Origin of the sequence: Gordonia sp. CPCC 205515 (genome assembly GCF_048537925.1) — a bacterium.
GTDB lineage: Bacteria > Actinomycetota > Actinomycetes > Mycobacteriales > Mycobacteriaceae > Gordonia.
Window position 1 is genome coordinate 115,344 of record NZ_JBCLVJ010000016.1, and the last position, 115,343, is coordinate 230,686.

Consider the following 115,343-nt stretch of genomic DNA (forward strand, 5'->3'; position numbering starts at 1 on the left):
GGAGAAGGTAAGTAATCATGTGTGGTGCCCCCAAGCAGGGTCAGAAGTTGCCCGCGGGCGTCGACGTCGAGAAGGAGACGGTGCTGACCGGCACCGTCAACGACGAGTCGGGCACCCCGGTGGCCGGCGCCTTCGTGCGGCTGCTCGACTCGACCGGTGAGTTCACCGCCGAGGTCGTGGCCAGCCCCACCGGCGATTTCCGTTTCTTCGCCGCCCCCGGCACGTGGACGCTGCGCGCGCTCTCGTCGGTCGGCAACGGCGAGGTGACCATCGCACCGGAGGGTCCCGGCGTGCACGACCACGACGTCGTCGTCAAGAAGTAAACCGAGCAAATTGTGCAGGCCCCCAGGGAGTTTCCCTGGGGGCCTTCGCTATTGGGTCGAAATCAACGTCAGATCAGATGCTTTGGGTGCACCGACGACGGCATCAGTTGCAGCGCAGCCAATTTACCCGCCATCTGCAGCCGGTTCTCCACGGTCTCCGAGTAGAGGTCATCGAGTGCGGCACGACCGAGATTATGCGGCCCGACAATCCGGTAGCACGACTGGTTGAAGCTGCCGAACCACATCTGGATGAAGAGCTTCGGGTTGAGCACCATCTTGCGCATCGGCACGAGACAGCCGATCTCCTTGGCCAATGCGTCGAGATAGACGACCTGCGACGGAATCGCCTCGGTGTGCCGTGGACTCAGCGCCGTCCAGTACTCCTCCCATTCTTTGTCGCGGCCGATCTTCTCGTCGATGGCCGCCGGGACCGACATCTTGCCGCTGCACAGTCGGGCGAAGTACCGGGCCTGCATCTCCGCACAGATCGGGATGCCGCCGGAGAACGGACGGACGAAGCCGATGAAGGCGGCGGTGCCGTCGTGCTCGGGATGCAAGAAGTGCTTGTAGAGGTTGCGGACGTTGCCGTCCTTGATCTGTAGGTCCCCGATCGAGATCGTGTCATTGGAGAACCCCGTGCAGAGCACGATGGTGTCGTACTCCCCCAGCACCGAATCACGGAACCACACGTGGTTGCCCTCGGACCGCTCAATTCCCGCATCGTTCAGACCGACCCGCCCGGAGACGATGTGCGGGATGAAGCTGACGTTCTTGCAGAAGATGCCCCGCTGTGCCCAGCTACCCTCCGGATGCGATCGACGATTCCACGTCCGGATCATGTCCCAGTTCGCCTCGTTGTCGAGGGTGCCGGCGACATCGAGTTTCGGCGGATCCATCGGCTCACCGAAGGGGTTCAGGTCGGACTCGACGCGGTTGCGGCCGCCGGGATCCTTGCCCTGCAGCACCCGGACAACGCCCAGACCCGTGGTGATGAATCCGTAGATCACCGACATGGTGAGGAACAGCGCCTTGGCCACCGGGTTGCGACCCCAGAACGTGTCCAGCACGAACGGCTGATCGGTTGCGCGACGCAGCATCTCGTGGGCGTGGGCACGAACGGTGCCGTTGTCGGTGGTGCGGTTGCGGCTGAAGACGCGGGCCAATAGGAAGGTGTAGGAACGGATCGACAACGTCGCCTCGGCGGCGACGTCACCGATCTCGCGCACGATGTCGGCGCCGGATTCGGCCATGCCGACGATCAGCACCCGCTTGCCGCGGAAGCGTTCGTTGTTGCGGTACTCGGAGGAGTGGACGATCTCACCGGCGAAGCCCTCGAGTCCGGGGATCTCCGTGTTCGGGGTCTTGAAGGGCCCGGAACAGATCGCGACCGCACCGAACTCCTCGGTGGTCTCCACTCCGTCGCGGCGCATCGACACCCGCCACGACGACCCGCGACGTTCGACGTTGGTCACCTCGCTGCCGAATCGGATGTGCCCGACCAGACCGAAGCGCTCGGCGTACTCCTTGAGGTAGCCGAAGTACTGTGCACGCGTGTAGAACTGGCGGCCACCGGCGAACGGGAAGTCGGAGTACGCCATCAGCTTCATGGAGATGGTCAGGTAGAGGTTGTCGTACGCCTTCATCTGGTCGCCGTCGCCATCCTCGCGCAGCCAGATGCCACCGAGATCGTCGTTCTTGTCGAAGCAGACGACCTCATGCCCCTCGTCGCGCAGCTGCTTGATGGTCGTCAGACCACAAGGGCCGGCGCCGACGACACAGACCTTCATGAGTACCTCCGGGAGTCGATGTGCGGCATCGCCAGCCGCCCAAACATTAGGGAAGGCTAACATCACTTAATCGACTCCGCGGAACCGCTTCACCCCTTGTGAGCTGCGACTTTCAGCAAACTCACAGAAAGCGCCCGGTATGTCCGAATCGCTTACGCGCTCTCCGCAATCGCCGCCAACCGATCCACCGATGCCCGCAGTTTGTCCTCGGTGGTGTCCCGCGCCCGTGGCAGTCGATTCGGGTCGTGCAGGTTCGTCCAGTCGTAGGTGTGCGTGACGACGGTCGCGTCGCCATCGGGTTCGAGTTCCCACCGCCACAGGTGCCCGACGGGCTCTCTGCCCGCTTCGGCGGGGCACCACGCGATACGACGCGCCTCGTCGAACTCGACCACATGGTTCTCCCGCAGCGCCCCGGTGGTCAGCGTCATCCCGAACACGTCGCCCACCGCACGGATGCGCCGCGCGTCGGGTGCGACGTCGAGGTTGGCGTTCCCGTCCCACTCCGGTTGTCGCGCCGGATCCGCGATCAACTCGAAGATCACTGTCGCCGGCGCCTCGATCCGCCGGGACGCCGACACCACCCGCTGTTCGTCCGTCATGTGACCTATCCAACCATCGTCGGACCACCCCGCAGATCGTCGCACGCAGGCGGTAAACTGCCCGCGTGGTCCTTTTCTTCGAGATCCTGCTGGTCCTGGCGTCGCTACTGATCGTCTGGTTCGCCGTCTACGTGCTCTACCGTCTGATCAACGACGAGTCGTGAGCCCTTCGGACGCCGGCGACGGCGTACCCGAGGACACACCGGCCCACCGGCCCGGTGACGAGGCGATCAACCAGGCGGCCGAGCGCGCCAAGGTGACTGCCGATCGAAACCTGCCCGAGTGGGGCGAGCTGCCGCTCCCGCACGACACCGCCAACCTGCGCCACGGCGCCGACCTGCACTCCGGCCTGCTCGCACTGCTCCCCATGGTGGGTGTCTGGCAGGGCGAGGGCGAGGCCAACGATCCCGAGACCGGCGAGGACTACCACTTCGCCCAGCAGATCATCGTCAGCCACGACGGCCAGAACTTCCTCAACTGGCAGGCCCGCTCATGGGTCATCGACGAGGACGCGAACTTCGTGCGCCCCGACCTCCGCGAGTCCGGCTACTGGCGGATCGGCGACGACGACACCATCGAGTTGCTTCTCGCCCACGCCGAGGGCTCCATCGAACTCTTCTACGGCCGCCCGCTGACCCAGACGTCGTGGGAATTGGCCACCGATGTGGTGATCAAGGCCGACTCCGGCAAACGCACCGGCGGCGCCAAGCGTCTCTACGGTCTCGTCGAGGACGGTGACCTCGCCTACGTCGAAGAGCGCGTCGACGCCGACGGGGACCTCATCCCGCGACTGTCCGCGAAGCTGCGCCGTTACGCGGGCTGAACCGACTGCGGAGCATCATCGGTTGCGGCGCAACCACTTTCGACGATCAGACCATGCCAGGTACAGATTCTTGCGGGGAATCGCGCTGTAGACGACCGTACCCAGCATCACCACCACCGACCCGTAGTTGGTGGCTGTGCCCGCCCGTGCCGGAGTTCCCGGGAGCAGCATCCCCGACGACGTGATCCCCGCACCCCGACCCGGTTGTCCGTCGACCCGTCGTCCCACCAGTGAGTACACCTGGCCGGTGTCGGCGGAGGCGCACACCGGCAGGGTGACCCGACTGTAGGGGGCGATCTCCTCCACCTGATGCTCGGCGCCGCGCTGATAGACCACCGCGATCGGTTCGTAACCGCTGTTGCGGATCGTCATCGTGTCCGCACCCGTGCGGTACTGGTAGGTGACACCGGCCAGTTCTGGATCCAGGTGGACCTGCTGGGCGTATCCGCAATCCCAGTCGACGCTCCACGGGGTCAGGTAGCGATTGTCCAGATAGTCGCGCCGACTCGGGACCGGTAGCGCACTCGGCATCACCTCGCCGCCCGCGCACCACAGCACACCGAGCAGGGTCGGGTCGCCGTCGGTCCGCGGCAGCTGCAGGTAGTGCACGGCGTCGCCGGCGGGCACCGGGATCGATTCGCCGGGTTCGGCGATCAGGAAGTCGGCCGGACCGGCCGCGGTCACCGTGGCCATCGCGATCGGCGAGTCCCCATGGTTGTGGATCACCGTCTCCCCCGCGACGTGCGAATAGTGCACTCCGTGGGTCAGCGGGTCAACAAACCGGAACTCCGGCGCGATACGCGAACCGAAGTCGTGATCACCGGGCGTCCAGTACACCCCGTCGGAGTCGATGTCGTCCCAGTCGAGGTCCCCGACGTCGGGGCCGTCGAGCAGGAACTGCGGCAGGTCGCCGTCGAGGATCTGTCCCACCAGCACCGGGCGGCCGTCGCGGCGCTCGGATTGCAGGATGTGCGACTGCGCGGTCGGCAGCATGACCGAGGTCGCGGTCGGGAGGTAGGTGAACACCGAGCCGTCGGTGCCGGTCATCCGCGGTGTCGACAACACGGCGAGGTCGGCGGCACCGCGATTGTGCAGGACCAGGCGTTTTGTCGGCCCGTCGATCGAGTAGGTCAGTCCGGACACGTGCCCGGCAATCCAGGTGGCGGCGCCGTCGTTGGTCCAGTCGTGGTCGTCCGGACTGAGGAAGCGGGCCAGGATCTGCGCGTCGAGGGGTTCGGCGGCGCTGTCGATCGTCGGTCCGGTCCAGCGCGGGACGACGGGGGTCAGCATCGAGTCGTGCGCGGTGGCGGCGTGTGCGTGTGTCATGTCGGTCTCCCTGGCGAGTCGATCGGACATCTGGGGTTCGCGCGGGGAACCATCGCGGATGGGTCCCGATCGTGTGTCTCCCCTACAACGAGTTCACGTCATGCGTCTCACGCGAACACGAGTAGTCGACTACTTGACCTACGGATCGCGGTTGCGGTGACGGGTGTTACAGCGCCGCCGACCGACCCCGGGGTGTCCCGGACATGGGACGGCCCCCGCACCACCCGTTGAACGGGCCTGTGCCGATCGGACAGGATCGGGGTGCGGGGGCCTGGTGACCATCTGGTATTCGCCGGCACGGACGGGTGCGATCGCTTCGCGATGCACTCCCGCGGCAGTGAATGCCACACGGTCCGCGCTTAGCGGATGGTCACCTCACGTGTCCAATAGTCATACAACTTCGAACCACCTCCTTCCTCGTGTACAGCCGAAGATACGCCTGCGCCACGGAGGCGGCAACGGGTTTTTCATCCAACTCCGACGGGCTCGAACTCGATCCGCAGCACGTCTGCGGAGAGCATCGAATCCTCTTGTGCGACTGGGTGATGCGTGACCACGACGACGGTCCTGGCCGGCCCGAACAGTCCACCGCCGGGATCGAGGAGCCGCCGCAGCAGACCCTGCGCGTCGGCGTCGTCGAGGTGCTCGGTCGGTTCGTCGAGCAGCACCACCGGGGCCGGATGCAGCAGCGCCCTGGCCAGCAGCAGCCGACGACGCTGGCCGCCGCTCATCGACTCGGCCCCGCCGTCGAGTTCGGTGTCGAGCCCGTCGGGCAGCCCGGCAACCCACTCGCCGAGCCCCACCGCGTCGAGTGCGGCCGATAGTTGCGCGCGGGTCGCATCGCCGCGCGCCACGAGGAGATTCTCGGCCAGCGACGTAGCGAAGACGTGGCCCTCCTCCGCGAAGTAGCAGACCGCGGCCCGCGCGTCGACGACGGCACCGTCATCGGTGCTCCGGCAGGTAGTGGAACCCGAGTGCGGTGTGAGTAGTCCGGCGAGCGTCAAGAGCAGCGTCGACTTGCCGGCCCCGCTCGGGCCCGCGACCACCATCCGCGAGCCGGGCCGCAGGGTCGCGGTGACTCCCTCGACGGGACCGAGGTCGGGGCCGGTCGGCCATCCGCAGCGCAGCGCGTCGATCTCGATGGCGACCGGGTCGGTACGGATCGCACGGTCCAGCGGCCCGTCGGTGAGCTCGGGGACCGCGGGTCCGGCGCCGTCGATGAGCGCCATCAGTCGGGCCGCGGCCTGCCGGCTCTGTTCGAGCTGGATCCCCGCCTCGGTGAGCGGGCCGGTGGATTCGAACGACGAGAGGGGCAGCAGGATCAGCACGCCGAACAGCATCGGGGTGACGCCGTGACCGGACGCCACGTCGGCGAGTGAACCGGGCAGCCCGGACGCGAGGTGGATGCCGATGAGGCAGGCGGCGAGCAGCGAGACGCCCATCGACAGTGGCGTGGCCGCGGCGGCTGCCGCCTGCCACCGCATTCCGCGGTCGGCGGCGGCCCGGGATTCCTCGTCCGCGGCAATCTGCGCCGCGAGTACCCGGTCGCGGCGCCGCGCGACGGTCAGTTCGGGGGCGTGCCACAGCGCGGTGAGGGTGGCATCGGCGGCGCGGTGGGCCGCGGCCGAACCGTCGGCGATCGATCGTGCCGAGCCTCTCGCCGCCAGCCACGGTGCGATCGCACCGCTGACGATGAGCGCGATCGCCAATACGACTGCCGCCCAGACCGACACGAAGGCCATGATCACGACGGCCGCCACGCTGGTGACCGCACCGACCGCGATCGGGATCACGCCCCGGATCAGCGCGTTGCCGATCTCGTCGATGTCGTCGCCGGTGCGGGCCAGGATGTCGCCCCGGCGCAGCATCACCGAGTAGGCGGGGGCGCCGTCGGCCAGCGCGCGGTAGACGCGTTCGCGGGCGGTGGCCATCGCGCCGAGGGCGAGGTCGTGGGTGGCGAGCCGTTCGAGGTAGCGGAACACCCCGCGGGAGATGCCGAGCGCTCGGACCGCGGTGATCGCCACTGACAGGAACAGCACCGGCGGCATCTGCCAGGCGCGGGTGATCAGCCACGCCGAGAGTGCGGCCAAGCCGAGCGCCGACAGTGCTCCCCCGACGCCGAGCAGTATCGAGCGGAGCACCGGCCGCCCACGCAACCCGAGGAAGGCAAAGGCCCGGCGCAATGGATTGGGTGAGGCTGCGGGCGTGGTCATCGTCGGTCTCCCGCCATGTCGATGACCCGGTCGGCGAACGACCGCACCAGCGGCTGATGGGCGACCACGACGACAGTGTCACCGCCGGCGGCACGAGCGGTCAGTGCCCGCAGCACCGCGGTGGCCGACGCGACATCGAGGTGGGCGGTGGGCTCATCAAGAAGCAGCAGCGGGGCCGGCCCGGCCAGCACCCGGGTCAGCGCCAGTCGTTGTCGCTGTCCTGCGGACAGGCCCATCCCGCCCGCGCCCAGCACCGTCTCCCCGCCGTCCGGCAGTGTGGCGAGTACGGCATCGAATCCCGTTGCCGCAGCGGCATCATCCCGCGCTTGCGGGTCCAGAGGTCCGAACAAGGCGAGGTTCTCGTCGACGGTGCCGGGCACCACGACGGGCTGCTGCGGTAGCCAGCAGATCTGCTCGTGGAAGGCGTCGCGGTCGAGTTCGGCAACCGGGATGGCTCCGATGAGCACCGACCCTTCGTCGGGGTGGATGAGGCCCATGATCGTCATCAGGGTCGTCGATTTACCCGCCCCGTTGGGACCGGTGAGCACGGTCAACGACGACGGTTCGATGACCGCGTCGAGGCCATGCGGCGCCCAGCCGTCGCGGCCGTGGACGCCCACGTCCAGCAGCCGGATCGGTGCTCCGGCAACTGCACACGTCCGCGTGCCCGCGCCACCCCGATCCCTGAGGCGCGAGGCGCTAGCCGAGCCACGAAGGGCCGCCTCCTCCCCCTCGATCAGATCGATCACCTCATCGGCAGCCGCCACCCCGTCGGCGGAGTTGTGGAACTGCGCGCCGACCTGCCGCAGCGGCAGATACGCCTCGGGCGCCAGGATCAGCGCGAGTACACCGGCGTACAAGCTCATCTCGCCGTAGACCAGGCGCAGGCCGATCCCGACCGCGACCACCGCAACACACAGAGTGGCCAGCAGTTCGAGGACCGCGCCGGACAGGAACGCGACCCGCAGCGCGCTCATCGTGCTGCGTCGATGGGCCTTGCCGAGTTCGGCCACGCGCGCGGCGGGACCGCGAGATCTGTTGAGCGCCCGCAGGGTCGGCAGGCCGGCGATCAGGTCGAGCAGTTGTGCGTTGAGCCGGGCGGTCGTCGCCAGTTTGCGTTCGGTGCGGTCGCGGGTCATCAGCCCGATGAGCACCATGAACAACGGGATCAGCGGCAGCGTGATCAGGATGACCAGCGCCGACGGCCAGTCGGTGAGCCCGATGACCAGGATGACGATGGGCGTGACGGTCATCGAGACGATCAGCGTCGGCAGGTATCCCGACAGATACGGGGCGAGGTCGTCGAGGCCGCGCAGCAACACGGTGATGGCACGATCGCGGCGCGCCAACAACTCTCGCGGGGAGGTCCGCTCCGGATCGGTGAGCACGTCGACCGCCTGCGCACGCAATTCGATGATCACCCGCGCGCTCGCCCGGTGCGCGGACCGATCGCGCAGGTAACTCGCGACGACCCGCACCGCGAGCGCCGCGGCGAGCACCCACACATGGGTCTGCTGGGTTCCGAGGGTCCGCCGGGACGGATCGACGATCAGCTCGGACAGGATCGACGCGGCCATCGCCGCGGTCACGATGATGGCCGCCGCGGTGACGACAGCGAACATGGCCGAGACGACGACGTGCCGTCGTGCGGCGCTCGAATACCGCAGCAACCGCGGATCGACCGGCCCCCGTCGTCGCGGCGACGTTTCGACCGCCGCGTCGCCGCGCTGCGCGGTCGAGGCGGACGCGGCGGGTGCTCGACTCATTCAGGCACGCGCAGCGACGGCAGTCCGGTCGGTGCCGGGATCTGCTCCAGCGAGATCCGCTTGCTGAACACCCAGTAGCTCCACGCCTGATACGCGATGACCAGCGGCGCCACGATCAACGCGACCCACGTCATGACGGTCAGCGTGTAGTGGCTCGACGACGTGTTCGCGATGGTGAGGTTGTAGGCCTCGTTCGTGGTGGACGGCAACACATTCGGATAGAGCACCCCGAACAGGGTGATCACCGTGCCGGCGATGGCGATCGAGGTGGCGAAGAACGCGATGAACTCTCGCTGCGCCTGGGTGGCCACCACCATCACGACCGCGGCCACCGCGGCGATCAGCACCGGAATCCACGTCCAGCCCTTACCGTAGGCGAACTGGGTCCACAGCAGGAACACCGCGGCCACCACCGCTGTCGGAATCGCCAGGCGCGACGCGTATTTGATCGCGTCTTCGCGCATCACGCCACTGGTCTTGAGCGCCAGGAAGACCGCACCGTGGGTCAGGAACACCAGGAGCGTTGTCAAGCCGCCAAGCAGCCCGTACGGGTTGAGCAGATTGAAGAAACCGCCGGTGTACTGCGCATCGGCGTCGATCGGCAGCCCCCGGATCACGTTGGCGAACGCGACTCCCCACAGCAGCGCGGGAATCCAGGAGCCGAGCCCGATGCCGACGTCGCACCACATGCGCCACTTGGGGTCGTTGATCTTGCCGCGCCACTCGATGGCGACGACGCGGGTGATCAGCCCGACCAGGATGAGGAACAGCGGGAGGTAGAAGGCGGTGAACATCGTTGCGTACCAGCCGCCGAAGGCCGCGAACATCGATCCGCCTGCGGTGAGCACCCAGACCTCGTTGCCGTCCCACACCGGGCCGATGGTGTTGAGCACCACGCGGCGTCGGGCGTCCCCGGAGCCGGCGTCGGCCGGTGTCTGCTTGCCCTCGACGGCGACGTCGGAGTGGCTCGCGCCGAGGAACGGCATCAGCATGCCGACACCGAAGTCGAAGCCCTCCAGCACGAAGTAGCAGACGAAAAGCACCGCGATCAGAATGAACCAGAATTCAGGGAGTCCCATGTGTCTGCCTCTCAGTACGCGAACGACAGTCGTTGCGGCTCATCGGAATCGGTGTCCGATGGCTCGTCCGGCGGGATGGCGTCGTAGGTGGCCGGACCTTCGATGATGTATCGACGCTGCAGCATGAACCAGACGACACCCAACGCGCCGTAGAGCAGCGTGAAGCCGATCAGTGTCACCCACACCGTCGGGGCGGTGTGATTGGAGACGCCGTCCTGCACCAGCATGTGGATGCGCAGCGGATCGAGGTTGTTCTCCCAGTTGGGCGCCACCACCCACGGCTGTCGGCCCATCTCGGTGAAGATCCAGCCGGATGCGTTGGCCAGGAACGGGGTCGCCAGCATCCACAGACACACTGTGGCGAACCGTCTGGATTCGACCACCCGCTTTCGCCGGGTCAGCCACAGCCCGCCCAGCGCGACGACCACCGACCCGAGTGCCCAGGTGATCATGGCGCGGAATCCCCAGTAGGTGACGAACAGGTTCGGGGCGAAGTTCTGCCCCGGCATGTTCAGCGCTTCTTCATATTGCGCCTGAAGCTGATTGACGCCCTGCACCGTCGAATCGAAGTTGCGGGTGGCCAGGAATGACAACATGCCCGGGATCTCGATGACGTCGTGGACGGCGTCGCAGTTGTTCTGCCGACCGATGCTCAGCACCGAGAACGGCGCACTTTCGGTGGTGTTGCACAACGATTCCGCCGACGCCATCTTCATCGGCTGCTGTTTGAACATGATTTCGGCCTGGATGTCGCCGGTGATGAACAACGCCAACCCGGACACGATGGTGACCCACAACGCGAATCGCGTCACCGGACGCCACAGTGTCCGCGCATCGTGCTCGAGATCCTCGGGTGTCGCGTCGATATGGCTCGGCGCGGTCGCCTTCGGCATCTCGGAGTTGTCACCGGTGTCGATGGCCACCGCAAGTTTCTTGGCGCGCCACATGTTCCGCGCCATCCACCAGATACCGATCACTGCGACAAAGGTTCCGGCCGTGAGGAACGCACCGGCGATCACGTGCGGGAACGCCGCGAGAGTGGTGCTGTTGGTGAGCACCGCACCGAAGTCGGTCATCCGCGGTCGATCTCGTGCCTCATCCCAGGTCACGCCGACCGGATGCTGCATCCACGAGTTCGCCGCGATGATGAAATAGGCCGACGCGTTCACGCCGATCGCCACCAACCAGATACAGAGCAAATGGATCTTTCGCGGCAGCCGGCCCCACCCGAAGATCCACAGTCCGATGAACGTCGACTCCATGAAGAAGGCGACGAGGGCCTCGAACGCCAGTGGCGCGCCGAAGACGTCGGCGACGAATCGGCTGTACTCACTCCAGTTCATGCCGAACTGGAATTCTTGGACGATGCCGGTCGCCACCCCCAACGCGAAGTTGATGAGGAACAACTTGCCGAAGAACTTGGTGGCCCGCAGCCACTGCTCGTTCCCGGTCACGTGCCACACGGTCTGCATCACCGCGATCATCGGCGCCAGACCGATGGTCAGCGGAACCAGGATGAAGTGATAGACGGTGGTGATCCCGAATTGCCATCGGGAGACATCAAGAGCGTCCATGTCGCCTCTATCAGAGTCGGTGTATCGGGCTGGGATACACGGCCGTGCCGGTCGGTGAAGACCTGCTCAGGTGTCGAACCAACTACTACTGACGGTAGTAGCAATGCCCGGCCCACGCTACGCCGCGCAGGTCGGGCGGTCCAGCGGACTTAGGTCCTGCTCGCCGAGATGGAGTTGTGGGCTTGATCTCGTCCACCACCGTCCATGCGCGACATCACGACTCGCGGCCGCGCCGGACGGGTGCGAACGCCCTCATTCTCAATCAATCGAAATCGCGCGGTCCACCAAATCCCGAAATTCGTCGCCATTCGGTGATGTCGGAATCACATAATCGTTGAGCGCGGTGACCCGCGCAGCCAGGGTGACGCTGCTGACCAGCCAGACCGAATCGGCCGCGATCAGATCAGCGCGACGCAGCACCTCGGTGCGCGTGGTCCAGCCCTCGTCCTCGGCCAGCGCGAAGATCGCTCGTTGAGTGGTCCCGGGCAGGATGCCGACCTCGGTCGGCGGCGTCACCAGGGTCTTACCCCGCACCGCGATCACCGTCGACCGCGGCCCTTCGAGGACCGCGCCCTCGCTGCTGACGTAGATGACGTCGTCGTGGCCCTGGTCGGCGGCGTACCGCATCGCGGCCATATTGGTGGCGTAGCTCAGCGTCTTCGCCCCGATGAGCTGCCACGGCGCACGCCCCGCGAGGTCCATCGAATAGCCGCGGTCCAGGGTGATCACCGAGACGCCGTGCTCGCGCGCGTGCCGGACACGCTCGCCGACCGGGCCGACCATCACATACGACGTCGGACCGGCGTCGGGCGCGCTTTCGCGTCCTCGCGAGCACACCAGGCGCAACCATCCCTCGGCGTTGCCCGCCGTCGCCGACCATTCCTTCTCGGCCACGACGATCGCCTGCTGCCAGGCGTCGCGGTCCATGCCGGGCAACGCCATCATCTCCAGGCTGCGGGTCATCCGGTCGAGATGGGCCGCGACCCGACGGGTCCGTCCGTCCCGTACCAGCAGCGTCTCGAATACTCCGTCGCCACGGATGGCGGCCAGATCGTCGGCATACAGAAAGGGTGCGTTCGCGTCGTGCACCGTGCCGTCGAGAGTCACCAGGATCTGCTGCGTCACCATGGCGACGACCCTAGGGCATACCCCTCCGCCCGACGTGCCGATGCCCCCGCTCCCTGAGGCGCGAGGCGCTAGCCGAGCCTCGAAGGGCCTACCCGCCCCGTAGAATCGTCGTGTGACCGCGTCACCCATCCTGACCAGGTATTCCGCCCAGGGAGCTGTCCCCGGACCGTCGTCGGCCGACGATTCGCAGACCTCCGTTGCATGGCATTACGGCGATCCGCTCGGCGAACAGCGCACCGCCTCGCGCGGCGCGATCATCGTCGATCGCTCCGATCGGGCGGTGATCGAGCTGCCCGGCGACGAACGGCTGAGCTGGCTGCACACCATCTCCAGCCAGCACGTCGCCGACCTCGCCGACCGGTCCAGCGCGGAGAATCTCTCCCTCGACTCCAACGGCCGCGTCGAAGAACACTTCATCCTCACCGACGTCGACGGCGTGACCTGGGTCGACACCGAGGCCGATCGCGGCGCACCGCTGCTGAACTTCCTCACCAAGATGGTGTTCTGGGCCAAGGTGTCCCCCGGCGCACGCCCGGACATGAAGGTGCTGACCCTCGTCGGCCCCGACGTGCTGCACGGCCCCATCGCCGAGCTGCTCGAACTGCCGGAGCACCCCGCCATCTACGCCGCCGGCGACCTGCCCGAGCGCCACCACGAAGAGGAGCCTCTCGGCTTCTGGCGGATGATGCCGCCGATCGGTGAAGGCGCCGCGCTACCCGTGGTGGACTTGGTGATCCCCGAGGAATCCGTTGCGGCGTGGTGGACCCAGCTCACCGACGCCGGCGCCCGCATGGCCGGCACCTGGGCCTACGACGCCCAGCGCGTCGCCGCGCTACGGCCCCGACTGGGTGTCGACACCGACGACCGCACCATCCCGCACGAGGTGAACTGGATCGGCACACCCGCCGAGCTGGGCGCGGTCCACCTGGAGAAGGGCTGTTATCGCGGCCAGGAGACGGTCGCCCGCGTCCACAATCTGGGTAAGGCGCCGCGCCGCCTCGTGCTCTTGCATCTCGACGGCAGCACCGACGAGCGACCCGCGCCCGGCGACCCGGTCACCGCTGGTGGCCGCACGGTCGGACGGGTCGGCACGGTCGTCGACCACTTCGAACTCGGCCCCATCGCGCTGGCCCTGGTCAAGCGGTCCGTCGGCGCCGACGTCGCACTCGTCGTCGACGGCGAACATCCGGTGTCCGCGCAGATCGACCCCGACTCCATCCCCACCGACGACCGCGTGCAGGCCGGGCGGGCGGCCGTCGAGCGACTGCGGCAGGGACCGGGAGCCGGGGCGTGAGCGACTCCACCGGCCTCCCGACCGGCACCGTATTGGCGGTCTGCGTCGCCACCGACGACGTCGTCCTCGACCGGGTCGGCGCCAGCGCCATCGATAAACGCCCGCAGACCGACCGGGTCCGAGTCGGCGAACTCGGCCCGACCAACGACCACGTCTGCGACACCAAACACCACGGCGGTGCCGATCAGGCCGTCTACGCCTACAGCGAACCCGAAGCACAGCGGTGGGCGCGCGATCTCGAACGTGATCTTCCCTACGGCTGGTTCGGCGAGAATCTGCGCATCGACGGCATGCCGATCACCGACGCGATCGTCGGTGAACAGTGGGCGATCGGCGACGACGGCCTCGTCGTCGAAACGACGATCCCCCGCGTGCCGTGCCGGACGTTCGCGGCGTGGGCCGACGAGCCGCAGTGGGTCAAACGCTTCATGGATCGCGCTGATACCGGCTCCTACCTGCGGGTAGTCCATGTCGGTACGGTCGGGATCGGTGATGTGGTCCGGGTCGTGCACCGTCCCACGCATGGCGTCCGGGTGCGTGATCTCCTGGCCGGGACGGCCGCCGACGCCGACGCGTTGACCGCGCTGCTGGCCGCTGACGAGCTCGCGCCGAAGGTGCGACGAGAGGCCGAACGCAAACTCGCCCGCGTCTGAATCGTCCGATCTCCGCCCGGCGCGCCGTACGACAACGGCAGGGCAATCCGCATTATCTGCGCGGGCGCGCTAGACTGGTGCCACGATTATTGACTAACCAGAAACGGGGCCGCCAAGCGTTTGGCCGCCCCGTCATTGTGCGAGGGGGTCCCCCATGGGCCGCGGCCGGGCAAAAGCAAAGCAGACGAAAGTTGCTCGTCAGCTGAAGTACTCCACACCCAACACCGATTTCGACAGCCTGCAGCGTGAGCTGTCCGGTGGGTCGGACGACTCGGCGGACCGCCGGGATCCGGTGGATGAGTGGGTCGAAGAGGACGAGTGGCGTCGCGCTTGACGCTGCTTCGTCAGTAACAACACTTCACACCCTCGCGGCCTGACTGCCGGTCCCCGACCGGCGGTACCAGGCTGATCGATTCGTGAAACCAGGTTGAGCCGAAACCGCCCGACGGGTGGTCACGTGCGGACTCAGTCCGCCCCAGACCGCCCCGTCGCGCGGTTCTTGGTGTCTGTCGATCGATGGATTCGAACGGGTCCCGCGTCAGAAACGCGGGTGATCGCCGGTCAGCGCAACGCGCGGAAGGTCGGCGTTCTTGGGTTCTGCGGACCGCTTGATCGCACCGAGCACCCAGTTGTCGACGTGGCGTGCGGTGAGCACGGCCTGGGCGCGTTCGGTGTCCTCCGGCGCCACGACGGCCACCATGCCGACACCCATGTTGAAGGTGCGTTCCATCTCCTCGCGGGCCACCCGGCCACGCTGTGCGATCATCGCGAATACCGGTGCGGGCGTCCAGGTCTCGCGTTCGAGTTCGGCGACGAGACCAGCCGGGATGACGCGGGCCAGGTTCTCCGCGAGTCCGCCACCAGTGATGTGGGCGAAGGTCCGTACGTCGGTCTCGGCAGCGAGCGCCAGGCAGTCCCGCGCGTAGATCCGGGTCGGTTCGAGCAGCTCTTCGCCGAGCGTGCGGCCGAACTCCTCCACATGGCCGGTGAGGTCCATGTGACCCCATTCCAGCAGCACCTTGCGCGCCAGCGAGTACCCGTTGGAGTGCAGGCCCGAGGAGCCCATGGCGATCACCACGTCGCCGGGGCGGACACGTTCGGGCGAGAGCAGCTGATCGGACTCCACCACGCCCACCGCGGTTGCGGACAGGTCGTAGTGGTTGTCGCCCATCAGGCCGGGGTGCTCGGCGGTCTCGCCGCCGAGCAGCGCGCATCCGGCGTCGACGCAGCCGTCGGCGATCCCTGCGACGATCTGCGCGATGGTCTCCGGCACGACCTTGCCGACGGCGATGTAGTCCTGCAGAAAGAGTGGTTCGGCGCCGCAGACGACGAGGTCGTCGACGCACATGGCGACCAGGTCGCGCCCGACGGTGTCGTGCTTGTCGAGTTCCTGCGCGATGGCGAGCTTGGTGCCCACACCGTCGCTGGCGGCCGCGAGGACCGGTTCCTTGTAATTGCCCTTGAGCGCGAACAGTCCGGAGAATCCGCCGATGCCGCCGAGGACCTCAGGGCGAGACGCACGTTTGGCATGGGGCGCAAGCAGTTCCACCGCGCGTTCACCTGCGTCGATGTCGACGCCCGCCGCGGCATAGGACGCACCCGCGGCGAGTTCGTCGGTTCTGTTGTCGGCAGCCGGATCCCGATCGGTCATCTAGCTGAGCACCCCTTGTCGAAGTCAATTCCCAATCGCCGCATCGGCGACGATCTCACGCTACCCGACGACACTTCGACCGTACCCACAGGTGTGTGGCGGTCAGGACCCACTCAGGGGCGCATGACGGCGCTGACGTTGTCATTCGCCACGCTCAGCGGATCGACGTGCCCGTCGCCGGCCGCATTGGCCAGCATCTTCTCCAGGACCGCCTTGCCCATCGAGGTCTCCTCGGGCAGCGCGATCGGATAGTCACCGTCGAAGCACGCCGCACACAGGTTGTCCGCCGACTGATCGGTGGCCGCGATCATCTCCTCGATGCTGATGTAGCCGAGCGAGTCGGCGCCGATGGCCTGCCGCACGCCCTCCACCATGTGCTCCTCGGAGTCCATGCCGTTGGCGATCAGTTCGGCGGGCGAGGCGAAGTCGATGCCGTAGAAGCATGGCCAGCGCACCGGGCTCGATGCGATCCGCACGTGGATCTCGGCGGCCCCGGCCTCGCGTAGCATCCGGATCAGCGCGCGTTGCGTGTTGCCGCGGACGATCGAATCATCCACGACGACAAGCCGTTTGCCGCGAATGACCTCTTTGAGCGGATTCAGCTTGAGGCGGATGCCGAGCTGCCGGATGGTCTGCGACGGTTGGATGAAGGTGCGCCCGACGTAGGCGTTCTTCATCAGGCCCTGGCCGTACGGGATGCCCGATTCCTGGGCGAAGCCGACCGCCGCCGGGGTGCCCGACTCCGGCACCGGGATGACGAGATCACCGATCGCCGGGTGCTCGCGGGCGAGGCGGCGACCGATCTCGACGCGGGTGGAATGCACCGACCGGCCGTGGATGACACTGTCCGGGCGGGCGAGATAGACGTACTCGAAGACGCAGCCGCGCGGGGTGGGCTCGGCGAAGCGGGTGCTGCGCACGCCGTCGGCGTCGATGGCCAGCAGTTCACCGGGCTCGATGTCGCGGACGAAGGAGGCGCCGACGATGTCGAGGGCGGCGGTCTCCGACGCGACGACCCAACCCCGGTCGAGACGACCCAGCGACAGCGGCCGCACCCCGTGCGGATCACGCGCGGCATAGAGCGTGTGCTCGTCCATGAAGGTCAGGCAGAAAGCGCCCTGCAGGGTGGGCAGCAGGTCCATCGCGGCCTGCTCGATGGTGCTGTCGGCTGCCCCGTGGGCCAGGAGCGCGCCGACGATGTCGGAGTCGGAGGTCGCCGCGGTGCTCAGCACCCCGACCTCGCGGGCCCGGCTCGCCAGGTCGGCGGTGTTGACGAGGTTGCCGTTGTGGCCGAGCGCGACGCCCGTGCCGGCGTCGGTGGTGCGGAAGATCGGCTGGGAGTTCTCCCACGTCGTCGACCCGGTGGTGGAGTAACGGCAGTGGCCGATGGCGACGTGCCCGGACATCGCGCCCAGGGTCTGCTCGTCGAACACCTGGCTGACCAGTCCGAGATCTTTGAACACCAGTACCTGCGAGCCGTCACCGACGGCGATGCCTGCGGCTTCCTGCCCACGGTGTTGCAGTGCATAGAGGCCGTAATAGGAGAGCTTGGCGACATCTTCGCCGGGTGCCCACACACCGAAAACGCCACACTCCTCGCGGGGTTCGTTCTCCGGTTCGTCGATGGGTTGCGCGTTACCGCAACCGGGCGACGGGCTGAGTAGGTTCCGGCTGGTGATCGACAGGTCGGTCATGCGAGCACTCCCTGGGGCTGGGGTCAAAACACGTCAACTCGACGATGGGCTGGGGAGGCCTTCAGCTTACCGGCCGGTACGGGTTGATCGCGAATCACTGCAGCGGCGCGGCGGCGGCGAATATTCCCGATCACCCCCGCCACTGCAACGGTCGAGACGCAGGTCACACCACCAATCGGGCGCACCGAACTCAGATCCGGATCAGCGGCAAAACGGGCACGATTTCCGACGCCCGATGCCCCGACGCACTCACGCGGCCGTCGGCCACCGCATCGTCGAAGTCGTCGAGGCCGGTCGCGAGCCGCAACCACGACCGCGCATCGGTCTCCACCACGTTGGGTGGGGTGCCGCGGGTGTGTCGCGGTCCCGGCACGCACTGCACCGCCACGAATGGCGGCACCCGGACCTCCACCGAGTTACCCGGCGCGATGTCTTCGAGGGTGCGGGCGGTCAGTCGGACGGCGGCAGCGACTGCGGGCCGCTGCGGCCGGGGTGACGCGTCGTCGCGTATCCAGTCGGCCACCGCGAGCACCGCGGCACGAGCTTGCGCCGGATCGATCGGTTTGCGGGCTGGCACGCCGACCATCATGCACCATTGACCCATGGGAACCGACGTCTCCAAACGCGAGTTCACCGGCGACGACCGGGTGCGGTTCCGTAGACAGGTCAGCCGCGGCACCGAGGCGATCGCCCGCATGCTGGCCGACGGCCTGTTCACCGACCACGGCGTCCCGCCGGAGCCGCTGCTCGGCATGGAGGTCGAGCTCAATCTCGTCGACGAGGACATGAACCCGGCGATGGCCAACGCCGCGGTCCTCGACGCCATCGCCGACCCCGACTATCAGACCGAACTCGGGCAGTTCAACATCGAGATCAACGTCTCCCCGCGCCCCTTCGTCAGCGACGACACCATCTCTCTCGAACAGCGCCTGCGCACGTCGCTCAACCGCGCCGAGCAACGCGCGGCGCAGGTCTCGAGTCACCTCGTCATGGTCGGCATGCTCCCCACGCTGCGTTCGGAACACTTTGCCCACCAATGGATTTCCGCGAACCCGCGCTACGACCTGTTGAACGAACAGATCTTCGCCGCGCGTGGCGAGGATATCGAGATCGACATCAGCGGCATCCCCCTCGGCGACGGATACCACACCGAACGGCTGCACACCTCGATCGACTCGATCCTGCCCGAGGCTGCGTGCACCTCACTCCAACTCCACCTGCGGGTGGCGCCGGAAGACTTTGCCGCACACTGGAATGCGGCGCAGTCGATCGCCGGGATCCAGGTGGCGCTGGCCGGCAACTCACCGTTCCTCGCCGGTACCGCGCTGTGGCACGAGAGCCGCATCCCGGTGTTCGAGCAGGCCACCGACACCCGGCCGCTGGAGCTCAAGAACCAGGGTGTTCGGCCGCGAGTGTGGTTCGGGGAGCGCTGGATCAACACCATCTTCGACCTCTTCGAGGAGAACACGCGCTATTTCCCGGCGCTGCTGCCGGTCTCTACCGACGTCGACCCCCTCGACGAACTCGACGCCGGACGCATCCCCACCCTCGACGAACTACGCCTGCACAACGGCACCGTCTACCGCTGGAATCGCCCGGTCTACGACATCCTCGACGGCCACGCCCACCTCCGCGTGGAAAACCGGGTGCTGCCAGCCGGCCCGACCGTCGTCGACACCATGGCGAACGCCGCCTTCTACTACGGCGTGGTGCGCGGCCTCGTCGAAGCCGACCGTCCGCTGTGGTCGCAGATGTCGTTCAACGCGGCCGCGGAGAACCTGCAGTCCGGTGCCCGCGCGGGCCTCGAGGCGCAGTTGTACTGGCCCAACGTCGGCTGGGTCCGCCCCGACGAACTCACCCTCCGCCGACTCCTCCCCCTGGCCGACGACGGCCTGCGCTCCTTCGGGCTGTCCGACAAGGCGCGCGCACGCTACCTGTCGGTCATCGAGGGCCGCTGCATCAACCACCAGACCGGCTCCGCCTGGCAACGCAAGGCGGTGCTCGAGCGTGAGCAGGCCGGCGAGAACCGCGAGGACGCCCTACGCGGCATGCTCCGCGACTACGTCACCCTCATGCACGAAGGCGAACCCGTCCACGTCTGGGGCACCTGACCCGTCCCCGATCCCTGAGGAGCCCGCGAGGAACGAGCGAGCGTCACGAAGGGCCCACTACGAACCCGCCACCAACCCCCGCCCACTCACCGACGGAAGATCCAGCGCGGTCACCAACCCCGGCTTCGCATCCACCACGGCCGCAACCGAATTCACCAGTCGCATGGCGGTGACGATCATGCCGGAGACATTGTGGTCACCGTGCTCGCCGTGGTGTCCGAACTCGACGGTCATCGCCGGTTCACCGGTGACGAGAATGCGATAGCACCCGTCCCCTTCGGCGGGTTTCGGCCAGTCCGGGCACTGGTCGGGATGGGTGCGCGTGTAGTGCTCGAGCACCACCCGGTCGACGCCGTCGACCTGCCCGACCACCTCGAAATGCAGTGCGGCCATGGTGCCTTCGGGGATCTCGACGGAGACCGTGGAGTAGTCGCGGTCGGCGGCGACCCGGTCGAAGCGTTCCACCAGCGGTTCGTCGAGGGTGATATCGAGACCGGCGGCGATCTGTCGCACCACACTGCCCCAGCCCATTGCGAGGACACCCGGATAGAGCAGGATCGGGGTCTGATCCATCGATTGACCGAAGCCGAAGATGCTTGTCATCACGACGGGCTGGTAGTAGGTCGAGTAGTCGGCGATCTCCAGGCACCGCACCTCGTCGATCCGCTGCGAAAGGCTCGTCATCGCCAGCGGCAGAACATCATTGGCAAATCCCGGGTCGATACCGTTGACGTGCAGGCTGGCGTTGCCGGTACGTCCGGCGGCCGCGATCCGGTCGAGTAACGGTTGGTCGAGAATACCGAGCGGGTACTGCAGCACCACCGGCCCACTGGAGACGACATTGATCCCCGCCTCGACGAAGCCGATGAGATCGTCGATCGCCTCGAAGATCCGGTCGTCGGTCATGGCGGTGTGCACGATGCAGTCCGGCCGCAGCGCGAGCAGCGCATCACGGTCATTGGTGGCGACGACGCCCAGTTCCCGCCCGAGACCGGCCAGCTCCCCGGCATCCTTGCCCACCTTGGCCGGGTCGGACACCCACACCCCGACGAGTTCCAGATCGGGCCGGGCATCGATCCCGGCGATGGCGTGCCTACCTACGGTTCCGGTCGACCACTCGACCACACGAAGAGTCATACCCCCAAACTAGAACATGTTTCAGTTTGGGGTCCAGTGTTTGTTTCGTTCATTCTCCCGAGTCGTCATGCGCGGCGGCGTAACGTCGGAGGCACCCTCAACCGGGCCGTACCTGATTCCCACGGACGGAGGCGTGTGCCATGAGTGACGAGCAGGCAGCGGGTGGTGATCCCCTGTTGGACTTCGTAAACGAGGTCCTACAAGGACATTTCGGTCCCGACTACTCCTCCGCCACGGGCATCGACCGCGCGGACGTCGACATGTTGCTCACCGACGACACCCGACGCCGGGTCGAGGAAGCCCGCGACGCCGCCGTCGAGTGGGGCCGCACCGAGATCGACGGCGAGGTCATGATCGCCGCGGACCGGCTGGTGATCACGTCCCACGGACTCGTGTACGCCGCCGGCATGACCTCACCCGGAGCGGACCGCTCGCTCTACTACCTCGCCACTCCGGTCGAGTTGTTCGAACCGCTCGTCGGTCACGTCGACACCCTCTCCCTCCGGCTGTCGTCGGTGGCAGCCGTCGACGATCGATTCGGGCATGAACTCGATTACCCGTGGCCGCTCGACACAAATCTGCGCCACCTCCTCGACGAGCACGAGGCATTGCATCTCGATCTCTCCGACCACGTCACCGCACCTCATCTGGGTGATCGCTGACGACCGTCGGGCCAAGAGAGTCGGCGACGTTTCCCGACGACCCCACCCGAACCCGGTGATGGTCACCATGGCGATCCATCGCCCCACCGAGAAACGTCTGTTGTTCACCGAATCCACGTAACGTCACCTCCGATGCCGCACGAATCCGAACTCAGCCTCACCTCTCCCACGCTGCCGCCCGTGGCGATCGAGCACGAGGGCCACAGGACCCTGATCAAGTGGCATCGGGCGCGGCGGCGAGCCGACGATCCAGCGTTCACCGCGACCCGCATCACCGAGGGCATGCGTGTCGGCGCCAGCGTGGAGATCGACCTCGTCATCCACGCCGACCGTGGTTTCGCCGTGCTGCACGACCGCGAGGTCGAGCACGCCACCACCGGCTCCGGCAACATCGCCACACTCGGCGCCGATCAGGTGCGCTCACTGTTCCTCAGGACCAACGACGGGTCGGTCCTCCCCGAGCGAGTGCTCCTCCTCGAAGACCTCGCCGACATCCTCGACGACGTGCAGATCGACCCGAATGCCCTGCTGCAGTTGGATTTCAAGGAGACCAGCCAAGATCTCGACGACGCCGCGATCGACACCTTCCGCCGCGCGGTCACCCCGTTCGCGCGCAACGCGATCCTGTCCTGCGGCGACGCCGAGGCTGTGCGACTCCTGACCGAACCGGTCCCCGGCATCCGCGTCGGCTACGACCCCTGCCACCGCGGGGCCGTCGATCGGGTGCTGCGCTCACACCGTTTCGACGACTTCATCGAGACCGCGGTTGAGGCGTCACCGCACGCCGAGATGGTCTACCTCGAACGTCGCCTCATCCTCGCCGCCGACGACCGCGGCGTCGACCTCATCGACGCCTTCCACGAGCGCGGCCGCACCGTCGACGCCTACACGATCTACGCCGTCGACGACTCGTCGATACCCGACGTGCGACGACTCCTCGACTTGCGCGTTGATCAGATCACCACCGACGATCCGGAAGGGATTATCAGCGCGGTCTGACATCAGCCACAAGTCTGGGCACTGCATACGTGCACAGTGCACACGAGCAGTGCGGAGACTTGTGGCTCATGCAGGGAGTCTCAGCCGAACAACCCCGGCAACGTCCCTTCGTGCGCCGTCCGCAGCTCGGAGAGGCTGACCTCGAACTGATCCTGCACGCTGACCGAATCGCTGCCCTGATCGACGACGCCGATCCGCGTCCACGGCATGCCGCGCGCATCGAGCATCGAAGAGAACCGCGACTCCTCGGTCCGCGGCACCGCCACCAGCGCGCGTCCCGACGACTCGGAGAACAGCCACACGAACGGATCGGCATCCTCGGGAAGCAGGATGCGACAACCGGTTTCGCCGGCCAATGCGGATTCGACGACCGCCTGCCACAGCCCGCCCTCGGACAGGTCGTGAGCAGCCGAGGCCAACCCGTCGCGTGATGCGGCGACCATGATCTCGCCGAGCAGCCGCTCGCGTTCGAGGTCGACGGCCGGCGGGACACCACCGAGGTGGTCGTGGGCGACCTGCGACCAGATCGATCCGTCGAACTCGTCCAGGGTCGCGCCGACCAAGATCAGCGTCTCACCGGGCTCGGTGCCGAAGCCCGTGGGGATGCGACGATGCACGTCGTCGATCACGCCGAGCACACCGACGACCGGCGTCGGCAGGATGGCCGTCGAGCCGGTCTGGTTGTAGAAGCTGACGTTGCCGCCGGTGACCGGGATGCCAAGCTGCGCGCAGCCGTCGGCGAGTCCGCGGACGGCCTGCTGGAACTGCCACATCACCGCGGGGTCCTCGGGCGACCCGAAGTTCAGGCAGTTCGTGACGGCCTTTGGCGCGGCACCGGAGACGACGACGTTGCGGTAGGCCTCGGCGAGCGCCAGCTGCGCTCCACGGTACGGATCCAGGTACGTATATCGACCGGAGGCGTCGGTGGCCAGTGCGATACCGCGACCGGAGCTTTCGTCGATGCGGACCATGCCGGAATCGGCATGCTCGGCGAGCACCGTATTGCCGCGCACATAGCGGTCGTACTGCTCGGTGATGAACTTGCGGCTGCACAGCGCGGGCGACGCGATCATCGTCAGCGCGGTCTCGCGCAGTTCGGCCGAGGTGGTCGGACGTTTCAGCGTCTCCGTGGTCGACTCGGTGACGCGGTCCTGCCACTCCGGGCGCGCGACCGGACGCTCGTAGACGGGCCCGTCGTGTGCGACAGTGCGCGGCGGCACGTCGACGACGATCTCCCCGTCCCAGGTGATGACGAGATGATCACCGTCGGTGACCTCACCGATGACGGTCGCGAGCACATCCCACTTCTTGCAGACCTCGAGAAAGGCATCGACGTTCTCCGGTGTGACGACCGCGCACATGCGTTCCTGCGACTCGCTGGAGAGCACCTCGGCCGGGGTCATGCCCTCCGCGCGCATCGGCACCTTCTCCAGGTCGATGTGCATGCCGCCGTCGCCCGCGGCCGCGAGCTCGGAGGTGGCACACGAGAGCCCGGCGCCGCCGAGATCCTGGATGCCGACGACCAGTCCGGCGTGGTAGAGCTCGAGGCAGCACTCGATGAGCACCTTCTCGGTGAACGGGTCACCGACCTGCACACTCGGCAGCTTCTTCCGGTTCGGACCAGAATTTTCGCCGTCGTCGTCGAAGGTCTCGGACGCGAGCACCGACACGCCGCCGATGCCGTCGAGTCCGGTGCGCGCTCCGAACAGGATGATCTTGTTGCCTGCACCCGACGCGAACGCGAGGTGCAGATCCTCGGTGCGCAGCACGCCTGCGCACAGTGCGTTGACCAGCGGATTTCCCGCGTAGCTGGCGTCGAAGACGGTTTCCCCGCCGACGTTGGGCAGACCGAGCGAGTTGCCGTAGCCGCCCACACCGCGGACCACGCCGTCGACGACGCGTCGGGTGTCGGGGGCGTCGGCCTGCCCGAAGCGCAGCTGATCCATCACCGCGATCGGGCGTGCACCCATGGCCATGATGTCGCGGACGATGCCGCCGACGCCGGTGGCCGCACCCTGATAGGGCTCGACGTAGCTCGGGTGGTTGTGCGATTCGACCTTGAAGGTGACCGCCCAGCCGTCGCCGATGTCGACGACGCCGGCGTTCTCGCCGATGCCGGCCAGCATGCTGGCCCGCATCTCCTCGGTGGTCGTCTCCCCGAAGTAGCGCAGATGCACCTTCGACGACTTGTAACTGCAGTGCTCGGACCACATGACCGAGTACATGGCGAGTTCCGCATCGGTCGGTCGACGACCCAGGATCTCGCGGATCCGGGCGTACTCGTCGTCCTTGAGACCGAGCTCGCGGAACGGTTGGGGTTGATCGGGGCTGCCGGCTGCTGCTGAAACGGTATCCACCTGCGCACTCACTCTCGACAGTGTACGGTGACCCGCCGGGACGCGCGGACTCGCCGTGAGCGCAAGGCGTGCCCCGACCGATGCGCGACTCTATCCTCGGGCGATGAGCTTCGAGATACCTGCACTCACCGGACCTGTCCCGGAACAGCATGCCGCGTTGCTCGAATCCGCCCGCGCCCTCGCCGGCGACGAAACCAGCTACATCGCCACTGCGGCAAACCTGTCGGCCCTGGTGTATCACGCACTTCCGCAGCTGAATTGGGTCGGATTCTATTTCGCTCACGGTGACGAGCTGGTGGTCGGGCCATTCCAGGGAAAACCGGCGTGCATCCGCATCCCGTTCGGACGAGGGGTTTGCGGGACTGCCGCGGCCACACGGACCATCCAGCGCGTTGCCGACGTTCACGCCGTACCCGATCACATCGCCTGTGATCCCGACAGCCGCTCTGAGCTGGTCATCCCGATGTCGGTGGGCAAACAGACAGTGGGGGTCTTCGATCTCGACAGCCCGGTGCCCGACCGGTTCACCGAAGCCGACGAGGAACTGATGAGTGAGATCGGTCTCCTGGTCCTCGAGCGCATGCCGGGCAGATACCTGACCCCGGAAATCAGGCGTAGGCGGCGGTGACCCCGATCACGGCATCGCGGATTTCGGGTCGGCAGATGACCAGATCCGGCATGTAGGTGTTGTCGCGGTTGTACACCAGTTCCGACCCGTCGATCCGACCACACCACAGCCCCTTGGCCTGCGTCACCGCCACGGGCGCCGCGGAATCCCACTCGTATTGTCCGCCGGCGTGGACATACGCGTCGGCTTCGCCGCGGACGACGGCCATGGCTTTGGCGCCGGCCGAGCCCATCTGCAGCACCTCGCCGCCGATGGCGTCGGCGACAGCTTGCGAAAACTCCGGTGGCCGTGAGGCACTCACCACGACGCGCGGGCGATCCCCCTTTGGACCGGCGGCGAGTCCGTCGACCGGGGTGACCGGCTCGGGACTGTCGACGTAGGTCACCCCGAGTGCGGGCAGCGCGACTGCTCCGACGATCAGCCCGTCGGCCGCCGACCACAGCGCGACGTGAACCGCCCAGTCGGCGTGACCGTCGGTGCCGTATTCCCGTGTGCCGTCGACGGGGTCGATGATCCACACCCGCTCGGCGGTGAGCCGGGATTTGTCGTCGGTCGATTCCTCGGACAGGACTGCGTCGTCGGGTCGTTCCTCTGCGAGGCGGGCGAGGATGAAGTCGTTGGACCGCTGATCGCCGGCGTTACCGAGCTCCTTGCCCGCCAGTCCGCTGGTGGCGCGCACGTCGAGGAGCAGTTCTCCTGCGGCCGTGGCCAGTTCACCGGCCAGGATTCGATCGGCGGCACTATCGTGGGTCGACACTGGTTGATGTCTCCTCTAGAGTCCCAGGTTGCGAATGATCGATTCGGCCACCTCGATCGGCGAGCCGTCGGTGGGCGATACGACGATGTCGGGGTGCTGCGGCCGCTCGTATGGTGAGTCTATGCCGGTGAACTGGCTGATCTCACCGCGACGCGCCTTGGCGTAGAGGCCCTTCGGGTCACGTTCCTCACACATCTCCAAGGGTGTGTCGATGAAGATCTCGTAGAACGGAAGTCCTTGCTGGGCATGGATTTCCCGGGCACGTTGCCGTTCATCGGCGAACGGGCTGATCAACGAGATGATCGCGACCGCGCCGGCATCGGCGAACAACGCCGCGACCTCGCTGGTGCGGCGGATGTTTTCGCGGCGGTCGTCGTCGCTGAATCCGAGGTCGGAGTTCAGCCCGTGGCGCAGGTTGTCGCCGTCCATCAGATACGCCGGGCGCCCCTCGGCGACCAGTCGACGTTCGAGTTCGGTTGCCAACGAGGACTTTCCGGAGCCCGACAGCCCGGTCAGCCAGATCGTCGCCCCTCGATGTGTGCGGTGTTCGCGCGAGACCTTGGTGGTCTGCCACACGACGTGACTGTCGTTGCTGACCGGCGCGGTGATCATGCCCGCCCCGACGGTCTTGTTGGTGGCCTCGTCGATCAGGATGAAGCTGCCGGTCTCCCGGTTCTTCCGATACGAGTCGAACATCAGCGGCGTCTGCGTATGCAACGCCACCCGCGCGATCTCGTTGAGCGACAACGCGGTTGCCGACTCATCCCGATGCAGCGTGTTGACATCCAGACGGTAGTTGAGGCCACTGATCTGCACCCGAGTTGCCCTGGTCCCGCACATCATCTGATAGCGGTTCCCCGGGCTGAGTTCGGTGTCGTCGGAGAACCAGCACACCATCGCGTCGATGTCGCGCGCGACGTAGGGCCGATTGTTGGGCCGGGCAAGCATGTCGCCGCGGACGATGTCGATCTCGTCCGCGAGTTCCATCGACACAGCCATCGACGCGAACGCCTCGTCGACCTTGGCGCCACCCGGACCCCAGATCTCGGTGATGGTAGTGCTGAAACCACCTGGCAGCACCACGATTTCGTCACCACGCGCGAATACTCCACCGGCGACGGTACCGGCATAGGCGCGGTGATCGTTGCCGTCGCTGCGCTGCGGTCTGATCACGTACTGCACCGGCATCCGGGCGTCGATGAGGTTGCGGTCCGACGCGATGTAGACATTCTCGAGATGACTGAGCAGCGGACGCCCCTCGTACCACGGCATTTTCGCCGACTGGTCGACGACGTTGTCGCCGGTCAGCGCCGACAGCGGGATGAAGGTCAGGTCGGTGACATTGAGTTTCGCGGCGAACGCCACGAACTCCTCGCAGATATCGTCGAACCGCTCCTGCGACCAGTCGACGAGATCCATCTTGTTGACACAGATCGTCAAGTGCGGGATACCCAGCAGCGACGACAGAAAGGCATGTCGCCGAGTCTGTTCCAGCACACCCTTGCGGGCATCGATGAGGATGATGGCCAGATCCGCCGTCGACGCCCCGGTCACCATGTTGCGCGTGTACTGCACATGGCCCGGCGTGTCGGCGATGATGAACTTGCGTTTGGGCGTCGAAAAGTACCGGTAGGCAACATCAATCGTGATGCCCTGTTCCCGCTCGGCACGCAGGCCGTCGGTCAACAACGCCAGATTGGCGTAGTCGTCACCACGTTCGGCGCTGGTGCGTTCGATCGACTCGAGCTGGTCGGTGAAGATCGACTTCGAGTCGAACAGCAATCGTCCGATGAGCGTGGACTTTCCGTCGTCGACCGATCCCGCGGTGGCCAGCCGTAACAGTTCGGTCTGCATCAGAAATAGCCCTCTTTCTTCCGATCTTCCATACCCGCCTCCGAGATCCGGTCATCGGCACGTGTCGCACCCCGCTCGGTCACCCGCGTGACCTCGATCTCCTCGATCACCTTCTCGATGGTGTCGGCGTCGCTGCGCACACACCCGGTGCAGGTCGCATCACCGACGGTGCGGAACCGCACCCGCTCGGTCACCGACTCTTCTCCCGGAAAGGTCTCCAGGAACCGTGTTGTCGCCAACAGCATGCCGTCGCGCGGAATCACCTCACGGTCGTGGGCGTAGTAGATCGGTGGCAGGTCGATACCTTCGGCGCCGATGTACTGCCAGATGTCGAGCTCGGTCCAGTTGCTCAGCGGGAACACCCGGATGTGCTCCCCCTTGTGGTGCCGGCCGTTGTAGAGGTGCCACAACTCCGGGCGCTGCGCCCGCGGGTCCCAGGCACCGAACTCGTCCCGAAAGCTGAACACCCGTTCCTTGGCGCGGGCCTTCTCCTCGTCACGACGCGCGCCGCCGAACACCGCGTCGAAGCGGTTCTCGGTGATCCCCCGCAGCAACGCGGTGGTCTGTAACCGGTTGCGGCTCGCCCCCGGCCCGGTGTCCTCGACGACCCGGCCGGCGTCGATGTCGTCCTGCACCGAACTCACCACCAACCGCACCCCGATCTGCTCGACCACCCGGTCGCGATAGTCGATCACCTCGTCGAAGTTGTGGCCGGTATCGACATGCATCAGCGGGAACGGCACCGGCGCCGGCCAGAACGCCTTGCGCGCCAGGTGGAACATGACCACCGAATCCTTGCCGCCGGAGAACAACAGCACCGGGCGTTCGAAGGTGGCCGCGACCTCCCGGATGATGTGTACCGACTCGGCCTCCAGCGCGGCGAGATGAGTCAGCTCGTAGCGATGATGCGCCCGCTCGTGGGTCGTCGTGCTGGCCACAGTGGCAATCTCCTTGACATGTCGACTATTCGACACTCAGTATCGATTATGTGACACAAACCGTAGGTGACTCCGCGGACGGCCGTCAACCGGCAGCACGTCCGGCATCGCCGCCGACGGCGCGTGTGATCAGCATTATCGAACTTCTCGGCCGATCGAGCACGACCAATCGCCCCGACGCGCCGAACCTCGCCGAGATCGTGCGGTCGACGGGCCTGTCGCGGGCGACCGCGCACGCCATCATGGGCGAACTCGTCGACCACGGCTGGGCGATCCGCGACCCCGCCGACGGCACCTTCTCGATCGGGCCTGCATTCGTGACGCTCGCCCGCACCACCGTCGACGCCGATCACCTCACCCGATGGGCGCGACCGGCCATCCACGACCTCGCCGCCCGCATCGGCGCACCGGTCTTCGTCGCGCGGCGCACCACCCCTGACACCGTCACCATCACCGACCGCACCGGCCCCGACGACGACACCGCCTGGTTCACCATCGGGCAGACACTGCGCCTGCGGCCGCCGATCTGCCGCGAGTTCATCACCGGCGCATCAGCCGCCGACCGCGCCGCGTGGATCGCGTCCGCACCGGCGTCCGTGCGGACCCGACTGGACCTCGTGCTCACTGCGGTCGCCAACCGCGGCTACTCCGTCGAACGGATGACCGACGAGCACCTCACGATGCTCGACGCCCTACCGGCCCTGTCCTCGGCATCCGACCAACTCCGGTCCCGGGTCGGCGACCTGCTCGCCGAGCTCACCCGCATCGACTATCTGCCCGACGAACTCACCGGCGACGTCGCGGCTGTGACCGTCGGTGCGCCGGTGGTCAATCCCGGAGGCCAGGTCGTCGCATCAATCGTGGCCTGCCCCAACGCAACAATGCCCGCCGACGACCTCCGCGCCCTGGGCACCGCGACACGGATGGCCGCCGACGCCGTCTCGAGAGCACTCACGCCCGCCCGTCAGTCGAACTGACGACACCCTGATAACGGCGCCGTCACAATTACTTTCGCTTAGCGAAAGAGTGTTAACGACCGCCGGAGAAAGTACGAAATGCCGGATACGGTCCGACTCGTACGTCGATCCGAGAAACACCGCGCACCACGAGGAGATCAGCATGGCCCGAACGACTCGTCCCCGCCGACTCACCGCCGCTCTTGTGGCCATCGGCGGAGCCGCCGGCCTCGCCCTGTCCGCCGGTACCGGCGTGGTCAGCGGACAAGAGCTATCCGCTGTCCGGCTGCTTCGGCCTGAGTCCGAACATCGTCGACCTGCCGTACAACCCTCCCGGCGTGACGGTCGGCCGCTACGGCGGATTCACCACCGTCTACACCGGGTACAACAGCCTGTGGCTCGGTATCGGCTACGACTCGGCCGCCCGCTTCGACTGGCACAACCTGAACACCGGCAAACGCGGCGTCCAGTTCTCCAACACCGCCACCCGGCCGCCGAACGCCGGCACGCACGGCTTCTCGATCCCGGATCGGACGATCGGCAACGGCCGCGTCCAGATCACGTTGAGCACCTTCAACCGTAACGCGCTCTGGGCGATCCCGGCCCAGACCTGCAGCACGACCATCACCCTGCCCTGAACTATCCCGCCAGTTGAGTCAACAAGGAGACCGCATGCACAGCAAGACAGTTCGAGCGGCTACGGCCTGTGTGACGGCCGCCGCCGGCACCCTCGCCCTCATCACCATGGGCACCGGAACCGCATCAGCCGAGACGGCGGTCCCGCTCGAAAGATGTTGGGGTATCAGCCCGAACATCATCGATCAGCCGTACAGCACAGCCCGATTGTTCGTGAGTCCGACCGGCCGCGGCCAGGTGACCGCAGCCGTCCGCGACATCTCCAGCTTCTGGATCCCCACCGGCGGCTACCAGTCCACCGGACGACTCGACTGGCACAACCTGTCCAACGGACGCAAGGGAACCGCAATCAACACCGCACCCATCGGCCTCTACGTCGGAGGCCCCACCTTCCGACTCAACACCGGACCGGGCACGGTGCGGGTCACCCTGAGCGCGGTCAACCGCAATGCGCTGTGGTCGATCCCGACGACCTCGTGCAGCGGAACGATGCGCGTCGGCTGACACCGACTCACCGGCATTCCATCTCGACGATCACCCACCACCCATGAACAGGAGATCAACATGTCCGGCCACCGCTCGATTCGACGACACCTCATCGGCCTGACCGCCGCCACCGCGATCGCCGCCGGCACCCTCGCCGCCGCGACCGCGGGGACGGCCGGAGCCGCACCGACCGGCGATCGCGTCTACCCGCTCAGCAGTTGCTTCGGACTGAGCCCGAACATCGTCGACACCCCATACAACCCGACCCGCGCGATGGTGTCGCAGTACGACGGCACCACCTACATCGCCACCGAATACAGCAGCCTGTGGCTAGGCGTCGGGTACAGCTCGTCGGCCCGACTGAACTGGCACAACCTCCGCACCAACAAGCGCGGCACCATCGTGTCCAACACCTCCGTGAAGCCGCCGTACAGCGGCATCCACTACTTCACCGCGCCGACGCGGACGATCGGACCCGGCCCGGTGCGGGTCACGCTGAGTTCGGTCAACCGCAACGCCTTGTGGGCCATTCCGGCGCAGACCTGCAGCGCGACGATCTCCGTTCCCTGACTTCGAGCCGGCACCGTCCGGCCACCGGGACGCCCCCACTACCAACCAAGCACTTGCTAGGTTAGGCTCGTGGCATGAGTGACGCCGTCATCCCGCCCCCGCTCGGTCTCGACGACCTCGGACCCGACTCGACGCCGGTCGCCTACGAGACCGGTGGCCCCGACGGTGCCGTCGCGTACGTGACGCTGAACCGTCCCGAGTACCGCAACGCGCAGAACTCGGTGATGACCTATTCTCTCGACGCCGCATTCCGCAAGGCCGTCGACGACGCCTCGGTGAAGGTGATCGTGCTGCGCGCCAACGGCAAGCATTTCTCCGCAGGCCACGACATCGGCACGCCCGAGCGCGACTTCGACACCTACTACGAGAACACCGCCACCCTGCACTGGGATCACACCGACAAGTCGGGCGGAGATCAGCGTCTGGCGCGCGAGATCGAGGTGTATCTGGGCATGTGCCGGCGGTGGCGCGACATGCCCAAACCGGTGATCGCGCAGGTCCACGGCGCTTGCATCGCGGGCGGGCTGATGCTCGCGTGGATCTGCGATTTCATCGTCGCCTCTGACGACGCCTTCTTCTCCGATCCGGTGGCGCGCATGGGTATTCCGGGTGTCGAGTACTTCGCGCACGCCTTCGTGCTGGGTCCGCGGCGGGCCAAGGAGATCCTGTTCACCGGGGAGCGGTTCACCGCGACGCAGGCCGCGGACTGGGGCATGGTCAATCACGTGGTGCCGCGGGATGAGTTGGCCGGCAAGGTCGATGAGATCGCCGCCAAGATGGTCGAGATGCCGATGCAGGGACTGTTCCTCTCCAAGAAGGCGGTCAACATCTGCGAGGAACAGATGGGTCTGCACAACTCGATGGATTCGGTGTTCGGCTGGCACCACTACGCCCATTCGGCCAATGCCGAAGCGTCCGGCGGGGATTCGCTGGGCGGGATGAATGCGAAGTCCATGAAAGCCAGCTCGAGCAACGGTTCGGGGAGCTGACGTGGACTTGTTTTTCGACGACGCCGCCGAGTCGTTCCGGACGGAGGTGCGCTCCTGGTTGGCCGATCATGTTCCGGCCGAGCCCCTTCCGTCGATGGACACCGCCGAGGGCTTCGAGGCGCACCGCGAGTGGGAACGCACGATGGCCGCCGATCGCATGTCGGTGGTCAGCTGGCCCGAGGAATTCGGCGGGCGCGACGTGCCGCTGCTGCACTGGGTGATCTTCGAGGAGGAGTACTACCGCTCCGGCGCGCCCGGCCGCGTCAGCCAGAACGGCATCTTCCTGCTCGCACCAACACTTTTCGAGCATGCGAATCCGGAGCAGTTGGCCCGGATCATGCCGCGGATGGCCCACGCCGACGACATCTGGGGACAGGCCTGGAGCGAGCCGGAGGCCGGCAGCGACCTCGCATCGTTGCGGTCCACCGCAACCCGCACCGACGGCGGATGGGTGCTCAACGGACAGAAGACCTGGAGTTCCCGATCGAGCTTCGCGGACTGGGGATTCGGCCTGTTCCGCTCCGACAAGGACGCCCAGCGTCACAAGGGCATCACCTATTTCATGTTCGACCTGCGCAGCCCCGGGGTCACGGTGCGTCCCATCGCCCAGCTCGACGGCGAGGCCGGCTTCGCCGAACTTTTCTTGGAGAACGTGTTCGTTCCCGACGATCCCGCCAACCCGGGCGAGTCCGGGGTCATCGGCGAGGTCAACAACGGCTGGAAGGTCGCGATGAGCACCGCGGCAAACGAACGCGGACTCTCGCTGCGCTCCCCCGGCCGCTTCCTCGCGACCACCGACCGCCTCGTCGACCTGTGGCAGCGCACCCGCGACGCGGTGCCGTCGACCGCGAACACCGATGCGCGCGTGGCGGATGCGTGGATCGGCGCCCGCGCCTACGAATTGTCGACGTATCAGACGGTGAGCCGGCTCGCCGCCGGCGGCCAGCTCGGCATGGAGTCGTCGATCAACAAGGTGTTCTGGTCGCAGTGGGACATCGCCGCCCATGAAACCGCCCTCGACCTTCAAGGTGTCGACGCCGAGCTTGACGACGCTTGGATGGACGGCTATCTCTTCTCCCTGTCCGGCCCGATCTATGCCGGCACCAACGAGATTCAGCGCAACGTGATCGCGGAACGCCTCCTCGGCCTGCCGCGTGGGGACCGGTGACACAATGGACTTCCTTCTCTCCGACATCCACGACGACCTCGCGTCGACGGTGGACGCCCAACTGACCAAGGCCGACATCCCCGCCCGGGCCCGCGCCTGGGCGACAGGTGACCGTACTGCGGTCACCGAAGTCTTTGCCGCTCTGGCCGAGACGGGCGTGAACGGCCTCCTCATCGACGAGTCGGCGGGCGGAAGTTCGGCCGGCGCGACCGAGTTGGTGGTCGCGATGGAGCAGATCGGCCGCCACGCGCTGCCCGGACCGGTGGTCGAGAGTATCGCTGTGCTGCCGGTGCTGTTCCGTACCGCGAACATCACCGGCGAACGGGTCAGCGCACTGGCCGAAGGTACGTTCGCGACCTGCGCGGTCCCGCCACTTGCACCGCTCGCCCCGCTTGCGGACACCGCCTACCTGGTGCACGACGGCGTATTGTCGGTGGCCACCGCCGGTAGCCCGGTCGCGACGGTCGACCCGACCCGCACTGTCTGTGAGCTCTCCGCGGAGTCCACCCTCGCCGAGAATGTCGACACCGCTGACGCCGCCGACATCGGAACCCTTGCCACCGCAGCCCAATTGCTGGGACTGGCCGGCGCCATGCTGACCATGGCCGCCGAGTACGCACAGGCACGCAAGCAGTTCGGGCGCGCCATCGGCTCGTTCCAGGCGGTCAAGCATCATCTCGCTGACGTCGCGATCGCGGTGGAGATGGCCCGGCCACTCGTCCTCGGCGCCGCACTGGGCATCGACGGCCTGGTCCCCGAGGACACTGATGTGCGGCGCGACGTCGCCGCAGCCAAAGTGGCTGCCGGCGACGCCGCGTATCTGGCATCGCGTCGCGCGCTGCAGGTGCTCGGCGCGATCGGTTATACGTCGGAGCACGATCTGTCCTTGTACCTCACCAAGACTCGCGCCCTGCGGTCGACGTGGGGCACCCCGGCCGTGCTGCGGCAACGAGTTCTGGAGTCCCTGTGACCAGCGATGTGGTGGCCGCACCGGCGGTGATCTCCGCAGAGGAACGTGACGCCCTCGCCGAAGCGATTCGGGATCTGGTGCGCCGCAAGGGCGATTCGGCGGCGGCCCGCACGGCTATGGGCCAGACTCCGCGCATCGATCGCAGCCTGTGGACCACGTTGTGCACCGAGATCGGCGTGGCGGCACTACCGATTCCCGAGGATCTCGGCGGCGCGGGCGCCACTTTCGCCGAAACCGCCGCGGTCCTCGAGGAACTCGGCACCGCGGTGACCCCGGTCCCGGTCTTTGCCACCGCACTCGCCACCGCCGCACTGCTTCTCGCCGACGACCCCGACACCGCCGGGTATCTGTCGGACATCGCCGCAGGCGAACGCATCGCGACCGTCTGTTGGGCGGGCACCAGCGGATGGGATCGACCCGGCGTCCACGCCGACGCCGGACTCCTCAGCGGGACTGCCGAATACGTCGTCGACGGCGAGTCGGCCGACCTGCTCGTGGTGCTGGCCGCCAGTGGCGACACCATCACCCTGCACGTCACCGAGGTGACCGCCGACGGCATCACCGTCACCCCGCTCCCCGTCATGGACCCGAGCCGACCGTTGGCCCGCATCGAATTCGACGACACCCCCGCGCTCAGCATCGCCTCGGGCGCCGATCTACCGCGTCGACTGCGGTCCTACGCCTGGGCGCTACTGGCCGCCGAACAGGTCGGCGGCGCGGCCGCGGCCCTCGAGTTGACGGTCGAGTACACCAAGTCCCGCAAGCAGTTCGGCCGCATCATCGGGTCATTTCAGGCGCTCAAGCACCGCATGGCCGACATGTACATGCTGGTGGAGACATCCCGGTCGATCGCACGCGCCGCAATCACCGCCTTGGTCACCGACGCAGCAAACGCCGACGACCTCGCCGCCGCCGCCCACGTCTACTGCTCGGAGTCCTTCGCCTCCGTCGCTGGCGAGGCGATCCAGTTGCACGGCGGTATCGGAATCACCGCCGAACACGACATCGGACTCTATTTCAAACGCGCCCATGGAAGTTCGCAGTTGTTCGGCCAACCCCACGACGTTGTCGCTGAGCTCAGCGCCAAGCGCTGAGCAGGCGCACCTTCCGCCGGTCTTTCCGCTGGTCGAGTAAGGGAGGAGCTTGCGACGACCGCCCCTTTTCGCTGGTCGAGTAAGGGAGGAGCTTGCGACGACCGCATCGAGACCGACGCGCACATGATCTCGATGCACTCGGAAAATGTTCCCGACCGTCCCAAAATACCTACGGATAGTTCTGCCCATTGCCTCCTACCACCACGTTCGAAAAACTCCTTCACGTGCGGCGCCGAACCTGACGCCGATCACGCCACACACGAAGGAGTACATCAATGACCACGACGCTCACACGTGTCGCCCTGGGCGCGAGCAGTGTCGCGATCGGCCTGGGTTTGTTCACCGCAGGTGCCGGTCCGGCAAGCGCCCAGACCCCTGCCTGTGCACCGGGTTGGCAGCGCATGGCCGGCGCCGATACCGTCCACAAGTCGGCGACGATTTGCCGTCAATGGCACACCGGCACACTGACCTATGTCGGCTACGACAAGTTCAACCATTCGACGACCCGAGTGCCCGTCACCAAGGTTGTGCGCACCGCGGGACATCCGCGCCACTTCTCCTACAGCGGCACCGACCGGTCGGGCACCACCTTCCGTGTGGACGACCGCATCGCGATCGCCATCGTGGGCCGCGACGGCACACTGAAGTTCTACGAACGTCAACGCTGATCTCGACTCGAGCCAGCCTCGCTGCGCCACCCGAATCGCGTCAGCATCCCCTCAATTGGCCCGGATAGTAAGAGCAGGAAGAGGGGCCAAACCCCCGAGTCCGGCACCACGATCGCCACGATCAGTGCAATCACCAGGGCCACCGCGGTCCCGACGCCGTGTCTGCGCTGCAGCCATGCCTCCACGTCGGGGGCGTCCTCCAGCAGTTCGCGATGTCGCGATCCCCACCAGGTCATGGCGATCTCCGTCAGGATCGACACCGCGAGGACCCCGATGTACAGGACGTTCGCGCGCTCTACGCGGTCGCCGGCGATCAATGCGGTTGCGAACGGCAACAGCACGATCGTCAGCAACCACACGAAGTTGAGGTTGACGAACACGGGGTCGTAGGAATTGAAGTACTCGCCGATCCGATGATGATTGCGCCACAGCACCCAGATCACGACGAAGCTGATGAGGAAGCTGATTATCGCCGATTGGTGATCGGCGAGCACCTGCCACACCGTGGTGGGCTCGTCGAGGTCACCGGCAATCTCGGCCAGCGGCAACACCAAGAGCGTCAACGCGATCGCCACCACCGCGTCGGAGAACGCCATCAGCCGACGAAAACCCTCTTCCGACCGCCGCTCCGGATCTGTGCTCATGCTCCGAACAGTAGCGCCTCCCCGCGTCCGAAACCGGCTCACGAGCGCCTGCGGTGCTGCACAATCACACACATGACGAACGATCCACGGATGGGCTCGTTCGATGCGGTCATGTTCGGCATCGAGGGCGACCCGCTGCTGCGCTCGGTCATCACGTTCATGGTGCTCCTCGACCGGGAACCCGACCCGGATGTCGTTCGCGATCGTGCCGAACGCATGTCACGCATGTACCCCAAGCTCCGGCAACGCGCCGTCGGCAATCCATTCTCCATCGCGCCGCCACGCTGGGAAACCGATCCGAACTTCGACTTCGACTACCACATCCGGTGGCGGCGACTTCCCCAGCAGCGGTGCGCGCTCGACGGCGTCCTCGACTACGCCGAACGCATGAGTGAGCAGGACTTCGATCGGTCACGACCGTTGTGGGAGGTCGCTGTGCTCACCGACCTCGACGCCGGCGTCGGCGACGAATCCGTCCGAGCGGCCATGCTGATGAAGATCCATCACGCCATCACCGACGGCATGGGCGGCATGGAGATGGGCGCGGTGATGTTCGATCTCACCCGCGAGCCCGCAGATCTGGGGCCGATGCCGAAGGCGCCCACACCGCACCCGGCGAACCTGCTCAGCCGGCTCCGCCAAGCCACCCGATTCGAGGCCGGTCAGGTCGCCGGTGAAGTCGCCACCGCCGGCGGTTATGCCCTCACCGCGGTCAAGGACCTCGCGACCAACCCGATCGGATCGGTCACCGCGGCAGGCACCTTCACCGTGTCGGCGGCACGGATGCTCGCGCCGCAGGGCGAGCCACTGTCCCCGGTGATGACCGGTCGGTCCCTGTCGGTGGAGTTCACCATTGCCACAGCACCACTCGCCGACCTGAAGGCGGCCGCCCAGGCCACCGGGACGTCGATCAACGACGTGTTCGTCGGCGCGGTGGTCGGCGGACTGCGCGACTACCATCGCCTGCGCGGTGCTGACGTGACTGCGTTGCGCGTCAACATGCCTATCAGCGTCCGCACCGAAACCGACGAGCCTGGCGGAAATCGGTGGGTGCCTGCCCGATTCGTGATCCCCACCGGCACCGACGACCCTCGCGATCGCGTTCGCGAACTGCATCCCGTACTGCAACGCGCACAACAGGATCCGGCGCTACGGATGTCGAGCATCGTGTATCGGCTACTGACCGTACTGCCGGGGCCGGTCACTACCATGACAGCGGGTGCGCTGATGAAGGGCGTCGACGTGGCGGCCACCAACGTGCCCGGCCCGCCCATCGAGGTCTATCTGGCCGGCGCGAGGGTGATCATGATGGTGCCGTTCGCCCCGAAGTCGGGTGCAGCGGTGAATATTGCGCTGATGTCGTATGCCGGGCACGTATTCCTCGGCATCAACAGCGATCCCGCGGCGATCACGTCGGCACCAGAACTCACCGCGTGCATCGACGAGGCATTGCGTGAGGTGGCAGCGCTCGGCGGCGACGCCACCCCAATGATCACCGTCTGAACGCCTCGGTCACCATCGTCTCGGTGAGCCCGTAGTCCTCGAGCCGGTACTGGTGTTGCGGTTTCCGTGCACCGGAGCGACTTTCGGCGTCAAGCGCCTCCATCGCCACCCGGCCCGGTTGCGACAGTTCGACGTCCAGCGCCGCATACACCCGTTCGACGGTGCCGAACGGATCGGAGCGCAGATCGTCGAAGTCGATGTCGAGGAACTGTGCGGAATTGTATTTCCTTCGCGCGGACTCGAACTCGCGCAGTCCTCGCGACCACAGTTCGAGTTGGGTCTCGCCGATCTTGTCTCCCACGAAGGTGTTCGACCAGCCCGGTGTCGCGTGTTCGGCGAGACTGCACATCGAGGCGATGATCGTCTCCGGCGGGCGGTGCGTCTGGATGACCAGCGCGTCCGGGTAGGCGGCCATCAGCGCATCGAGGGCGAACATGTGGCTGGGATTCTTCAGCACCCACCGCTTCTCGGGATCGTGGAGACCGATCAGCTGGAGGTTGCGTCGATGCCGGACGTAGGCCGGCGTCCAATCCTGTTGCGCGAGCCACCGCGAGTACGTCGGTAGATAGGCCAGCGACTCGTACGAAATCGACATCACGTTCTGCCGCAACAGTTGCCAGCACTCCTCCACCTCCCCCGCCTCGAGGTAGTGCAGCCCCATGAACTCGGGATTGTCGACGTGATGTTTCTCGAGCCCGGCGTTGATCTGCTGGTATACCGGGTTCGACTCCCACGTCTGCCGCCCCGGTCGGGGCTGCGGGAACTCCGCCAGCCACATCTCCAGACCCTGATGCCCCGGGTCTGCCGACAGAAGTCGGTGCAGCGCTGTCGTTCCGGTGCGGGGCAACCCGGTGACGAAGACCGGCCGGCTGATCGGCACCTCGGCGTACGACGGATTCGCCGCCCACGACGCCTCCGACAGCAGCCGCGCGATCAGCGCACCCTTGAGGAAGAAGCGGAACATCTTGCTGCCGAGTTCGGTCAAGTCCGCGTCCTGGCGGTAGGACTCGAGGAGCACCTCGAGCGCCTCCCGATACTCGGTGACGTCACCGAAGTCGTCGAGTCCGGTTGCCCGAGTAGCCGACTCGTGCAGATCGTCGAACGTACCAACGTTGATTCTGGGCCCGCTCGCTGCGCTCCCGGCGCCCGGTATACGTGCCGCACTAGTCATGGTATTCACCGCAGTTCACGTCCAACGTGTGCCCGGTGATGGCGCTGGCCATCGGCGAGGCCAGGAATACGACGGCTTCGGCAATCTCGTCGGGTTCGGGTAGGCGCTTGAGGTCCGAGCGGCTCGCGGTTTGTTCATACACCTGCTCGGGGGTGATGCCGTACTTCTTGGCGACCTCACCGAAGTACCACTTCAGCTGGTCATCCCAGATGTAGCCCGGCGCCACCGTATTGACGCGGATTCCCTTGTCGCCCAGCTCGGTCGCCAATGTCTGCGACATCGCCAGCATCGCCGACTTGGCCAACTTATAGCTGCCGTAACGTGGTTCGGAGTGCCGGATGACCATCGAGTTGATGTTCACGATCGCCCCATCGGATTTGGCGAGCGGGTCGGTGAATGCCTTGATGACACGCAAGGTGCCGAGCACGGTGAGATCCAGGCTGGCGGTGATCTGGTCGAAGTCGGTGCGCGCCAACGGCTTCATCGACGGGAGCGCGAACGCATTGTTCACCAGCACATCGGCGCGCCCGAACTCGTCCATCGTCGCGGCCACCAGGGCGTCGACGGCCCGCGGGTCGGTGATGTCGGTCGGCACCACCACCGACGTCCCACCCGATGCGTCGATCTCGGCGGCAACCTCTTTCAAGCGTGATTCGGTGCGGGCGGCGAGCACCACCCGCGCACCGGCCGCGGCCGCCCGCAGGCAGATCGATCGGCCGAGTCCTGGCCCCACCCCTGACACCACGACGACCTTGTCGCGCAGCAGACCAGTATCGGTCATCCCAACATCCTCTCTGCGAAGCCGCGCTGCCGCGTCGCGATGCGCTCCGCCCAGCCGACTTCGTCGATCCGATTGTGTTCCAGATACGGCAGATGCGCAGGCACATCGTCGATGTCGATCACCGCAGCGCTCGGCCCGGCGCTCGGCAGGATCGGCTCGTCTACCCGCTGCCACCGGAACTGCAGAATCCCGCGGGTGCGGCCGGTGGTCTCGATCCAGTTGGCGATCCCGGGATTGCGTCGCGACACCACCATCCGGATCATGCCGTCCGGATCAGCCTGCGCCTGAGACGAGTTCAGACTCGTCTGATGATTCACGTAGTCCAGCGAGATGTACCACATGCTGCCGAGCTGGAATCCCTGATACGGCACGTCCGACTTCGGCACCGTGATCACCATCGCCTCGGTGTCGGCGAGGCGGAAATGCCCCACCGACGAGTACTGCGTGGCGAGTCCGCCGGGCGTCAATCGCGGTGCGGTGAACGTGTTCACCGGTTCGTCGAGGTAAAACCATTTGGGAAAGTTGAACCAGGTGTTGATGCGCGACGTCAGCATCTTGCCCGCCGTGGAGTACCGCCGGACAACCCGCGCCAGATCAGGTTCCGCCGGTGCGGTACCCGCCGTATCAACACGTTCGATGGACAGCGTCCCCCGGTGCTCAGCCCAATCGCTGTACACCTCCCGCACCGACAGCATCGAGGCTCCCTCGGCCAGGACGAAGTAGTCGTCACGGTCGGTATCGATGGGCGGCCCGAAGGTGATCTCGAAGTCCCCGTTCTCATCGATCGGGATCCGTCGGTCGTCGAACGCGTCATCGCCGCCCGGCACCGACGTCGGCGTGTACTCCCCGGCGAGTACCTGGAAACTGAGATCGGTTGTGCTGCCCCGGTGTCCCCGCACGACGTAGGTTCCGGTCGGTTCCAGGTCCGCGTGGAAGTACAGCGTGTCCGGATTGTCGAGGCCCATCTTCGTCGACGGCCCGGTCGACGTGATGAAGTTGGGATGCGACTTCTGGCGAGATCGAACGAGTTGCACGATCGCCGCGATACTGCCGGCGAGATAGTCGTACCCCTCGGCAAGATCCTGCTCCGACTCAACGAATTCCGCTGACGCAACGAGCTTCTCGGCTTCAGCGATGGCGTCGGTCAGCGGTTTGGTGACGTCGGCGGGGCGTTGCACCACAGCCTCGTCGACAGATGCGGTGCTCATAGCCAGGTGTCCCCTCCAGTCCACGTGAGAAAGTTCTCCAACTCCGCCTGCGCGGGCGTGACCCGCGGATGCTCGGTCGACAGATAACCACCGCGATAGAACAGCAATGGCTTGTCCTGCAACACATCTCCGAGCGTAACCGCTCGCCCGATGACTATGTGATGATCGCCACCGTCGGTGACGCGTTCGATATCGCACTCCACCCAGGTGAGCGCATGCCGAATAACCGGGAGACCGGCCGGGGACGGATCCCAGATGACGTTGCGGAACTTGTCGTCGCCGGGGGCGCCGAACGCCGCGCTGACATCCTGCTGCCGGTTGGACAGCACGTTGACGCAGAACTTGCCGGTCTGCTCGATCACCTTCCAACTGCGTGACGTCTTCTGCGGACAGAAGAGCACCAACGGCGGGTCCAGCGAAAGCGCCGCAAACGACTGGCAGGCAAAGCCCACCGGCGCTCCCTCCGGGTCGAGAGTGGTGATCACGGTGACACCGGTGCAGAACTGCCCCATGGCCGTGCGGAACTGCCGGGGATCGAAGTCTGCCGAACCGTAGGGAGTCCGGGTCATGTCAGTTCTGGAAGCCGATGGTGAAGTCATGTCCCCACAGACTGACCGCGGTACTCTCTCGGGCGATCCAGCCATCGTCATCGACTTGTCGCCCTTCACAACCGAATTCGACGTCGAAGCCGCCGGGTGTCTTCATGTAGAAGGACAGCATCAGGTCGTTGACGTGGCGCCCGAGCGACGCCGACATCTTGACCTTCTTGCGCAGCGCCCGGTCGAGGCACAGGCCGACGTCGTCGGAGTTCTCCACCTCGAGCATGAGGTGCACGATGCCGGTGCTGTTCGGGATCGGCAGGAATGCCAACGAATGATGCCGCGGATTGCAGCCGAGGAACCGCAACCATGCCGGGTCCTCGCCTTCCTCGCGGCCGACCACCTGCGGCGGCAGTCGCATCGAGTCCCGCAACTTGAAGCCGAGGACGTCGCGATAGAACGCGAGCGCCGCCTGGTCGTCGTCGCAGGTGAGCACGACGTGACCGAGCCCTTGTTCCTCGGTGACGAACCGGTGCCCATACGGGCTCACCACCCGGCGGTGTTCGAGGGCAACGCCGTGGAAAGCCTCGATGGTATTGCCGGCCGGGTCGGTGAACACGATCATCTCGACCACCCGCCGGTCGGCGAGTTCCTCGTCCTTGCCTTCGCGGAAGATCACCCCCGCCGCCGACAATCGGTCCCGAACATCTTGCAGCGCTGCCGCATTCGAGCACTCCCAACCCGATGCGGCGAGCCGGTCGTGCTCGGACGGCACGATGACCAGACGCGCCGGAAAGTCATCCATCCGCAGGTACAGCGCACCGTCGGTCAGACCCTGACCCTCGATCATGCCGAGCACCTTGAGCCCGTACTCGCGCCACGCATCGATGTCGGTGGCCTCGATCCGCATATAGCCCAACGACCGGATCGGACAGTCACTCATCTCATTCTCCTGGAGTCAGTCATCATTGCGCTCCCGACGAAGTCCCCGCTCCCTGAGCAGCCCGCGACGAAGGAGCGTGCGTGTCGAAGGGTAACCATCACACCATCGTGTCACCGATCGGAATCCCGAACTCGCCGTTGCCGAATGCGACGTAGGCGCGTTCCGGATCGTTGGCGGCATGCACGCGGCCGGCGTGCGCGTCGCGCCAGAATCGTTGAATCGGCGTGCCGTTCTCCAGCGCATGCGCACCGGAATTCTCGAACAGCAGGTCGATGGCGTCGATGGCCCGGCCGGTGGCGCGGACCTGGTCGCGACGGGCAGCCAGGCGCAGTTCCATCGGAACCTCTTGTCCGGCAAGGATCAGGTCATACTCGGCCTGCAGGTTGCCGGACAGCTGACGCCATGCGGCGTCGATGTCGCTGGCGGCCTCGGCGATACGCACCTTGGCGAACGGATCGTCCTTGGCCTTCTCACCGGCGTAGGCGGCACGCACCCGCTTGCCCTGATGCTCGACGTGCGCGCGGTAGGCACCGTAGGCCATTCCCACGATCGGCGACGAGATGGTGCTCGGATGAATTGTGCCCCAAGGCATCTTGTAGACCGGTGCGGTATTCTGCGCGAGCCCCGGGCTCTGCCCCATGCTCATGGTGCGCATCGACAGCATGCGGTGCCGCGGCACGAACACATCCTTGACCTCGATGGTGTTGGACCCGGTACCGCGCAGTCCGACCACGTTCCACACGTCCTTGATGGTGTAGTCCTCGCGCGGGATCAGGAAGCTCACGAAGTCGACCGGCTTGCCGTCCTTGATCACCGGACCACCCACGAACACCCAGTCGGCGATTTCGCAGCCCGACGACCACGCCCACGACCCGTTGACCTTGTAACCGCCGTCGACGACCTCGCCCATGCCCATCGGCGCGTACGACGACGAGATGCGTACCGAGGTGTCGGAACCCCAGACGTCCTCCTGCGCCTGCTGGTCGAACAGCGCGAGGTGCCAGTTGTGGATGCCGATGATGCCCGACACCCATCCGGTGGATCCGCACGCGGTGGCGATGCGTCGGACCGCCTCGTAAAAGGTCACCGGGTCGACCTGGTAGCCGCCCCACTGCTCCGGCTGCATCAGCTTGAAGAAGCCGGCACCTTCCAGGCTGGATACCGTCTCGTCCGGAATGCGCCGCAGATCCTCGGTCTGCTGCGCGCGCTGCTCGATCTCCGGAAGGAGTGCGTTGATCTTTTCCAGAACCTGCTCCGCCGCTTCGCTGCGTATATCTGGCATGTCGCCCGCTCCTACTCGTCTTTGTCGACCATGCTGACGGCCGATGCGATCCTCATCTGTTTTGAGACTAGAACACGTTCTCATTTATGTCGAGTACAGGGACTTTGGCCCTATTTCCAGCCGCAATCCCACTCATCGATACCGCTCGGCTCCCCATTTTTGTAACATGTTCTAGTATTGATCTGAGGGATTTCGGACTGAGCAAACAAGTCCGGCGATGACACGACACGACAGGAGTGCGGATGTCCACCACATCCCAGCCCGCGGGCGCAGCCACCCGTGGCGACGACGACGTCGACGTGCGGGAGATCGACACCGGCGCGGTGCCCACCCGTTTCGCCCGCGGATGGCACTGCCTCGGGCTCATCGATGAGTTCACCGACGGTAAACCGCATTCGGTAGAGATTTTCGGCACGAAGCTGGTGGTGTGGGCGACCGGCGAGGGTACCGACGCGCAGATCAACGTGCTCGACGCATTCTGCCGCCACATGGGTGCCGACCTTTCGCAGGGATCGATCAAGGACGGCAACGTCGCGTGCCCGTTCCATGGGTGGCGCTGGAAGGGCAACGGCCGCTGCGCCGATGTCCCGTACGCCAAGCGCAATCCCAAGCTGGCGAAGACGCGCGCGTGGCCGACCATGACGCGCAACGGTCAGGTCTTCGTCTACAACGACCCCGAGGGCAACCCGCCGCCGGAGGACTGCATCATCCCCGAGCTCGACGAGGTCGGCTCCGACGAGTGGACGCCGTGGACCTGGACGCGCCTGGTGATCGAGGGCTCCAACTGCCGCGAGATCATCGACAACGTCGTCGACATGGCGCACTTCTACTACGTGCACTTCGCCCTGCCTGACCACTTCAAGAACGTCTTCGAGGGTGAGATCGCCGCGCAGTACATGAATTCCCATGGGCGCCCGGATGTCACGCTGGGCACCAACTACGGCGACAGCCGTCTCGAATCGATCGCCGCGTACTACGGGCCGTCCTACATGCTCAATCCGATGGTTCAGTACTACGGCGACTACGCCGTCGAGACGATCCTGACCAACTGCCACTACCCGATCGACGAGAACTCGTTCGTGCTGATGTACGGCGTCATGGCGAAGGTGCCCGAGGGGCTGACCGCCGAGCAGGCCGCCCGGATGGCGAAGAAGATCACGGCCGGCGTCGAGGTGGGGTTCCTGCAGGACGTCGAGATCTGGAAACACAAGACCCGCATCGACAATCCGCTCCTCGTCGAAGAAGACGGCCCGGTGTACCAACTTCGTCGCTGGTATGAGCAGTTCTATGTGGACTCCGCCGATGTCACCGAGGAGATGAACCAACGGTTCGAGTACGAGATCGACACCGCCAAGGCCCTCGAGAGCTGGGGTGTGGAGATTCAGGAGAATCTCCGCAACCAGGAAGAGGAAAAGGCAGCAGCCGAGGCCGAGTCCTCGGACAAGGCCGAGGTCTGATCCTCGTGACCCGGGCCGCCGAGCACGCCGAGTCCGCGGGGGGCGCCGACGCTCGACGCCCCCGCCGCGGTCCGGGCTGGGCAAAGGCGCCCGATTTCCGCGACGATCCCGACCGTGCCGCCGCGGTGCATGCCAGGACTGCCCGCGACCGCGAGCACTACCTGCGCGGTGGGATGGGCGAGATCGAGTGCCGCACGTGCCACGCGTGCGTGCTGGTGAAGAAGACCAGTCCGTTCCACACGAGCGTGCAGTGGAACGAGGCGGCTCGGGCGCAGTGCAGTGGCTTGGAGTTCGAACAATTACGCGCCGGCGGCGTGGACGGTAGCGGGCCGCTGCTGCCGGGTGCGATGATGCCGACGTGTCCCCGGTTGTCGGCGAGTATCGACCACGGCGTCGCCGAAGGAATCATCCCGTCAGAGTCGCCGGAGACCGATCCGGACGGTTACTGGTGAACACCTCAACCACTGTGGCCACTTGAGCCTCATTGCTACCAATATCGCTGTGAACTGGAGACATTCCCCGTCTCATCAGTCACTCTGATGCTCATGGGGAGTTTCCGACACCGCGCGGCCGGTCTGCTGTGTGCCGCAGCCATCGCCATCACCGCGCCGCTGGCCCCCTCGGCATTCGCCGACACCGGTTCGGCGGGATCGTCCGACAATGGCTCGACCGGGTCGTCGGGATCGGTCGAGATCTTCTTGCCCATCTCGACGGTCGCCGGGATGCAGGCGCTCTCGGCAGCATCCACCCAGGCCGGCAAGCCCTACAAGTGGGGCGGCGTCGGCCCGAACTCCTGGGATTGCTCAGGCCTGGTGCAGTGGGCCTTCGGCACCGCCGGCATCCGCCTCCCTCGCGTGAGCCAGCAGCAGGCGAAGGTCGGGCATGCGATCCCCTTCGGCGCCTTGGCCCCCGGCGACATCATCATCTTCTGGAAGGACGCCAGCCACGTCGGCATCTACGCCGGCTTCGGTCAGGTCTTCAACGCCTACGGCCCCAACGGCATCCCCATCGGTCTGACCCCGCTCGACCGCATGCCACCGATCAAGACGATTCGTCGGATCGGCTAGTCGCTGGCGCCTCGCCCTCGCCGGCTGAGGAGTGACGAACGAGCGCAGCGAGCCCGACGCGTCACGAAGCCCCCGGTGACAAGCTATGCCGCCCCACCGCCACAGCCCCACCCATCATCCCGATGAGCACCACTGCGACCACGAGACTGCCGACCACCCCGTACCCCGGAGTCATCGTCGGCAGGTCGTCGCCGAGCGCTTCGGTGACCCGACTGTCGAACAGGTGACCCGCGACGTCGCCCAGCACGATGGCCGTCCAGATCACCGTGCCCAGCGCGGCAACCGCGACGACCACCCACTGCAGAATCGTTGGCCGCCACCAGCCGATCGCAGCGGCGACGACGATGACCGCTCCCAGCGCAAGCGTCACCAGCGCGGGCCGTTCGGTGTGCTCCTCCAGGAAGGCCACGTCCTCGGGCCGCGCCCCGGGCACCGACACCCGACCGAGACCGGTGACCGCCGGTCGAACGCCCTCGTCGGTCGTGCCCCACGGCACCAGGGCGAACGCCACCAACAACAGTCCACCGACGAGCGTGGCCGGCCAGAGCACTCGCGCAAACCGCGCGGACAGGTCGGTCATTCCTCCAGACTGCCATGCGGCCAGAACGGATCGCGGCCGGTGAGGCCGGCCAACCGATCGACGAGCCGGGCATCGGCCGGCACCTCGACGACCGGGCCGAACATTCCGTCGCGTTCGTCCTGCGGTTGCGGTGGGTAGTGGAAGTCGTAGACGACCTGCAGGACGTCGTCGGACAGAGTCAGGTCGGCCCCGACGGATCGCGCGACGTCCCAGCCGTGCAGCACGAGTTCGGACAGCGCCACCGTCCCCAACACCTGTCCGGGTGCGTCGATACCGCCGACCTGGGTCATCCCCTCCCACGCGGCCGGATCTCGCCAGCTCGTGGCCAGATCACGTAGATGCCCGGGGAGTGTCTCACGCCAGTCGTCGCCCAGCTCCGAGGCCGCGGGATCGGGCGGCGACGAGGTCAACGGCCCCTTTTCTTTTCGCCCGGCCGCCGCGAAGGCGCGGCTGAGCATGTCGATGTGCCCGAGCATGGTGCCCAGATCCAGGTCCGGACACGGAGTGGGTCTGCCGAGCAGGTCGTCGGTGATCGCCGTCGCCAGCGCGGCCATCTCGTCGGCCGCGGCCGCGATTGCGTCGGCATGGGTGGTGGTGGTCTCCATGGCTTCTCCTTCGACGATGCCTGTGCCCATACCGACTCCACCCACGTCGCGAACTCATCGGTTTCCACCACCCGACCGATGATTATCCGCAAGGCTGAGAGTCAATCGTGGTGACCACCCGAACACCCCGTGAGAGGAACAACCGTGACTGAGTACTCCGCGCCGGTCGGCGCGCCGATCTGGTTCGACCTGACGAGCAGTAACCCCGACAAGGCCGCCGAGTTCTACGGTGCGCTGTTCGGCTGGGAGGCCGAGGATCCCAACCCGGACTTCGGCGGCTACCGGAACTTCCTGAAGAACGGGCACCGGGTCGCCGGTCTCAGCCCGGCGATGGATCCGAACGGCCCGTCAGACGTGTGGTCGGTTTACCTGCACACCGACGACGCGGATGCGACCGTGAAGTCCGTCGAGGCGGCCGGCGGCAGCATCATGGTGCCGCCGATGGACGTCGGCGACATGGGCACGATGATGGTCGCCGTCGACGCCGCGGGCGCGGTCATCGGATGGTGGAAGCCCAACACCCACGTGGGGTTCGTCGAGTGGGGTGAGCATGGCACCCCGTACTGGTTCGAGTGCCAGAGCAAGGATTACGCCAAGTCGCTGGACTTCTATCGCCAGGTGCTCGGCGCGCGGATCGATGAGGTCGGCACCGGCGGCGATCCCGACGCCATCGGACCTGACGCCTACGGCCAGATCTTCGTCGGCGAGACCTCGTACTCGGGAATCATGGACTCGGTCAAGCTCTTTCCGCCGGAGGTGCCGTCCTTCTGGCAGGTCTACATCTGCGTCGACGACGTCGCCGCGACGGTGAAGCAGGCCGAGGAACTCGGCGGCAAGATTCTCATGGGCGGCGAGGAAACCCCGTTCGGCACACTGGCCGCGCTCACCGATCCGTTCGGTGCCGTATTCTCACTCGGACATCCGCCGGCCGGGATGTGAGCGGCGGGGCGTCGGGCGGCCACCGACGCGGCATCCGTCCGACGCCCTCACAGTCGCTGCGCCGCCAACTCCCGCAGCTCACTCGAGCGAATCTTCGCGCTGCCGGTGAGCGTGATGTCCTCGTCGGCGAAGAACAGGACGTGCCGAGGTACCTTGTACGCCGCCAACTGTTCTCGTAGGTGGTCCCGTATCCGGTCGGCGTCGAGGTCGGCGCCCGCGTGGGGCACGATGCAGGCGACCACCACTTCACCCAGGGTGTCGTGGGGCACGCCGACGGTGCGGGCGACCTTGACTCCCGGGTGACCGATGAGCACCTCGTCGACCTCGAGCGGCGAGACGTTGGCACCGCCGGTCTTGATGATGTCGGTCAGCCGTCCCTCCCAGAAGAGCCGGCCGGCAGCGTCGAGGTGGCCGCCGTCGCCGGTGTGGAAGAAGCCTTCGCTGTCGAGGGTGTCCATCAGCGGGATGCCGAGGTAGCCGAGCATGAGTGTTGGTCCCTTGACACAGATTTCACCGCGTTCGCCAAGCGGCACGGTGGTGCCGTCGAGGGCGTCGACGATTTTCACGGTGTTGCCCGGTAGTGGCTCGCCGCTGCTGCCACCGATTACCTCGTCGGCGGTGTTGGCGGGGAAACAAGTTGTGATGGTGAATGTTTCGGTGTTTCCGTAGGCGTGTCCGGGCTCGGTGTAGTCGGTGGACACGGTCGCGTGGCGGGCGATCGGCGTGTAACGGTCGACGAAGCGCATACTGCTCAGATCGACGGTCGCCCAATTCGGTGCCGCCTCGAGCTGTGTCCATTGATGCGGCCAGGCGACCGGGAAGTTCACCTTCTCGGTGTCCATGAGTTCGAGCGCTTCGACCGGATCGAAGATCGACTGCAGCACCAGCGATCCCCCGCTTGCCAGGGTCGAGCCCAGCGCCATCCCGAAGTTGCCGGACCAGAAGAAACCGTTCGCCGACCAGCAGCGCACGCCGTCCGCCGGGGATAACCCGTACATCCGCCGGAACCGCCACATCTGGATCGCTACACCGCGGTGCACACTCAGAATGCCCTTGGGCTTACTGGTTGTCCCGGAGGAGAAGAACAGCACCGCAGTGTCACTGGGAGATGTTGTCGCCCCGATTGTTTCGACGACCTCCCGATCGACCGTCGAGCCCCGGGCGCAGAAGGTGTCCCACTCCTCGATGCCGTCCGCGCGCTCTCCGATGGTCACCAGGTGCCGGAGAAACGGGTAGCTCACCGACTGCAGCGGCGCCGTGCCCCGGGAGGCGATCAGTGGTTCCAGCTCCGTGAGGCTCGCCGCGAAATCATTGCCCGCCACCGACCGTTCGAACAGCAGCACCGACACCCCGGACACCCGCAGCAGGTGATCGAGCTCGGTGGGGGTGGAGAAAGTGCTGAGCGTAACGGCGACACCCCCGGCCAGCGAGGTGCCGAACACCGCCGACAACCACTCGGCCCGGTTGGTCATGAGAACCCCGACGCGCGAGTCCTTTCCGACACCGAGCTCGCGCAGAGCCCGGGCCACCTCGATCGACCGCTCCCACAGGTCGGTGTAACTCCATCGGACGGTGCCGGTCGGGGTCCGCATCACCAGCGCTTCTCGGTCGCCGTAGGCCTGGGTCACCTCGCGGAGGAAACCGGATAGCGTCAGGGCGCCGAGTCCGGGTTCGTCATCGAGGGCCGGTCCCGTGGCGACCGACGGCATGTCCGTCGGGGTCAGAGTGGTCATCGTTGCCTCACTGGTGAATTCCGTTGTGAATGAGTAAGTCAGATCGGAAGCTCGACCTCTGCGGTACAGGACACCAACATGTCGCCATCCTGGTTGGTGAGTTTCAGCTTGATCTGCACCAGGGGCACACCCCAGTCGGATTCGGTGATCTTGTCGACGACCTCGGCGTCGAAGTAGGTCACGTCACCCTCGAATGCCGGACTCCGGAAGTCGGCCTTGGTGTGTCGCACCAGGCCGTCGTGGCCCGCCCAGTTCGCGAGGAAGTCGGTGCACCAGGCGCCCATCGTCGCACCGTAGCCGTACGCCCGTGCCATTCCGACCTCGCCGGCCTTTTCGGCGTCGATGTGGCCGCGCGACGGTCCGACGTAGAGTCCGTCCCGCTTGCGCGGATCGATCTTGGCATCTTCTTCGTCGAACCCGAAACCCTCTGTCCAGCCAGGATCCTGATAGACCCACGGGTCATCGATACCGGGAGGCGCAACCCACTCGAAGGTGCCCCAGATGTTGAACAGGAAGGCGCGGTATTCGGTGGTGAACGACGCGATACTGTGTGGTCCGATGACCCGCCGCTGCAAGGTGTCGCCGATCTTGACCTCGTCGAAATGCGGGGAGACGCCAAGACGGTTGGACAGCAACCACTCCCGCCGCAGACTCTCGATCTCGGTGAGTTCCTCGGCCGTCCACCGCTTGATCACCCCCACCTGATCGTCGTACATGCCGCGTTTGGTGGCTTCCTCCGATAGATATCGGATGGCGGTCGACCGTTCCCGCGCCACGAGCGCGCCGTGCTGGTTGGTGTGGGTGGTGTCGCCGCGGGAGAACATGGTCGGGCCGGCGAACTTGGTTTCGGCGATCTTGTAATCGTGAAACCGGCGTTCCTGGAACAGTTTGTCACCCGGCCGGACCGGTGTGCCGTAGAACCACCACTCCTCGCCACCGAAGATCAGGTGACTGCCCGGGATGCGACCCACGCAGGCCGGGGCCGCACCATGTCCGTAATCCAATGCGACGGCAATGGATTGCGGCGCGATGAGGCCGCCGTAGCGGGAGTCGCGAGCGAACTCCTCGTTCCAGTGGATCGGGTTGGGGTTGTCCATCGCCATCACCCAGCGACGGATGTCGGAGGTACTGCATGGGTCCCACAGTTGGCCTCCGCCAACGGGTTTGCCGACGCGGTGGTCGACATCGGACAAGTCCATCTCGACGGGCTTCGGCGCGGTGCGGGTCTTGCGGGTGCTGGTCCTGGTGGCCATTAGTTGTCCCCCTTTATCGATTGACGTCGACGACGATGCGCCCACGCACCGTGCCGTCCATGAGTGTGTCGGCGGCGGCAATGGCTTCGGCCAGCGAGACCTCGGATGCGACGACGTCAAGTACTGCCGGGTCGAGATCACGCGCGAGTCGCTCCCAAGCCCTGATGCGGCTCTCCTTGGGCGCCATCACGCTATCCACGCCGGCCAATGAGACTCCGCGCAGGATGAACGGTGCGACCGTCGCCGGAAAGTCCATCCCCTGCGCGAGGCCGCACGCCGCGACCGTGCCGCCATAGCGCGTCTGTGCGCAGACATTGGCGAGGATATGACTGCCGGCGGTGTCGATCGCCCCGGCCCAGCGCTCCTTCTGCAGCGGTTTGCCCTTGTCGCCCAGTTCGGTTCGGTCGATGATTGTGGTGGCGCCGAGTTGCGTGAGGTAGTCGGCTTCGGCGGACTTGCCGGTCGCCGCGGCGACCGTGAATCCGGCCTTGGTCAGCAACAGGATGGCGACGCTGCCGACGCCGCCGGTGGCGCCCGTCACCAGGATCTCCCCCTGCTCGGGGGTGACCCCGCGGTCGAGTAGGGCGTCGACGCACAGGCTGGCTGTGTACCCGGCGGTACCGATGGCCATGGCCTGCGCGGAGGTGAAGGCCTCGGGCAGGCCGATCAGCCAGTCCCCGTTGAGCCGTGCTCGCTGTGCCAGTCCACCCCAATGGTTTTCGCCGACACCCCACCCGTTCAGGATCACCCGGTCTCCCGCGGACCAGTCCGAATGCGAACTGTCCGCGACGGTACCGGCGAGATCGATACCGGGGACCATCGGGAACGACCGCACCACCGGGGACTTACCGGTGATGGCCAGCGCATCCTTGAAGTTGAGTGTCGAGTGATCGACCTCGATGGTGACGTCACCGTCAGGGAGATCTGCGACGTCGAGCGTCTGCACGCCGACCGATTGGCCCGCGTCACCCTTCTCGATGACCACTGCTGCGAACTTCTGCAAAGCACATTCCTTTCCGCTCCCCGACCTTGTGTTGGACCTGAGCCTACTCAATCCTTGTAAGGATTGAAATACTTGAAGCCAAGATGGTCAGCGCGCGGTCCAACCGCCGTCGACGACGATGGTCTGTCCGGTCACGTATGCGCCCGCGTCGCCGGCAAGCCACAGCACCGCCCCCACGATGTCGTCGGCAGACCCCTCTCGCGGCAACGGGGTATTGCGCTGCAGATAGGCGAGGGAGCGTTCGCCGGCATAGAGCGGAGCGGTGATCTCACTGCGAAAGAAACCGGGCGCCACCGTGTTCACCCGGATCGAGTGCCGCGCCCACTGCACCGCGAGTTCGGCGGTGAGACCGGACAGTCCGGCCTTGCTCGCCGCGTAGGACGCTTGCGGGATGCCGGGGATGCCCACCCGTCCACTGATCGACGACACGTTGATGATCGATCCCCCACCGAGCTCACACATGTGCGGAAAGACGCTCTGCGCCAGCAGGAATGGCGCGGTGAGATTGAGTCCCAGAGTGTTTCGGATCGCATCCAGCGGCTCGTCTTCGGCCCGTTCCTCGGTGAACATGCTGCCCGCGGCGTTCACCAGGATCTGCGGCGGTCCCAACTGCTCGACCATCTGCGGCACGATCTCGCCGACGCGCTCCGCATCAGTGAGATCGCAGGCGATCGGCACCCCGCCGATACGCTCGGCGAGGTCGGCCAGTCGATCATGGCGACGCGCCACCACCGCCACCCGGGCGCCGGCACCGCTCAGCGCTTCGGCCACGGCCACCCCCAGGCCCGACGAGGCCCCGGTCACCAGGGCCACCCGGCCGGTGAGATCGAATCGTGCAGCCGGGTCAACGACGCCGGACATGGACCACCTCCTCGGCACCACCGGCGACGACGTCGGCGAGGTTGGCGCGCAGCACCTTCCCCATCGCGTTCACCGGCAACGTATCGATCCGCGACCAGACCTCCGGCACCTTGTAGCCCGCCAGTTCGCGTCGGCAAAGGTCGGCAAGGTGATCGAAATCGACTGCTTCACCACCACTTTCGATGACCGCGGCCACCCGCTGGCCGAGTCGGTCATCGGGCAGCGGATAGACGGCCACGCGCCCGACACGCGGATCGGTGGCGATGACCCGCTCCACCTCGAGCGGATACACGTTGGCGCCGCCCCGAATGATGACCAACTTCTTGCGGTCGACAACCGTCAGCCACCCGCCGGCATCAACCGTGCCGACATCGCCGGTGGCGATGAGGTCGTCGACGGTGGGATGGAGTCCGCGGTCCCAGTACCCGAGCATCGGCCGCCAGGCATCGGCGAACTCGCCGTCGGCGCGTCCAGCCAGCTTGAGCTCACCGAGTTCACCGGCCGGCAGCCGGACATCGTTGTCGTCGTAGGCCGCGACGTCGAGGTGCGGCAACACCACTCCACTGGCTCGCGGGCGCCATTCACGGCCCGGCGGGTCGATGGAGACCACTGTCGGCGCCTCGGTGAGACCGTAGGTGGCGCGTGGGATCAGCCCATGGGCGGCGGAGAATTCCTGTCGCAGCGCATCCGAGGTATCGCTGCCGCCGCTCCAGACCTCCTCCAGGGCACCGAGATCGATGTCGGGTCGTCGCGCAAGGTCATACAGCTGCGCCGGAGCGCCGTTCCACACGGTCACTCGTCGGCTCGTGATCCACTCGACCACCCCGTCGAGATCTCGGCGATCCATGATCACCGCACATCCACCGGCCTGCGCGGTGAGCAACGTCGAGAGCACCATCAGGTTGAGGATCGTGAGCGGAAAACTATCGCCCTTACGTAGGTCCGATCCCCACCCACGGCTTTCACCCAGGACCGCTCCGGGCAGCAGCAGGTTACGATGGCTGTGCACCACCGCCTTCGGGCGACCTGACGTGCCGCTGGTGAAGGCGATTCCGGCCGGCGCATCGGGATCGATCGCGATATCCGGGGCGGCATCGGCTTCGGCGATCAGTTGTTTCCAGTGATCCGAAAAAATGCCGCCCGCGATGCGGCACCGGTCACCGGCGAGCACCACGGCGGGCTCGCACAGTTCGGACAGATCGGCTTGCTCGGCCGCGGAGAGCGCCTCGCCGATACCGGCCCAGATCGCGCCGATCCGCGCAGCGCCGTGGAACGCCGCGACGATGTCAAGGTCATTGGGAAGGCAGGCGGCGACTCGATCACCCGGCCGCACACCAAGCGCCCACAGCGCGCCTGCGGCCCGATGAGCCTGCTCGTCGAGCTCGCGGTATGACCAGATGCCCGAAACCGCCTCGACAGCAGGTGAATTCGGCGCCTGCGACACAGCATGATCGAGTACGTGACCGATCGTGGACGATGTCCTCACCCCCTATTCATACCACTATCCTTACAAGGATTGATCTGATAGCGTCGGACTCGTGACTCCCGGCATGAAAAACGGCCCACTGCACGGAGTGCGCGTGATCGACCTGACAGCGATGGTCATGGGGCCTTACTGCACCCAGATCATGGCCGACATGGGTGCCGAGGTGATCAAGATCGAGCCACCCGCGGGCGACAACACGCGCTACATCTCGGTGGGTCCCGAACCCGCGATGGGTGGGGTCTTCGTCAATGTGAATCGCGGTAAGAAGAGCGTCGTGCTCGATCTCCGTACCGAGCAGGGCGCCACTGCACTTCACGATCTCGTCGCCAATGCCGACGTCTTCATCCACTCCATGCGGGGTGCGGCCATCGGCCGACTCGGCTTCGCCTACGACGACGTCGCCGCGATCAACCCGTCGATCATCTACACCAACTGCTACGGCTACAGTCGCCGCGGACCGGATGCGAACCTGACCGCCTACGACGACACCATCCAGGCCGAGTGTGGTCTGCCGTTCGTGCAGGAGCAGTTGACCGGCCAGGCCGGCTATGTCGGTTCGATCATCGCCGACAAGGTGGCAGGGATGACCGCGCTGTACGCCACGATGATGGCCCTGTTCCATCGCGAACGCTCGGGTGAGGGACAGGAGGTCGAGGTCGGCATGTTCGAGACCATGGCGTCATTCATGTTGGTGGAACACGCCAATGGCGCCTTGTTCGATCCTCCGCTCGGTCCGGCGGTCTATCCGCGCGCCACCGCCCCGAATCGAAAGCCGTACCGCACCAAGGACGGCCATATCTCGGCGCTGGTCTACAACGACAAGCAGTGGTCGGCCTTCGTCGCCGCCGTGCAGCCGGCGTGGGCCGGTCCGCAGTACGCGACGCTGGAGCAGCGGGCCGGCCAGATCGACACGGTGTACGCGTTGTTGGGCGAGACGTTTGCCGAACGGACCACCGCCGAGTGGCTGGATCTTCTTCGGTCACTGGATATCCCGGCGGCACCGGTACGCAGTCTGGACGACCTGTTCGACAATCCCCATCTCGATGCGATCGGATTCTTCGAGCGCGTCGACACCCCGAACGGTGTCGTACGCTTTCCCGGCACGCCTGCCTGGTTCTCCCGCACTCCCGGACACGTGCGTGGCCCCGCACCGCGACTCGGCGCCGACACCGACGACGTCCTCGGCCGATCATGACCATCACCCGGACACCGTCGGCGGCCCCACTCACCGACCTCGATCTCGCACGATTCCTGCGCCCCGGAGATCACATCGTCATCGGCCAGGCCTGCGGGGAGCCGACCACCCTGATCGAAGCGCTCATCGAACAGTGCCAGCACATTCCGGACCTGACCGCCTTTGTCGCCACCAGCTTTTCCGGCATTTTCACCGCCGAGTCGGTCCGAGGCTTCACCCTGTCCAGTATGGGGGCCATCGGTGCGCTGCGGTCCCTGACGAAATCCGGGAACCTGCAGATCATTCCGTGCCACGTCAGCCAGGTCGGGCCGATGATCGAGTCCGGACACCTGCGCTGCGATGTGGCATTCGTTCAGGTGAGTCAACCAGACTCGTTCGGACGCCACAGCTTCGGGCTGATCAGCGACTACGTACAGGCTGCGGTATCCCGGGCGCGAGTCGTCGTCGCCGAGATCAACGATCAGGTGCCGTTCACCTATGGGGAGATGCTGCCGACGTCACGGATCGACCATGCAATCAAGGTGTCCCGACCGCCCGTCGAGGTGAGTGCCGCGGCCATCAGTGACATCGACACGGCCATCGCCGCCCACGCCGCAGCCTTCATCGGCGACGGTTCCGTGCTGCAGATGGGAGTCGGCGCCGTACCCGACGCGATGCTGCGCCTGCTCCACGACCGTACCGACCTGGGAGTCCACTCGGGGATGGTCGGCGACGGACTCGTCGACCTGGTCGAATCGGGCGCGCTCACCAACGCGCGCAAGACGATCGACCGGGGTGTCTCGATCGCCGGCGCATTGATCGGGACCCCGCGGCTCTACGACTTTGCCGATCGCAACATCTCCCTGCGGATGTGCGCCACCAGCTACACCCATGACGCCGGAGTGCTCGGGCGTCTGGATCGGTTGGTGACCATCAATTCGGCCATGGAGGTCGATCTGACCGGTCAGGTCAACGCCGAGCAGAGTGGCGCCGCCTATGTCGGCGGGACCGGCGGTCAGGTGGATTTCGTGCGCGCCGGCACCCATTCGCGAGGCGGCCACTCCATCATCGCGTTGCCGTCAACTGCCAAGCGCGGCACCGTCAGTCGGATCACCGCTACGCTGTCGGGGCCGGTGACCACCGCGCGGGCCGATGTCGATGTGATCGTCACCGAGTACGGTGCCGCGCAGTTGCGTGGACAGAGCCTGCCCGAGCGTGCCCGCCGCCTCATCGCTGTGGCGCATCCGGACTTCGCCGAGCAATTGGAGAAGGCCGCCCATCCCATCATGGCGCGTGGGTTCTGAACCGGTCCTGACGAGGAGTCCGCACATGCAAGATGCTGTGTTGTTCGACGGCCGGTCCGACGGCATCGCGATCATCACGCTCAACCGGCCGGAGACCCGTAACTGTCTTTCCGTCGAGATCCGGGACGGATTGCGGGACGCCTGGTCACGGTTCGAGACTGATCCGCACCTCCGAGTGGCCATCTTGACCGGCATCGGTGAGGTGTTCTGTGCCGGAGGTGATCTCAAGGAGATGGTCGCCACCGGGATGACCGTGCCGCCGCGCGACATGTTCGCCCTCCCCTACGACACGATCGAACTGACCAAGCCGACCATTGCCGCAGTGAGCGGCGCCGCCTTCGCCGGCGGTTGGATGATCGCGCAGGCCTGCGATCTCTGCGTCGCGGATACGACAGCCCGCTTCGCGATCACCGAGGTGAAGGTCGGCCGCAGTTCACCGTGGGCGGCACCGCTCATCCACATGGTCGGACAACGGATCATGATGGAGATCCTGCTCACCGGGCGACCCATCACGGCCGCACGCGCCTACGAGATCGGTCTGGTGAACCGGCTCGCCGAGCCCGCCGACCTACTGGATACGGCCGTCGACCTCGCCACCCAGATCCTCGCGGGCGCTCCACTATCGGTCAAGGCGGCCCGCGAGACCGTCATGCTCGCCACCGAGATGGGCCGCTCGGCCGCCTTGGCGGCGGCCCGAGCAGCGTCCGAATACTGTTACCACAGCGACGATGCCCAGGAGGGACCTGCGGCGTTCGCCGAGAAGCGTTCTCCCCGTTGGTCGGGACGCTAGTCGAGCCGAGCAGTCGTCGGCAGGAAGGGAACCAGCCCCGGCTCGGCCTGCACGTCGAACGACCGCAGGAACATCGCCAGCATGGCATAGCACCCAACAGTGAAGACGATGTCCATCAGTCCACGGTCATCGAACCCGGTGGCCAGCACGGCCCAGGTCTCGTCGTCTATGGTGGCGATGTCGAGAAGTTGATCGACCGAACGGAGCAGTGCCCCTTCGATGTCGCTCCATCCGGGAGCACCTCCACCGTCGCGGATCCGCGCGATCTCGTCCCCACTGACCCCGGCGCGGTCGGCCAGGATGACATGCTGCGCCCACTCATAGTCGGCATCCCGGAGGTATGCGACTCGCAGCACGAGCAACTCGCGTTGCCGAACGGTCAACGCGGACCCACCCAACAGATGTCTGTTGAAGGTCAGGAACGAGATGGCCAGGTCGGGATAGCGGGCGAGGGTGCCCAGCAGGTTGTCGCCTGCCTGCCGGCCCTCCTCGGGACCGGCACCTTTGACCGCGGAACGAAATCCGTCGACGTACGAACGCATCTCGGATTCCCACTCGACCCGGCGGATCGGATCGATACGGGCTGTCACGTGTTGCGCCCGCCGTTGACCCCGATGAGTTGCCCGGTGATGTACCCGGCTTCGTCGCTGACGAGGAACGCGGTTGTCGCGGCGACATCCTCGGGTCTGCCGATCCGGCCGACAGGCGTCTTGCCGATCTGGGCGTCGACGTCGACCATGCCGGAGTCGACGGTCTTTCGCAGCATCGGGGTGTCGATGAACCCGGGCGGGATGCTGTTGACGGTGATGCCGTGACGGCCGAACTCGAGTGCCAGCACCTTGGTCAGGCCCACGACCCCGGATTTGGACGTGACATAGGCGCCCAATCCCGGTGAGCCGCTATGCACGCTCGACGACGAGATGTTGACGATACGTCCCCAGCCCTCGTCGATCATGTCGGGGAGTACCAGCTGACAGCAGTCGAACGTGCTGGTGAGGTTCACCGCCAACGCTGCCTGCCACGAATCGCGGGTGATGTCCAGGAAGGGACTGGCCAATGTCGCGCCGGCGCTGTTGACCAGGATCGCCGGGCGACCGAGTACCGCGCGGACCTCGTCGAGTGCCGCCGCGATCGCAGTTCGGTCGGTGACGTCGACGGCCAGTCCGGTAGCCTTGCCACCGTCCTGCGTGATCTCGGCGGCCGCGGATTCCGCTGCGGCGCCGTTGATATCGAAGATCGCCACCAGGTCGCCATCGTTGGCCAGACGGCGGCTGATCGCACCACCGATCCCCGACGCCCCACCGGTGACGACGGCGGTACGGCCGGTCACTTGATCTTCTCTTGGCCGGCGACGGTGGAGCGGTGCATGACCCGCGGTTTGGCATGGTCGAAGTCGCACACCCGATGCACCAGACCGGTGTTGTCCCAGATCACGGTGTCCCCTTCACTCCAACTGTGCCTACACACCTTCCCGGGGCCGGTGGTCCGATCCCGGAGGTCCGCGAGCAGGGACCGCCCCTTGTCGACGTCCATCCCGACGATGTGCGATGCCGTGGCACCCAGCACCAGCGACCGGCGCCCCGAATCGTGCTCCCAGACAAGCGGATGCTCCCGCACCGTCCGACTGGCCCACTCCTCGAGTTGAGCCGGGGTCGGGTCGTGGTAGGTCATCCGTTGCACGGCCTCGAAGGTGTGGACCACACGGAGGTCGGCGAACAGTTCCTTCTCGTCGGCGGACAGGTCGTCGTACGCGGCGTAGGTGCTGGCGAACTCCGTCTCGCCGCCGGTCTCCGAGGTCACCCGAGCGGTGAGAATCGATGTCTTCGGCGCAATCTCGTCGAGCAGACCGTCGATATGCCAGAACCGATTGCTCGCGAAGTACTCGGCGTTCGGATTCGACGGATCGAAACTGATCTCCATCACCTCCGCGGTCTCCGGCGGGAGGTGGGAGAAATCGATCAGAGTGCCCAGCTTCCGGCAGAAGCGCACCAGCGCTTCGTCACTCGCATTGAGTTTCGGGAAGATCAGCACACCGAAGGTTTCGAGCGCTTCGGACACCGCATCGGGAAGATGTTCGTCGGCTGTCAATCGCTCGGCGTCGAAGTCGTTGACCATCGCCCCGGTGGTCTCGGTGATCTCCTCCAAGATCAAGGTGCTCATGCATCGCCTCCAGTCCCATACCCGAGGATGCCCTTGGTCTCCAGGTAGTCGTCGAAACCGAAAGCACCCCATTCACGTCCGTTACCGCTCTGCTTATAGCCACCGAACGGTGCGCAGAAGTCGAAGCCGTCATTGATCGCGACCGATCCCGCCCGGATGCGCCGTGCGATGCTACGGGCGAGATCGATGTCCTCCCCGGCGACATAGCCGGCCAGCCCATAGTCGGTGTCGTTGGCAATGTCCACAGCATGGTCGATGCTGTCGTATCCCAGGATCGTCAGCACCGGCCCGAAGATCTCTTCGCGGGCAATCGTCATGTCGTTCTTCACGTCCGCGAAGACGGTCGGCTGGACGTAGTAGCCCTTGGTGAGCCCGTCGGGTCGGCCCGGACCGCCGGCGACCAGGGTCGCTCCGTCGTCGATGCCCCGTTGGATCAGATCCTGGATCTTGGTGAACTGCGACTCGGCGACGACCGGACCGATGCCCGCGTCATCACCGACAGTCACCGTCGCGGCCGCGGTGCGCGCGACTTCGATGGCCTCTTCCATCCGCCCGCTCGGCACGAGCATTCGTGATGGCGCACTGCAGGTCTGACCCGAGTTCAGCATCATCGTGACGACGCCCTTGCCGACGTTCTCGGCGAAACTCGCGTCGTCGAGAACGATGTTGGGTCCCTTGCCGCCGAGTTCCTGGGTGACGCGTTTGACGCCCGCCGCGGCATTCTTCGCGATGTCGATGCCTGCGCGGGTGGAGCCGGTGAAGGAGACCATGTCGACGTCCCGATGGCTCGACAGCGGCACACCGACGCTCGGTCCGTCACCCTGGACGAGGTTGAAGACCCCCGCAGGAACGCCTGCCTCGTCGAGGATCTCGGCGAAGATCTGACCGGAGAACGGGGCTCGCTCCGACGGCTTGAGTATCATCGTGCAACCGGTCGCCAATGCCGGGAACACCTTGACGGCAATCTGATTGAGCGGCCAGTTCCACGGAGTAATCAACCCGCAGACGCCGATCGGCTCCTTCACGATCAGCGTCTGCCCCTGCTGCTCCTCAAAGGTGAAGTTCTGCAGTGACTCGATGACGGTACCGAGATGACCGGCGCCGAGGTCGAGCTGGAATCCGTTGGCCAGTGCGGTCGGCGCACCCATTTCCTCGGTCAACGCCGCCGCCAGGTCGGGCCGGCGTTTGGTGTAGACCTCGGAGATACTCTGCAGCAGCGCAACCCGGGCAGCAACCGAAGCCATCGACCACGTGGCGAATGCCTTACGCGCGGCGGCGACCGCACGGTCCACATCGCCGACCGAACCCACGGCCACCGTGCCGGCAACCTCTTCGGTGGCCGGGTTGACCACCGTCATCGTCGTCGACTGTGCGGGTTCCACCCATTCGCCGTCGATGTAGAACTTCAGATACTCACGCATGATCCTGCTTCCTCTTGTGCTGGAATTGAAGCGCCCCGCTCCCGAGCGTCTCCCCCGCTCCCTGAGGAGCTCGCGAGGCGCTAGCCGAGCGAGCGTCTCGAAGGGCTACTGCTGCCCTTCCGCATACCAGGTGCGGAACTCGTCGTAGCTCGGCATCTCCTCGGAATTGGCCTTCGGGTCGACCGGTACGTGGATGACGCCGGGTTTCCCACTGGCGAAGGCGCGCTTGATCGCTGGAGCGATCTCCTCTTCGTGCTCGACGTATTCCCCGTAGCATCCGAGTCCCTCGGCGATCTTGTCGAAGCGGGTTTCGGAGCTCCAGTGGACGCCGGTCTCCAACGACCCCTGCCCGTAGGTGCGTTTGTAGACGCCGACCTCGAGTCCCCAGGCATAGTCGACCGCGACCACACACACCAGTGGAAGATTCTGTCGGGCTGCGGTTTCCAGCTCCGCTATGTGGAACTGGAAAGACGAGTCACCGGTGATGAGCATCATCGGTCGCTTACCGCCGTCGGCCACCCCGGCGCCGACGGCGTAGGGCAGGCCTGTCCCGAGGTGACCGAAGTTCTGATTCCACATCACGTCGTGCGGCTTGGCCTGCGAGTACGTCCACCCGAAGATGGTGGTGGCACCGCCGTCGCGCACCATGATGCCGTCGGACGGAAAGTCTTTGGTGGCCTCCACGATGAGCCGCGCCGGATGGACCGGGGTCTGGCCCGACGGTGCGGTCTCGGCGAGTTCGGCAAGCCGAGCGGCGTCGTCGCGGATCCACCGGTCGAGATCGGCGGTCGGTGTCCGCGGAGTGTCTTTCAGGGCGTCGACGAGCTGCGGTACCACGGCGCGGAGGTCACCGACGAGCGGTACGTCGATGGGACGGTTCACGCCGATTGCCGCCGGATCCTGTTCGATGAGTATCCAGCTGCGGTTCGCCTCACCGTCGATCCAGTGTCGGCCGCGCCCGAAGTGCACCGGCTCACCGAGTTCGGTGCCGATGGCCAGGCACAGATCCGACGTCACCACCGACTCCACCGCCGACGGCGAGAACCCATACGGGAAGGTGCGGTCTTCGAGTCCCTCGATATACGACGTGCCGCCCGAGGTCTGGATCACCGGACAGGCCATGAGCTCGGCCAGTGCCCGGACCGACTCGCCCGCTCGTGCGGTATGCACACCATGTCCGACAAGGAGAATCGGCTGTTTCGCAGAACGGATCAACCCGGCGGCCTCGTCGATGAGGTTCTGTCCCGCGGTCTGCCCCACAAGCCGGTACGACGCGGGCCGGAGTGCCGCGGGCACGTCGAGTTCCTCCTGGATCACGTGCGACGGGTACTCGATGTACACCGGGCCCGGTGTGCCGGACAGCGCCTTGCGGATCCCTTCGCGGATGATCTCGTCGGTCTGGTCGGCGTATTCGATACTGGCGCTGTACTTCACCGACGGTTCGACGAGTGCGGACTGTTGGACGAACTGGATGCGGCCGCGACGGACGCGTTGTTCGGTGATCCGGGCCCGCTGCCCGCCGAGGAAGATGACCGGCGAGTTCTCCACTTTGGCGCACATCATCGCGCCCGCCATGTTCGCGATACCGGGGCCGAGTGTGGCGATACACACCGCAGCCTTTCCGGTCATCCGGGACACCGCCTCGGCCATGAAGCCCGCCGACTCTTCATGGTGCGGTGCAACAACATTCCACCCGCGCTCCTCGGCGGTATGGAACAGGTGGACGAAATTGGGGTCCGGAATGCCGAACATCGTGTTGATGCCCTCGGCCTCGAAGAGATCGAGGATACGTTCATAGACTTTGACCGACATGTGCGGCTCCCTCCGTGGTACGCGCAAAGCTTCTGGTGATGTGTTCGGTGTGGCCAGACGGGACGACCGGCAGAATCCAGGGGTCGGCGGTGTCCCGAATGGCATCGATCTGTTCGCCGACCTGCTCGATGGTCCACGACGGCTGATACACCCCGGGTGTCTCGGCGACAAAGGCACGCGCGATGCGTCCCGCGATCGCCACCAGCATCTCACCGGTGATCGAACATGATTCGTGCGCAAGCCATCCCACCGCGGGAGCCGCCAGATCCGGTCCCATCGGCGGATATGCCGTGGTGTCGAGTCCGTCGGCCAGGCGGGTCACCGCGGCCGGGATGATGACATTCGACGCGACGCCATGCTCCTGACCTTCGAGCGCCGCGACGTTCGACAGTCCCATGATGCCGGCCTTCGCGGCCCCGTAGTTCGCGACCTTGTGGTTTCCGTAGATGCCACCGATCGAGGAGGTCAGCACGATCCGGCCGTACCCCGCGGCGCACATCGCCGGGAATGCCGGGCGCACGACGTGAAACGCACCCCGCAAATGGACGTCGAGGACGGCGTCGAAGTCGTCGTAGGACATCTCCGTCAGCGACGCGTACCTGTTGTTTCCGGCGTTGTGGATGAGGATGTCGATGCGCCCGAACCCCTCGATCGCCGCATCGATGATCGCCTGTCCCCCTTTGGCGGTCGCCACCGATTCGGTATTGACGATGGCCCGACCGCCGGCCTGCCGGATCTCCTCGACGACGGCAGCCGCGGGACTCGCATCGGCACCATCGCCCGCGATGCTGCTGCCGGGGTCGTTGACGACGACGGTGGCGCCGCGAGAGGCGAGCAGCAAGGCGTAGGCCCGGCCGAGTCCGCGGCCGGCGCCGGTGATCACCGCGACGCGATCGTCGAATCGGAGGTCAGTCACTTCTTGAGCACCAGACCTTCCAGTTCGCCGGTGTCGCGCCAGGTTTGCAGTAGCTCGCTGAGTTCGTAGAACCCACCCCAGAACGGGTCGCCCAGGAACGACCGTCCATTGGGCTCACCCTCGCTGTTGTAGTAGCCCGGGGTGCATTCGGTGGTGAAAGCGCTGTTGTCGACGGAGTAGTCGCGGATGGTCTGTACCCAGCCGTCCTCGGCCTCGAGTGTGGGCTCGACGTAGGTGGCTCCTCGGTCGAGTGCTTGGGCGACGATGTAGGAGATGTGGTCTGCCTGCTGCTCGAACATCAGCGTCGTCGATGCGGTCACACCGCCCTGGACGAACCCGGTGGCGAAGTGGTTGGGGAATCCGTGCGCCATCACACCATGCAGGGTGCGGAAGCCCTTGCCCCAGTGGTCGTACAGCGAGATGCCATCGCGACCGGCGAAAGGTGCGATGTCGAACTGCCGCTCGAGTGCGGTGGTGATCTCGAAGCCACTGGCGAACACGATGCAGTCCACCTCGTGTTCGACACCGTCGGCCACCACGCCCTTCTCGGTGATGCGTTCGACGCCCTGGGTCTCCGAAACGTCGACGAGTGTGACGTTGGGCCGGTTGAACGTCGGCAGGTACTCGTCGTTGAAGACCGGACGCTTACACATGTTGCGGTAGTACGGCTTCAGCTTCTCGGCGGTCTCGGGGTTCTCGACGATCTGCTCCACCCGTTGACGCAACCGCTCCATCGCACGGTAGTCCTCGATCTCCTTGAGTTCCATGAACTTCTGCGGGTCGGCCAGCGCTGCCCAACCTTCGAAGTTCGGTGTCGCGTTGAGCTTCGCCGCCATGTTGCGGGCGACCTCGGTCCATCCGTCGCAGATCAGGTCCGGTTCGCCCGGGTTGTAGAAAGCGAAGGCAGCGTTGTGGAAATTGCGTTGCCGGGCCGCACGCCAGCCAGGTTCCAGGGTCTGCACCCACTCCGGATCGGTCGGATAGTTCGCACGCTCGAAGATGTAGGACGGTGTCCGCTGGAATACGGTGAGGTGCTTGGCCCCCTGTGCCAGGTGCGGGATGGCCTGCACACCACTCGATCCGGTGCCGATGACCGCAATCCGCTTGTCGGCGATCTTGTCCAGACCGCCGTGCAGGTCGCCGCCGGTGTAGTCGTAATCCCAACGCGCGGTGTGGAAGGTGTGGCCCGTGAAGTCCTTGATCCCCGGAATGCCCGGGAGTTTCGGCCGGTTGTAGGGTCCCTGGCACAGGATCACGAATCGCGCACGAATCGCATCACCTCGGTTGGAGGTGATCTGCCACCGGTTGATCTCACCGTCCCACTCCAGCGAACGCACCAGCGTGTGGAACAGTGCATGGTCGTACAGACCGAAGTGCTTGCCGATGCGCTGAGCATGCTCGAAGCACTCGTCACCCTTGGAGAACTTCTCCTTCGGCATGTAGCCGGTTTCCTCGAGCAGCGGCAGGTAACAGTAGGCGTCGGAGTCGATCTGGATGCCGGGGTAGCGATTCCAGTACCAGACACCGCCGAAGTCACCGCCGAGTTCGATGATCTTGAAGTCGGACACGCCTGCCTGCTGCAGGCGGTGTGCGGTGATCAGTCCGCAGAAGCCACCGCCGAGGACCACCACATCGATGTCATCGGTGATCGGTTGGCGCGGAACGACCGGCAGGTGCGGATCGCCTTCATAGAACTCGGCGAAATCGTCCTCCGCCTCCAGGTATTGGGCCTGTCCGTCGGCCCGTAGGCGTTTGTCGCGCTCGGCGAGGTACTTCGCGTGGAGCGCCGGGATGTCGACATCGGGTGTCTGCGTGGGTTCGCAGTTCTGCATCGTGAGTCCTTGCTAGTCGAGATCGGTGGGTTTGCCGGTACCCATGTACTCGGCGAGGTTGTGATGGAGGTTGACGACGCTGCGCTCGCGGTACGGATTGGGTTTGCACCCCGAGAAGCCGCGTGACTTGATGCCCTTCTGGACCGCGGCCATGTTGGAGAAATCCTGAGGCAGCACGGTGCGCCAGTCGGGGGAATTCTCCGGGGTGTACTCCCATTCCGTCTGGGGCTCTTCACCTTCGGGGAACAACTCGTACACCGCTGCCTCGAAGTAGCACTTGTCCGGGTCGTCACCGTAGGGTCGAGCGCTGTAGCAGAGCATGTTGTTCAGCGCGTGGCCGATCTGGAAGTTCGGGAAGATCTGCCATGCGGTGCCGCTCTTCGCGACGATCTGCGGGTCCACGGTCGGCCAGATCACGCCGCGGTCGGCGTCGGTCTTGCGCGCGGAGGCCAACCAGTGCGCGAGCACCTCGTTGGGTGGTGTGCCTTCGGGCAGTTCGTCCATCAGGCGTTGCGCGGCATCGACCAAAGTTCGGGTGGTGTTGGTGTTTGCGTTCTCCCAGGTGAAGTTCTGCAGATCGATTGTCGACTTGCGGGCGTCGGGCCCGTCGGCGACCCGCAACTTCGCCTGGTTGTCCTCCATGCCCTTCGGCACGTCGTAACCGATGTTGCTGTGCTTGCCCTGCGCCCGCGACCAGCCGAGAAATGTTCCGTAGGCGCGAAATTCGGGGTGGGTGTAGGGGACGTGATAGGTCTCCATGAAGGCCTCGAGGGCGATCTTCCAGTTGCAGTCGAACACCAGCCACCGCCGCCACCGATACCGCATGTTCTCCAACTGGAACGGGTCCAGCAGTGACGCAGCGGGTTCCAGATAGTCGCGCAGCGGCTCGCAGTTCGGATCGGGGTTGATCCAGATCCACCCGCCCCAGGTGTCGACCTGCACGCTCGGTAACCGGGTCTTCTCCGGGGTCAATGCCTCCGGCCAATCTTGGCGTTCCGCCGCCCAGGTGTTGTTGCCTTCGAGATCGTATGTCCAACCATGGAATCCGCAGACAAAGGTACGGCACTTGCCATGCGCCTCACGTTTGCCTTCCGGCGTATCGACGAGTCGACGGCCCCGATGCGAACAGACATTGTGGTAGGCCTTGATTGTGTTCTCGGCCGAACGCGCGATGATGTACGAGTCGTCCATGATGTCGTAGGTGAGGAAGTCGCCCACCTTCGGGATCTCCTCCACGCGCCCGACCTGTTGCCACACCTTGGTCCACAGTTTGTCGCGTTCGGCGCGCAGGTAGTCCCGCGAGATGTAGGCCTCCACGCCGATCTCGACCGCGGTACTCAGCCGCTCGGGGGCCTCGACGGTTTCCTGGATGTTGTCGATGGTGTTTGTCATCGCATTCTCCTGGGTGAAAGTTGTTGTTTCAGCACACGATCAGGGCATGGTGATCGCGGCTCGGAACGACTCGTCCTTGAGGAACAGAGACGTGTGATCGGCACCCATGTGGGTCCATTTGAGGTTGAGTCCACCGTCGACCAGGAGCGTCTGGCCGGTGATGTAACTCGACAGGTCCGACAGCAGGAACAGGATGGCACCCGCCTGTTCCTCCGGCCGACCCCGCCGTCCCATGGCGATCGCCCGACGATCCCGCTCGGCATCCTCGTCGACGTAGGTCGTCGAGGCGGGGGTGGCGGTGACACCGGGTGCGATCGCGTTGACCCGGATGCCGTCGGTGGCCAGCTCGACGGCCATGGTGCGCGTCGCCGCCACCAACGCCGCTTTCGCCGTCCCGTAGCCGATATGGAATGGCGCAGTGTTCATTCCGCTGATCGACGAGATGGAGACGATGGATCCCGATCGTTGCTGCGATTTGAGCTCCGCCGCAACGGCTTGGCTCATGAAGAACATCGTCTCGAGATTCGCCGCGAACAGTTCTCGCCAATCGGATCGACTCACGCGTACGGACGGCATCCAGGTGGCCGGCGCCGCGCCCCCCGCGACGTTGACCAGACCGTACAGCGGTTCATCAGCCCGACCGGCAGCGTTCATGACTGTGGCGATGCCGTCGTCGGTGGCGACGTCGGCCGCCACCGGGATCACCGAAAGCCCATCAGTGACAAGCGGATCGATATGGGTGGTGAGGTTGTCGGCCGAGCGGCTGACCGCGACCACGGTGGCCCCGGCCTCGGCCACCATCCGGGTCACCGTGGTACCGATACCGCCGCCGGCGGCACCGGCGACGATCACCGTACGGCCCGACAGGTCGACGATGTTGTTCTCCATCGCGAGATCAGGCTCCCTTCCGCACGGCCAGGACGCTGCCCTCGGCATCGCCGGAGATGTACAGGGTGCCGTCGGGTCCGGCGGCGATGCCGGCGAACGGGCCCTGAGGTCCGGAGAACGGTTCCAGACCGAGCAACGGTTTGGGCGTGACGCCCGGGGGCGCGCCGACCGGGAGATGCGCGGCGATCGTCTGTCGACTCTTGGTCTCCAGATCGAAATCGACCAGGGTCTTCGCGCCGGTGTCGACGATATAGAGCCGGCTACCGACGACGGCGATGCCCTGCGGGCACTCGAGTCCGTCGATCACCGTGTCGGTTCCCGAAACACTGACGGCGACAATCCGACCGGCGCCGGACTCGGCAACCAGGCAGGTGCCGTCGCCGGTGAACGCGACACCCATCGGATGGTCGAGGTCACGGGCTGCGACGGTGGTGGTGCCACCGTCGACCGTCAGCACGGTGCCCGCTCCGTAGTCGGCCGCCGCGATGACACCGTTCGCGGACACCGCGACTCCGTAGAGCTGGTCGAAACCGTCTGCGACGACCTCGGATTCGCTGCGGCCCGGCGCATACCGGGAGATGATGCCGTTGCCGGTCACCACGAATTCGCCGTCTCCGGTCGCGGTGATCCCTCGGATGTAGCCGGGATAGCCTGGGCTGAAGAGCATTCCGAGGACGCTGAGGGTGCCGCCCGGAGGTCGGGACAGGAGGAAGGTGCCGTCGGCGATGTAGAGGGTGCCGTCGGGTCCCGTGGTGAGGTCGAGCGGCCAGGTGAGCCCGTCCGCTAGAGCGGTCCGCGTCTCCCCCGGTGCCACGATCTCGGTGATCTGTCCGGTGAACCCGGAGACGAACAGGCGTCCGTCGACGAAGGTCAGGTTGTCCAGACCGGGCGAGAGTTGCGCGAGCAGTGTCTGCTCGCCGGTACGCGGATCAATGCGCAGGACCTGGCCGGAACCCACCTGGGTCGAGACGATATAGCCGTCGGCGTCGAACTTGACCGAATCAGGGCCGCCGAGGCCGTCAGTGACCCGTTCGGGTTCCCCGCCGTTCGGGTCGATGCGCCAGATCTCGTTCGCCCCGAGCAGCGGGTAGTACAGCTTGCCGTCCGGTCCGACCTCCATGGCATTCGGCATGGGCAGGTTGTCCGCCAAGACCTTCGGCGCACCACCGGCGAGCGGGATCTCCATGAGACGCCCACCCGGGCGGCACTCGTTGACGAACAGCCGCCCCTGATGGAAGGTGATGCCGTTGGCGCCTGGCAGATCGTCGCGCAGAAGCCGTGTGGTGCCGGTTCTTTCGCGGACACTCACGCGCCCGTCGTAGTACTCGGTGACGTACATGTCACCGTTGTCGGCGAAGGCGATGTCGTCGGGGGCGATGATGTCACTGCCCATCGCGCTGATCGTCTCCAACGCTCCGGTGGCCACGTCGAACGCGGTGATCTGACTGCCGGCCACCTGCGCGACGTAGATCCGGCCGTCCGGACCCGTGCGAATACCGTTGGCGCCGAACAGCCGACTGGGGTCGGTCAGTCTCTCGAGTTGCCAGCCTTCGGCGAGGTCAAAGGATGCAGAACTGGTGTAGCGGGCCGTCGAACTCACGGTGGCCTCCCGTCGTAGAGAGCGATGATGTCAGCACTACAGCGGTGATGCACACCACACTGTTGCTGCCGCCGAGTCTAACGCCAAGCACGCAATCTTTACAAGGATTGAAAGTTTAGAGGCGCTCCCACTTGTACTGCCCCCGGTCGAGTCGCTTCCCCCGCCGGTCGAGTCGCTTGCCCCGCTGGTCGAGTCGCTTCCCCCGCTGGTCGAGTAAGCCCGCGAACGCCAGCGAGCGAGCGCATCCGCCGGGCTGAGCTTGTCGAAGTCGAGGCCGAGAGCCTCCTACAGCCGCGAACGCCCGTGATTGTGAATCGTCTGCCGCGCCATCGCCGCCGAAGCGTCGACGATGCGATCGCCATACCGCTCCAGCACGAGGTCCTGCGTGGCCGCGAGATGTGCGCGCGCCAGATTCTCCGCCCTGTCCGCCCGCCCGGCCGCGATCTCCTTGACCAGCTTGCGGTGGGTACGCACCGCCTCGTCGGCCTCCAACTGCGACGGATACTCACCGTGCCGGTGCCGAGCCTCGGCCCAGGCTTCCTCCTGGGCGGTCCACAGAGCCACATAACTACCGACGGCATAACGCAGGGTGGCATTGGGCGTGAAGCCGACGACAAGGTCGTGGAAGTCACGGGCAGAGTGAGTGAACTCGGCACCCTCGGTGAGCACCTCCACCGACGCGTCGATGGCCGCGGTCAGCGCCGGCACCACCACCTCGGCCCGGTCCTCGCGTCGGGCGCATTCGGCCGCACAGAGCGGCTCGAGCATGCGCAGCCCGTCGGCGAGGTCACGTAGCGTGACTCGGCCGGCTTGCAGGGACAGTCCCAGGTGATACGCCGCAGAGGTCTCATCCGGGCGGTGGACATCGGCTCCGCCGACATTGCCGCGCCGCACCGTCACCAGCCCCTCGGTCTCCAGGATGCGCAGCGCCTCACGGATGGACGGATAGCTGACACCGAAGTCCTTGACCAGTTGCTCCTGGGTGGGCAGGCGGTACCCGTCGACGTCGAGGATGAGAGTGCGGAGCTCATCGGCAACGGTTTCGGCGATACGCCGCTGCGGGACGCGACCGTTCCTCACCACGGTCACACCAGCCACGTCTCGGTCATGGGGAGAGTGTAAGGCACACCGCTCACCCCGGTAGCCGGCTTCGATCCATCAAAGCTTTCAATCCTTACAAGGATTGAAGTAGGGTGGGTCGCATGGACTTCAGCATGGGCGATGCGGCCATCGAACTCCGCCGTACACTCCGCCGCCTGATGGACGAGCAACTACCGGCCGGCTACCGAGGAGCATTCACCGACGATCCGGCCGACCTGCAGACCGCCCAGGATTTCTGCCGACACCTGGCCGACCTCGGTCTCCTGTGCTTGGCGTGGCCGGAGGAGTTCGGTGGTCGCGGCGCGTCGATCTGGGAACAGACGGTGGTGCGCGAGGAGATGTGGGCCCATCACGAACCCCGCGGCGCGCAGTACATGGGGGTCAATTGGGTGGGCCCGACTCTCATGCGTCACGGCACCGAAGCCCAACAGCACCAGCATCTTCCGCTCATCTCGCGCGGCGAGACGATCTGGTGTCAAGGCTTCAGTGAGCCGGGTTCGGGATCCGATCTCGCCTCCCTGCGTACCGCTGCACGCCGCGACGGCGACGGCTGGCGCATCTCCGGCCAGAAGATCTGGACGTCGTATGCGGGGATGGCGGATTGGTGTTTCCTACTGGCCCGGACCTCCACCGAGGGCCGCAAACAGGAGGGGCTCACGGTGTTCCTGGTGCCGATGTCGGACCCCGCCGTCGAGGTCCGGCCGATCCGGTCGATGCTCGGTCCGCACCACCTCAACGAAGTCTTCTTCGACTCGTTGCGCGTCACCGAGACAGATGTCCTCGGTGCAGTGGGCGACGGATGGAAGGTCGTTCAGGAGGTACTCGCGTTCGAGCGTGTCGGGATCGCCCGCTACGCCAAGTGTGAGCGGTTGCTGCGCCGGGCACCCGAGGTCCTCGGCGACAGTTGGGACGACCTCCCCGACGACCTGCGTACCCGGTGGGTCCACGAGTTGCTGCGGTGCCGGCGCGCCCGCCTGCTCGCCTATCGCGTGGTCTCGATGCAGGACGAGGGCCGAGTGCGGCCCGGTGATTCGGCTGCCTACCGCATCGCAGTCACCCGCCTCGACCAGACGAGCGCCGAAGTCCTCATCGAGATCGCCGCCCATGCGACCGGCGACGACCCGGCGACCGAGTTGTTCCGCCGTGACACCGATTACCACTGGGCCTACTCGCAGGCCGCGACGGTGTCCTCCGGCAGTATCGAGATGCAGCAGATTCTGCTCTCCCGAGACCTGTTGGCGGCCTCATGAACATCGACCTGAGCATCGAGGCCCGCGACTACGGGATCGCCGCCCGGGACGCTTTCAAAGCAGCAGGCGGTGATCAGCTGGCCCAGTCGGCTGAGCTCGAACCACGTAGTCGCGCCGCAGTTCTCGAACCGGTCCTCGCCGATCTCGGTGCCTGGGACCTCGATCCGCGCAGCAACTCCGAAGAACTCGAGGCGGCCGCCGCGCTCTGCCGGGCCGCCGGACACTGGGCCGTGCCCTACCCCATCGCCGAACGACTCTCCCGGCCGACCGATATCGACGTCGACGGATTGCTCGTGGTCGCCGACCACGATCCCCGAGGCGCAGTTGCCGACCTCGAATTACGTTGGACTGCAGTTGATATGAATGGACGTCGCAGCATCGCCACTCCCCGGCCGGCCACCGGGTCACCGCGAACATCGGCGTTCGTCACCCGACTCGACCTCCGTCCCCACGACGAGAACGGCACCGACGATGCCGCGCTGGGTCTCGTGCTGCCCATCTGGACCCTGCTGGGCATGCTCGACCGCGCCATCGAACTGACGCGGGAACACATCCTGCTGCGGGAGCAGTTCGGTCGTCCGCTGGCCAAGCTCCAAGGTGTGCAATTCCAGCTCACCGAGGCCGAAGTCGCACGCATCGGCCTGGATGTCCTTGCCAAGCATGCACTCTGGAGTCTGCAGAGCCGAAGCCCAGATGCACTCGACGACGTCCTGGCCGCCCGCATCGCCGCCATCGAAGCCGCCGAACAGGTGTTCCGGGTGGCGCATCAGCTGCACGGTGCGAGCGGCTTCTGCGACGAGACGACGCTGTCGTGGCTGTCCAGATACAGCATCCCTCTGCGGCGGTTACCATTCGGACTCTCCGAGACCGAGGCGGTGTTGACCGATCGAGTCGGACGGGTCGGCCTCGACGTGAGCTTCACCGGCTCCGACATCGAGGATGTGATCCCGTGACCTATGACCTCCCCGAGGAACTCGTGGTCGAATCCGACGGGCCCATCCGCATCGTCACCATCAACCGGCCCAACGATCTCGGTGCCGTCAACAAACAACTGCACTGGGCGCTGGCCAATGTGTGGCGGCAGATCGCCGCCGACCGCGACGCCGCCGCCGTGATCCTCACCGGGTCGGGGCGTGCCTTCAGTGCCGGCGGCGACCTCGGCTGGATCACCACCTTTCTCGACGACCCGGCGGCCCGCGACGAAAGTCTGCGTGAGGGAGCCGAAATCATCGACGAACTCCTGCGGTTCCCGCTGCCGGTGATCGCCGCGGTCAACGGGCCCGCGGTCGGACTCGGATGCAGCATCGCCGTGCTCTGTGACATCGTCCTCATGTCGGAGACCGCGCATCTGGCCGACCCGCACGTCGCGGTCGGACTGGTCGCCGGCGACGGTGGGGCCGCATTCTGGCCCTTGCTGACCCCCATCCTCCGGTCGCGCGAATACTTGTTCACCGGTGATCGCATCGATGCCGCGACCGCGGTCGAACTCGGACTGGCCAGTCGCACAACCACACCCGGCGACCTCATGGGCGAGGCCCAACACCTCGCCGAGCGGTTGGCCGCGCAACCACGCGAGGCGCTACAGAGCACCAAGCGGATCGTGAACATGTACCTCAGTGCGGCACTGGGCGGTCCACTGCAGGCCGGATTCGCCGCCGAACAGGTCACCATGCAGTCCGCCGAGCACCGTCGACGGCTCGAAACGATCGCCGCTCGGGCACGCCGATGACCATGGCCGCAACGACCTTTACGACGACTGGCGACGCGGAGTTCCGCGACACGGTCCGTGCCTGGTGCCGCGACCATGTGCCCCGCGACTGGAGACAAGCACAGACCGGAGCCTCCGACGCGGAGTTCGTCGAGTTCCAGCAGTCGTGGTTCAGACAGCTGCGGGAGGCGGGATTTGCTGTGCCGCATTGGCCTGCCGAGTGGGGCGGCGGCATGTCGGTGGCCGAACAGGTGGCCCTCTACCAGGAGTTGGCCGCACACGACGCCCCTCGCCTGGTCCTCCCATTCGTCTCCATCCACCACGCGGCCTCCACCTTGCTGGGGGCGGGCACCGACGAACAACGTCGCCGCCATCTACCGGCGATCCTCGACGGCGAGATCTGGTGTCAGGGTTTCTCCGAGCCGGGCGCCGGATCGGATATGGCCGCGATTCGCACCGCGGCTCGACGGGACGGCGATGCCTATGTGGTGAATGGGCAGAAGCTCTGGGCCAGCGGAGCCGTGCACGCCGACTGGTGTCTGCTGCTGGCGCGCACCGACCCCGATGCGGCCAAGCGCCACGGGATCTCGTACTTTCTCCTGGACATGCGGACACCAGGAGTCGACGTCCGGCCGATCCGACAGGCCACCAGCGAATCCCACTTCGCCGAGATCTTCCTCGACGACGTCCGGATTCCGGCCGCAAATCTCGTCGGGCCGGAGAACGACGGATGGCGGGTCGCCCAGCAGACACTCGGCGCCGAACGCGGCATGACCATGCTCGAACTCGCCGAACGCCTCCACCATGGTGGCTTCCGGTGGCTGGTTGACCTCTGCGCCCAACCAGGCCCGAACGGTGCACGCCCCCTGGATGATTCGCGAGTCACCGATCGTCTCGCCCAGTTGGAGACCGAGCTGACCGGTTTGCGTCTACTCGTCGCGGACTTCGTGGCCGACGATCATCCGGGCGCCGCCGACGCATCGGTGGTGAAGCTGTACTACAGCGAACTGCTACAACGCCTGATGGACTTCGGCACGGAGATCGGTGGCCTGGCCGCCCAGACGCGGCTGCGTAAGCCGCTCTCGAGCGGATGGGAATCCGCTTGTTGGGCACTCGATTTCGTGGGCTCATGGGAGTGGACGATCCCCGGCGGTAGCAGCGAGATCCAGCGCACCATCATCGGCGAGCGGGGTTTGGGATTGCCCCGGGAACCCGGAGGGACTCGATGACCGCCACCACCGATCTGTCCGGTCTCCACGAGGAGTTGGCCACGGTCGCACGAGACGTGCTCGGCACCGCACACCCAGACGCGACGGTCGACTGGGGTCTGATCATCCGGTCGGGATGGGTCGGCCTGGATGTCCCGTCCGAGTTCGATGGTGCCGATGCGACCTTCGCCGAGGTTGCCGTCGTCTTGGGCGAGTTCGGCCGCGCGGCGGCCCGAGGGCCGTATCCGTCGGTCGCGTTGGCGATGGCCGCACTCGCCGGCGTGGACCGGCATCCCGCGCGCGACGAGTTGCTGACGATGGTGACCGGCGGCGACACCGTCGTGGTGGTGGCGTTGCCCGCGGAAACGAACACCGTCGCCTTCGACCTCGAGATCACCGCCGGCGGAGCGACAGTCAGCGGTACCGCCGCGTTCGTCCTCGACGCGCCGTACGCCGATCGCCTGCTGATCCCGGCACGCGACGCCAGCGGCGATGTGGTGTTGGTCGATGTCGATGCCCGCTCCAACGGCCTCGAGCTGCGTCCACGGCCGGTCGTCGACGCAACGCGTTCCTTCGCCGACATCACCGCTGACGGTGTGTCCGTCGACGCTGAGCACATGTGGCGTTGCCAGACCTCCGGGGACTTTGTGAGCCGCCTGCGTGACCGCGCGGCCGCATCCATTGCCTGCGACAGCCTCGGCATCGCCGAGGCCATGCTCGACGCCACCGTCGACTACGCCCGTGTCCGAGAGCAATTCGGCCGTCCGATCGGCTCCTTCCAGGCAGTCAAGCATGCCTGCGCCGACATGTACGTGCAGGTGGCGATCGCCCGACGTCTCGTGGGCGCGGCCGTCACCGCCGTCGCCGCTGGTGACCCGGACGCTGGTATCGCTGTCTCGCAAGCCAAGTCCTACGCGTGCGACGCGGCCGTCGCAGTGGCCGGCAAAGCGATTCAACTACACGGCGGCATCGGCTACACCTGGGAGAGCGGCCTGCACGTGTACCTCAAGCGCGCGACGCTCAACCGCGCGCTGTACGGCTCCCCCGCGCACCACCGCCAACTGCTCGCAGACCGTTACTGATCGCAGGTGTCTCAGAACGGCGCTTCGGGTCCTTCGTGGTGTCGTTTGTGGTTGCGATTCCTCTCCGCCCGCCTGCGGGCATGTTTGTTCGCCGTCCGACTACGGGTGCGGGTCGGGCGTTCAGTGCGTTCGGTGGTGGTGGTCGGCGGAGCCTGCGGTGGGGCGGTGTAGCGGATACGACGCAGCCCGGGGAACAGTTCCTCCATGGTCTCGGCCTCACCGGGGATGACGAGGCCTTCGGGAGTGATTGTTTCCGTGCGTATCCGGCCGTCTTCATCGCGCCACTGATCGTCAAGCCACCCAGAGTGCGTCTTCAGCAGATGCCATGGACGGCACTTCGGATTCATGTTCTCCGACGTGGTCTGCCCACCCGCACGGGGATCATCGTGGTCGTATTCTTCGACGTGGTCGTTGTCGCAGTCCCACGCACTCTTGGTGCAGCCGGGTTCGCTGCAGTGGCCGTGACGGATCCGCAGGAACGCGTCCAGTGATGCGGTCGGCCGGTACGGGTCTGACGGGATTGCTCCGGGCAGCGTGAACCTGCCGTCGGGACTCATCGGGGTCCCTGATGGGATCAGTGGTGCGATCCGCGCATCCGGACGTTGGGCGAGTTCGCGGGCGTGGTCGGCGTCGATGACCCCGTGCCCGTCCAGGTAGCCGGGATTATCGGCAGAGCCGTCGAGGGTGCTCTCGTCGCAGACCACGTGAATCACGAACCTGGGCTGCACCGGAACGAGCGCCGTCGACGGCACGCCACTCCCAGGCTGGTCGGTCCCAACCTTGTCGGCCTCGACGTCGTCTGTCTTGACGTCGTCGATCTCGGAGTCATCCTCGACCTCGAGAGTCAACGCAGTGATCGGGCACTCCTCACCCCCGCATTCACACCCGAACTCGCTGCCCGTCAACAGGGCGAACTCGGCGTCGGAACGCCGCTGGTTCTTGGTGCGGCCATCATGCTCACACACCCGATCCGCCAGCACATCGATGCAGGCGTAGGCGATGCGCGCGTTCTCCGCCGACATCACCGCCGTGAGTTCAGCGGTCCCGTCGGCGCGTTTGTCCACCCACACGCCACGCTTGTCCACCGCATCCTTGCGACGCTCCCGCACCGCATCCGGATCGTGACGGAACACGATCCGATCGACCATGTCACGCAACCGCTTCAACGAATACGTACCCGCCCGCAACCGCTTCGCGATCTCCGCATCCACATACGGGGCGTACGACTGGCCGTCGATCAGATCGGTATCGACGATGATCTGCTGAATCTGCCGCTGGCAGATCACCCCGTCACCCAAGCATTCGAACACATCCGGCAACCGGTCTCGGACCACGATCGCCTCATTGAGCAGCGTCTCGGCCTGGTGGCGGGTCAGGGTGCGCTGCTGAGCGATTCGGGTGGCGGCGTCGGCGAACCCGTCGACCACAAACCCGTCGGTGTCCTCGCGCGGCGCGACAATCCGATCGAAGACGACCTGCGCGAACTGGTAATCGCAGTAGGCCAGATAGGAGCGCCCACGATCCACATCACTCATGCCCAGCAGCACGTCGTTGATCGGCGCCTCATCCGCGTCGCCCGCCTCGATACCACCCACGAAGGCAGCCGGGAGCCCACGCCATAGCGGCGTCGGGAACCCTGCAGTCGCGGACACGAGAAGCCTTTCGACAGATGCGGACATGGCTGCAGGACGCCCACATTCATCTCTGTCGCGACTCCCGGAACTCCGGTCGCGCGGCCTCTCATCAATCTCGTTTTCCTGCTGGTTCCAAGCTACACCGGGGGTCCGACAAGTCTTGATCGGTTGCTCGCGAGACCCTTCGATACGCTCGCGGGCTGTTCAGGGAGCGGATGGGCACACACTCGCCCAGGTACGCAGAATGCCCTGACTCCTGGGGGAGTGGTCAGATCGCATGGGCAGAATGCTCAAACTCACCGGTACCCGTTGACCAGTCCGCTCCACCCGGCCCACACTCGATCATGTTCTGCACACACTCAGGACACGACGGGTGGTCGCGATCCGGCCACCCACCACACACGTCTGGCGTCCCACCGCCACCGCCGGTCATGCGCGAGCAGCAGATCCCTTCCGCGCCCCATGTCCGCCTCGCACCATCAGGAGCCCCACGATGACCACCGTTTCTCCCCCACCCACCGGCGCCGAAAGCACCGACACCAACGCCACCCTGGAGCAGATCGCCAATCGCGTCCTCTGGACGTCGACGGCGATCGTGCATCACGCCAACCGCGTCCGGCCCAACCCGTCCGGCCTCAAGGTCGGTGGGCACCAGGCGTCGTGTGCGTCGATGGTGTCGATCATGACCGAACTGTGGTTCTCCCAGCTGCGCTCGGGCGATCGGGTGTCGGTCAAGCCGCACGCCGCGCCGGTGCTGCACGCCATCAACCACCTGCTGGGTTCGCTGGACACCGAAAAGCTCACGCAGCTCCGCGAGTTCGGTGGCCTGCAGAGCTATCCGAGTCGCACCAAGGATCCCGATCCGGTCGACTACTCCACCGGTTCGGTCGGTATCGGCGCGACCGCCCCGATCTGGGGTACCTTCGCCCGCCGCTACGTCAACACCGCGTTCGGCAGCGGCGGCTCGGGACGACAGTACTCGTTGGTCGGTGACGCCGAACTCGACGAAGGCGCGGTCTGGGAAGCGGTCCTGGACACCTCGGTTCCCGAACTCGGCGAGATCGTGTGGATCGTCGACCTCAACCGCCAGTCACTGGACCGGGTCGTGCCAAACATCGCCGCGGGCCGCATCGAGTCGATGTTCGCCGCCGCGGGATGGCAGGTCATCACGGTGAAATGGGGGCGACTCCTCGACGAGCTGTTCGCGCGCCCCGGCGGCGATGCGCTGCGCACCCGTATCACCGAGATGCCCAACCCGGAATACCAACGGCTGCTGCGCTGCTCGGCCGAGGAGATCCGCACCCGACTGCCCGGCGACGGGTCCGGCAGCGAGCAGATCAGTTCGGTCATCGCCGACCTCGACGACGACGCATTGCTCGCCGCGATCCGTAACCTCGGCGGTCACGACCTGAGCGCCTTGCGGGCCGCGTTCGAGCAGATCGACGACACCCGGCCGACGGTTATCCTCGCCTACACCGTCAAGGGTTACCGCCTTCCGACGCAGGGGCATCCGCAGAATCACTCGTCGCTGCTGACCGTCGAGCAGTTCGCCGACCTCGCCGATCAGCTGGGTGAGGATCCGGCCCATCCGTGGCAGCGCTTCGACACACACAGCCCCGCAGGGCAATTGTGTGCAGCGGTGGCCAAACGGCTGAAACGCGAACATATTCCGGCGCCGCCACCGCTGACCGTCCCGACCGACACCGGTCGCACGCCCAGTTCGGTTTCCACCACGCAGGCAGCCCTGGGCCGGACACTGTTGGACCTGACCCGCCAGGCCCCGGACGTGGCACGACGGGTCGTCACCGTCAGCCCCGACGTGAGTTCGTCGACGAACCTCGCCGGCTGGCTGAACAAGGTGGGCGTCTGGTCGCCCGCCGAACGGCGCGACTGGTTCGACGACGACAGCGACACCCTGATGCACTGGCGGGAACGCCCCACCGGACAGCACATGGAACTCGGCATCGCCGAGACCAACCTGGTCGGACTCATCGGAGAATTGGGTGCCACGTGGAGCCGGTGGGGACAGCCACTGTTCCCGATCGGCGTGCTCTACGACCCGTTCGTCGAACGTGCGCTGGAACCGTGGTCCTACGGTATCTACGCGGGCGGACAGTCGATTCTGGTCGGCACCCCGGCCGGCGTCACCCTGGCGCCGGAAGGTGGTGCGCACCAATCGATCAAGACCCCGTCGATCGGACTGGAGCAACCGGGCTGCGTCAGTTACGAACCAGCCTTTGCCGTCGACGTCGAGTGGACGCTGCTGGATTGCCTGTCGCACATGGGCAAACCCGGCGGCCGGTCGGCCTACCTGCGGCTCTCCACGCGACCCGTCGAACAATCGCTGGCGGGGGTGCCCAGCGATCCGGCGGCACGGGAACGTCGTCGCCAACATGTCATCGCCGGCGGATACGTCCTTCGTCGCGCAGCGACGCCGCAGGCCACGCTCGTGGCCGTCGGTGCCATGGTCACCGAAGCATTGCACGCGGCAGATCGTCTGTCGCAGATCGGGATCGATGTCGACGTCGTCGTCGTGACCAGCCCGGGTCTGCTGTTCGAGGCACTGCAGGCCCGCAATGGGCAGGGCGATGCGTCGTCGTGGATTCTGGATCAGATCTTCCCCGCCGATCGCGCAGCCCCGATGGTCAGCGTCATCGACGGGCACCCGCACACGCTGTCGTTCCTCGCGAACATCAACCGGGTGCCGTCGAAGGCCTTGGGTGTCAGCAACTTCGGCCAGTCCGGATCACTCGAGGATGTCTACCGTCACCACGGCATCGACGAGGATCACCTCATTCGGGCGGTCCTGGATCTCACCGCAGGTTGACGCCCGAGCCAACATCAGCCACAGCTCTCCGCACTGCTTGTGTGCACTGTGCACGCGAGCAGTGCGAAGAGTTGTGGCTGATGCCGGGATTCGGCGACTCGCTTCGACCAGCGTCGGGCTCGCTGCGCTCGCTCGTCGCGCTCAACGAGCGGTGGTGACCTCTACACCCCCGCGTTCGCGTCCTGCTTCTTCTTCAACTCGAGCGCGATGTCGATGAGCTGGTCCTCTTGCCCGCCAACGAGTTTCCGGTTGCCGGCCTCGATGAGAATCTCCGCGGCCGACACGTTGTAGCGTTCGGCATGCCCTTCGGCGTGCTTGAGGAAGCTCGAGTAGCAACCCGCATAGCCCATCATCATCGACGACCGATCCACCAGGCACTCCGACGGCATGACCGGACGCACCACGTCCTGGGCGGCGTCGGCGATCTTCATGAAGTCGACGCCGGTGGTGATGCCGAGCTTGTCGCACACCCCGACGAACGCCTCGGTCGGGGTATTGCCCGCACCGGCGCCGAACCGGCGGATCGATCCGTCGATCTGCTGGGCGCCCGCGCGGATCGCGTTGATCGAATTGGCCACGGCGATATCGAGATTCTCGTGCCCGTGGAAGCCGATCTGCGCGTCGTCACCGAGTTCGGCGCGCACCGCGGCGACCCGGTCGGTGACGTCCTCGAGCACCAGCGCGCCCGCCGAATCCACCACGTAGACACACTGGCAGCCGGCGTCGGCCATGATGCGCGCCTGCTTGGCGATCACCTCCGGTGGCTGCGAATGACTCATCATCAGGAAGCCGACGGTCTCCAGCCCGAGATCGCGCGCCAGTCCGAAGTGCTGGATCGACACGTCGGCCTCGGTGCAATGGGTGGCGATACGGCAGATCTGCCCGCCGTTGTCCTGCGCGGCCCGAATGTCGTCCTTGGTGCCCAGTCCCGGCAACATGAGGAACGCGATCTTGGCCCGCTTGGCGGTTTCGGCGGCCGCGGCAATCAGTTGCTGCTCCGGCGTTTTGGAGAACCCGTAGTTGAACGACGACCCACCCAGACCGTCGCCGTGGGTCACCTCGATGACCGGGACACCGGCATCATCGAGCGCACCGACGACCGCGCGCACCTCATCGACGGTGAACTGGTGCCGCTTGTGGTGACTGCCGTCGCGCAGTGACGAGTCGGTGATCCGAATGTCGAGGTCGTCGGAATACTTGCGCGCGTTGGCCATCAGGTCCGGATGCGTGGTGCTCATGCCGAGACTCCCAACTTCTGCTTGGCGATTTCCTCGCCCACCTTGGTGGCGGCGGCGGTCATGATGTCCAGATTGCCGGCGTACGGCGGCAGGAAGTCTCCGGCGCCCTCGACCTCGACGAAGATCGACACCCGGGCATGACCACCGTTGAGCACGCTCGGCGGGTCGAACTGCGGGTCCTGCAGCAGTCGGTAGCCGGGGACGTAGGCCTGGATCTCCTTCTCCCGACGATGGATCGACTCGGCGATCGCGTCGGTGTCGGCATCCTCCGGGATTGCGCAGAAGATGGTGTCGCGCATGATCATCGGCGGATCGGCCGGGTTCAGGATGATGATCGCCTTGCCGCGATCCGCACCACCGATGGTTTCGATCCCCTTCGACGTCGTCCGGGTGAACTCATCGATGTTGGCGCGGGTACCCGGACCCGCCGACACCGAGGCGACCGACGCGACGATCTCCGCATACGGCACCGGCACCACCGAGGACACCGCGTGCACCATGGGAATGGTGGCCTGCCCACCGCAGGTGATCATGTTGGTGTTCGGCGCATCGAGATGCTCACGCAGATTGGCGGGCGGTACCACCGCCGGGCCGACCGCGGCCGGAGTCAGGTCCACCGCGGTGATCCCGGCAGCCTCGTAACGGGGCGCATACTCGCGATGCACGTACGCCGAGGTCGCCTCGAAGATGAGGTCCGGCTTGTCCGACGACCCCAACAGTTCGTCGGCTCCGCCGCTCATGGTGATCAGGCCGTGGTCGGCGGCCCGTTTCATGCCCTCGGAATCGGCGTCGATCCCCACCATCCACCGCGGCTCGATCACCTCGGATCGTTGCAGCTTGTACATCAGGTCGGTACCGATGTTGCCCGATCCGATGATCGCTGCGGTCAGCTTGGCTGCCACGTGCGCCTCCTGTTTGTTGAGTCGTTCAAAGTTTCCCCGCCGGCTGAGCTTGTCGAAGCCCTAGACAAAGTCCAGCGTCACGCTGCCCAGACCCACGAACTCCGCGACGAAGTGGTCGCCCGCCTCGATGTCGAACGCCCGCGTCGCGGTGCCCGGCAGGATGACATCACCTTTGCGCAGGCGCACGCCGAAGCTGTCCACCTTGTTCGCCAGCCACGACACCGCATTCAACGGATGCCCCAGCACCGCAGACGAATTGCCTTTCGCGACGACCTCGCCGTTACGATGCAGCATCGCATCGATGTTGCCGGTGTCGATCTCGCTGATCGGGACACGCTGTTCGCCGAGAATCCATCCGCACGAGGACGCGTTGTCGGCGATGGTGTCGCACAGGGTGATCTTCCAGTCCTTGATCCGCGAATCGATGAGTTCGATCGACGGCACCACCCACTCGACCGCGTCGATGACGTCGTCGTTGGTGCAGCCCTCCCCCGGCAGGTCCTTGCCCAGGATGAATCCGACCTCCACCTCGACTCGCGGATAGCACAACGTCGACCGGTCGATCGGGGTCATCTCGAAGTACTGCATCTTGTCGAGCAGATGCCCGTAGTCGGGTTCGTCGACGTTCATCATCTTCTGCATGGCTTCGGATGCGAGGCCCACCTTGTGGCCCGCGACCGTCGCACCTGCATCAAGCCCTTTACGAATGTTGATCAGCTGGATCTCGTAGGCATCGACGACATCAAGACCCTGGTACGCATCGGTCGGACGGTCGATGGCCACCGCCGACTGCTCGGCGGTCCACAAATCGGCCGCGATCTTCTCGCGAATTTCCTGGTCAACCGCCATGGCACCTCCAGTCTCGAAATAGGAACGTGTTCTAGTTTAGGGTATCGGCGCGTGTTTGGACATGGTGGCACCGACCTCTGATTCGACTTCCGCCGAGCGTAGATGTGCGCCGTCGGTCTGCCGAGGACTCTTCCCACCCAGCGGCACAGCAAAACGGCCGACCCCACCAGTGCTGGTGGAGCCGGCCGAATGTCCCCTGGGGAGTGGTCTGGCGGTCAGACGGACACGATCGTCGCCGATGCGGTGCCCGGTGCCCCGTAGACCTGGGCGAGTCCGACCTTCGGGTTGCCGGGGACCTGACGGTCGCCGGCCTCGCCGCGCAGCTGCCGGACGAGTTCATGCATCTGCCGCAACCCGGAAGCGCCGATCGGCTCCCCGTTGGCGATCAATCCGCCGTCGGTGTTGACCGGTATCGAGCCGGTGATCTCGGTGGCGCCGTCGGCAAGCAGCTGCTCCTGCTCGCCGTCCTTACACAATCCGGTCTCAGCCATGTGGATGATCTCCGCGCCGGCATCGGTGTCCTGAAGCTGGGCGATGTCGACGTCCTCGGGCCCGATTCCCGCGCGCTCGTAGGCCGCGCGTGCGGCATACACCGTCGGCGACACGTCCTCGTCGATGGGCGCCGAGGTCGCGTGTACTTCGTAAGCACCGTACCGCCGGGTCCTAATCTCGCTGGCTCGCAGGTAGACCGGCTTGTCGGTGTACTTGTGCGCCAGATCGGCACGGCACATGATCACCGCGGCGGCACCCTCGTCGGGCGAGCAGAACATGTATTGCGTCAGTGGGTAATTGACCATCGGCGACGACAGGATGTCGGCTTCGGAGATCGGCGTGCGCCGAAACGCGTTCGGGTTCTTCTCCCCGTTGCGGAAGTTCTTGGCCGCCACCTTGGCCAGGGTGGCCTGCGAGATGTCGTGGTCGTGGATGTAGCGGTTGGCCTTCATCCCGAAGAACTTGGTGGTGAGGAACTGCCCGTTCTCCGCATACCACTGCGGGAGCGCGAGTTTGGCCGGGTTGTCGGTGAATGCGCCGCGCGGGTGCTTGTCAATCCCGATCGCGATGCCGATGTCGTAGGTGCCGAGTCGGATGGTGTCGGCCGTCTGGGCGATGGCGCTGGCCGATGTGGCGCAGGCATTGAAGACGTTGGTGAAGGTGATGCCGGTCAGTCCGACCAGTCGGGTCACCGCGTCCGGGTTGGAGATTTCGTAGCTACCGCCGAAGCCGAACTGGATGTCTTTCCATTCGAGTCCGGCGTCGGTGAGCGCCAACTGGATTGCTTCGGCACCCATGTGCATCGCGGACTTGTCGAATCGGCCGAAGGGGTGCAGTCCCACGCCGATGATGGCGACGTCGTTGGTCATGAGAATCCTCTCGGGAGTGGTCAGGCCGGCGCGAAGGCGAAGGTATATATCTCCTCGCCGTCGGCGTCGGTCGCGAACGGGATCATGGTCAACTCCACCGACTGCCCGAACTCGATGGCGGCGGAATCACTTTCGGTCAGCCGTCCTTCGACCCGGACCACCCCGTCGAGTTCCACCAGCCCGACCCCGAACGGCACGAACTCCTTGCCGACCGGGCCGGCATAGGGCGCGCCGGGCGGAAATCCCTGGACCGTCCAGGCGACCAAGGTTCCGGTGCGCGGCAACAGCACTTCCGCCATCCCCGCGCGACCGCACTTGGGACAGCAGTCCTGCGCCGGAAACGTCACGAACTCACACTGACCGCAACGACTGCCGATCAACTGCGGTTTCTGATCGGGCCACGTCGAGATCTCTGGCGCCAACGCCCTGGCCATACGGCTCCCCTTTCGACAACCAACCACCTGTTTCCGAAAAGGTTATCATTCATTTCCGATTATGGAAATGTCATTCTCATCTGGCCTCGATAAAGCGCCCTGAAGCACTGAGCGGGGTCAGATGAAGGCGATTGCTGGCGCCGAATAGTGTTGCTGCGGTTCACCTTCGAGCTCGGTGAGATACTTCTCGACGAACTCGAACGTCTCCCGGTGACCGTCGGAGAAGCCCAGCAGCTTCTCCATCATGACCACGCGCGAGACGCTGGTCAGCATCACGATCGCAACGGCGGGTGGCATCTGGGCGCGGTCCACGCCGTATCGAGGCAGGACCTCCTCAAAGACCGCTTGCGCCTCTCGCCGCAGGTCGGCGGAGAATTCCGCAATCTTCGCCCGGAGCTCCTTGCGATGATTCGCCAAAGCGAGCAACTCGGTGGTGTAGGCGGCGACCGCCGGATCGATGCTGAACTGCCAGAGCGCCCACAACGGCTGGGGAGATTTCAACAGCTCTCGCTGCTGCTCGACACCGGCCTGCGCCCGCCGACGAAACATCTCGAGGAAGAGTTCATCCATGGTTCGGAAGTAATAGTGGACCAGCTGCGGTTTGAGACCCGCTCCCTCGGCCACCTTTCTGGAAGTTACTGCCGCATAACCTTTTTCCAACATCAGTCGCTCTGCCGCATCCAGCAGAAGCGACCGATTTCTGGCGTCGGGTGCCCCGACTCGCCGTTCCGTTGCCACTCACCACTCCTATCGCAACTTGGGCTCACTGTAGCCCGATCAGACGACTTTGCCGGAAGATCTTGTGATCTTGACCGCAGTTGTCCATCGTGGTAACTGTAGTCACAAGTGCTGAGCGAGTGCTCAGCATCCACCAGCCCAGAATTTCGGTCCCGGTCCGCATACGACGCCGCACATGCGAGAACCAGATTTTCAATATCGGAGAATTAGGACATCGAGGAGAGAGTCTTGAGCGAACTGAAAGACCACACCAGCGAACTGACCGATCTCAACTACTTCACCTCGCAGGAATTGGTCCCAGACCCCAACCCGTACTTCGACGAGCTACGCAGCCAATGCCCGGTCGTCCAAGAGCCCCACATGGGCGTGTACACGATCACCGGTCACGCCGAGGCGGTATCGGTGTACAAGGACCCGGAGACCTACTCCTCCTGCCTCTCCCCGTCGGGACCGTTCCCCGGCCTGCCCTTCACACCCGAGGGCGACGACATCAGCGAGCAGATTGCCGCACATCGTGACGAGCTGCCCCTACACGAGCACATGATCACCATGGATCCGCCAGATCATGCCCGGGCCCGCGGCCTGCTGAGCCGCCTCCTGACTCCTCGACGTATCCAGGAGAACGAGGAGTTCATGACGGGGCTTGCCGACCAGCTGATCGACGACTTCATCGCCAACGGCAGCTGCGAGATCATGTCCGATTACGCAAAGCCGTTCTCCCTCTTGGTGATCGCCGACTTCCTCGGTGTTCCCGAAGAAGATCATGAGCAGTTCCGGGTGGTCCTCGGCGCCCCACGCGCCGGCGCCCGGCCCGGCGCCCTGGACAACGAGATCCTCAGCGACAATCCGCTGCAGTGGCTCGACGACAAGTTCACCGCCTACATCGAGGACCGGCGACGCAACCCGCGCAACGATGTGCTGACCTCGCTGGCGCAGGCCAAGTACAAGGACGGCAGCACCCCTGAGGTGTTCGAGGTGGTGCGGACGGCGACGTTCTTGTTCGCCGCAGGTCAGGAGACCACCACCAAGCTGATCAGCGCGGGCCTGCGCTTCATCGGCGAGAATCCTGAACTCCAGCAGCGTCTCCGCGAAGATCCGGACAGCATCCCGATTTTCATCGAAGAATCACTTCGTCTCGAGAGCCCGGTGAAGAGTGATTTCCGGGTCGCCCGACACTCGACGAGCATCGACGACGTCCCGATCCCGGCCGGCTCCATCGTGATGGTCTGCCCCGGAGCGGTCAATCGCGATCCCGATCATTTCCCGGAGCCCAACGAGTTCGATCTCGATCGCACGAACGTGCGCGAACATCTTGCATTCGGCCGCGGCATCCACTCCTGCCCGGGCGGGCCGCTCGCCCGGATCGAGGGGCGGGTCACGATCGAGAAGTTCCTCGCCCGGATGGCCGACATCCGGGTGTCGGAGGAACATCACGGCCCCGCCGACGCTCGTCGCTACGACTACGAGCCCACCTACATCCTGCGTGGCCTCACCAACCTGCACCTCGAGTTCACCCCGAAAGCGACCGACAACTGATGAGCGTCAACGGTTCACCGGCCGGCCGCGTGGCGGTGGTCACCGGCGGCGGTTCCGGGATCGGTGCCGCGGTCGCGGAGCATCTCGGCGCGGCCGGACATCGGGTCGCGGTCCTCGACGTCAACGGTGACGCAGCCGAATCGGTGGCCGAACGGCTGCGCGGCGACGGTGTCGAGGCGCTCGCCGCGACCGTCGATGTCGCGGATCGAACCTCGGTCGACAAGGCTGCCGGAGTGGTTCGGGAGAAGTTCGGGCCGATCGAGATCCTGGTGACCAGTGCCGGCATCGAGGCCCAGACCCCGTTCACCGAGATCCCCGCGCACGAGTGGGACCGATTGATCGCGGTGAATCTCACCGGCACCTTCAACACCACGCAGTCGATGATCCCGGACATGCTGGCGGGCGGCTGGGGCCGCATCGTCACCATCTCGTCGTCGAGTGCGCAGTCCGGTGCGCCCGAACGCGCGCACTATGTCGCGTCGAAGGGCGGGGTGATCGCCCTGACCAAGGCGCTGGCCTTCGAGTACTCGCCGCAGGGGATCACCGCGAACACCATTCCGCCGTCGATCATCGCGACACCGATGGCCGAGGCGGGAGTCGCGGCCGGGCACATCCCGAAGCTGGAGGATCTGGCCATGATGACCCCGGTCCGACGCTCCGGCCTCCCCGAGGACATCGCCGCGGCCGCCACGTTCTTGTGTTCGGACCACGCGGGTTTCATCACCGGCCAGGTCATCGGCGTCAACGGCGGCTGGTACATCTGAGCGCGCCCTGACCGGGCACCAGAAAGGCACACTCATGGCGATCATCGAGCATGAGGGATCCCTCCATCCATCGCGCGGCGCCACGTCCCGCTTCCGAGCCATCGGCCGGGCACCGGAGGCGCCGCGGCGATCGGCCAACTCCGAGATCACCGACTGGTTCCGGGGGTATGTGCGTCGTCATCCGCTGGCGTCCCTGGAAACGGTTGGCGGACAATGCGTTCTCGGTCTGCAGGCCATGCGTCACCTCGTCGTCGACCTGGTGACCGGACGGTTTCCGTTCGCCGAGTTCATCCGGCAGACGGCGTTCATGGCGTCGGCGTCGGCGATGCCGACGGTCTTCGTGGCCATCCCCATCGGCATGACACTGTCCATCCAGTTCGCCCTGCTGGCCGCCCAGGTCGGCGCCACCTCGCTGGCCGGCGCGGCCAGCGGTCTCGCGGTGATCCGCCAGGGCGCACCGATGGTCGCGGCATTGTTGATGGCGGCCGCCGCGGGCTCCGCGGTGTGCGCCGATCTCGGGTCCCGCAAGATCCGCGACGAGATCGACGCGATGGAGGTGATGGGTCTCTCGGTTGTCCGCCGCCTCGTCGTACCGCGGATCGCCGCCGCGGTCGTGGTCAGTGTCGCACTCACCGGCATCATCTGTTTCGTCGGATTCTTCTCCGGCTATGTGTTCAATGCCTTTGTCCAAGAGGGCACCCCGGGCACGTTCGTCACCACGTTCGCCTCGTTCGCGACGGTCTCCGATTTCATCCTGACGATGATCAAGGCGGTCGTGTTCGGCGCCATCGTCGCGATCGTGGCCTGCCAGAAAGGACTCACCACGCGTGGCGGCCCGGCCGGGGTGGCCAATTCGGTGAACGCCACCGTCGTCGCGTCCATCATCCTGCTGATGTTGGTCAATGTCGGATTCACTCAGCTCTACGTGATGTTGTTCCCGCGGACCGGATTCTGATGGCGGCGCCGTACTACCCCCCGGGCGCGCGACCGCTGGTCCGGAGCGTCTCGGCCGTCACCACCGCGCTGGCCCGGATCGGCCACATGGCGGTGTTCTTCTTCCGTGCCGTGGCCGCCATTCCGTTGGCGCTCAAGCACTACGGCAAGGAGACACTGCGGGTCATCTCCGATGTGACCTGGGGGAACGGGTCGATCGTGGTGGGCGGCGGCACCGCAGGCGTGATCATCGTGCTCGGTGCCTCGGCAGGCGCGATCGTCGGCATCGAGGGCTACAACGCGTTGCACATCCTCGGCATGGAACCTGCGGCCGGGATGGTCGCCTCCACGACGACCACCCGCGAACTCGCCCCGATCATGGCGTCACTGGCCTTCGCCGCACAGGCCGGCTGCCGGTTCACCGCGCAACTCGGCGCGATGCGGATATCGGAGGAGATCGACGCCCTCGAGTCCCTCGCCATCCGCCCGATTCCCTACCTCGTCTCGACCCGGCTGTTCGCGGCGGTGGTCGCGGTGATCCCGCTGTACCTCCTCTGCTTGGCACTCAACTACCTTGCAGTGCAGACCATCGTCGGCCTCGCCGGTGGCTTGTCCGGGGGGACCTATCAGCACTACTTCGAGCTGGTCCTCAACCCCGTCGACGTTCTCTACTCGCTCGGCAAAGCGGTCATCTTCGTGATCATCACCTCCACTGTGCAGTGCTACTACGGCTTCTACGCCAGCGGCGGCCCGCAGGGCGTCGGAACCGCTGCCGGCCGCGCCATGCGCGCCGCGATCTCTGCGATGATCGTGGCCAATCTCCTGCTCACCATCGTGTTCTGGGGCATAGCTTCTGCCGCGAGATTGAGCGGCTAGCCATGATCGGGGGAATCGAGGAGGGGCCACGGGGAGTCAGCACGCGACGACTCGCGGTAAGCGGTGTCATCACCCTGGTGGTCGTGAGCGTCATCCTGGGTGCGATCTGGCTGAAGGCCGATGGCTCCTTTACCGACTCCGTGCAGGTCAGCGCGCAACTGACCGATGTCGGTGATGGCCTGCCGCAGAACTCCGACGTCAAGTTCCGTGGCGTTCTCGTCGGCGCCGTGCGTGCCGTGACCCCCGAGACCGCCACCACCCCCAACATCGTCTCGATCGATCTCGATCCCGCTCTGGCAGCGGGGATTCCGAGCACCGTGACCGCCCGGGTGGTACCCAGCAATCTGTTCGCCGTGTCATCGGTGCAACTGGTCGACAACGGTGCGGCGCCGGCGATCACCGACGGAGCGGTGATCGACGAGGATGCCACCAAGCAGACCCAGCAGTTCCAGACCACCCTGACTCAGTTGCGCAACATCGTCGCCGCGTCCGCGCGCGACCGCGGTGATGAGACCATCGGGTTGCTGGCGGCGGTCGCGGCGGCCACCGACCGCCGCGGCACCGACATCGCCGCGGCCGGTGCCCAACTCGATCGGATCACCCGACAGTTGGACTCCGTCCTGACACCGGGCCAACCGTCGACGCTGGTCTCGCTGAACGCCGCGGTCACCGGACTGCGCACCGCGGCCCCCGATCTCCTCGACGCGCTGCACTCCTCGGTGGTGCCGATGCAGACGCTGGTCAAGGAATCATCCGCCCTCACCGACTTCCTCGCCGCCGGCTCGACGACGGCGGGGCGTATCGATACGGCAATGAACAACAACGTGAATCAACTGTTGACCATCACCCGGACCGCGGCACCGGTCGTCGACGTCGTCGCCCGCGGCAGTTCGTCGTTCACCGGGATCGTCACCGAGATCAACGTCATCTCGGACAAGTGGTTCACCGAGTTCTGGCCGCGGGGACTGCAGAACGGCAGGGGGAAGTTCATGTTCCAGTTCACACCGCACCGGCTCTACACCCGGGCCGACTGCCCACGCTACGGCAATCTCGAGGGGCCGAGCTGCCGTACGGCACCGACCTCCGTGTCGCCACCGGTCATCATGCAGCGCAAGGGAATGACCCCTGGCTACCGTCCGGTCGCGATGGGCGGCAACGTCGGTTCGGTCGGCAGCGCCGACGAGCAGAGCCAACTCGCCGGACTGGTCGGCGGACCGCCGGTCACCACCACGTTGCTGCTGGGGCCGCTGGCCCGCGGCACCGACGTCACCGTCTCCCCCGCCTCGGCGCCGACGAACGAGCAGCCGCGATGAGTATCCGTCGCCCGCTGATCGGCGTCGTGGTGTTCCTGATCATCGCGATCGGTCTCACCTCGACGGTCGTCGTCACCCTGCGCCGTGGCGTCGACGGTCAATCAATCACCTACACCGCGCGTTTTACCGATGTGACCGGGCTCAAGGCCGGCGACGACGTCCGTATGGCCGGGATCCGCGTCGGACGCGTCGACTCGGTGACGCTCGACGGCACCGTGGCGCGCGTGGCCTTTCGCGTCGAATCGGATCAGGTGGTCGACGGAAACACCAAGGCCTCGATCACCTATCAGAACGTCATCGGGCAGCGTTATCTCGGACTGTCGCAGGCGAAGTTTGCGAACGCCGGTCCCCTGCACGACAACGAGATCCCGATGGACCACACCGAGCCGTCCTTCGACATCTCCACCGTCCTCAACGGATTCGAGCCACTGTTCTCGGTTCTCGACCCACAGCAGATCGAGAACATCACCACCGCGGTCATCCGTTCCCTCCAGGGCGACACCGGGTCGATCGCCACCCTGATCGCCCAGACGTCCACCCTGGCCGAATCCGTCGCCGGTCCCGACGAGATCCTCGGCGACGTCATCACCAAACTCTCCGACATCGTCGGTACCCTGGCCGCCCAACGCGGCAACGTCGACAGCGTCGTCACCCGCTCCCGAGAGATCTTCGTCCGGCTGTCGGAGAAGGAGAACGAATTCCTCCCGGCCCTCGACACCACCGCGCGTGTGGTGGACCGGGCCGCATCGATCGCCGCGGGTGCCCTGCCGGAGTTCCAGGAGATGCTCGATCGTCAACCCGGCTTCATCGGTCACTTCCTGGCGAACAAGGAACCATTCGCGTATCTCGGCTACAACCTGCCGCCGCTGTTGAAGGGGTTGGCGCGCGTCACCCAGACCGGCACCTACATCGACACGTACCTGTGCAACTTCAATGTGACGCTGATTCCCGCACTGAGCACCGTGATCCCGTCCGTGGTCGCGGCCGCGACTCCCGGCGGCAAGATCACCAATTCACCGGTGTGTCGGTGATTGTCGTGATCAAACGTATCCGCGACGTCTCCCGACAGCAGCTGTCGGTGCCGTTGGAGAACCGCAACAAGGTTCTCATCGGCGCCGGCGCACTGATCCTCATCGCCGTCATCATCTTGGCGCTCTTGCAGATTCAGGCCAGCGGCCCCGGAAGGCGGGATATCCGTGCGCAATTCGCGCAGGCGGCAGGCGTGTCCGCCGGCGACGGCGTGAACATCGCCGGCGTGCAGGTGGGCCGGGTCACGAGCACCGAACTGTCCGGCACCTTCGTCACCGTCGGCCTCGAGGTCGACAAGAATGTCGCACTCGGCGACACCACCGAGGCGTCGATCAAACTCACCACCCTGCTGGGTACCCGGTACGTCGAACTCAAGCCGTCGGGAAAGGGCTCTCTCCCCGACGCCACCATCTCCCTCGCGCACACCCATGTGCCGTACGACCTGCAGGAAGTGCTACAGAACGCCACCACCACGTTCGAACAGGTCGATGCCGACAAGATCGGGCAGTCGATGACCACCCTGGCCCACCAACTCGATCAGACACCACAACTGATTCCCGAGGTACTCACCAACATCGAGAACCTCTCCACGATCATCGCCGATCGACGCACGCAGATCGGTCAACTCCTCACCAGCACACAGCAACTCACCACCGTGGTACGCCAGCAGCAGTCCGACCTCGGGGAACTGGTCACCCGGGGTGACCAACTCCTGCGGGCGGTACTGACCCGTCGCATCATGATCACGCGCATGCTCACCGCCACCACCCAAGTCGTGACCCGGCTACGGCAACTCGTCGTCGACGACCGCGCCGGCATCAACCGTCTCATCACCAACCTCGACGGGCTGCTGGCGTCGCTCAAACGCAACGACGCCCTGCTCCGCAACACCCTGCAGGTACTCCCCATATCGGTGCGGAACTTCGCCAACACCACCGGCACCGGTAACGAGGTCGACTTCACCTCGCCGTCCGGTCCACTGATCGACTCCTGGATGTGCGCGATCTCCAAGCAGGCCGGACTCGTGAATCTTCCGCCGTACTTCAAGGATTGCCGATGAGAAGGATCGGAATACGACTCGTGCTGATCGTCGTCATCACCCTCGTCGCGCTGGGTGCGGTCGGCATCATCCGCGACGACAGACAACGCACCATCGGCGTCACCGCACTGTTCGACAGCGCTTCGGGACTCTATGTGGGCAACGCGGTGTCGGTGCTCGGTATGCAGATCGGCAAAGTCACCCGCATCACGCCCCGCGCCACCTCCGTCGAGGTGGACATGGCGATCGATGCCGACACTCCCATCCCCCTCGACGTCGCCGCGGTGACCGTGTCGACGTCGGTGCTCACCGACCGCCACGTCGAACTGACGCCTCCGTACCGCACCGGACCTCGGCTGGCCGACGGCGCGGTGATCGATCTGTCGCACACCAAGACACCGGTCGATGTGGACCGCTCGCTCGCGATGGCCGACCGGTTGGCTCTGGGACTCGGTGGCGACGGTCACGGTGGCGGCCCCATCGATGACATCCTCTCTGCGGGCACCAGTGCCACCGCCGGCAATGGCAACGACATCCGTTCCGCGCTGACCGCGCTGTCGAAGGCTTTGGCACTCGGACCCGACCAGGGCGCCGACACCCGTGAGGCCTTGACGTCGACCGTGACCAATCTGTCCACCCTCAGCGAGGCTGCCGCACGTAACGACACCGCCATCCGACGCTTCGGCTCCACCATCGAACAGCTCTCCGACCTGTTCGCCCAGCAGCAACTCGGCTGGGGCACCACCGGCGCCCAACTCAACACGGTGCTGGCCGAGGCCACCAGGCTGCTCGAACAGCGTCGCGCCACCATGCGCAACACCGTGTCCAGCGCCAACACCGTAACCAAGGCGCTGGCCGACTCCAAGCGGGAGCTGTCCGAATTCCTTGACGTGACACCACTTCTGCTCGACAACGCCTATAACGCCATCGACCAGCGCAACGGTATCGCCCGGGTGCACGCGCAACTGGACAAGGTGTTCTTCGACAGCCAACTCCTCAAGGAAGTCTGCAACGTGCTGCGACTCAAGGAACTCGGATGTAACACCGGCACACTGCGCGATTTCGGGCCCGACTTCGGCATGAGTGCGATGCTCGAGGGTCTGGCCAAGGAGACGCCATGATCAGACGTACACCCGTCCGGCTGGTCGGAGTCGCACTCGCCGGCCTGCTCGCCACCGGCTGCGGTGTCGGTCTCGGCGATCTGCCGCTCCCCCAGCGGGACAGCGGAACCGGCGAATCCTATTCCATCACCGCCGAGTTCGTGAATGCGCTCAACCTGCCCGAGCAGGCGAAGGTGAAGCTCAACGGCGCCGATGTCGGCGAGGTCGACTCGATGCGGGTCGAAGACTACACGGCATTCGTCGTGCTGCGAGTTCGACAGGATGTGCCGCTGCCCGTCGGCACCCGTGCCGAATTACGTTCGGCCACACCACTCGGCGACGTCTTCGTCGCGTTGACCCCGCCCAAGGACAACAATGTCGCGACCGCGACACTCCACGACGGCGACACCATCCCGGAATCGCAGACCACGGCCGCCGCCACCATCGAAGAGGTGCTGGCGACCTCGGCACTCCTGGTCAATGGTGGCGTCCTCCGTGATCTGACCACCATCATCAACGGACTGGGCCGCACGGTCGGGGATCGTGGCGACGAACTGGCAGACCTCATCGCCCGATCGACCCGGTTGATCTCGACGCTCTCGCGTCGGTCCGGGGAGATCCGGTCCGCGCTGGCCCAAACCGACCGTCTGGTCACGACGATGTCGAATCGCAAGGCGGTACTCAACGACGCGATCGCGGCGGCCGGACCCGCCCTCGATGTGGTTGCCGCACATACCGACGAGATCCTCGGCCTGGTCAATCAGATCGGACACATCAGCACCACACTCGAACGCTTTCCGTCGATCAAGACCGGCGAGACCCAGCATCTGGCCGCCAACCTGAACCGCATCTCCTTCGAGTTGAACCGGGCCGCCACCGCTCCCGGAGTCGAGGTCGAGGCAATGAACGACCTGCTGGCACCGGTCATCAAGATCACCAATTCCACTGCGGCACACGTTGATGCCGACCTACAGGATCTGGCGATCGGTGCCCTGGTGGATCCGCGTCATCACGCCGACCCCGGCAGCCGAATCCCCGACCTGTCGGACGCCGACAACTTCGCCGGCACCCTCGCCTACACCCTGCAACGACTCCGGATGAAGCTGACACCACCACGATGACCGCAACCTCTCAGACCCCCAGCGTCTTTCGCGCCGGCGATGTACCGGCACGGGCGGTGACCAAAGCCGTCCGCACCGGAGTGCGACATCGGCTGCTGCTGTCGGCGATCGGGCTCGTCGTGATCATGCTCCTCGGCATCGGCTATCTCGTCGTCGGCGTGTTCCACACCTCGCCGACCGCGAACACGATCACCGTGCGTGTCCATCTCACGGAGTCCGGCGGACTACTCGCCGACCGTAAGGTGACCTTGCGCGGTGTGCCTGTCGGTCACGTTGTCTCCGTCGGTCTCGGAACCGATGATGTCGTCGCTGTGGCCGCCATCGACTCGTCGGTCCAGATTCCCGTCAATGGTGAGGTGCGGGTCGCCGGGCTCTCGTTCGCCGGCGAACAGTATCTGGACTTCCGGCCGTCGAGCGATCGGGGTCCGTATCTGACCGACGGAGCAACGATCGACGCCGACCGGACATCAACACCATTGCCGCTGGCCGACCTGATGGACGACATGAGCGGCATGCTGGCGCAGATCGACCCGCGGAAACTGCAGACCATCAGCCAAGAACTCGGTGTCGGCCCGGCCGGACCGGAGAAACTCCAGAACATCATCGACGGCGGCACCTTCTTGATCTCCACATTGGATTCGGTTATGCCGCAGACCGTTTCACTGCTCACGACCAGCCGCACCGTCCTGACCACCCTGGGACAGGCCGGTCCCGCGCTGACGACCACGTCGCAGAATCTCGACCACATCATGACCGGGGTGGCACGTACCCCCAAGGGATTTCACACCCTCCTGACCCGCACACCCCCCTTGCTCAAGGATGTCGACAACATCATCGCCGACAACTCGCCGACCATGGTGCAGCTGCTGGGCAATCTCGCCACGGTCACCCAACTGGCCTATCTCCGAATTCCCGCACTCAACGAATTCTTCTTCCCGCAGAACCGCGATGGCTCGGCGCTGCACGCATTGACCACCACGATGCGCGACGGTGGGGTCTGGGCCGCCGTGAACATCTACCCCCGCAACTCATGCGACTACCAGCTCCCGAGATTGCCGGCGTCGAGGCCCGACTTTCCCGAGCCGTTCCTCAACACCTACTGCCCCGACGACGATCCGAGCGTCCTGATCCGTGGTGCGCGCAACGCTCCCCGCCCGCCGGGCGACGACACCGCCGGACCTCCCCCGGGGATGGCACCGGACGCCCGAACGAACCCGACACCGCAAGGACCGCAATCGATTCCGCTGCCCTTCGGCGGCCCAGCACTTCCCTGACCCAACAGCCCAGCCCACAACAAGAGGAGATCCGATGAGCAGCACGACAACCGCCACTCCCGGAGACACCGACGTCGACGACGCCGACCCGATCGTCGACGAATCCGTCGATACCTCCGTTGCGACCGACGACGCAACGGAGCAAGACAACGAGAAGGCCCCGGACCGTGGTCAGTTCCGAAAGCGCCTGACATCACGCCGCTCTCGTCGGATCGGGGTCGTCGTGCTGGCCATCGTGGCCGTGGCCGCACTCGCCTTCGGCGGCTGGGCCGGGTGGCAGTACAAGTCCGAGCGCGCCACCGACAACGCCGCATCGGCCGCGCAGAGCGTCGCCCGCGACTACGCGGTGACCCTCACCAGCGTGAGCGCCGACTCCATCGACCAAGACTTCACCGCGGTTCTCGACGGCGCCACCGGCGAATTCAAGTCCATGTACGCCAAGTCGAGTTCCCAGCTTCGCCAACTCCTGGTGGACAACAAGGCGCAGGCACAGGGCAAGGTCATCGCGTCAGGAGTCGAATCGGCCTCGCCGACCAAGGTCGTCGTGCTCCTGTTCGTCGACCAGTCGGTGCGCAACGCCGGCACCCCCGAACCGCGCATCGACCGGAGTCGCGTGGAGATGACCATGGAACTCGTCGACGGACGTTGGCTCGCCGCCAAGGTGGAACTGCCGTAACCACGCTCTCCCCCGGCCGAGCCTCCCCTCCGCGGATCTCCCTTTCCGCTGGTCGAGGCCCCATTCCGCTGGTCGGATCAGGGAGGAGCTTGCGACGACCGCATCGAGGCCACCTCGCGCGCAAGGGATCTCGATACGCTCGTCGCTAGCGCTCCTCGCTACTCGATCAGCCTGTGGGGGACTCGTCGGATCAGCCCGGCGACGAAGGAGCCGAGCGCATCGAGGCCACTGCCATCCAAAGGCAACTCACGAAGTAGGTGCACGATAGAACGCCGCAAGTTGCGCTCCAGCCGCGCCGATTCCCACTCCGGCAGCCACCGCCGCCGCGCGCTTACCCGAAAGCAAACGGTCGAGACCGGTCACCCGGTCCACGCTGAGCGGCCCGGCGCCCAACGCAGCGAGCGCCACCGACGCGGTGGCCAGGTTCATCACGTACTCCCACCCTTCCGCAGTGATGAAGAAACCGTTCGTGAGGTGTACCGAGCGGGCTGCGACCGCCATTGTGCCCACCACTGCCGCGGCGCTGAGCGGAGTGGCCGCGCCGGCGACGAGTGCGGCACCGGCACCCACCTCCACGACCGCGCTGGCCTGCGCCTGCAGGCGAGGCTGCTGAAAGCCGATGGAGCCGAACCAGTTCGCGGTGCCGTCGAGCGATCGACCGTGTTTGAGCCCGTGGGCGATCATGGTCGATCCGACGGCTCCGCGGAGCAACAGTTGCGCCACCGCGCGACCGCCGGACCGGGTTGTGGACGTGACTGACATGACGTTCTCCTCGTGGATCATCTCTGTTTCGGTTGTCGTACAACAAGACCGCTCATCGGAGCTCGACACCGGCCAGGCGTTCAAGCACCGTCACGACCTCGGTCTGGTCCGCGCGCGGCCCGACGGCATCGGTCGCCGCCGACCACGTCTCCCCCAACGTTTCGGCGACATCCAGGCGAAGCCCACATTCGCGAATGAGATCGAGGGCGATACCGATGTCCTTGTTCATCAAGCCGGCGGCAAAGCCCGAATCGAAGGTCCGGCTCAGCACGTAGGGACCGAACTTGGTCTCGGTCGCCTGGTTCCGCCCACTGCTCGCATTCAGTACGGACAGCATCACCGCGGGTTCGATACCGAATGCCGTTGCCGCGACCATGGTCTCGGCTGCCGCCACCAGACCGACCGCCGACAGCAGGTTGTTCAATGCCTTGGCAGCGTGTGCCGAGCCCGCCGGCCCGACATGAATGATCTCGCGGGCAGTGGCGGCGAGAAGAGGACGCACCGCATCGACATCGTCCGGCCGACCGCCGACCATCACCGCGAGATCGGCGGCGACGGCCCGCGCCACCCCACCGCTCACGGGGGCGTCGATCACCGCGACCCCCACGTCGGCGGCCGCCGCGGCAAGCGCCTGCGTGCGTGTGGGAATGCTGCTGCCCATGTCGATGATCGTTGCTCCCGATGGCAGGTTGCGCAGCAGGCCATTGTCGCCGAGCACCACCTCGTCGACCACATCGCTGGTCGGCAGCGACAATACGAGCACATCGCAGTCGCCGAGATAACCCGGAGTCGCCTGGTCCGGATGCGCGTCGACGAACCGCTGTACCGCGGTGGGATCGGCATCGGCCACGACGAGAGGTTGTCCCGCGATGACGAAGTTGGCGGCGATCGGTCCGCCCATCGATCCGAGGCCGACCATCCCCACCCGGCGATCGGGCAGCGGACACCGCCGTACTTCCGCTTCCATCGTCACCGCCGGTTGAGCACCCGGTCGGCGGCAGCCCAATGTTCCTCGGCCACCCAGAGTTTCGCGAACTCGTCGACCGCCTCCTCGGCTGTCGCCCCGGACATGACCTTCTTGATGCCGGCCGCGGGCGCGGTCGCCAGCGACTGCGCCACCGCACGCCAACCCTCGTCGAAGTCCGCGCGCGGGAAGACTTCGTCGATCAGCCCGATCTCGAGCGCCTCGGCGGCGGTGAGCAGACGCCCGGTGCCGGCCAGCAGTATCGCCCGTGACCGACCGACCATCGTCACCAAACGTTCGGCCCCGCCCCACGCCGGCATGATCGCGAGAGTCGACTGGTTGAACCCGATCTTGACGTCGTCGGCGGCGATCCGAATGTCGGCCGCACTGGCGAACTCGGCACCACCGCCGAGTGCATGTCCGTTCAGGGCGGCGATCACCGGGGCCGGAAAGTCCACCAGGCGTTGGCAAATCGACCGCATTCGGCGGGCCATCGCCCGAGCGTCGTCGAGGGTCCGGAGTTTGGCAAGCTCCTTGAGGTCGCCACCGGAAACGAATACCCGGTCGCCGCCGCCGGTGATGGCGAGCGCTTTCGCGCCGGCCGCGCCGTCGATGGCGTCGTCGAGTTCGTCCATCGTGGCCGGGGCTATCGCATTGCGGGCCTCCGGCCGGTCGATGGTGATGACCGCCAGACCGTCGACGATCTCCAGCTTCACCATTTTAACTCACTCTCTTCTTGTGAGATTGCTATTCTCATTTCAGAGAACCTTATCACCAGCCCGGGGGTTGCAACATGACACGACAGATCCCGACCGAACTCACCGAGAAGTACCTGGCCAATGGCTGGTGGACGCACGAGACGCTCGGCGACATCATCGGCACCGGCCTGGCGGCAGCGCCGGACACCCCATTCCGTATCCACTCCGCGGTCCGGCCCTTCTCGGGGACATTCCACGACGTCGACCTCGTTGCGCGACGACTCGCCGCCGGGCTCCGTCGGCGCGGCGTCGGACCCGGCGATGCGGTCGCCTTCCAGTTGCCAAACTGGATGGAGGCAGCCGCAACGTTCTGGGCGGCATCGTTTCTCGGCGCTGCGGTGGTGCCGATCGTCCACTTCTACGGACGCAAGGAGGTTGCCTACATCCTCGGAGAGGTCCGGCCGAAGGTCTTCATCACCCCGGAGTCGTTCGGGCACATCACCTACGATCTCTCGGTGTGCGCCGATGTCCCGATCGTCGGTGTGATCGACCAGACCTTCGGCGACCTCCTCGACGACGAACCACTCGACGAGCTCATCCCGATCGACCCGTCGACACCCGCACTCATCGCCTTCACATCGGGAACCACCAGCAACCCCAAAGGGGTCCTGCACAATCACTATTCGCTCGTGCACGAGACCCGACAGCTGGCGAACTGGTACCCGCCCGATCGAGGCCACCAGCTCACCGCCGCGCCGGTCGGTCACTTCATCGGCATGATCAACGCGTTCACCATCCCGGTGGTCGACGGCACCGACATCAACCTCACCGACGTCTGGGACCCGGGGCAGGCCTTGCGGTTGATGCGCGATGAGAACGTAACCGTCGGCGGTGGCGCCACCTACTACATGACCAGCCTGCTGGATCATCCGGACTTCACCCCGGAACACCTGCCCTTCATGCGCTACGCCGGACTGGGCGGGTCATCGGTACCCAGCGCCGTCACCACGCGGCTCGCCGAACTCGGCATCATCGTCTTCCGCTCGTACGGCAGCACGGAGCACCCCTCGATCACCGGATCGTGGTACGACGCCCCCGAGGACAAGCGTCTGCACACCGACGGGCGCCCGCTGCCCGGCACCGAGATCACCTTGGCCGAGGACGGCGAGATCCTCAGCCGCGGACCAGATCTCTGCTTGGGCTACACCGACCCCGATCTGACGGCCCGCATGTTCGACGACGCCGGCTGGTATCACACCGGCGACATCGGGGTCGTCGACGACGACGGCTACCTGAAGATCACCGACCGCAAGTCCGACATCATCATCCGCGGCGGCGAGAACATCAGCGCCCTCGAGGTGGAGGAGGTTCTCTTGGGCATGGCTGCGGTGGCCGATGCGGTGGTCATCGCAGTCCCCGACGATCGACTCGGCGAGCGGGCCGCCGCCGTCATCCGATTGCGGCCCGATCATGGCGCGCCGACCCTCGACGAACTTCGCACCCACTTCGCCGAAGTCGGCTTGGCCAAACAGAAATGGCCCGAACAACTTCACGTCGTCGACGACTTTCCGCGCACCCCGAGCGGCAAGATTCAGAAATTCCGTATCCGTCAGGACATTGCCAGTACCCAATAGAGAGAATAGTATTCTCATCAGAAGCGAAGGAGAATTACACATGTCATCGAGCCAGCTGCCGTATCCGCTCTTCGACGCGGACAACCACCTCTACGAGACCAAGGAGGCGCTCACGCAGTTCCTCCCCGACAAGTACAAGAAGGCCATCCAGTACGTCGAGGTAGACGGCCGCACCAAGATCGCCATTCAGGGTCAGATCAGCGAATACATCCCCAACCCGACCTTCGACGTCGTGGCACGTCCCGGCGCCATGGAGGACTACTTCAAGAACGGCAACCCAGAAGGCAAGAGCAAGCGCGAGATCTTCGGCAAACCGATCAAGTCGCCGCCGGCCTTCCGCGAGCCCGGCCCGCGCCTGGAACTGATGGACGAGCTCAACATTGACCGGACGCTGATGTTCCCGACGCTGGCCAGCCTCGTCGAAGAGCGGATGCGCAACGATCCGGAACTGATTCATGCTGTGGTGCATTCGCTGAATCAGTGGCTGTACGAGAACTGGTCGTTCAACTTCAAGGAGCGGATCTTCACCGTTCCGGTCATCAGCCTACCGATCGTCGACAAGGCCATCGAGGAACTCGAGTGGTGCGTCGAGCGCGGCGCGAAGGCGATCCTCGTGCGGCCCGCACCGGTCCCCGGTTACAAGGGTCCGCGGTCGTTCGCGCTGCCCGAGTTCGATCCGTTCTGGAAGCGTGTCGTCGAACTCGACGTGCTCGTCACCCAGCACTCCTCGGACAGCGGATACGCGCGCTACAACCAGGATTGGGATGGCACCGGAGCCGAGATGCTCCCCTTCGTCACCAACGCCTTCCGCATGGTGAGCGAGTGGCGGCCGATCCAGGACGCGGTCGCGTCGTGGGTGTGCCACGGTGCGCTGTTCCGCTTCCCGGAGTTGCGGATCGCCGTGATCGAGAACGGCGCCAGCTGGTTACCACACGTCCTGCAGACGCTGACCGACGTGTACAAGAAGGCGCCCGAGGGATTCGGCATGCAGGATCCGGTGGCGGCCATCAAGAAGAGCATTCACGTCAGCCCGTTCTGGGAGGAGGACTTCAGCAAGCTGACCGCACTGATCGGCGCCGAGCGGGTGCTGTTCGGTTCGGACTATCCGCATCCGGAAGGCCTTGCCGAGCCGACGACCTACATCAGCCACATCGAGCACCTGCCACTCGAGGACCAGAAGCTGGTCATGGGCGGCAACATGGCCCGGCTACTGAAGGTATGACCTTCCAGACCATCCCCGAGATGGTCCTCTCGTCCGGCGAGCGCTTCGGGGGTGGCGAAGCGGGCGTCGACGGGGCTATTCGCTGGTCCCTCCACGAAGCGGTGGACCGAATTCGGTGCGCTGCCGGTTCATTCGCCGAGATCGGGATCGGCAAGGGTGACCGGGTGGCGATCTGGGCACCCAATTCGGCGGAATGGATCGTCGCGGTGTTCGGACTGCTCACCGCCGGCGCCACCCTCGTCCCGATCAACACTCGCTACCGGCACGACGAAGCCGCCGACATCCTCGTGCGCAGCGGCGCCAAGGCGGTACTCGTCCAGCCCGGGTTCCTCGGACTCGAGTTCGACGCCCCGTCCGGCGTCCAGGTCATCGACATCACCGGCGACTTCCTCTCCGGCGGAGATCCTTTCGAGGCCGTGGTCGCGGGTTCGGATATCGCCGACATCATGTACACCTCGGGCACCACCGGTCGTCCCAAGGGCGTCATGATGAATCACCGCCAAGTACTGCGGTTGTTCAGCGAATGGTGCGACCTCGCCGACCTCCGTAAGGGCGACCGCTACCTCATCGTCAACCCGTTCTTCCACATGTTCGGCTACAAGGCCGGCCTCATCGCGTCATTCCTCCGCGGCGCAACCATCTATCCGATGGCCGTCCTCGACGTCGATCGCGTCCTCGATCTGATCGAGACCGAGCAGATCACTATGCTGCCCGGTCCGCCAACGCTCTACCAGTCACTGCTCTCGGCCAACGACAGCTCTCACGACCTCTCCTCACTCCGCGCTGCGGTGACCGGGTCCGCCGACATCCCGGTCGACCTGATCCGTCGCATCAAGCACGAGTTGCCCTTCGAGACGATCATGACCGGCTACGGGCTCACCGAGGCCGGCACCGCCACCGCGTCACGGCCCGGCGACACCTTCGAGCAGATCGCCACTACTGTCGGAAAGCCCTGCGACGGAATCGAGATCAGCATCGCAGTCGACGCCGAGGTCCTGATCCGCGGGTACAACGTCATGCAGGGCTACCTCGACGACCCCGAGGCCACCGCCGAAGCCATCGACCCCGACGGCTGGCTCCACACCGGCGATCTCGGCGAACTCGTCGACGGCAGGCTACGCATCATCGGCCGCAAGAAGGACATGTTCATCGTCGGCGGCTTCAACGCCTACCCCGCCGAAATCGAGGGCTACCTCCTCGAACATCCCGCCGTCGACCAGGTCGCCGTCATCGGCGTGCCCGACCAGCGACTCGGTCAGGTGGGCAAGGCATTTGTCGTTGCGCGAGAGGTCATATCGGCCGACGAACTGATCTCGTGGAGCCGCAAGCGCATGGCCGGTTTCAAAGCCCCACGCTCGATCGAGTTCCTCGACCGCCTCCCCACCAACGCCACCGGAAAGGTGACAAAGAGCGAACTCCATTGACGCGTGCCCCGGATTGGATGCGCTCGTGGGCGTAGTTGAGCCGGGGAAATTACCGACCACACATCCCAAGCATGGCACCCACATCGGGAGCGGCTTCGACCGACATGCCCACCGACTCGCGCAGCGCAGCCAGCGTTCGCAAACCGTCAGGGTGCGGCGAGAGGTCTTCGGGCGCATTGGCAATCGCCGAGCCGACCGCGGCCGGCCCCATACCTGCCGCGCCCAGAAGTTCTTCGACCTCGGATGGGTTGGCTTCCCGCATCCAGATATTGGCCATTGTCAAGGCGCGCAGGTAGCGCTCGATCTCGTCCGCTTGCTCTCCGGTTGTGCGACGACCAGAGACAATACCGAGACCAGGGTACGACGGCGTGAGCTCACCGATAGTCATCGCGACACTCATCCCCTGCACTCGACCGACCTCGTCGAGCGGTGGTGCCAGCAGCGTAGTGTCCGCACGTCCGTTGGAAAGCGCTTCGAAACGCTCACGCACGCCACCGATCTCGACGATCTCGTAGTCTTCACGGATCACCTGCGACGCCGACAACATCGCGTACGCGACGATAGCGAAGCCATTGGTCGGGGCATCCACCGCCAATCGAAGCGGCCTGGCGTCATGGAGACTGGGGACACCGGGCCGCATCATCAACGACAAGTCAGTGGTCGTCTCAATCTGTCCGATCAACAGGATGTCGGATCCGTCGGCGTTCCAGACGAACAGGTTGTCCGATGCGGTGATCGCGACCGTGGCCGTGCCGTCGTCGAGTTGAGCGCGCTGCTCGTGCGACGACCGGACCATCAGGGTGTCCACCTCGACGTCGCACGCGTCGAAGAGGCCGCGCCGCGTGGCCACCTCGACCACCGCCGGGACGACAAAGACGGATTGCTTCATGAACTCGACCTGTCCTTCTCTGGGTTAGTGTGCGTGGGTCGGATCACCGCACCGCGGCCGCGGTATTCGGCGATCACCCGTTCCCCGCAGCGGACGGTCACGTCGACGAGACTGTGGCGTCCTTCGAGGTGTCGTACGGTGGCGTCGGCGACGAGGTCGTCGCCGATGTGGGCGGGCGTGTAGTAGGTGATCGACGCGCCCGCGGTGACCGTGTCGGCGAGTCGGCTGTTGGCCGCGCAGGCGAAAGCGGTGTCGGCGAGTGCGAAGACCGCTCCCCCGTGTGCGATGCCGTGACCGTTCGCCCGGGACTCGTCGACGGTCATCTGCGCTTTGGCATACCCGTCGGACGCGTAGAGGACATCGATGCCGTACCCGGCGAGGCTGGCGTCGCGGGCGAGCATGGCGACAACAGAGTCGGCGACGGTCACGACACCACCTCCCGGCGTCGGCCGGCGGTGGACTCGGCGATCTCGGTCAGGAGCGACACGTCGTCGACCGCACCGGGATCGACGATCTGCTCGACGGAGTTGCCCAACAGGAGTCGTTTGACCGGCACTTCGAGCTTCTTGCCGGTGCGGGTGTGCGGGATTCGCGATACCGCGATGATGTCGTCGGGCACGTATCGCGGCGAGAGCGCCGACCGGATGGCCGTGGTGATCGCGGGGATCGCGGCGTCGGCATCCACGCCCTCGGCGAGTTGGACGAACATCGGCATGTAGTACCCGTCGGACTCCTCGACCCCGACCACGAGTGCCTCGACGACCTCGGGCAGCGACTCGACCACGTTGTAGAGGTCGGCGGGTCCGAGTCGAATCCCGTTGCGGTTCAGCGTGGAATCCGAGCGGCCGACGATGACCGAACTGCCGTCGGCGGCGAACTCGATGAGATCGCCATGCCGCCACACACCGGGATAGGTGGCGAAGTAGCTGTCGTGGTACCGCGAGCCGTCGGGATCGTTCCAGAAGTACAACGGCATCGACGGCATCGGTTCGGTGATGACGAGCTCGCCGGCCTGATCCACGACGGGGTGACCGTCGGGATCCCATGCGGCAGCGGCAACCCCGAGTGCCGGTGGTTGCAGGCGTCCCTCGCGGACCGGTTCGCCGGGTGCGCCGCCGAGGAAGATCCCGGCAACGTCGGTACCGCCGCTGACCGACGCCAGCCAGACATCCTCGCCGACCTGCTCGTAAATCCAGCGAAATGCGCTGGGCGACAGCGGAGATCCGGTCACCTGGATCATCCTCAACGACGACAGGTCGTGGTCGCGGCCGGGAGCGAGGCCCGACCGCATACTCGTGTGGACGTAGGCGGCACCCAGACCGAGCATCGACACCCGGTGGGTGGCGGCGATCTCCCAGATCCGGTCGACGCTCGGGTATCCCGGATTGCCGTCGAACAGCACGATGGTCGCGCCGCGCAGCAATCCGGAGACGAGCATGTTCCACACCACCCAACTGGTGGACCCGACGACGAAGAGCCGCTCGCCGGAACCCAGATCCGCGTGCAGGGACAGCGTTTTCAGGTGTTCGAGGACGACCCCGCCGTGCCCGTGGACGATGCCTTTCGGCACACCGGTGGTGCCGGAGGAGAACAGCACCCACAGCGGGTGATCGAAGGGGAGGTCGTCGGCCACCCAGGGGTGATCCCCGGAGGTCGCTGCGGCCCACGATGTCTGTCGCGCACCGGTGTGCATGGCCGGCGGATCGGCCACCCAGACGATCTCGCGGAGCGCCGGCAACTCGCCGATCACCTCGCCCAGCACATCTGTGCGATCGCGCATGCGCCCACCGTAGGGGTAGCCGCCGGCCGCCAGCAGCACGACCGGCTCCAGTTGACGCAGTCGCGAGACGATCGCCTCGGTGCCGAACTCCGGTGAGACCACCGACCAGATGGCGCCGACCGACGCCGCGGCGAGGAGCCCGACCACCGCCTCGACCCGGTTGGACAGGACCGCCGCGACCCGATCACCATGCTGGACACCGGAATTCCGTAGGAAGGCCGCCAACTGGGCGACCTGGCGACGCAGCTCGGCCCACGAGGTGGTCGCGGTGTTCCCGACGTCGTCGATCGAGATGACCGCGTCCCCGTGGCGATCGGCGTCGCCCAGTGCGTGTCGCGCATAGTTGATCGTGGTGCCGGGGAACCACCCGTGCCCGGGTAGTGACCGTGGTACCGCAGGCGTGTCGATCGGTGTGTCGACGGCGACCCCGGCGAACTCGGCGAACGATCGCCAGAACGCCTCGGGATCGGTGGTGGACCACGTCCACACATCGGCATAGGTCAGGATGCCGGGATGGTCGAGGCGCCCGGACTCCCGTAGCCAGTCGGTGAAGCGCGCGAATTCACGCCCGTGCCGGTGCGGGTCGGGTGCCCAGAGCACCGGCGCGGCGGGGGCGGTCACGACGACTCCATCACCGACGCGGACTCGACCGCCGGTGACGTGGTCGGCAGGGCACCGAGCAGCAGGAAGGCCATGCGGCACGGGCGATCCGTGCGGTTCGACCAGGAATGCGCGGTACCGCGCTGCACGATCACATCGCCTGCGCGCAGCAGGGTTTCGCCGTCGTCGAGCAACAGCCAGATCTCGCCCTCGAGGACGACGGCGAAGTCGATCGAGTCGGTCTTGTGGAACCAGAAGTGGCGATCGGCACTGGCGGTGGCTTCCTCGCGGGCGTGCTCGCCGCCGATGTCGGAGAAGAGCCCCTCCTTGCCGGATTCCTGATACGCGCTGTCGGGCGGGAAGTCCGCGACCCGGAAGATGGTGCCGCCGAGGTCGGGATACATCGGGATCTGGGTACCCGCATCGGCCGGATCGGCCGACCCGTCGTTGTCGACGGGACCCGGCTGGGTGGTCCACACCTGGGCGGCCCCGAATCCGGCCACGCTGTCCGACCGGAACACGTTGGGCGCATTGCCATCGGAGAGGACATAGGAACGGCCGGCGTCGTCGACCGCGGTCACCACGCGACGCACGGTTGCGGTGCGCACGGCACTGTCGGAGTTGGTCATCGTCATCTCTCTTCTCAGTGTGCCGCTGCTGCGGAGAACGGATACGGCTTTTCCTCGGGCCGCCACGGGACCGTCTCGCGCTCACCGATCGGGGTGCGCAACACGCCGACACCGTCGAGCTGCAGTTCGAGGACGTCGCCGGGGTTCAGTTTGCGATCGATCTCCAGGCCGGCACCCCAGCCCAGGGTGCCGGTGCCGATGAGATCACCGGGCTGCAATTGCTCACCGAGCGAGACCCACGCCACGAGTTCTGCCGGAGAATAGATTCCGCCGTCGGCGGTGCAGGTGGACCACTGTTCGCCGTTGACTGTCACGGTGCCGTTGACCTCGGCCAGCGGCGGCATCTCGTCGCGTGTGACGATCCACGGGCCGATGCCGAACGCGAAGTCCTTGCACTTCTGCGGACCCATGCCCATACCCATTTCGGCAGCCTGCAGGTCGCGGGCCGAGAAGTCGTTGAAGATGGTGTAGCCGAACAGCCGCTCTTCGGCCTGCTCGGGAGTCAGGTTGCGGCCACCGCCGCCGACGACGAGACCGATCTCCAATTCGTAGTCCAGATAGTCGGTGAAGGACGGGTAGGCGATGGATTCGTCGTGACCCACGATCACCCCGGTCGCGCCCTTGAAGTAGGGCGGCGTCTTGAAGATCTGCGGGTTGGGCAGGCCGCCACCGACTTTCGCACTGAAGTGCTCCATGTGCAGCGGGTAGGTCAGCCCGTCCCGAATCACCGGTGGGTCCACCGCCGCCGCCCAGTCGACCGCGTCGATGGCAATGGATGCGTCGTCGGCAGCACCGAGCGCAGTCTCGGCCGCGTCACGGAACACCGGTCCGGCCGCGATCGCGGCCGCCATGCTCGACGGGAACAACACCCGCGCCAGCCGGGCCGCGGCCGCCTCGTCGGCGCCCCGTCGCTGCTGGACCAGCCGATACGCCCAGGCCAGATCGATCACCCGGTTCGCCTCCGGCTGCACGGCCACGATGCGCTGCACGACGCCGTCGGGGGTGACGGTCTTGATACGTCCGAATTTCATCGGATTCTCCAATCATTCGATTCGATACGTACCGTACTGTAGTCGATTGTGGCGGCGATCACCAGAGGCGACGCAGAACTTTCGATCCGCGACGAAATCGGTGTGATCTTGCCAACACGATACGGGACGTTTAGTATCACATCACTCGGATCGGCGATCCGAGGATTGACGACAGTCCGTGTCGTTCGAGCAGCCCGCATTGCCGGCCCACCTCCCTCAGCACATCACTGCACGCACTCACCCTGGAGAACAGATGACTCAATCGCCTTTGACCACAACCGGGTCGGCGGCACCGACCCGCGAACGCACGGCAGGACATCGGCAAGCGGCCCTGCTGCTCGCCGGGAGTTGCATGCCGGTGATGGGCAGCGTGCTGATAACGCCTGTGCTGCCGCAACTCTCGCAGCACTTCGGCTCCGTCGCGATGGCCGACGTGCTGGTTCCGATGATCGTCACGGTACCGGCACTGCTGGTCGCGGTGTTCTCCCCGTTTGCCGGGCAGATCGTCGACCGACTCGGCCGCAAGCGGCTACTGCTCGTCGCGATGTTCGCCTACGCCGTCGTCGGCGTGGCCCCGGCGTGGCTCTCCTCGCTCGGGTCGATCCTGGCGAGCCGGGCGTTGGTCGGCGTCTGCGAGGCGGCGATCATGACCGTGTGCACCACGTTGATCGTCGACTATTTCCATGAAGCACATCAGCGCAACAGGTACCTGAGCCTGCAGACGGTGGTGACCACCCTGGCCGCCACCGTGTTCATCGCCGTCGGCGGCGCTGTCGGCGTACATGGCTGGCGCACACCATTTTTCATCTATGCACTCAGCCTGATCATCGCGATTCCGATGGTGTTCCTGCTGTGGGAGCCGACACGACCGAAAGCCGACCAGTCGGAAAGCGCCGCGGTGGTGCGGACTCCGTGGTCGGCGATCCGGCTCCCCGTTGCCATCACGGTCGTCGGCGGCTTTACCTTCTACGTGTTCGTCATCGAAGCGAGCTACCTTGCAGTCGATCGTGGGATAGAAGCCACAGACACCAGGCTCATCGGGGCGATCGCGGCGTTCGTCGCATTGGCCACGGCGATCGGCGGTCTCCTCTTTCCCCGCCTCGTCCGGTTCGGGACCCGTGTGCTCGTGTCCGGAGCATTCGGCCTACAGGCCTGCGGCATGATCCTCGTTTTCGCGATCCCAGGCTTGCCCGGCCTCGTCATCGGTGCCATCGTCGCGTCCTTCGGTTCCGGCATCCTGTTGCCGGCACTGCTCACCTGGACCGTCGCCCGGGTCGATTTCGACGAACGCGGCCGCACCACCGGATGGTTCCTCGCCGCATTCTTCTTCGGTCAGTTCGTCACACCCATCCTGATGAACGGCATCGCTGTCCAGGTGGGTGGACTGTCACCGGCAATCGGAGTTGTCGGACTGATCGCGGGCCTGATGGCTCTCGGCACCGGTGCGATCATCCGCGAGAAGCGGCAGAGTCTCCCCCAGTGACTCTTCGATCGCCGGCCCTGGTGTGACACATCGGGGCGGGGCCGGCGATCCACACTTCAGCGGCACATGTCGCGCAGACACACGATCCGAGACGGACCGAATAGCATCTACTCATGGCAGTACGCAGCGAAACCAGCCGCAAGGCAGTCCTACAGGCCACCATGGACCTGCTCAGCGACACACCCCCCGGGCCGATCACCCTGCAGAAGCTCTCCATCGAGGCCATCGCGCGCCAGGCCGGGGTCAGCAAGATGACGATCTATCGATGGTGGCCGAACAAGGCGGCCATCGTCATCGATTCGTTCATCGACAACCACGTCGCCCAAACCCCGATCCAGGACGAGGGCCCGGCGATCGATGCCCTACGCGAACATCTCAAATCGCTTGCGCGCGTGTATTCGGGCCCGGAGGGTCGGTTGGTCGCGCAACTCATCGCGGAATGCCAATTCGATCCTTCCACCCTCGACGAGTTCAAGCAGCGATTCTGGCGTGGTCGGGTGGACGCCTCGAGCACGCTCATCCAGCGCGCGATCCGCGAAGGTGCACTGCGACCCGACGTGGACCCCACCGTGCTCGCCGAAACGCTCTACGGGCCCATCTACTTCCGCCTGCTGTTCCAGACCAACGACCTCACCGACGAGGTCATCGATGCGCAACTCGATGCGGTCCTCCGCGGATTCGGGCCTGCGACACCGACTCACCCACCGGCCCGCGCCGGGCGCGCGAAGTAGCCTTCGCCCTCACTCCGCGACGCCGGCGCGAGCGGCATAGACCTTGACGTTTCAGATTCGATACGTATCGTATAGATGCAAGCGCACGGCCACCCACCATGCGAAGTGTGGGCCGGGTGCGCGACCACGACGCACTGGAGAGTGGGATTTGCCATGGCCAAACACGATTCGGTGATGATCACCGACTACGCATGGCCGGACGTCGAGATCGAGCGCTCCATCGTCGAGCGGGCTGGGTACGAGTTGCTGGTGAGCCCTGCCGAGCTCACCGTCACCGACCTCGACGACGCCATCACCACAGCCGATCCCGCGGCGATTCTGACGTGCTGGGCACCGATCAGCGCAGCCGCCATCGCGGCGACGACTCGTCTGCGCGTCATCGCCCGGATGGGTGTCGGGCTGGACAACATCGACGTCCCCGCCGCCACCGCGGCCGGAGCGTGGGTGACCAATGTTCCCGACTACTGCACCGAGGAAGTCGCCGAACACGCAGTCGCACTCATCCTCGGCCTCACCCGCGGAGTCGCCGCCTTCGACCGCAGCGTCCGCGCCGGCGCGTGGCAGCCCGCAACCGCGCGCCTGACCCGACTGTCGTCCAGGACGATCGGCATCGTCGGCTTCGGACGCATCGGCCGGAGAACCGCCGCGATCCTGTCCGGCTTCGGTTGCCGAGTCCTCGCCACGTCGTCGAAACATGCGCAGGACAACAACATTGGCGTCGAGATCGCCCCGTTGCCGACGGTCTTGGCCGAGAGTGACGTCGTCGTCATCCATGCGCCACTGACCGATCAGACCCGGCATCTCATCGACGCGACCGCGCTCGCCACGATCAAGAAGGGCGCGTATCTGATCAACGTGAGCCGCGGTGGTCTGGTGGACACCGCAGCTCTCATCCACGCATTGCACAGCGGCCATCTCGCCGGCGCCGCACTCGACGTCCTCGAGGACGAGCCGGTCGTCGACCCGGCCCTCCTCGCGCACCCGGACGTGATCGTGACTCCGCACGTGGCGTTCTCCTCCGACGAATCCCTGATCGAGCTCCGCACCAAGGCAGCTCAGGAAGTCGTCCGCGTCCTCGGCGGCAGTCCGCCGCTCAACCCCTGCAACTCACCCGATTAGGAAACGAGTTCGATGACCACCATCGCCCATGTTCATGCCCGCCAGATCCTCGACTCGCGCGGGCGCCCCACCGTCGAGGTCGACATCCGCACGTCGGACGGTCACCTCGGCCGGGCCGCGGTACCTTCCGGCGCCTCGACCGGGAGCGCCGAAGCGCACGAACTCCGCGACGGCAATCCGGCGTACTACGGCGGGCTCGGCGTCCGCCGTGCCGTCGACCACGTGAACTCCACCATCCGCGAGGCCCTGATCGGACGCGACGTCGACGACCAACCGGGCATCGACCGCCTGCTGCTCGAACTCGATGGCACCCCGCAGCTGAGCACTCTGGGCGCCAACGCAATTCTCGGTACGTCGCTGGCGGTGTGCCGCACGGCCGCCGAGGCCGGTGGTCAACAGCTGTACCAGCGCCTCGCGCAGCTGCACGGTTCTGCCCGCCCGACCGTACCGATGCCGATGGTCAACATTCTCAGCGGCGGCCTGCATGCCGGACGCGGGATGGACGTGCAGGACTTCCTTGCCATCCCGGCCTCGGCGCAGTCGATCGACGAAGCACTGGAACTGATCGGCCGTCTGCGGTCGGCCGCTGCCGACGTGATGACCGACGACGGTCTGAGCACCCTGCTCGCCGACGAGGGCGGACTCAGCCCCGGATGTGAAACCGGCCGGGACGCGCTCGACCTCCTCGAACGGGCATGCGTGCGAGCCGGGCTGGGATTCGGCGAGGACATCAAGGTCGCGATCGACGTGGCCGCCCACTCCCTGTGGGATTCCGCCACTCACACTTATCATTTGGCGCGGGAAGGGCGGCGGGTCGACACCGGCGAGATGATCGAGATGGTGGCCTCGTGGGTGGGCGACTACCCCATCGTGTCCATCGAGGACCCACTCGACGAGGAAGACTGGGCGGGCTGGACGACGTTGACCCAGCAAGTCGGGCACCGGACCAACCTGATCGGCGACGATCTGTTCACCACCAACCGCGATCGTCTCCGGTACGGAATCACCACGGGTGCCGCGAACGGCATCCTCATCAAGGTCAACCAGAACGGCACCCTCACCGGCACGCTCGACGTGATCGACGACGCCTCTGCAGCCAACTACATCCCGGTCGTCTCGGCACGGTCGGGCGAGACCGAGGACACGTTCA

The 115,343-nt window shown here is 65.8% G+C and carries 107 protein-coding genes (2 of these 107 cut by a window edge); 51 read left to right on the forward strand and 56 right to left on the reverse strand.

The window, feature by feature from the left end; all coding sequences use genetic code 11:
- Both AAFP30_RS22740 and AAFP30_RS22745 read left to right on the forward strand, forming a co-directional pair.
- On the forward strand, positions 1–15 hold the end of the coding sequence (locus AAFP30_RS22740) for a sulfurtransferase (RefSeq protein WP_419232296.1). It extends 825 nt beyond the left edge of the window; the window shows 15 of its 840 coding nt (coding positions 826–840); its start codon lies beyond the left edge, outside the window; the stop codon is at positions 13–15.
- 2 nt (positions 16–17) lie between these two features.
- The gene (locus AAFP30_RS22745) at positions 18–323 is read left to right on the forward strand and encodes a DUF1416 domain-containing protein (protein ID WP_419232297.1); all 306 of its coding nucleotides are present in this window, start codon (positions 18–20) and stop codon (positions 321–323) included.
- 68 nt (positions 324–391) lie between these two features.
- Here AAFP30_RS22745 and AAFP30_RS22750 read toward each other — a convergent pair whose 3' ends face one another.
- Positions 392–2,110, reverse strand: coding sequence for a flavin-containing monooxygenase (locus tag AAFP30_RS22750; protein ID WP_419232298.1), 1,719 nt, complete (start codon positions 2,108–2,110; stop codon positions 392–394).
- A gap of 152 nt (positions 2,111–2,262) precedes the next feature.
- Positions 2,263–2,709 (reverse strand): SRPBCC family protein, encoded by a 447-nt coding sequence (locus AAFP30_RS22755; protein ID WP_419232300.1) that lies wholly within the window; start codon positions 2,707–2,709, stop codon positions 2,263–2,265.
- A gap of 160 nt (positions 2,710–2,869) precedes the next feature.
- On the opposite strand from AAFP30_RS22755, the gene AAFP30_RS22760 reads away from it, so the two are divergent.
- On the forward strand, positions 2,870–3,532 hold the full coding sequence (locus tag AAFP30_RS22760; RefSeq protein WP_419232301.1) for an FABP family protein: 663 nt from the start codon (positions 2,870–2,872) through the stop codon (positions 3,530–3,532).
- A gap of 15 nt (positions 3,533–3,547) precedes the next feature.
- Here AAFP30_RS22760 and AAFP30_RS22765 read toward each other — a convergent pair whose 3' ends face one another.
- The 6 genes from AAFP30_RS22765 to AAFP30_RS22790 all read right to left on the reverse strand — a co-directional run bounded on the left by AAFP30_RS22765 (position 3,548) and on the right by AAFP30_RS22790 (position 12,615).
- Positions 3,548–4,858 (reverse strand): hypothetical protein, encoded by a 1,311-nt coding sequence (locus AAFP30_RS22765; protein ID WP_419232302.1) that lies wholly within the window; start codon positions 4,856–4,858, stop codon positions 3,548–3,550.
- Between the two features lie 467 nt (positions 4,859–5,325).
- Positions 5,326–7,071, reverse strand: coding sequence for a thiol reductant ABC exporter subunit CydC (cydC, locus tag AAFP30_RS22770; RefSeq protein WP_419232303.1), 1,746 nt, complete (start codon positions 7,069–7,071; stop codon positions 5,326–5,328).
- Positions 7,068–8,837: a thiol reductant ABC exporter subunit CydD gene (cydD, locus tag AAFP30_RS22775; protein WP_419232304.1), complete on the reverse strand. Its 1,770-nt coding sequence runs from the start codon at positions 8,835–8,837 to the stop codon at positions 7,068–7,070. Before cydD ends, cydC begins: the two co-directional genes overlap by 4 nt.
- The gene (cydB, locus tag AAFP30_RS22780) at positions 8,834–9,916 is read right to left on the reverse strand and encodes a cytochrome d ubiquinol oxidase subunit II (protein ID WP_419232305.1); all 1,083 of its coding nucleotides are present in this window, start codon (positions 9,914–9,916) and stop codon (positions 8,834–8,836) included. The genes cydD and cydB overlap by 4 nt, the downstream gene beginning before the upstream one ends.
- An 11-nt stretch (positions 9,917–9,927) precedes the next feature.
- The gene (locus tag AAFP30_RS22785; protein ID WP_419232306.1) at positions 9,928–11,490 is read right to left on the reverse strand and encodes a cytochrome ubiquinol oxidase subunit I; all 1,563 of its coding nucleotides are present in this window, start codon (positions 11,488–11,490) and stop codon (positions 9,928–9,930) included.
- A gap of 258 nt (positions 11,491–11,748) precedes the next feature.
- Positions 11,749–12,615 (reverse strand): aminodeoxychorismate lyase, encoded by an 867-nt coding sequence (locus AAFP30_RS22790; RefSeq protein WP_419232439.1) that lies wholly within the window; start codon positions 12,613–12,615, stop codon positions 11,749–11,751.
- Between the two features lie 115 nt (positions 12,616–12,730).
- Between AAFP30_RS22790 and AAFP30_RS22795 the strand changes: the two genes are divergently transcribed.
- From AAFP30_RS22795 to AAFP30_RS22805, 3 genes are all read left to right on the forward strand, one after another.
- Positions 12,731–13,912 (forward strand): YgfZ/GcvT domain-containing protein, encoded by a 1,182-nt coding sequence (locus AAFP30_RS22795; protein WP_419232307.1) that lies wholly within the window; start codon positions 12,731–12,733, stop codon positions 13,910–13,912.
- Positions 13,909–14,565, forward strand: a complete 657-nt coding sequence (locus AAFP30_RS22800) for an MOSC domain-containing protein (protein WP_419232308.1) — start codon at positions 13,909–13,911, stop codon at positions 14,563–14,565. The genes AAFP30_RS22795 and AAFP30_RS22800 overlap by 4 nt, the downstream gene beginning before the upstream one ends.
- A gap of 154 nt (positions 14,566–14,719) precedes the next feature.
- On the forward strand, positions 14,720–14,899 hold the full coding sequence (locus tag AAFP30_RS22805; RefSeq protein ID WP_419232309.1) for a DUF3073 domain-containing protein: 180 nt from the start codon (positions 14,720–14,722) through the stop codon (positions 14,897–14,899).
- 204 nt (positions 14,900–15,103) lie between these two features.
- On the opposite strand, the gene purM is transcribed toward AAFP30_RS22805, so the two are convergent.
- The 3 genes from purM to AAFP30_RS22820 form a co-directional block, all read right to left on the reverse strand.
- Entirely contained in the window at positions 15,104–16,216 is a 1,113-nt protein-coding gene (gene purM, locus AAFP30_RS22810; RefSeq protein ID WP_419232310.1) for a phosphoribosylformylglycinamidine cyclo-ligase, read from the reverse strand.
- A 113-nt stretch (positions 16,217–16,329) separates the two neighbouring features.
- The gene (purF, locus tag AAFP30_RS22815; RefSeq protein WP_419232311.1) at positions 16,330–17,910 is read right to left on the reverse strand and encodes an amidophosphoribosyltransferase; all 1,581 of its coding nucleotides are present in this window, start codon (positions 17,908–17,910) and stop codon (positions 16,330–16,332) included.
- Between the two features lie 190 nt (positions 17,911–18,100).
- A complete protein-coding gene (locus tag AAFP30_RS22820; RefSeq protein ID WP_419232312.1) occupies positions 18,101–18,496 on the reverse strand; it encodes a sterol carrier family protein in 396 nt (131 codons plus the stop codon).
- A 16-nt stretch (positions 18,497–18,512) separates the two neighbouring features.
- On the opposite strand from AAFP30_RS22820, the gene AAFP30_RS22825 reads away from it, so the two are divergent.
- Complete coding sequence (locus AAFP30_RS22825; RefSeq protein WP_419232313.1) at positions 18,513–20,021, forward strand: glutamate--cysteine ligase; 1,509 nt, start codon at positions 18,513–18,515, stop codon at positions 20,019–20,021.
- Between the two features lie 57 nt (positions 20,022–20,078).
- On the opposite strand, the gene AAFP30_RS22830 is transcribed toward AAFP30_RS22825, so the two are convergent.
- Complete coding sequence (locus tag AAFP30_RS22830; protein WP_419232314.1) at positions 20,079–21,158, reverse strand: diacylglycerol kinase; 1,080 nt, start codon at positions 21,156–21,158, stop codon at positions 20,079–20,081.
- Between the two features lie 140 nt (positions 21,159–21,298).
- Here AAFP30_RS22830 and AAFP30_RS22835 point away from each other — a divergent pair, with 140 nt between their 5' ends.
- Entirely contained in the window at positions 21,299–21,820 is a 522-nt protein-coding gene (locus AAFP30_RS22835) for a glucose-6-phosphate dehydrogenase (protein WP_419232315.1), read from the forward strand.
- Positions 21,821–21,952: 132 nt separating this feature from the next.
- On the forward strand, positions 21,953–22,819 hold the full coding sequence (locus tag AAFP30_RS22840) for a glycerophosphodiester phosphodiesterase (protein ID WP_419232316.1): 867 nt from the start codon (positions 21,953–21,955) through the stop codon (positions 22,817–22,819).
- Positions 22,820–22,899: 80 nt separating this feature from the next.
- Here the strand turns inward: AAFP30_RS22840 and purL are convergent, their stop codons facing one another.
- Positions 22,900–25,188, reverse strand: coding sequence for a phosphoribosylformylglycinamidine synthase subunit PurL (gene purL, locus AAFP30_RS22845; protein WP_419232317.1), 2,289 nt, complete (start codon positions 25,186–25,188; stop codon positions 22,900–22,902).
- Positions 25,189–25,279: 91 nt separating this feature from the next.
- Here purL and AAFP30_RS22850 point away from each other — a divergent pair, with 91 nt between their 5' ends.
- Positions 25,280–25,804: a GAF domain-containing protein gene (locus AAFP30_RS22850; RefSeq protein WP_419232318.1), complete on the forward strand. Its 525-nt coding sequence runs from the start codon at positions 25,280–25,282 to the stop codon at positions 25,802–25,804.
- On the opposite strand, the gene AAFP30_RS22855 is transcribed toward AAFP30_RS22850, so the two are convergent.
- From AAFP30_RS22855 to cysD, 3 genes are read right to left on the reverse strand one after another with little or no spacing between them, the layout of a single operon-like run.
- Positions 25,785–26,561, reverse strand: coding sequence for a 3'(2'),5'-bisphosphate nucleotidase CysQ (locus AAFP30_RS22855; RefSeq protein ID WP_419232319.1), 777 nt, complete (start codon positions 26,559–26,561; stop codon positions 25,785–25,787). The two genes, AAFP30_RS22850 and AAFP30_RS22855, sit on opposite strands and share 20 nt — an antisense overlap.
- A 15-nt stretch (positions 26,562–26,576) precedes the next feature.
- A complete protein-coding gene (gene cysC / locus AAFP30_RS22860; RefSeq protein ID WP_419232320.1) occupies positions 26,577–28,415 on the reverse strand; it encodes an adenylyl-sulfate kinase in 1,839 nt (612 codons plus the stop codon).
- Positions 28,415–29,353, reverse strand: coding sequence for a sulfate adenylyltransferase subunit CysD (gene cysD, locus AAFP30_RS22865; protein WP_419232321.1), 939 nt, complete (start codon positions 29,351–29,353; stop codon positions 28,415–28,417). The genes cysC and cysD overlap by 1 nt, the downstream gene beginning before the upstream one ends.
- 50 nt (positions 29,354–29,403) lie before the next feature.
- On the opposite strand from cysD, the gene AAFP30_RS22870 reads away from it, so the two are divergent.
- The 9 genes from AAFP30_RS22870 (at position 29,404) to AAFP30_RS22910 (ending at position 36,890) form a co-directional block, all read left to right on the forward strand.
- The gene (locus tag AAFP30_RS22870) at positions 29,404–30,330 is read left to right on the forward strand and encodes an IclR family transcriptional regulator (RefSeq protein ID WP_419232322.1); all 927 of its coding nucleotides are present in this window, start codon (positions 29,404–29,406) and stop codon (positions 30,328–30,330) included.
- A 317-nt stretch (positions 30,331–30,647) separates the two neighbouring features.
- Entirely contained in the window at positions 30,648–30,947 is a 300-nt protein-coding gene (locus AAFP30_RS22875) for a hypothetical protein (RefSeq protein WP_419232323.1), read from the forward strand.
- 34 nt (positions 30,948–30,981) lie between these two features.
- Positions 30,982–31,449 (forward strand): hypothetical protein, encoded by a 468-nt coding sequence (locus tag AAFP30_RS22880; protein WP_419232324.1) that lies wholly within the window; start codon positions 30,982–30,984, stop codon positions 31,447–31,449.
- Between the two features lie 60 nt (positions 31,450–31,509).
- Positions 31,510–32,001: a hypothetical protein gene (locus AAFP30_RS22885; protein WP_419232325.1), complete on the forward strand. Its 492-nt coding sequence runs from the start codon at positions 31,510–31,512 to the stop codon at positions 31,999–32,001.
- Positions 32,002–32,075: 74 nt separating this feature from the next.
- Positions 32,076–32,990, forward strand: a complete 915-nt coding sequence (locus tag AAFP30_RS22890; RefSeq protein WP_419232326.1) for an enoyl-CoA hydratase — start codon at positions 32,076–32,078, stop codon at positions 32,988–32,990.
- 1 nt (position 32,991) lies between these two features.
- Positions 32,992–34,158 carry an acyl-CoA dehydrogenase family protein gene (locus AAFP30_RS22895; protein ID WP_419232327.1) on the forward strand — a complete coding sequence of 389 codons (1,167 nt, stop codon included), beginning with the start codon at positions 32,992–32,994 and terminating at the stop codon, positions 34,156–34,158.
- A 4-nt stretch (positions 34,159–34,162) separates the two neighbouring features.
- A complete protein-coding gene (locus AAFP30_RS22900; RefSeq protein ID WP_419232328.1) occupies positions 34,163–35,128 on the forward strand; it encodes an acyl-CoA dehydrogenase family protein in 966 nt (321 codons plus the stop codon).
- Entirely contained in the window at positions 35,125–36,222 is a 1,098-nt protein-coding gene (locus AAFP30_RS22905) for an acyl-CoA dehydrogenase family protein (protein WP_419232329.1), read from the forward strand. The genes AAFP30_RS22900 and AAFP30_RS22905 overlap by 4 nt, the downstream gene beginning before the upstream one ends.
- Before the next feature lie 275 nt (positions 36,223–36,497).
- Positions 36,498–36,890, forward strand: coding sequence for a hypothetical protein (locus tag AAFP30_RS22910; RefSeq protein ID WP_419232330.1), 393 nt, complete (start codon positions 36,498–36,500; stop codon positions 36,888–36,890).
- On the opposite strand, the gene AAFP30_RS22915 is transcribed toward AAFP30_RS22910, so the two are convergent.
- Positions 36,881–37,534 carry a TMEM175 family protein gene (locus AAFP30_RS22915; RefSeq protein ID WP_419232331.1) on the reverse strand — a complete coding sequence of 218 codons (654 nt, stop codon included), beginning with the start codon at positions 37,532–37,534 and terminating at the stop codon, positions 36,881–36,883. The two genes, AAFP30_RS22910 and AAFP30_RS22915, sit on opposite strands and share 10 nt — an antisense overlap.
- Before the next feature lie 72 nt (positions 37,535–37,606).
- On the opposite strand from AAFP30_RS22915, the gene AAFP30_RS22920 reads away from it, so the two are divergent.
- Positions 37,607–39,037 (forward strand): wax ester/triacylglycerol synthase domain-containing protein, encoded by a 1,431-nt coding sequence (locus tag AAFP30_RS22920; protein ID WP_419232332.1) that lies wholly within the window; start codon positions 37,607–37,609, stop codon positions 39,035–39,037.
- On the opposite strand, the gene AAFP30_RS22925 is transcribed toward AAFP30_RS22920, so the two are convergent.
- The 6 genes from AAFP30_RS22925 to hsaA all read right to left on the reverse strand — a co-directional run bounded on the left by AAFP30_RS22925 (position 39,027) and on the right by hsaA (position 44,961).
- Positions 39,027–40,208: a sulfotransferase family protein gene (locus AAFP30_RS22925; RefSeq protein ID WP_419232333.1), complete on the reverse strand. Its 1,182-nt coding sequence runs from the start codon at positions 40,206–40,208 to the stop codon at positions 39,027–39,029. The two genes, AAFP30_RS22920 and AAFP30_RS22925, sit on opposite strands and share 11 nt — an antisense overlap.
- Positions 40,201–40,989, reverse strand: a complete 789-nt coding sequence (locus tag AAFP30_RS22930) for an SDR family oxidoreductase (RefSeq protein ID WP_419232334.1) — start codon at positions 40,987–40,989, stop codon at positions 40,201–40,203. The genes AAFP30_RS22925 and AAFP30_RS22930 overlap by 8 nt, the downstream gene beginning before the upstream one ends.
- Entirely contained in the window at positions 40,986–42,197 is a 1,212-nt protein-coding gene (locus AAFP30_RS22935; protein ID WP_419232335.1) for a hypothetical protein, read from the reverse strand. Before AAFP30_RS22935 ends, AAFP30_RS22930 begins: the two co-directional genes overlap by 4 nt.
- Positions 42,194–42,766, reverse strand: a complete 573-nt coding sequence (gene hsaB, locus AAFP30_RS22940; protein WP_419232336.1) for a 3-hydroxy-9,10-secoandrosta-1,3,5(10)-triene-9,17-dione monooxygenase reductase subunit — start codon at positions 42,764–42,766, stop codon at positions 42,194–42,196. The genes AAFP30_RS22935 and hsaB overlap by 4 nt, the downstream gene beginning before the upstream one ends.
- Before the next feature lies 1 nt (position 42,767).
- Positions 42,768–43,679 (reverse strand): iron-dependent extradiol dioxygenase HsaC, encoded by a 912-nt coding sequence (gene hsaC / locus AAFP30_RS22945; RefSeq protein WP_419232337.1) that lies wholly within the window; start codon positions 43,677–43,679, stop codon positions 42,768–42,770.
- Between the two features lie 97 nt (positions 43,680–43,776).
- The gene (gene hsaA / locus AAFP30_RS22950) at positions 43,777–44,961 is read right to left on the reverse strand and encodes a 3-hydroxy-9,10-secoandrosta-1,3,5(10)-triene-9,17-dione monooxygenase oxygenase subunit (RefSeq protein ID WP_419232338.1); all 1,185 of its coding nucleotides are present in this window, start codon (positions 44,959–44,961) and stop codon (positions 43,777–43,779) included.
- 242 nt (positions 44,962–45,203) lie between these two features.
- On the opposite strand from hsaA, the gene AAFP30_RS22955 reads away from it, so the two are divergent.
- From AAFP30_RS22955 to AAFP30_RS22965, 3 genes are all read left to right on the forward strand, one after another.
- Positions 45,204–46,418 (forward strand): Rieske 2Fe-2S domain-containing protein, encoded by a 1,215-nt coding sequence (locus AAFP30_RS22955; protein WP_419232339.1) that lies wholly within the window; start codon positions 45,204–45,206, stop codon positions 46,416–46,418.
- Between the two features lie 5 nt (positions 46,419–46,423).
- On the forward strand, positions 46,424–46,870 hold the full coding sequence (locus tag AAFP30_RS22960; protein WP_419232340.1) for a hypothetical protein: 447 nt from the start codon (positions 46,424–46,426) through the stop codon (positions 46,868–46,870).
- A 93-nt stretch (positions 46,871–46,963) separates the two neighbouring features.
- The gene (locus AAFP30_RS22965) at positions 46,964–47,485 is read left to right on the forward strand and encodes a C40 family peptidase (RefSeq protein ID WP_419232341.1); all 522 of its coding nucleotides are present in this window, start codon (positions 46,964–46,966) and stop codon (positions 47,483–47,485) included.
- A 61-nt stretch (positions 47,486–47,546) separates the two neighbouring features.
- Here AAFP30_RS22965 and AAFP30_RS22970 read toward each other — a convergent pair whose 3' ends face one another.
- Both AAFP30_RS22970 and AAFP30_RS22975 read right to left on the reverse strand, forming a co-directional pair.
- A complete protein-coding gene (locus tag AAFP30_RS22970) occupies positions 47,547–48,065 on the reverse strand; it encodes a hypothetical protein (protein WP_419232342.1) in 519 nt (172 codons plus the stop codon).
- Positions 48,062–48,670: a TIGR03086 family metal-binding protein gene (locus AAFP30_RS22975; protein WP_419232343.1), complete on the reverse strand. Its 609-nt coding sequence runs from the start codon at positions 48,668–48,670 to the stop codon at positions 48,062–48,064. The genes AAFP30_RS22970 and AAFP30_RS22975 overlap by 4 nt, the downstream gene beginning before the upstream one ends.
- Before the next feature lie 144 nt (positions 48,671–48,814).
- Between AAFP30_RS22975 and AAFP30_RS22980 the strand changes: the two genes are divergently transcribed.
- Positions 48,815–49,609 (forward strand): VOC family protein, encoded by a 795-nt coding sequence (locus tag AAFP30_RS22980; RefSeq protein WP_419232344.1) that lies wholly within the window; start codon positions 48,815–48,817, stop codon positions 49,607–49,609.
- A gap of 47 nt (positions 49,610–49,656) precedes the next feature.
- On the opposite strand, the gene AAFP30_RS22985 is transcribed toward AAFP30_RS22980, so the two are convergent.
- From AAFP30_RS22985 to AAFP30_RS23005, 5 genes are all read right to left on the reverse strand, one after another.
- The gene (locus tag AAFP30_RS22985; RefSeq protein WP_419232345.1) at positions 49,657–51,342 is read right to left on the reverse strand and encodes a class I adenylate-forming enzyme family protein; all 1,686 of its coding nucleotides are present in this window, start codon (positions 51,340–51,342) and stop codon (positions 49,657–49,659) included.
- Between the two features lie 38 nt (positions 51,343–51,380).
- Positions 51,381–52,595, reverse strand: a complete 1,215-nt coding sequence (locus tag AAFP30_RS22990; protein ID WP_419232346.1) for an FAS1-like dehydratase domain-containing protein — start codon at positions 52,593–52,595, stop codon at positions 51,381–51,383.
- A gap of 13 nt (positions 52,596–52,608) precedes the next feature.
- Positions 52,609–53,598, reverse strand: coding sequence for an MDR family oxidoreductase (locus AAFP30_RS22995; protein ID WP_419232347.1), 990 nt, complete (start codon positions 53,596–53,598; stop codon positions 52,609–52,611).
- Positions 53,599–53,685: 87 nt separating this feature from the next.
- Positions 53,686–54,459 carry an SDR family NAD(P)-dependent oxidoreductase gene (locus AAFP30_RS23000; protein ID WP_419232348.1) on the reverse strand — a complete coding sequence of 258 codons (774 nt, stop codon included), beginning with the start codon at positions 54,457–54,459 and terminating at the stop codon, positions 53,686–53,688.
- Complete coding sequence (locus AAFP30_RS23005; RefSeq protein WP_419232349.1) at positions 54,443–55,945, reverse strand: class I adenylate-forming enzyme family protein; 1,503 nt, start codon at positions 55,943–55,945, stop codon at positions 54,443–54,445. Before AAFP30_RS23005 ends, AAFP30_RS23000 begins: the two co-directional genes overlap by 17 nt.
- A gap of 64 nt (positions 55,946–56,009) precedes the next feature.
- Between AAFP30_RS23005 and AAFP30_RS23010 the strand changes: the two genes are divergently transcribed.
- From AAFP30_RS23010 to AAFP30_RS23020, 3 genes are read left to right on the forward strand one after another with little or no spacing between them, the layout of a single operon-like run.
- Positions 56,010–57,140 (forward strand): CaiB/BaiF CoA transferase family protein, encoded by a 1,131-nt coding sequence (locus tag AAFP30_RS23010; protein ID WP_419232440.1) that lies wholly within the window; start codon positions 56,010–56,012, stop codon positions 57,138–57,140.
- Complete coding sequence (locus AAFP30_RS23015; protein WP_419232350.1) at positions 57,137–58,423, forward strand: acetyl-CoA hydrolase/transferase family protein; 1,287 nt, start codon at positions 57,137–57,139, stop codon at positions 58,421–58,423. Before AAFP30_RS23010 ends, AAFP30_RS23015 begins: the two co-directional genes overlap by 4 nt.
- Positions 58,424–58,448: 25 nt before the next feature.
- Positions 58,449–59,213 (forward strand): enoyl-CoA hydratase/isomerase family protein, encoded by a 765-nt coding sequence (locus AAFP30_RS23020; protein ID WP_419232351.1) that lies wholly within the window; start codon positions 58,449–58,451, stop codon positions 59,211–59,213.
- Here the strand turns inward: AAFP30_RS23020 and AAFP30_RS23025 are convergent.
- The 11 genes from AAFP30_RS23025 to AAFP30_RS23075 form a co-directional block, all read right to left on the reverse strand.
- Positions 59,210–59,803 carry a carboxymuconolactone decarboxylase family protein gene (locus tag AAFP30_RS23025; RefSeq protein ID WP_419232352.1) on the reverse strand — a complete coding sequence of 198 codons (594 nt, stop codon included), beginning with the start codon at positions 59,801–59,803 and terminating at the stop codon, positions 59,210–59,212. The genes AAFP30_RS23020 and AAFP30_RS23025 overlap by 4 nt on opposite strands.
- Positions 59,800–60,543 carry an SDR family NAD(P)-dependent oxidoreductase gene (locus AAFP30_RS23030; RefSeq protein WP_419232353.1) on the reverse strand — a complete coding sequence of 248 codons (744 nt, stop codon included), beginning with the start codon at positions 60,541–60,543 and terminating at the stop codon, positions 59,800–59,802. Before AAFP30_RS23030 ends, AAFP30_RS23025 begins: the two co-directional genes overlap by 4 nt.
- Positions 60,540–61,373, reverse strand: a complete 834-nt coding sequence (locus AAFP30_RS23035) for a TauD/TfdA dioxygenase family protein (RefSeq protein WP_419232354.1) — start codon at positions 61,371–61,373, stop codon at positions 60,540–60,542. The genes AAFP30_RS23030 and AAFP30_RS23035 overlap by 4 nt, the downstream gene beginning before the upstream one ends.
- Positions 61,370–62,794 carry an aldehyde dehydrogenase family protein gene (locus tag AAFP30_RS23040; RefSeq protein WP_419232355.1) on the reverse strand — a complete coding sequence of 475 codons (1,425 nt, stop codon included), beginning with the start codon at positions 62,792–62,794 and terminating at the stop codon, positions 61,370–61,372. The genes AAFP30_RS23035 and AAFP30_RS23040 overlap by 4 nt, the downstream gene beginning before the upstream one ends.
- Positions 62,795–62,899: 105 nt before the next feature.
- On the reverse strand, positions 62,900–64,606 hold the full coding sequence (locus AAFP30_RS23045) for a thiamine pyrophosphate-binding protein (RefSeq protein WP_419232356.1): 1,707 nt from the start codon (positions 64,604–64,606) through the stop codon (positions 62,900–62,902).
- Positions 64,587–65,522 (reverse strand): SDR family NAD(P)-dependent oxidoreductase, encoded by a 936-nt coding sequence (locus AAFP30_RS23050; RefSeq protein WP_419232357.1) that lies wholly within the window; start codon positions 65,520–65,522, stop codon positions 64,587–64,589. Before AAFP30_RS23050 ends, AAFP30_RS23045 begins: the two co-directional genes overlap by 20 nt.
- Positions 65,519–67,354, reverse strand: coding sequence for a flavin-containing monooxygenase (locus AAFP30_RS23055; RefSeq protein ID WP_419232358.1), 1,836 nt, complete (start codon positions 67,352–67,354; stop codon positions 65,519–65,521). Before AAFP30_RS23055 ends, AAFP30_RS23050 begins: the two co-directional genes overlap by 4 nt.
- A 12-nt stretch (positions 67,355–67,366) precedes the next feature.
- Positions 67,367–68,746, reverse strand: coding sequence for an aromatic ring-hydroxylating oxygenase subunit alpha (locus tag AAFP30_RS23060; protein ID WP_419232359.1), 1,380 nt, complete (start codon positions 68,744–68,746; stop codon positions 67,367–67,369).
- Positions 68,747–68,785: 39 nt separating this feature from the next.
- Positions 68,786–69,634: an SDR family NAD(P)-dependent oxidoreductase gene (locus tag AAFP30_RS23065; protein ID WP_419232360.1), complete on the reverse strand. Its 849-nt coding sequence runs from the start codon at positions 69,632–69,634 to the stop codon at positions 68,786–68,788.
- 7 nt (positions 69,635–69,641) lie between these two features.
- Positions 69,642–71,234, reverse strand: a complete 1,593-nt coding sequence (locus AAFP30_RS23070; protein ID WP_419232361.1) for an SMP-30/gluconolactonase/LRE family protein — start codon at positions 71,232–71,234, stop codon at positions 69,642–69,644.
- A 285-nt stretch (positions 71,235–71,519) separates the two neighbouring features.
- Entirely contained in the window at positions 71,520–72,323 is an 804-nt protein-coding gene (locus AAFP30_RS23075; RefSeq protein WP_419232362.1) for a FadR/GntR family transcriptional regulator, read from the reverse strand.
- Positions 72,324–72,436: 113 nt separating this feature from the next.
- On the opposite strand from AAFP30_RS23075, the gene AAFP30_RS23080 reads away from it, so the two are divergent.
- The 5 genes from AAFP30_RS23080 to AAFP30_RS23100 are packed head-to-tail and all read left to right on the forward strand — an operon-like array spanning position 72,437 to position 77,583.
- Positions 72,437–73,585 carry an acyl-CoA dehydrogenase family protein gene (locus tag AAFP30_RS23080; protein ID WP_419232363.1) on the forward strand — a complete coding sequence of 383 codons (1,149 nt, stop codon included), beginning with the start codon at positions 72,437–72,439 and terminating at the stop codon, positions 73,583–73,585.
- On the forward strand, positions 73,582–74,538 hold the full coding sequence (locus tag AAFP30_RS23085; protein WP_419232364.1) for an acyl-CoA dehydrogenase family protein: 957 nt from the start codon (positions 73,582–73,584) through the stop codon (positions 74,536–74,538). The genes AAFP30_RS23080 and AAFP30_RS23085 overlap by 4 nt, the downstream gene beginning before the upstream one ends.
- On the forward strand, positions 74,535–75,314 hold the full coding sequence (locus tag AAFP30_RS23090; RefSeq protein ID WP_419232365.1) for an enoyl-CoA hydratase/isomerase family protein: 780 nt from the start codon (positions 74,535–74,537) through the stop codon (positions 75,312–75,314). Before AAFP30_RS23085 ends, AAFP30_RS23090 begins: the two co-directional genes overlap by 4 nt.
- A gap of 2 nt (positions 75,315–75,316) precedes the next feature.
- The gene (locus AAFP30_RS23095; RefSeq protein ID WP_419232366.1) at positions 75,317–76,522 is read left to right on the forward strand and encodes an acyl-CoA dehydrogenase family protein; all 1,206 of its coding nucleotides are present in this window, start codon (positions 75,317–75,319) and stop codon (positions 76,520–76,522) included.
- Positions 76,519–77,583: an acyl-CoA dehydrogenase family protein gene (locus tag AAFP30_RS23100; RefSeq protein ID WP_419232367.1), complete on the forward strand. Its 1,065-nt coding sequence runs from the start codon at positions 76,519–76,521 to the stop codon at positions 77,581–77,583. Before AAFP30_RS23095 ends, AAFP30_RS23100 begins: the two co-directional genes overlap by 4 nt.
- Before the next feature lie 11 nt (positions 77,584–77,594).
- Here the strand turns inward: AAFP30_RS23100 and AAFP30_RS23105 are convergent, their stop codons facing one another.
- Complete coding sequence (locus tag AAFP30_RS23105; RefSeq protein ID WP_419232368.1) at positions 77,595–79,235, reverse strand: DUF222 domain-containing protein; 1,641 nt, start codon at positions 79,233–79,235, stop codon at positions 77,595–77,597.
- A gap of 475 nt (positions 79,236–79,710) precedes the next feature.
- Here AAFP30_RS23105 and AAFP30_RS23110 point away from each other — a divergent pair, with 475 nt between their 5' ends.
- Positions 79,711–82,044, forward strand: coding sequence for a transketolase-like TK C-terminal-containing protein (locus AAFP30_RS23110; RefSeq protein WP_419232369.1), 2,334 nt, complete (start codon positions 79,711–79,713; stop codon positions 82,042–82,044).
- 161 nt (positions 82,045–82,205) lie between these two features.
- On the opposite strand, the gene dmpG is transcribed toward AAFP30_RS23110, so the two are convergent.
- From dmpG to AAFP30_RS23140, 6 genes are all read right to left on the reverse strand, one after another.
- A complete protein-coding gene (gene dmpG / locus AAFP30_RS23115; protein ID WP_419232370.1) occupies positions 82,206–83,282 on the reverse strand; it encodes a 4-hydroxy-2-oxovalerate aldolase in 1,077 nt (358 codons plus the stop codon).
- A complete protein-coding gene (locus AAFP30_RS23120) occupies positions 83,279–84,184 on the reverse strand; it encodes an acetaldehyde dehydrogenase (acetylating) (RefSeq protein WP_419232371.1) in 906 nt (301 codons plus the stop codon). The genes dmpG and AAFP30_RS23120 overlap by 4 nt, the downstream gene beginning before the upstream one ends.
- Before the next feature lie 60 nt (positions 84,185–84,244).
- A complete protein-coding gene (locus AAFP30_RS23125) occupies positions 84,245–85,033 on the reverse strand; it encodes a 2-keto-4-pentenoate hydratase (RefSeq protein WP_419232372.1) in 789 nt (262 codons plus the stop codon).
- Between the two features lie 215 nt (positions 85,034–85,248).
- Positions 85,249–86,394 carry a thiolase family protein gene (locus tag AAFP30_RS23130; RefSeq protein WP_419232373.1) on the reverse strand — a complete coding sequence of 382 codons (1,146 nt, stop codon included), beginning with the start codon at positions 86,392–86,394 and terminating at the stop codon, positions 85,249–85,251.
- A 20-nt stretch (positions 86,395–86,414) separates the two neighbouring features.
- Positions 86,415–86,828 (reverse strand): Zn-ribbon domain-containing OB-fold protein, encoded by a 414-nt coding sequence (locus AAFP30_RS23135; protein WP_419232374.1) that lies wholly within the window; start codon positions 86,826–86,828, stop codon positions 86,415–86,417.
- Between the two features lie 117 nt (positions 86,829–86,945).
- Positions 86,946–87,566, reverse strand: a complete 621-nt coding sequence (locus AAFP30_RS23140; protein WP_419232375.1) for a TetR/AcrR family transcriptional regulator — start codon at positions 87,564–87,566, stop codon at positions 86,946–86,948.
- A gap of 228 nt (positions 87,567–87,794) precedes the next feature.
- On the opposite strand from AAFP30_RS23140, the gene AAFP30_RS23145 reads away from it, so the two are divergent.
- The 11 genes from AAFP30_RS23145 to AAFP30_RS23195 all read left to right on the forward strand — a co-directional run bounded on the left by AAFP30_RS23145 (position 87,795) and on the right by AAFP30_RS23195 (position 99,227).
- The gene (locus AAFP30_RS23145) at positions 87,795–89,102 is read left to right on the forward strand and encodes a cytochrome P450 (RefSeq protein ID WP_419232376.1); all 1,308 of its coding nucleotides are present in this window, start codon (positions 87,795–87,797) and stop codon (positions 89,100–89,102) included.
- On the forward strand, positions 89,102–89,866 hold the full coding sequence (locus AAFP30_RS23150) for an SDR family NAD(P)-dependent oxidoreductase (RefSeq protein ID WP_419232377.1): 765 nt from the start codon (positions 89,102–89,104) through the stop codon (positions 89,864–89,866). The genes AAFP30_RS23145 and AAFP30_RS23150 overlap by 1 nt, the downstream gene beginning before the upstream one ends.
- Before the next feature lie 34 nt (positions 89,867–89,900).
- A complete protein-coding gene (locus AAFP30_RS23155) occupies positions 89,901–90,821 on the forward strand; it encodes an MlaE family ABC transporter permease (RefSeq protein WP_419232378.1) in 921 nt (306 codons plus the stop codon).
- Positions 90,821–91,675: an MlaE family ABC transporter permease gene (locus AAFP30_RS23160; RefSeq protein WP_419232379.1), complete on the forward strand. Its 855-nt coding sequence runs from the start codon at positions 90,821–90,823 to the stop codon at positions 91,673–91,675. Before AAFP30_RS23155 ends, AAFP30_RS23160 begins: the two co-directional genes overlap by 1 nt.
- Before the next feature lie 83 nt (positions 91,676–91,758).
- The gene (locus AAFP30_RS23165) at positions 91,759–92,988 is read left to right on the forward strand and encodes an MlaD family protein (RefSeq protein ID WP_419232380.1); all 1,230 of its coding nucleotides are present in this window, start codon (positions 91,759–91,761) and stop codon (positions 92,986–92,988) included.
- Complete coding sequence (locus AAFP30_RS23170; RefSeq protein WP_419232381.1) at positions 92,985–94,019, forward strand: MlaD family protein; 1,035 nt, start codon at positions 92,985–92,987, stop codon at positions 94,017–94,019. Before AAFP30_RS23165 ends, AAFP30_RS23170 begins: the two co-directional genes overlap by 4 nt.
- A gap of 5 nt (positions 94,020–94,024) precedes the next feature.
- Positions 94,025–95,077, forward strand: coding sequence for an MCE family protein (locus AAFP30_RS23175; RefSeq protein WP_419232382.1), 1,053 nt, complete (start codon positions 94,025–94,027; stop codon positions 95,075–95,077).
- The gene (locus AAFP30_RS23180) at positions 95,074–96,177 is read left to right on the forward strand and encodes an MCE family protein (RefSeq protein ID WP_419232383.1); all 1,104 of its coding nucleotides are present in this window, start codon (positions 95,074–95,076) and stop codon (positions 96,175–96,177) included. Before AAFP30_RS23175 ends, AAFP30_RS23180 begins: the two co-directional genes overlap by 4 nt.
- Complete coding sequence (locus tag AAFP30_RS23185) at positions 96,174–97,277, forward strand: MlaD family protein (protein ID WP_419232384.1); 1,104 nt, start codon at positions 96,174–96,176, stop codon at positions 97,275–97,277. The genes AAFP30_RS23180 and AAFP30_RS23185 overlap by 4 nt, the downstream gene beginning before the upstream one ends.
- On the forward strand, positions 97,274–98,551 hold the full coding sequence (locus tag AAFP30_RS23190) for an MlaD family protein (RefSeq protein WP_419232385.1): 1,278 nt from the start codon (positions 97,274–97,276) through the stop codon (positions 98,549–98,551). The genes AAFP30_RS23185 and AAFP30_RS23190 overlap by 4 nt, the downstream gene beginning before the upstream one ends.
- 34 nt (positions 98,552–98,585) lie before the next feature.
- A complete protein-coding gene (locus tag AAFP30_RS23195; protein ID WP_419232386.1) occupies positions 98,586–99,227 on the forward strand; it encodes a hypothetical protein in 642 nt (213 codons plus the stop codon).
- 246 nt (positions 99,228–99,473) lie between these two features.
- Here AAFP30_RS23195 and AAFP30_RS23200 read toward each other — a convergent pair whose 3' ends face one another.
- Genes AAFP30_RS23200 through AAFP30_RS23210 form a run of 3 tightly spaced genes read right to left on the reverse strand, consistent with a single transcriptional unit; the run spans position 99,474 to position 101,672 of the window.
- Positions 99,474–99,989 (reverse strand): DoxX family protein, encoded by a 516-nt coding sequence (locus tag AAFP30_RS23200; protein WP_419232387.1) that lies wholly within the window; start codon positions 99,987–99,989, stop codon positions 99,474–99,476.
- A 52-nt stretch (positions 99,990–100,041) separates the two neighbouring features.
- On the reverse strand, positions 100,042–100,956 hold the full coding sequence (locus AAFP30_RS23205) for an NAD(P)-dependent oxidoreductase (protein ID WP_419232388.1): 915 nt from the start codon (positions 100,954–100,956) through the stop codon (positions 100,042–100,044).
- Between the two features lie 2 nt (positions 100,957–100,958).
- Positions 100,959–101,672, reverse strand: a complete 714-nt coding sequence (locus tag AAFP30_RS23210) for an enoyl-CoA hydratase/isomerase family protein (RefSeq protein WP_419232389.1) — start codon at positions 101,670–101,672, stop codon at positions 100,959–100,961.
- Between the two features lie 74 nt (positions 101,673–101,746).
- On the opposite strand from AAFP30_RS23210, the gene AAFP30_RS23215 reads away from it, so the two are divergent.
- From AAFP30_RS23215 to AAFP30_RS23225, 3 genes are read left to right on the forward strand one after another with little or no spacing between them, the layout of a single operon-like run.
- Positions 101,747–103,285: an AMP-binding protein gene (locus AAFP30_RS23215; RefSeq protein WP_419232390.1), complete on the forward strand. Its 1,539-nt coding sequence runs from the start codon at positions 101,747–101,749 to the stop codon at positions 103,283–103,285.
- A 40-nt stretch (positions 103,286–103,325) separates the two neighbouring features.
- Complete coding sequence (locus tag AAFP30_RS23220) at positions 103,326–104,507, forward strand: amidohydrolase family protein (protein ID WP_419232391.1); 1,182 nt, start codon at positions 103,326–103,328, stop codon at positions 104,505–104,507.
- Positions 104,504–105,931 (forward strand): FadD3 family acyl-CoA ligase, encoded by a 1,428-nt coding sequence (locus tag AAFP30_RS23225; RefSeq protein ID WP_419232392.1) that lies wholly within the window; start codon positions 104,504–104,506, stop codon positions 105,929–105,931. The genes AAFP30_RS23220 and AAFP30_RS23225 overlap by 4 nt, the downstream gene beginning before the upstream one ends.
- Positions 105,932–105,980: 49 nt before the next feature.
- Here AAFP30_RS23225 and AAFP30_RS23230 read toward each other — a convergent pair whose 3' ends face one another.
- From AAFP30_RS23230 to AAFP30_RS23250, 5 genes are read right to left on the reverse strand one after another with little or no spacing between them, the layout of a single operon-like run.
- Positions 105,981–106,820, reverse strand: coding sequence for an ABC transporter substrate-binding protein (locus AAFP30_RS23230; protein WP_419232393.1), 840 nt, complete (start codon positions 106,818–106,820; stop codon positions 105,981–105,983).
- Positions 106,817–107,248 (reverse strand): hotdog fold thioesterase, encoded by a 432-nt coding sequence (locus AAFP30_RS23235; RefSeq protein WP_419232394.1) that lies wholly within the window; start codon positions 107,246–107,248, stop codon positions 106,817–106,819. The genes AAFP30_RS23230 and AAFP30_RS23235 overlap by 4 nt, the downstream gene beginning before the upstream one ends.
- On the reverse strand, positions 107,245–109,221 hold the full coding sequence (locus AAFP30_RS23240; protein ID WP_419232395.1) for an acetoacetate--CoA ligase: 1,977 nt from the start codon (positions 109,219–109,221) through the stop codon (positions 107,245–107,247). Before AAFP30_RS23240 ends, AAFP30_RS23235 begins: the two co-directional genes overlap by 4 nt.
- Positions 109,218–109,829 carry a cupin domain-containing protein gene (locus AAFP30_RS23245; protein WP_419232396.1) on the reverse strand — a complete coding sequence of 204 codons (612 nt, stop codon included), beginning with the start codon at positions 109,827–109,829 and terminating at the stop codon, positions 109,218–109,220. Before AAFP30_RS23245 ends, AAFP30_RS23240 begins: the two co-directional genes overlap by 4 nt.
- Before the next feature lie 14 nt (positions 109,830–109,843).
- The gene (locus AAFP30_RS23250; protein ID WP_419232397.1) at positions 109,844–110,860 is read right to left on the reverse strand and encodes a fumarylacetoacetate hydrolase family protein; all 1,017 of its coding nucleotides are present in this window, start codon (positions 110,858–110,860) and stop codon (positions 109,844–109,846) included.
- A gap of 253 nt (positions 110,861–111,113) precedes the next feature.
- Here AAFP30_RS23250 and AAFP30_RS23255 point away from each other — a divergent pair, with 253 nt between their 5' ends.
- From AAFP30_RS23255 to eno, 4 genes are all read left to right on the forward strand, one after another.
- A complete protein-coding gene (locus AAFP30_RS23255) occupies positions 111,114–112,343 on the forward strand; it encodes an MFS transporter (protein WP_419232398.1) in 1,230 nt (409 codons plus the stop codon).
- A 113-nt stretch (positions 112,344–112,456) separates the two neighbouring features.
- Positions 112,457–113,074: a TetR/AcrR family transcriptional regulator gene (locus AAFP30_RS23260; protein ID WP_419232399.1), complete on the forward strand. Its 618-nt coding sequence runs from the start codon at positions 112,457–112,459 to the stop codon at positions 113,072–113,074.
- Between the two features lie 153 nt (positions 113,075–113,227).
- Complete coding sequence (locus AAFP30_RS23265; RefSeq protein ID WP_419232400.1) at positions 113,228–114,193, forward strand: C-terminal binding protein; 966 nt, start codon at positions 113,228–113,230, stop codon at positions 114,191–114,193.
- 12 nt (positions 114,194–114,205) lie between these two features.
- Positions 114,206–115,343, forward strand: partial view of a phosphopyruvate hydratase gene (eno, locus tag AAFP30_RS23270; protein WP_419232401.1) — the 5' portion only. The gene runs 182 nt beyond the window's last position; 1,138 of the gene's 1,320 nt are visible here — the first part of the coding sequence; the start codon lies at positions 114,206–114,208; its stop codon lies beyond the right edge, outside the window.

Coding starts and splice junctions, on each gene's coding strand:
- AAFP30_RS22745 (WP_419232297.1), top strand. CDS start 18: ATGTGTGGTGCCCCCAAGCAGGGTCAGAAGTTGCCCGCGGGCGTCGAC.
- AAFP30_RS22750 (WP_419232298.1), bottom strand. CDS start 2,110: ATGAAGGTCTGTGTCGTCGGCGCCGGCCCTTGTGGTCTGACGACCATC.
- AAFP30_RS22755 (WP_419232300.1), bottom strand. CDS start 2,709: ATGACGGACGAACAGCGGGTGGTGTCGGCGTCCCGGCGGATCGAGGCG.
- AAFP30_RS22765 (WP_419232302.1), bottom strand. CDS start 4,858: ATGACACACGCACACGCCGCCACCGCGCACGACTCGATGCTGACCCCC.
- cydC (WP_419232303.1), bottom strand. CDS start 7,071: ATGACCACGCCCGCAGCCTCACCCAATCCATTGCGCCGGGCCTTTGCC.
- cydD (WP_419232304.1), bottom strand. CDS start 8,837: ATGAGTCGAGCACCCGCCGCGTCCGCCTCGACCGCGCAGCGCGGCGAC.
- cydB (WP_419232305.1), bottom strand. CDS start 9,916: ATGGGACTCCCTGAATTCTGGTTCATTCTGATCGCGGTGCTTTTCGTC.
- AAFP30_RS22785 (WP_419232306.1), bottom strand. CDS start 11,490: ATGGACGCTCTTGATGTCTCCCGATGGCAATTCGGGATCACCACCGTC.
- AAFP30_RS22805 (WP_419232309.1), top strand. CDS start 14,720: ATGGGCCGCGGCCGGGCAAAAGCAAAGCAGACGAAAGTTGCTCGTCAG.
- purM (WP_419232310.1), bottom strand. CDS start 16,216: ATGACCGATCGGGATCCGGCTGCCGACAACAGAACCGACGAACTCGCC.
- purF (WP_419232311.1), bottom strand. CDS start 17,910: ATGACCGACCTGTCGATCACCAGCCGGAACCTACTCAGCCCGTCGCCC.
- AAFP30_RS22820 (WP_419232312.1), bottom strand. CDS start 18,496: ATGGTCGGCGTGCCAGCCCGCAAACCGATCGATCCGGCGCAAGCTCGT.
- AAFP30_RS22825 (WP_419232313.1), top strand. CDS start 18,513: ATGGGAACCGACGTCTCCAAACGCGAGTTCACCGGCGACGACCGGGTG.
- AAFP30_RS22830 (WP_419232314.1), bottom strand. CDS start 21,158: ATGACTCTTCGTGTGGTCGAGTGGTCGACCGGAACCGTAGGTAGGCAC.
- AAFP30_RS22835 (WP_419232315.1), top strand. CDS start 21,299: ATGAGTGACGAGCAGGCAGCGGGTGGTGATCCCCTGTTGGACTTCGTA.
- AAFP30_RS22840 (WP_419232316.1), top strand. CDS start 21,953: ATGCCGCACGAATCCGAACTCAGCCTCACCTCTCCCACGCTGCCGCCC.
- AAFP30_RS22850 (WP_419232318.1), top strand. CDS start 25,280: ATGAGCTTCGAGATACCTGCACTCACCGGACCTGTCCCGGAACAGCAT.
- cysC (WP_419232320.1), bottom strand. CDS start 28,415: ATGCAGACCGAACTGTTACGGCTGGCCACCGCGGGATCGGTCGACGAC.
- AAFP30_RS22880 (WP_419232324.1), top strand. CDS start 30,982: ATGCACAGCAAGACAGTTCGAGCGGCTACGGCCTGTGTGACGGCCGCC.
- AAFP30_RS22885 (WP_419232325.1), top strand. CDS start 31,510: ATGTCCGGCCACCGCTCGATTCGACGACACCTCATCGGCCTGACCGCC.
- AAFP30_RS22890 (WP_419232326.1), top strand. CDS start 32,076: ATGAGTGACGCCGTCATCCCGCCCCCGCTCGGTCTCGACGACCTCGGA.
- AAFP30_RS22900 (WP_419232328.1), top strand. CDS start 34,163: ATGGACTTCCTTCTCTCCGACATCCACGACGACCTCGCGTCGACGGTG.
- AAFP30_RS22910 (WP_419232330.1), top strand. CDS start 36,498: ATGACCACGACGCTCACACGTGTCGCCCTGGGCGCGAGCAGTGTCGCG.
- AAFP30_RS22915 (WP_419232331.1), bottom strand. CDS start 37,534: ATGAGCACAGATCCGGAGCGGCGGTCGGAAGAGGGTTTTCGTCGGCTG.
- AAFP30_RS22920 (WP_419232332.1), top strand. CDS start 37,607: ATGACGAACGATCCACGGATGGGCTCGTTCGATGCGGTCATGTTCGGC.
- AAFP30_RS22925 (WP_419232333.1), bottom strand. CDS start 40,208: ATGACTAGTGCGGCACGTATACCGGGCGCCGGGAGCGCAGCGAGCGGG.
- AAFP30_RS22930 (WP_419232334.1), bottom strand. CDS start 40,989: ATGACCGATACTGGTCTGCTGCGCGACAAGGTCGTCGTGGTGTCAGGG.
- AAFP30_RS22935 (WP_419232335.1), bottom strand. CDS start 42,197: ATGAGCACCGCATCTGTCGACGAGGCTGTGGTGCAACGCCCCGCCGAC.
- hsaB (WP_419232336.1), bottom strand. CDS start 42,766: ATGACCCGGACTCCCTACGGTTCGGCAGACTTCGATCCCCGGCAGTTC.
- hsaC (WP_419232337.1), bottom strand. CDS start 43,679: ATGAGTGACTGTCCGATCCGGTCGTTGGGCTATATGCGGATCGAGGCC.
- hsaA (WP_419232338.1), bottom strand. CDS start 44,961: ATGCCAGATATACGCAGCGAAGCGGCGGAGCAGGTTCTGGAAAAGATC.
- AAFP30_RS22955 (WP_419232339.1), top strand. CDS start 45,204: ATGTCCACCACATCCCAGCCCGCGGGCGCAGCCACCCGTGGCGACGAC.
- AAFP30_RS22965 (WP_419232341.1), top strand. CDS start 46,964: ATGGGGAGTTTCCGACACCGCGCGGCCGGTCTGCTGTGTGCCGCAGCC.
- AAFP30_RS22970 (WP_419232342.1), bottom strand. CDS start 48,065: ATGACCGACCTGTCCGCGCGGTTTGCGCGAGTGCTCTGGCCGGCCACG.
- AAFP30_RS22975 (WP_419232343.1), bottom strand. CDS start 48,670: ATGGAGACCACCACCACCCATGCCGACGCAATCGCGGCCGCGGCCGAC.
- AAFP30_RS22985 (WP_419232345.1), bottom strand. CDS start 51,342: ATGACCACTCTGACCCCGACGGACATGCCGTCGGTCGCCACGGGACCG.
- AAFP30_RS22990 (WP_419232346.1), bottom strand. CDS start 52,595: ATGGCCACCAGGACCAGCACCCGCAAGACCCGCACCGCGCCGAAGCCC.
- AAFP30_RS23000 (WP_419232348.1), bottom strand. CDS start 54,459: ATGTCCGGCGTCGTTGACCCGGCTGCACGATTCGATCTCACCGGCCGG.
- AAFP30_RS23010 (WP_419232440.1), top strand. CDS start 56,010: ATGAAAAACGGCCCACTGCACGGAGTGCGCGTGATCGACCTGACAGCG.
- AAFP30_RS23015 (WP_419232350.1), top strand. CDS start 57,137: ATGACCATCACCCGGACACCGTCGGCGGCCCCACTCACCGACCTCGAT.
- AAFP30_RS23020 (WP_419232351.1), top strand. CDS start 58,449: ATGCAAGATGCTGTGTTGTTCGACGGCCGGTCCGACGGCATCGCGATC.
- AAFP30_RS23035 (WP_419232354.1), bottom strand. CDS start 61,373: ATGAGCACCTTGATCTTGGAGGAGATCACCGAGACCACCGGGGCGATG.
- AAFP30_RS23040 (WP_419232355.1), bottom strand. CDS start 62,794: ATGCGTGAGTATCTGAAGTTCTACATCGACGGCGAATGGGTGGAACCC.
- AAFP30_RS23045 (WP_419232356.1), bottom strand. CDS start 64,606: ATGTCGGTCAAAGTCTATGAACGTATCCTCGATCTCTTCGAGGCCGAG.
- AAFP30_RS23055 (WP_419232358.1), bottom strand. CDS start 67,354: ATGCAGAACTGCGAACCCACGCAGACACCCGATGTCGACATCCCGGCG.
- AAFP30_RS23060 (WP_419232359.1), bottom strand. CDS start 68,746: ATGACAAACACCATCGACAACATCCAGGAAACCGTCGAGGCCCCCGAG.
- AAFP30_RS23065 (WP_419232360.1), bottom strand. CDS start 69,634: ATGGAGAACAACATCGTCGACCTGTCGGGCCGTACGGTGATCGTCGCC.
- AAFP30_RS23080 (WP_419232363.1), top strand. CDS start 72,437: ATGGACTTCAGCATGGGCGATGCGGCCATCGAACTCCGCCGTACACTC.
- AAFP30_RS23085 (WP_419232364.1), top strand. CDS start 73,582: ATGAACATCGACCTGAGCATCGAGGCCCGCGACTACGGGATCGCCGCC.
- AAFP30_RS23095 (WP_419232366.1), top strand. CDS start 75,317: ATGGCCGCAACGACCTTTACGACGACTGGCGACGCGGAGTTCCGCGAC.
- AAFP30_RS23100 (WP_419232367.1), top strand. CDS start 76,519: ATGACCGCCACCACCGATCTGTCCGGTCTCCACGAGGAGTTGGCCACG.
- AAFP30_RS23110 (WP_419232369.1), top strand. CDS start 79,711: ATGACCACCGTTTCTCCCCCACCCACCGGCGCCGAAAGCACCGACACC.
- dmpG (WP_419232370.1), bottom strand. CDS start 83,282: ATGAGCACCACGCATCCGGACCTGATGGCCAACGCGCGCAAGTATTCC.
- AAFP30_RS23125 (WP_419232372.1), bottom strand. CDS start 85,033: ATGGCGGTTGACCAGGAAATTCGCGAGAAGATCGCGGCCGATTTGTGG.
- AAFP30_RS23130 (WP_419232373.1), bottom strand. CDS start 86,394: ATGACCAACGACGTCGCCATCATCGGCGTGGGACTGCACCCCTTCGGC.
- AAFP30_RS23135 (WP_419232374.1), bottom strand. CDS start 86,828: ATGGCCAGGGCGTTGGCGCCAGAGATCTCGACGTGGCCCGATCAGAAA.
- AAFP30_RS23150 (WP_419232377.1), top strand. CDS start 89,102: ATGAGCGTCAACGGTTCACCGGCCGGCCGCGTGGCGGTGGTCACCGGC.
- AAFP30_RS23155 (WP_419232378.1), top strand. CDS start 89,901: ATGGCGATCATCGAGCATGAGGGATCCCTCCATCCATCGCGCGGCGCC.
- AAFP30_RS23160 (WP_419232379.1), top strand. CDS start 90,821: ATGGCGGCGCCGTACTACCCCCCGGGCGCGCGACCGCTGGTCCGGAGC.
- AAFP30_RS23170 (WP_419232381.1), top strand. CDS start 92,985: ATGAGTATCCGTCGCCCGCTGATCGGCGTCGTGGTGTTCCTGATCATC.
- AAFP30_RS23180 (WP_419232383.1), top strand. CDS start 95,074: ATGAGAAGGATCGGAATACGACTCGTGCTGATCGTCGTCATCACCCTC.
- AAFP30_RS23185 (WP_419232384.1), top strand. CDS start 96,174: ATGATCAGACGTACACCCGTCCGGCTGGTCGGAGTCGCACTCGCCGGC.
- AAFP30_RS23190 (WP_419232385.1), top strand. CDS start 97,274: ATGACCGCAACCTCTCAGACCCCCAGCGTCTTTCGCGCCGGCGATGTA.
- AAFP30_RS23195 (WP_419232386.1), top strand. CDS start 98,586: ATGAGCAGCACGACAACCGCCACTCCCGGAGACACCGACGTCGACGAC.
- AAFP30_RS23200 (WP_419232387.1), bottom strand. CDS start 99,989: ATGTCAGTCACGTCCACAACCCGGTCCGGCGGTCGCGCGGTGGCGCAA.
- AAFP30_RS23205 (WP_419232388.1), bottom strand. CDS start 100,956: ATGGAAGCGGAAGTACGGCGGTGTCCGCTGCCCGATCGCCGGGTGGGG.
- AAFP30_RS23210 (WP_419232389.1), bottom strand. CDS start 101,672: ATGGTGAAGCTGGAGATCGTCGACGGTCTGGCGGTCATCACCATCGAC.
- AAFP30_RS23215 (WP_419232390.1), top strand. CDS start 101,747: ATGACACGACAGATCCCGACCGAACTCACCGAGAAGTACCTGGCCAAT.
- AAFP30_RS23220 (WP_419232391.1), top strand. CDS start 103,326: ATGTCATCGAGCCAGCTGCCGTATCCGCTCTTCGACGCGGACAACCAC.
- AAFP30_RS23225 (WP_419232392.1), top strand. CDS start 104,504: ATGACCTTCCAGACCATCCCCGAGATGGTCCTCTCGTCCGGCGAGCGC.
- AAFP30_RS23230 (WP_419232393.1), bottom strand. CDS start 106,820: ATGAAGCAATCCGTCTTTGTCGTCCCGGCGGTGGTCGAGGTGGCCACG.
- AAFP30_RS23245 (WP_419232396.1), bottom strand. CDS start 109,829: ATGACCAACTCCGACAGTGCCGTGCGCACCGCAACCGTGCGTCGCGTG.
- AAFP30_RS23250 (WP_419232397.1), bottom strand. CDS start 110,860: ATGAAATTCGGACGTATCAAGACCGTCACCCCCGACGGCGTCGTGCAG.
- AAFP30_RS23255 (WP_419232398.1), top strand. CDS start 111,114: ATGACTCAATCGCCTTTGACCACAACCGGGTCGGCGGCACCGACCCGC.
- AAFP30_RS23260 (WP_419232399.1), top strand. CDS start 112,457: ATGGCAGTACGCAGCGAAACCAGCCGCAAGGCAGTCCTACAGGCCACC.
- AAFP30_RS23265 (WP_419232400.1), top strand. CDS start 113,228: ATGGCCAAACACGATTCGGTGATGATCACCGACTACGCATGGCCGGAC.